The organism is Vibrio aestuarianus, assembly GCF_012395185.1.
In the GTDB taxonomy this organism is placed as follows: Bacteria; Pseudomonadota; Gammaproteobacteria; order Enterobacterales; family Vibrionaceae; genus Vibrio; species Vibrio aestuarianus.
The window spans coordinates 1-108,054 of record NZ_JAAZTU010000014.1; the positions used below are offsets into that span (position 1 = coordinate 1).

Here is a 108,054-nt window from a genome sequence, read left to right on the forward strand (position 1 = left end):
ATAACCCACTGTTTCCAGTGGGTTATCTCTTGAATGTGGCGGAGAGATAGGGATTTGAACCCTAGAAGGGCTACAAACCCTTGCCGGTTTTCAAGACCGGTGCTTTCGACCACTCAGCCATCTCTCCGTGTTGTTGCGCATATTAGCGATACTGTTTTCACTTGTAAAGTGCCAAAATGACCGTTTGGTTGTTTTGTGTGCGCTTAATGGTGTTTTTTATCAAAAGGTATATATTTTTTATATAAAAAAGAGAGCCGAAGCCCTCTTTTCTAGGTGTATGGTCGGACTGAGAGGATTTGAACCTCCGACCCCCGACACCCCATGACGGTGCGCTACCAAGCTGCGCTACAGTCCGATTTGCGTAATTTACTCATTTTTCTTTTTATCGTCAAGAGACAATAGTTCTAACAGCTTGATTTAATTATCTTTAGCATAAAAACGCTGCAGTTCGGTTAAGCCTTGCATCAGCACTGGTAGCGTTGGGCTGGTATTGCTCTGGCGCTGATAGTTTTCATCAAATAGCTTGAAGTTGCCAAATTTGTCGATAACCGTGGTTTGCTTTGCAGTGATGAGCGCTAATTCTCTTGAGTCTCCAGCCAAAATCCACTTTCTCTTGCTTTCATTAAACAAGTTTCTGCCACTGCTAAAATCGGTTGGGTTAGAAGAAACTCCTAGTAGATCTTGAAGCAGAGTTACTGAAAAATCGAGGTGACTTGAGCGATGTGAATATTCCCCTGCGACTTTACCAGGCCAATGGATAATCATCGGAACCTGTAATTGGTAGCGGCTGTAGTTGCTATTTGCGCCCCAACTATTGGTTTTAGTCTCATTAAATTCGGCGCCATGATTAGAAGTGATCACGACAACAGTATTTGCTTGCAGTTGTAATTCTTCTAGCTTGTTAAACAGTAGTCCGAGTTCTTTGTCAGCGGAATTTGCCGAGTTATTATAGCCAGCTCTTAAACGGTCACTGGTACTACTTTCGGTCGGTGATTCATCAAAATCATTAAAGTTATCAACCGTAGTAAGTTCCAAGTAACTAAACCAAGGTTTATTTGCCTGTTGTGGCACCCATTTCGCCCAGCGTTCAATAGTTTGTTCGTCATGACTACTGTTTTTGTTGAATGGTGCTTTTGATACATTCAGGTTTCTGAATACCGTCTCTTCATAGAGTGAGTCATCAAAATTATCACCACTGAACAGACCAAATTGGTAGTTTTGCTGCTGAAGAACATTAATCAATATTGGTGATTCACCTTGAGAGCGAAGACTGCTTGCATAACTACTAGGCAGACCGTAAAAGAGGCCAAAAATACCAAACATATCATTACTTGAACTGTAATGATTATTGAATTTCAAGTTTTGGCTGGCAAATTGATAAGCACTTGGCATGATCTCTGGTGTCAATACATCGCTTCTTAAATTGTTCACGCTAACGAGTAAAATGTTCAGGTTATTGGCTCTGCGTTCAAATTTAAGTGGTTCGATAGGGTAACGAACCAGGTCAACATTATCAGGCTTGTCTTTTAAGCGTTTTAGATATTCGTCACGGTTAAATAACCCATGCTCTTCCATGAATGATTTTGCTGTCATTGGATAGGAAAGAGGAAAATTCGATTTTTGACTGGTCACAGAACTTTCTAAATAAGCGTCAGACCAAACGTATATCAAATGGCTAGTAATAAAGCTTACAAAAAAGACAGCTGCGATTGGGCGACCAACGTGCTTGTGTGATAATTTTCTTTGTTTACGCCACACCCATTCGGACAAGCCAAGCTGCAACAGAAAAATGAGCGGCATGACAACAAATAAATGTTGCAAGTCAGCGCTGATCGTACTGGCTTCATCGGTAAACAGTAACTCCCATACTATTGGGGTCAAATGGAGATTGATTGCTTGGTAGGCTTGAGTGTCGATCAATAAAGTCGTTAAGCCTAGGGTAGCAAAGCAAACCGCTACAAAACGAAATAGTTTGCGTGACGGAATGACAAATGTCAGAGGAAATAGCACGAGTAGATAGAGAGCGAAAACAAGAAACCCAAAATGCCCAACCCATGAAAACGCCAGGTAAAATTGCCCCAGCAAGGTTTCAGGCCATGGTGATTGGACAATGTATCGAGTACCAATAAGCATCGCTGCTATTATGTTGAAGAAAGCAAACCAATGCCCCCAACCAACCAAACGTGATACGCGTTCACCGTATGTATTTTCGCTATCTACCATGTGATTTCTATCTATACATTCTTATTAGTGGGTGTTGTCTTCTAGAGACGACATTAAAGCATGAGCAAATTTTTCAGCAATCGTCTTGCGTTGTGAAGCTGCAACGTTCTGGTTTAAGACATTGGTTGCAATATTTCCCGCAATCATAAGAGTGAGCTCTGGAGAGGCACTGTGTTTTTCGAGAATGGCAGCAACCTCAGTCAAAATCGTTTCAATTTTCTCGTCGCTGTATTTAGATGTAATTGGCATAAAGACTCTAATGATGATAGTAAAAGCGGCTTATGATAACCTACAATGCCTTACAACTGAAACCAGAACGATGATAATTTCACTATGAGCCTTCACCTTACCAACGTGATTTTGCACCAACTGAGCAAAAATGAACAAGACGAGCTGGTTGTTAAGTACCGCTCACAATCTTTAGATAATGATACTTCCACAGAAAACCTAGTCGCAGAGCTGCATCGCGTATTTAACTCGAAGGCAGGTAAAGGCTTTGGTTCGTTTAAATCTGACAGTGATTTTCAAACTTGGTTGCAGGAACTTCGCCAAGGTGAGCGTAATTTTTATGATTTTTCTCAAGTTAGTGCCCAGAGACTAAAAGAAGAATTGTCAAAATATCCTTTTGCCGATGAAGGTATTTTAGTGATGGCTGAATATCAGTCTCTCGCGACCGATTACTTATTTATCGGGATCCTGCCTCTTAACCAAAGTTTGAAAGTGACTGAAGGTTTGGATATTAGTGCCACCGATTATCTCGATATTAGCAAAATGGATATTGTTGCTCGTATTGACTTATCCAGCTTTGAAACCGACAAAGAATCGAATCGTTACCTTGCTTATATCAAAGGGCGTGTAGGGCGCAAAGTATCTGATTTCTTTTTAGATTTTCTGCAAGCTGATGTAGGTTTAGATACCAAGGTTCAAAACCAAGTATTGATGCAAGCGGTGCAAGATTTCTGCTCTGATTCTAAGCTAGAAAAAGATGAAGCGATAAATTACAAAAAGCAAGTGTACGACTACTGTAACGAACAGATTAAAGCAGGCGAAGAGATTCAAGTTCGCGAGTTGTCTGGTGAACTGTTACCAAGCCAAGATGGAACCAGTTTCCTAGAGTATACTGCAGCGCATGGCTATGATCTTGAAGACAGTTTTCCCGGTGATCGTTCTACCGTACGTAAGCTAACTAAATTTGTTGGTGCTGGTGGGGGACTAAATGTTAGCTTTGATAGCCTGTTGCTGGGTGAGCGTATTTTTTACGACCCAGAGACGGACACGTTGACCATCAAAGGGACACCGCCTAACCTACGTGATCAACTAACACGAAATCGCTAAAAACTGATGAGAAGGAGAGCTTGAGATGGCTCTCTTTTTTTGTCATCGTTTTAATCGGTAACAGAGCAGGCTCACTACTTTAGGTATATGCTTGTATTTAATTGTAAATTAGATGTGGTAGCGCAAGTGTTTGGTTATAGGAAATGGAATGGTATTAAAGTCAGATATTATCTGTTGATCCTTTTCGGTTGGGCAGCTTTGATTGGTACTGTTTATTGGCAGAACCATTCCAGTTACCAAACAATGTCAGCAGTAGAAGAGCTCGGCAATAGCGTTGATGAATTAAGAAGCTCACTTTATTTCAAAGAACCGTACCGTTCCGCTCGTGCTAATGACTTGGCTTTGAATATTCAGTTACTCTATTCGCTACGTTTACAGCTTGAGGTGGAGCACCGGGTACATCTTTTTCAGCCTGATATTCAGCAACTGTTGCACGTAACAGATCGATATATCCAATTAACAAGATCTTATTTGTCGATTGAGTTAAAGATTCAAGAGTTAGTTGAACAGTTGAAGTTATTGCGTGATAAGCCGACTACTCCCCCAGAAGTACAACAAAAATATACGACTTTGGGTGCCTATGTATTTGAAGCGATGTTTAGCGATATGGAGCAAAATCCTCAAATATATCGCACATTAGATAGGCTCTATGTTGAAGCTCAACAGTTGCCTCTAGCGCAAAAGCAAGAATTAGAGCAGTCGTTAGCACAAGCTTCGGAACTACTGAACCAATATGCCCAAGGAGCCTATTTAGTACAGAACTTATTGCGTCATTCTATCTATCAACAAATTACCCATGTTGAGGATCAATATCATTATTTGCTCAAATCATATGGTTATGTGATCACCGCTATTAGTGCCATCGCAATGTTGTTGATGGGCTGGTTGTTAAGCATTTCGAGTCAAGTGGCGGTAAGCTCGGAAACGGTTGAGCCAGATGAAGAAGGAACCGTTGTAAAAGAACCTAACGTACAGAAGGCTGAGGTAAATGAAGTTATTGATACGGCAGCGTTAACGCCTAAATATGCTGAGTCAAAGGTGGATGTGCAGCAGATGCTAGATGCCCTAAATGGAGATAACGATTCAGTACAAATGTTACTCGGTGTCTTTATTCAAGATCATAGTCAAGATGCAGAGCAACTTGAGTCGTTAATTCATTCCGATAGAAAAGGGGCTCGAAGGCGAGTACATAGCTTAAAAAGTGTGGCAGCAAATTTAGGTGCTGAAGGTTTAAAGCAGATCTCGTATGAGATTGAACAGGTGTTAGATAACGGTTCAATACCTAGTGAAGAACAACTTCACCTTTTGGCTAAATATCTATCTTCTGCCATTGAGAGTGCGCGGCTTCATTTAGACAAATAACAAATAAAAAGCTGAGCACCAAAATGGGCTCAGCTTTTTATTTGTGAAACAGATTTCTTAGCTAAACGGACTGTTTTTTTAAGCTGAGTTCGGCAAGTTCTTCATCGGTTTCTGTTGGTGTTGTAGGGTCACACTTATCAACGAACCAACCCATATATGAGGTAAATATGGTGACGATGATGCACACAAAACTTAACCACATGAAGGGCGCATAAGAAAGAGTTGCAACACCTAAAATACTCGCCATGTATATACCATTATCACTCCATGGAACCATGCCTGAAGTTAAGGTGCCACCAAATTCGGCATTACGTGATAGATTCTTGCGTTGGTAACCTAATCGGTCGTAGTTTTTCGCGCAGATTTTAGGCGTCAGTATCAAGGATACATACATTGCAGAGCCGAAAACGTTACCCATAAATGCCGTACCAATTGTGCTAGTAGCCAGAGAACCTGCGCTTGTTACACGGCGCTCGAATAGCTTAGCTATGGTTTCTAAAACTCCAACTTTATCCAGTAAACCACCAAATCCAAGACCAAATACGATCACAGCGACTGAGCCTAACATTGATGACATACCGCCACGGTTTAGTATCGAGTCGATAAAATCAACGCCAGATTCAATGCTATAAGGAGCCCAAGCGGTATTGAAAGCGCGTAGGAAATCGACATCTTGGATCATCACCGCCCAAATAATACCAAGCAATGAGCCGAAGCTAATGACAGGGAAAGACGGCATACGCATAGCCAACAGGCCAAGGACAATCAATACAGGAACAAATGAATACGGCGTAATGTAGAATTGTGTCTCCATGGCTTTAATAACACCTTGAACCTGAGACATATCGACATTACCTGCGTAATGGAAGCCAAACAGTGTAAACATGATGCCAGTAATGATGTAGCTGATTAAAGCAATGGGCAGCATCCCTTTGATATGCTCCATGACTTCAACGTTCGACATTGATGAAGCAAGAATCACTGAATCTGACAACGGTGACATCTTATCGCCAAAATAGCAGCCAGATAGTACAGCACCAGCAGTTATTGGCGCAGGAACACCTAGACCTTGTCCAATACCCATCATTGCAATGCCGGCTGTACCTGCTGCGCCCCATGATGTACCAGTCGCTAACGCAGTCAGAGAGCAGATAATCATTGTGGCAAGAAGGAAAATCGAAGGATGTATTGCCTGAAGGCCATAATAAATGATGGTTGGTACGATTCCGCCAGAGATCCAAGTCCCCACTAGTGCACCAACGGCTAAAAGTATTAACACAGCGCCTAAGCCGTTAGAAATACCATTAAGTGCTGCTTTTTCTAAATCTTTATATTGGTGACCCAATCTAACACCCAACACAATGATGATAAACCAACCAATATATAGAGCGAGTTGGATAGGTAAATCGAGTTGAGCAGTAAACGAAAATGCGAGTAATAGGAATAAGCCTAGCGCAATAATAACTTGCATTATGCTTGGCAGGCGTTGGGGGACTTGCGTCATAAAAGAGCCTCTTGTCAGATTTATGAGCCAAAGGCATCTTCATGCCCTCACTGAGTTCGCCTGCACTTTACATCACCCAGAATAATATATCGACATTAAACCTCTCGTATGTGATTCATGTCGTCTGCATCGTTAATGAATAGCATTAAATGTTGCTTTTGGTTAAAGTTAATAGAGCGAAATGTTTTGTAACATGGTTTTATTGTGTAACAAGAGCGTGATAATTTAGCGTCTGGTTTATTATTAAATTCTGAATAACGACTTAAATGGTGATTTCCTAACTCTTGGCCATTTTTGGTGAATAAGGGGTATTTCAGAACAAAAAGTGATGATTTTTACCAAGAAAGTCTTGAGATTTTATGCTGAACCACTTATAGATGGTGGGGTACATTTTTTTACTTTTTTAGATACACGGAGAGTTAGCGCGATGAGAGTAGGTTTAGTTGGTTGGCGTGGTATGGTCGGTTCTGTATTGATGCAGCGTATGGTTGAAGAAAAAGACTTCGATCTGATTGAGCCTGTTTTTTACAGTACATCCCAAATCGGTATTCCTGCCCCTTCTTTAGGAAAAGAAGCGGGTCTTCTGCAAGACGCCTACGATATTGATAGCCTAAAACAACTCGATGCGGTGATTACTTGCCAGGGTGGTAGCTATACTGAAAAGGTTTACCCGGCATTACGACAAGCGGGTTGGAAAGGGTATTGGATCGATGCGGCATCCACCCTCCGTATGAACAAAGAATCCATCATCACTTTAGATCCTGTTAACTTAGCACAAATCCAGCAAGGCATTCATTCTGGCACCAACACGTTTGTTGGCGGTAACTGCACCGTCAGCCTAATGTTAATGGGCTTAGGTGGTCTGTATGAAAAAGGTCTTGTCGAGTGGACTAGTGCCATGACTTATCAGGCGGCCTCTGGCGCAGGCGCGCAGAATATGCGCGAGCTTATTTCACAAATGGGCGTTATTAATGATTCAGTCAGCTCAGAGCTTGCAAATCCATCAAGCTCTATTTTGGACATTGATAGAAAAGTTGCGGAAACCATGCGTTCGTCTTCTTTCCCAACGGATCAATTCGGTGCGCCACTAGCAGGTTCTCTTATCCCTTGGATTGACGTTAAACGTGATAATGGTCAAAGCAAAGAAGAGTGGAAAGCGGGCGTTGAAGCGAACAAAATCCTCGGTCTTCAATCTTCACCAATCCCAATCGATGGCACCTGTGTGCGAATCGGTGCAATGCGTTGTCACTCTCAAGCATTGACGATTAAGCTAAAGCAAAATGTGCCAATGGACGAGATTGAAGAGATGATTGCTACCCACAATGATTGGGTTAAAGTGATTCCAAATGATCGTGATATTACCGTTCAAGAACTAAGCCCAGCAAAAGTGACGGGTACATTGTCAATTCCTGTTGGCCGCTTGCGTAAAATGGCAATGGGTGATGATTTCTTAAATGCCTTTACGGTTGGTGACCAACTCTTGTGGGGTGCTGCTGAGCCATTACGCCGTACTTTACGCATTATCCTGGCTGAAAAGAAATAAGTATTGTTTTTCAGAAAAACGTATTCTACCGAGAGCGCCTAAAGGCGCTCTTCTTTTTGATGGCTCTCAATTGGAACGACTCTCTTCTCTGGATCTGCTAGTTGGCTACCACAATGCTTGCAAAATAAGGCGTCTGATTCATGACCGCTTTGTGAACAATTTGGGCATTTGACTAACTGGCGGTGTGAGTGCATTTCATTATTCAGTTCAGCGGTAATGATGCCGGTTGGTACTGCCAGAATCGAATACCCTAATAGCATCGTCATTGCGGCAATACCTTGGCCTAGTGCAGTTTTGGGAACCAAATCGCCATAACCAACGGTGGTAATCGTCACAATCGCCCAGTAAATACTTTCGGGTATGCTGTTAAATCCGTGCTCTGGCCCTTCAATCACAAAAATTAACGCGCCAAATATAGTCACAAGAATGGCAACTGCACTGAAAAATATGAATATTTTTCTTTTTGCCATCATTAATGAACGAAGCAAAATATTTGAATCTTGTAAATAACGAACCAGCTTGAGGATGCGGAAAATACGCAACACACGCAGTAGGCGAATTACGCCCATAAACGAGGCGCCAGGGAAGAAAAATGCAATATACGTAGGCAAAATAGCAAGAAGGTCTACAACGCCATAAAAACTTTTTGCGTAAGCACTAGGCTTTGGTGAACAGTACAACCTCAGCAGGTATTCGAGTGTGAACAGCGTGGTAAATGCATACTCACCATATCGTAGCCATGATCCCCATACCTGAGCTACTTCGGGGATTGACTCCAAAATGAGTATCGATAGAGATATCATGATTGCAATGATCAGTGATAAATCAAAAGCCCGGCCCGCTTTGGTATGAGTACCAAAAATGATGATGTAAAGGTGATGCTTAATAGATTGCTGAGACATGATATTGCGACACAGTAGGTAGGTCGCAATATCATAGCGTTAATAGAGTGTTACGCCAATCCTGGGAACAAGTTTCTTAATCCGTTAGCGATGAACTCGATACCAAGTGCACCGAGAATTAAGCCCATAATCCGCGTAATTACGTTAATCCCTGTTTGACCTAGCAGTCTGACAATGTATGGCGCTGAGCGAAACAGCATCCATGAGCACAAACTAAACACAATAATGGTAATGGCGATCCCGACGGTATCAAACAGGCTTGGATAACGTGAACCATAAACGATGGTCGAACTGATGGCACCTGGGCCAGCCATTAATGGCATGGCAAGAGGTACTACCCCAATTTGCTCGCGGCTAATGTATTCAGATTTTTCTTGTTTGTTCTGCTTATCTTCACCTAACTTACCACTCATCATTGAAAACGCGATGCTTAACAAAAGCAGACCACCGGCAACACGGAATGAGTCGAGTGAAATACTGAACATATCTAAAAGAAGCTGCCCAGCGAGAAGCGAAACAATTAAGATCACAGCAACAGCAATATTCGCAGTAGCGGCTGTTTTGTGCTTTTCTTCTTGTGTCATGTGCCCCGTTAGGGACACAAAAATAGGCATAATACCGACAGGGTTAACTGCGGCGACTAAACCTAAGAAAAACTGTAAGAAAATGGCTAGCTCAATGGTTTGCATGGCGTCAGTCTCGGAGCGATCACTTAGATGAAATATTTCGTACGTAATGTAAGCCAAACCAGAGAATATCACGAATGAAAAAAACTAAAGTTATTGGCGTTTCATTGCTGAGAAAAACTAATTCGACACAGCTAATGTTTGTGAATTGTTTTTGACATGAGGGCTAAAGGTGCTAGTTTTTACACAATTGTTAACATCTGCACATTTTTAATAAAATATAGAGCTGTCGGTGGTGCTTAAAGCGATAGTCGATATACTGTTAGTAGCACGTAAAAGGCGATGAATTTTGCCTGTATTGTTCAAAAATGAAACTTTTTTACAAAATGTTTTAGCTTTTAAATTTTTTGTTGTTCAAATGAAGCTTTTTTAATCATGTGACTCATTGTTGTTTTGTTTTTATTTTTCAATGATTTAATTGTTGTTTTTGTTGGGCTTTACCCCTAAGTGGGTAATTAATTTTTCAGAACTGATCTGAGTCAATTTTTTTCATACCCTGAAATATTATACTCAGTCCTGAAAGCAATTTACTAAGTCTACGATTACTTAAGTCATTGAGAGAATTAACCCTTAGAGACTGTGTGCTTAATAAAGAGTTTTTAATTTTTCTATTTTTAGGAGATCCACTATGCCTGTAACAAATTTGGCTGAACTTGATGCACTCGTAGCTCGCGTAAAAGCAGCTCAAGCAGAATTCGCTACTTACTCTCAAGAGCAAGTAGATAAAATTTTCCGCGCAGCATCATTAGCAGCTAACCAAGCTCGTATTCCTCTAGCGCAACAAGCGGTAGCAGAATCTGGCATGGGTATTGTTGAAGATAAAGTAATCAAGAACCACTTTGCGTCTGAGTTCATTTACAACAAATACAAAGACGAAAAAACGTGTGGCATTCTTGAAGAAAACGAAGAGTTCGGCACAATGACTATCGCTGAACCAGTTGGCATTATCTGTGGTATCGTTCCAACCACTAACCCAACTTCTACCGCTATCTTCAAATCTCTAATCTCTCTTAAAACTCGCAACGGTATCATCTTCTCACCGCACCCACGTGCTAAGAACTCGACTAACGATGCTGCGAAACTTGTTTTGGATGCAGCAGTAGCTGCGGGTGCACCAAAAGACATCATTGGTTGGATTGATCAACCGTCTGTAGAACTTTCTAATGCACTTATGAAGCACGATGGCATTGCTCTTATCCTTGCAACTGGTGGTCCAGGCATGGTTAAAGCTGCTTACTCTTCTGGTAAGCCAGCTATCGGTGTTGGTGCAGGTAACGTTCCTGTTGTTATTGATGAAACTGCGGATATCAAACGTGCAGTAGCTTCTGTTCTTATGTCAAAAACATTTGATAACGGTGTAGTTTGTGCTTCTGAGCAAGCGGTTATCGTTATGGATGAAGTTTATGATGAAGTGAAAGAGCGTTTCGCAACTCATAAAGCTCATGTATTAAGCAAAGCTGACGCTGATAAGGTACGTAAAGTACTGCTTATCGACGGTGCACTAAACGCGAAAATTGTAGGTCAACCAGCAACAGCAATCGCTGAAATGGCTGGCGTTAAAGTACCTGCTGATACTAAGATCCTTGTTGGTGAAGGTATTGGTGAAGTTTCTTACGATGACGAATTCGCTCATGAGAAATTGTCTCCAACTCTTGGTATGTTCCGCGCGTCTTCTTTCGAAAACGCAGTAGAGCAAGCTGTGAAAATGGTTGAGATTGGTGGTATCGGTCACACATCAGGCCTGTACACTAACCAAGATATCAATGCTGATCGCATCCGTTACTTCGGCGACAAAATGAAGACCGCACGTATTCTTGTAAACATCCCAACTACTCACGGTGGTATCGGTGACCTTTACAACTTTAACGTTGCACCTTCTCTAACTCTTGGTTGTGGTTCATGGGGTGGTAACTCTATCTCTGAGAACGTAGGTCCTAAGCACCTTATCAACAAGAAAACTGTAGCGAAGCGAGCTGAAAATATGTTGTGGCACAAACTACCTAAGTCTATCTACTTCCGTCGTGGTAGCCTTCCAATCGCAATGAGCGATCTTGAAGGTAAGAAACGTGCATTCCTAGTAACTGACCGTTTCCTATTCAACAACGGCTACGCGGATGAAATCGTTAAACTTCTTAAAGCTCAAGGCATTGAAGTTCAAACATTCTTTGATGTAGAAGCAGATCCTACTCTATCAATCGTAGAGAAAGGCGCTGAAGCAATGAAGAGCTTCCAACCCGACGTGATTCTTGCTCTAGGTGGTGGTTCACCAATGGATGCAGCTAAAATCATGTGGGTTATGTACGAGCACCCAGAAACTCACTTTGAAGAACTAGCAATGCGCTTTATGGATATCCGTAAGCGTATCTACAAGTTCCCTAAAATGGGTCAAAAAGCTGAGCTTGTATGTATTACTACAACTTCAGGTACAGGTTCAGAAGTTACACCATTCGCGGTTGTTACAGACGATAAAACTGGTGCTAAATACCCACTAGCTGACTACGAACTAACTCCTAACATGGCTATCGTTGATGCGAACCTTGTTATGAACATGCCTAAGTCTCTAACTGCGTTTGGTGGTTACGATGCAGTAACTCACGCACTAGAAGCTTATGTGTCAGTTCTAGCGAACGAATACTCAGACGGTCAAGCTCTACAAGCACTTAAGATGCTTAAAGAGTACCTACCATCTAGCTACGCAAATGGTGCAAACGACCCAATCGCTCGTGAAAAAGTACACAATGCGGCTACTATCGCTGGTATTGCGTTTGCGAATGCTTTCCTAGGTGTGTGTCACTCAATGGCTCACAAAGTCGGTGCTGAATTCCACGTACCACACGGCCTAGCTAACGCACTACTTATCTCTAACGTTGTACGTTACAACGCGAACGATAACCCAACTAAACAAACGGCATTCTCTCAGTACGCAAGCCCACAAGCTCGTCGTCGTTACGCTGAAGTTGCTGACCACTTAGGCCTAAGCCAAGCTGGTGACCGCACTGCTCAGAAGATTGAACGTCTACTAGCATGGTTGGAAGAGCTGAAAATTGCACTAGATATCCCGCTATCAATTCAAGCAGCTGGTGTTCCAGAAGCTGACTTCCTAGCGAAACTAGACCAACTATCAGTTGAAGCGTTTGATGACCAATGTACAGGTGCTAACCCACGTTACCCACTAATCAGTGAGTTGAAAGAAGTTCTAACCGCTTCTTACTACGGTAAAGCATTCGTTGAAGGCGAAACATTTGAAGGCACTACAGTAATTAAGAAAACTGAAGAGCCAAAAGCAAAGAAAGCTAAAAAGTAAGTAATACTTTTATGAGTTGTTTTCGCTAGCACGTAACATCTCTAGTAATCACGAGCCCTACCATTTGGTAGGGCTTTTTTTATTTCTAATTATCATGTGGTTATGCTTATTGCTTTATCCCCACATTACCAAAATGGCAGCAAGAGCAACAAGCATGAGTCCAAACCCATCTTTTATCTTTATTTTTTGTTTTAGCCAAAACACAGAAATTAGCATCGTAAAAAATATTTCAATTTGCCCGAGTGTTTTTACGTAAGGAACTGCTTGCAATGACATGGCGCTAAACCAACCAATTGAGCCAATACAGCTGCTTGTACTGGTTAATAAAGTGAGTTTAGGACGCATCCATAACTGCGTTAAGGTGTGTTTGTCTGCAATGAATAGATAAGTAGTGAGTAGCAAGGTTTGTTGTGAGATAACCAGTAACAACACCCAGGCAGCGCTGTGAGGAAATGGTAGCCCAAGTGATAAGCTTGCTTCGCGTATCCACAACGAGGTAAGAGCAAAAGCACTACCACTTCCTAGTCCTAGTAAAATGGTCATTAGCGACATTTTTCGCAGGTTGCCCTGAGTGCTCATTAAGAAAACCCCGCCCCCACCGATGATGACGCCTAACCAGCCCCAAAACGATAAGTTAGTACCAAAAAATATCATGCCTAAAATTGCGGCGACTAGTGCTTCACTTTTTGCTAGACCTGCACCGACTGCATAGTTATTAAACTTAAATAATTTAACCATCAGTGCAGTCGCGACAATTTGCATCAGCGCAGCAGCGACAATAAAGGTAATGAATGTAGATGAAAAGGTAGGCATTACGGTCGGTTGTAAGCCATACAAAAAAGCAAGATAGAGTGCTGCAATTGGGCTAGCCCATAAAAAACGAGCAAGGGTGACGCCGGTGGTGCTTACTTCACCAGCGAGGCGGCTTTGGAATGCGTTACGCCAAGACTGCATAAAAGCAGCCAGAAAGGTGAAAAAAATCCAATTCATTGAATAGTCCAGTCCATGATGCAAGAACATCATGCTATGGGACGCTGGAATCTTCAGCAAGTGAAAAGTAATAAGGCTTCCATCGGAAGCCTTATTCTTAAGAGAAGATGTGTAAGTTAGCCAGCTAAAACATCGGTGGCAACTTTGTAGCTAGGATCTTCTTTTACATTAATTTCAACCAAGCTACCTGCTTTATGTAACAGAGCTCGACAATCTTGGCTTAAATGTCGTAAATGCAACGTTTTCCCAAGCGCAGTATATCTTTCGGCGATCGTTTCAATGGCTTCAATTGCTGAATGGTCAGCTACTCGTGAGCGTGCGAAATCAACGATGACATCCTGTGGGTCGTTTTGTGCATCAAATAACTCAAGGAAGTTTGCTGCAGAGCCAAAGAAGATAGGTCCATTAATATGATAAACCTTAGAGCCTTCAGCATTGATTTGGCTACTGGCGTAAATATGTTTTGCGTGTTCCCATGCAAACATTAGTGCTGATGTAATCACACCGACTGCCACAGCGATGGCTAAATCAGTGAGTACCGTTACTACCGTTACCAATACAATGACAAAGAAGTCCTGCTTCGGTACGCGGCGAGCAAGTTTAAACGTTGCCCATTCGAAGGTTCCAATCACGACCATAAACATCACACCAACCAGTGCAGCTAGCGGGATCATCTCAATCAGTGCTGAAGCGAATAAAATAAAGCACAACAGCATCACTGCCGCCACTATACCAGATAGGCGTCCGCGACCGCCCGAGTTTACGTTGATCATCGATTGACCGATCATCGCACAACCACCCATTGCGCCAAACATTGAACAAGTGACATTAGCTAAACCTTGACCGACACATTCACGATTTGACTGGCCGCGAGTGTTCGTCATTTCATCCAATACTGTAAGTGTAAGCAAGGATTCAATTAAACCAATTGCGGCTAAAATAATTGAATAAGGAAGAATGATTTGTAGCGTTTCCCAAGTGAACGGTACGCTTGGAATTGCGAATGTTGGTAAGGTTCCAGCAAGCGTTGCTGCTTCATTTCCAGACATTGTGCGTAAGAAATCCACCACAGTTCGTGTGTCTAAACCCAGACCTTGGACCAATAGCGTGATGGTCACAATAGCCACTAACGAAGAAGGGACGGCTGTTGTTAGTTTAGGTAAGAAATGAATAATCGCCATGGTTAGAGCAACCAGCCCCAGCATTAGGAACATTTGATCGCTTGGCAACCAACTAAGTGCCCCCGATAAATCTGGCGCTTTAAATTGACCAAGTTGAGCTAAGAAGATCACAATTGCCAAGCCATTGACGAAGCCAATCATCACAGGGTGAGGCACCATGCGAATAAACTTACCTAACTTGAAGATACCAGCGGTAATTTGCAGCAGCCCTGCAAATAAGATTGCCGCAAAAAGATATTGGACACCATGGGTTGCAACTAGGCTTACCATTACCACGGCCATAGCGCCAGTTGCGCCAGAAATCATACCAGGGCGGCCGCCAAAAATAGAAGTGATCAGACCAACAATAAAGGCGGCATATAGTCCAACCATTGGGTCAACACCAGCAACAAAGGCAAAAGCTACAGCTTCTGGAACCAGAGCAAGGGCAACGGTTAAACCAGAAAGCACATCATTTTTTACAGAGTGCTTAGAAAATTTTGGAAATTCGAACATGAGTACTCAGTGTTTGCGAATAATGAATGTAGTCCAACCGTCCACTCTTAAATGTAATCCAAGCAAAATGTATTAAAAAAGAGCAATGGAGTAAGAGAAACGTCGTCGGCTCGAAGCGGGGAATGCTACAGAAAACTGTGATTAAGTTCAATAATGAAGCAAGTATTGAATCATATTTGTGGTAAATAGTTTCCTCGAGATAAATAAAAAGGGCTGCAATAAAGCAGCCCTTTCGATGGTATAGCTAATGCTAAATGCTTTGAGGTTTACTCATTGCTGAGCCTGCTTGGCTACGGGCAACTTGACTGCCTGCACCACGAGCTTCATAGCGTTCTGAACGCAATGGAGCCGAAACCACTTCAATCTCTTTTAGTTCGTTTGAACCTGGCGCTTTTGCCATCGGTGCACAAGCATGAGCTTTAATGGTTTTAGGTAGTGAAATGTTTGAAGTTGCCGCTGGTTTTTCAACCAGTTCTGGAGTTTTAACTTCTTTTACCGTCGCTATTTCAGCTACTTCCACTGGTTGTGGTGTTTCAACAACAACCTCAACAGGTGCTTGTACTGGCGTTTCAGCTTTTGGTTCTGCGGCGCTGCGAATAATCACTTTACCCATTGCCATTTCTGGACATGCGAAGCCACCGATGACCTTAGTGGTAGTATCTGCTACAACTGTTGCTACGGTTTCAACAACCGGAGCTTCAACTTTCTCTTCTTGGCGAGGTGCTTGAGTTGGAGCTTTAGCTAGGTCATAACGAGGCATCACTTTACCCATCGCCATTTCTGGTGATGCAACTCCACCTTTACGAAGGCGGAATGGGTTAGGGCGACGGTCACGACCGCGACGACGGCGTTGACCACTTGCACGTAAGTGACGAGGTGAACGACGATTACGGCGCTGATTTTGCTCATCTTTGTTATTGGCATCATCAGACACAACCGTTGTTGGCTCAGTGGCTTTGACTGACTCGGCTTTCACAGTTTCGATGGCTTCAGCAACAGTCGCTGTATCTTGTGAAGCGCTGGCTACTACTGCTTCTTTTGCAGCGGCTTGATCTTTCACTCGAACTTGTTTATTCAGTTTACGGCGCTGACGGCGTTCTTTAACTTTGGCCGTTTTTTCTTCGGTCTTAACATCTTTTTGTTCAGCTTGTTGTGCTTCTACTGCAAGTTGCTGACCTTGTTCTGCAAGTTTTTCTGTTTTTAGGTCATCGCGCTTATTACGACGATCTTGTCGTGGTTTACGAGTTTGCGGTTTGCTCTGTTCAGCCGGAGTTACTTCTTTTTCAGAAGTACTTTCAGCAGCAACAGGCTTGCGCTTATTCTTGTCACGATTAGCATTATCGCGGTTATTGCGGCGACGTTGGTCGTTGCGGTCACGACGTTGACGTGGTTGTTGGCTACGTTTGTTTTCTGGTTTTTCTTGCTCTTTTTCTGTGCTCTTTTCTTCAACAGGTGCAGAGAATAGGCTGCCGATAGCTTTAAATATACGACTGAATAAACCAGGTTTAGCACTTTCTTCAACCACGTTTTCTTTTACAACAGGTTGAGCCGCTTTTGGCGCTGGAGCTGGGGCTGCTTGCGCTTGAGCTGGTGCAGCAAAGCCTTTCAGCGCTGGCTCTTCAATGCGTTTTGGTCTGAAATCTGCCTCTGAAGGTTCTTTACTTTCGGCTTCTTTTAGAGCTTCAAGCTTTTTAGGTACCATATAAGACAGGATGTCTTGCTCTTCACCTTCGCGAACACGGATAACCTCGAAATGAGGAGTTTCCATATCAGAATTTGGAACAATAGTGATATTAACTTCTTGGATGCGTTCGATATGGCTGATAGAGCGGCGTTTCTCATTCAGCAAGTAAGAGGCGATAGGAACTGGTACCACCGCTAAAACTTGCGCAGTGTTATCTTTTAACGCTTCTTCTTCGATCAAACGTAGTACAGATAGCGCTAGAGACTCATTATCACGAACAACACCAGTGCCAGAACAACGAGGACAGATATGATGGCTTGCCTCTGCTAGTGATGGGCTTAGACGTTGGCGAGACATTTCAAGCAGACCAAAGCGAGAAATACGACCAATTTGAACTCGAGCTCTGTCAAGGCGAACAGCATCGCGTAAGCGGTTTTCAACTTCACGTTGATGGCGCACTGGAGTCATATCAATGAAGTCAATAACGACTAGACCACCTAAATCACGTAGGCGCAATTGGCGAGCAATTTCGTCTGCAGCTTCTAAGTTGGTATTGAGAGCCGTTTCTTCAATATCTCCGCCTTTAGTAGCGCGAGCAGAGTTGATATCAATAGAGGTCAGTGCTTCAGTCGGGTCGATGACGATCGAACCACCAGATGGTAGGCGAACTTCTCGTTGGAAAGCCGACTCAATTTGGCTTTCGATTTGGTAATGACTAAATAGTGGCACTTCACCATCGTATTTTTTAACACGGCTGACAAAATCTGGGCGCACTAACTGAATATGCTCAAGAGCACGTTCATAAATAGTATTGCTATCAATGAGGATTTCGCCGATGTCGCGGCGTAAATAGTCGCGAATGGCACGTACAATAACGTTACTTTCTTGGTGGATAAGTAATGGTGCAGGGTGCAGTTCTGAGGCTTGTTTAATTGCACTCCAGTGGTTAAGTAGAACGTTTAGATCCCACTCAAGTTCTTCTGCACTTTTACCTACACCTGCCGTACGAACAATTAAACCCATACCTTGAGGTAATTCAAGAGTACTTAGTGCTGCTTTTAGTTCGGTACGCTCGTCGCCTTCGATACGGCGTGAAATACCGCCAGCACGAGGGTTATTAGGCATCAGAACTAAGTAACTGCCAGCAAGAGAAACAAAAGTAGTTAACGCAGCGCCTTTGCTACCTCGCTCTTCTTTTTCTACTTGAACAATGACTTCTTGACCTTCTCTAAGCACTTCTTTAATGCTTGGGCGGCCTTGATAGGTATAACCTTCTGGGAAGTATTCGCGAGCAATTTCTTTGAGAGGAAGGAAGCCGTGACGTTCAGCGCCGTAATCTACAAAAGCAGCTTCTAAACTTGGTTCAACACGGGTGATACGTCCTTTATAGATATTCGCTTTTTTGGATTCATGTCCTGGACTCTCGATGTCTAGATCAAAAAGTCGCTGGCCATCTACCAACGCAACACGCAACTCTTCTTTTTGAGTGGCGTTAATTAACATTCTTTTCATTTAAAAATCTCGTTATCTTTCTTTAGTTTTGATTATTGATCTTGTTGCTTCGGTTCGTTTTCACGGTGCCAGATCCCATGACTTAAAGGTGCAGCCTCCCGGCTGGAGGGGATGCTCTAGGGCACTTCAGTTATCACACGCACACGATTGCCTGCGATCCGCATATATGGCGGAAATTACTCAACATGAAATGACGATGAGTAGAGCAACAAGATAGCTTCGCTCAATAGTGTCTTACGCCATATGCAGCACACTGACGCTTAGCTGTCTACTCACTATTTTGCTCTAAAATGAACGGTAAAGAATAAAAAATCACCAATTCATCCATTGCAGCTGTGAACTATAGCAGTGACAGGTAAACACAGCAATCTGCTTTGTTATGAACAGGTCAAAAAAAAGGAAATAGGCGTAAAAGTGATATTGTTAGTTGTCTGTTTTAAAAGAGTTTTATCTACTTTAAGTGGGGGATTTTACTGAGTAATTATTAATTTTATCCACAGTCGCATTTTGGTTGATGCAATTATCATCAATTTAAGGGTGAATAAGCGATGAAAATATATTTCTCTTGCTAAGAAAATATGAATTTACGCGATTCACAGTGTTACAATACCGCTATGAGCGAAATTAGAACCCAAGTCCAACTCATCGACATAGATGAAGATATGGCTGGTCAGCGCATTGATAACTTCTTGCGCAACCAATTAAAAACAATTCCTAAAAGTATGATTTATCGCATCCTGCGTAAAGGGGAGGTGCGTGTAAACAAAAAACGGATCAAAGCAGAGTATAAACTGTGCGCTGGCGATGTGGTGCGTATTCCACCGGTCAATATTGAGCAGTCAGCCAACGAAACCGCAGCTCCTAACACTAAACTGAACAAAGTGGCTGAGTTAGAGCATTGCATTATCTTTGAAGATGACCATGTTTTGATCCTCAATAAACCGTCTGGCACGGCAGTACATGGTGGGAGCGGTTTGAAATTTGGCGCAATAGAAGCGCTGCGTGCGCTGCGCCCTGAGGCTCGTTTCTTAGAGTTGGTGCATCGTATTGATAGAGATACGTCTGGTATTTTGTTGGTAGCGAAAAAGCGTTCGGCTTTACGCCATCTTCAAGCTCAATTTCGAGAAAAAACAGTTCAAAAATACTATTTCGCATTGGTGATGGGGCAATGGAAGCGTAGCTGTAAAGTGGTCAATGCACCATTACTAAAAAATGAAATAAATAGTATCGTGCGCGTTAATCCAAATGGTAAGCCATCTGAGACTCGCTTTAAAATCCTAGAGCAATTTGAGCAAGCAACCTTGCTACAGGCGAGCCCAATTACTGGCCGAACACATCAAATTCGTGTCCACACTCAATATACTGGGCATCCAATTGCGTGGGATGATCGTTATGGTGATCGTCGATTTGACGCTTATACAGGACAAGTTGGTCTAGATAGGCTGTTTTTACACGCGGCCAATATTCGTTTTATCCATCCTGCAACTGAAGAGCAAATGGACATTAACGCCCCACTAGATAATCAGTTAGAACAAGTCTTAGCTAAACTGCGAAATGCTTAAAAATACCCGTGTTGACTCGGCAATGGAGTGAACACGGGTTTTTTGCTAAAAACAGCGCGCTTACAATATATTCACACCTTGCGATTCAAGCAATTTGACCAGTTTTATGAGTGGTAATCCGACTAATGTATTTGGGTCATCACCTTCTAAACGTTCAAATAAAGCAATACCAAGACCTTCACTCATAAAGCTGCCAGCACATTGCAGGGGCTGCTCTTTTTCAACGTAAGCTGTTGCCATTTTCAGCGAAAGGTTTCTAAAGTGAACGGTAAACGTATCAATGTCTACCAAGCATGTATTACTACACGAATTGTATAAAGCAATCCCAGTATAAAAGGTTATTGCCTTATCACTTTGTTTAAGAAGCTGGGCGATGGCTTGTTCTTTGGTATGAGGTTTACCTACGATTTCGCCGTTAATGACGCAGACTTGATCTGAGCCGATAACTAAACTGGCTTGGTCTATTGTGCAAGAGCGTGCTTTTTCTTCAGCTAATCGAGTAACTAAGGCTTGCGGAGATTCACCCTGATGCGCTGTTTCATCACATTGAGGAGAAGCAGTGACAAATGGCAAACCGAGCTTTTTAAGTAATTGCTGCCGAAAAGGGGATGTTGACGCTAAAACTAGTTGGTAATTTTGCATTTTGATTTAGAATCGCTGGGAGTTTTGTAGCAGCATATATCAACAACGGTTGCTATACATAATTCTCGCTGTGGAAAGGGTAAAAAAGCTAACTTTTTTGTCTTTTTCTTTGACTAAAATAGATTTGGAAGATATATTCGCGCCCTATGCAAAAGGTAAAAATACCGCGCTCGGTTGATCCGGCTAAAGCTGCTCAGAAACGACTCGACTATGATGGCATCATCCAATCTAGTCTTTTCAAGCGTTTAGAAGAATCGGTTGCAAGCGTAAAACGCGACGCTCAAGTTTCATTGTCATTTGGGCTTGATGAACAGCGACTCGTTGTTATCTCTGGTAAAGCTAACATCGAAGTTGATTTAGAATGTCAACGCTGTAATGAGGTTTTCGCACATGAGTGCGAAGTTGAATTCATTTATACTCCTTATTTAGGTAGTAAAACTGATGAAGACGCACCGGAAGAGTACGATTTGGTAGATCTGAATGAGTACGGTGAAGTCGACCTTGTACAGTTAGTTGAAGATGAGTTCATCATTAACTTGCCTCAAGTAGCAATGCACGATGACGCGGATTGTAGCGTTAACTCAAATAATTTGGTATTTGGTGAACTTCCGGAAGATGTTGTGGAAGAGAAACCGAATCCATTTGATGTTTTAAAAAACTTAAAACGATAATTCGTTGTAAGTTAAGACAAAGGAGTAGGGTCAATGGCCGTACAAAAGAGCAAAAAATCACGCGCACGTCGTGGCATGCGTCGTTCACACGATGCACTAACTACAGCTTCACTTTCTGTAGATGCAACATCAGGTGAAACTCACCTACGTCACAATGTGACTGCTGACGGTTACTACCGTGGTAAAAAGGTTATCAACAAGTAAGGTTGACCTTTGCAATATTTAACCGTTGCACTTGATGCAATGGGCGGGGACTTCGGTCTTCGCGTTACAGTGCCTGCCGCCGTGCAGGCACTGTCGCATTTCCCAGAGCTCAAAGTGATCCTCGTTGGTGATAAGCCTGCGATAACACGTCAATTATCTCAAATAGGTTACGAACCTAATGCTCGTTTGAGTATTTCGCATAGTGACCGAGTCATCTCTAACTCTGAAAAACCGTCGTTAGCATTAAGAAATAGTGCGGGTAGCTCAATGGGTATTGCCATTGATCTCGTCGCTGACGGTCAAGCGGATGCTTGTGTTAGTGGTGGTAATACTGGCGCTTTAATGGCGCTTTCTCGTTTCCGTTTGAAGCTTCTCCCCGGAATTGATAGACCTGCATTGGTTTCTGCGTTACCCACGACATCGGGTAATCGTACTTGGATGCTTGATCTCGGTGCTAATGTATCGAGTGATGCGGATTCTTTGTTTCAATTTGCAGTGATGGGGAGTGCATTAGCTGAGCAGCACTTAGGCCGCCCAGCTCGCGTCGCAATTCTTAATATCGGTGCGGAAGAAATCAAAGGCAATGACTTGGTGAAACGTTGTGCTGAAATGCTCAACCAAACCCAAGCGGTAAACTATATTGGATATATTGAAGGTAACCAATTACTAGATGATGTCGCTGACGTCATCGTATGCGATGGTTTTGTTGGAAACGTATGTTTAAAAGCGTGTGAAGGTACTGCACAACTCTTTATTGATAAGTTAAAAGCCAAGTTATTGGCCTCATCCATAAAGGGTTGGATCGCACGAATACTGTTTTCTGAACTATTTACTGAACTAAAAACATTGAACCCCGACCAGTATAACGGTGCAAGTTTGCTAGGATTGCGCGGCATTGTCATAAAAAGTCATGGAAGTGCTGATGTATCCGCTGTCGTAAATGCAATTTCCGAAGCGGTACACGAGGTCAAACGACAAGTACCCAGCCGTATAAGCGATCGTTTGGAAGCGGTTTTACTCGAGAGGCATTATTAGTCTTCATGTATAGCAAAATTTTAGGTACTGGCAGCTACTTGCCATCTCAGGTGCGTACCAACGCAGACTTAGAGAAAATGGTAGAGACAAGTGACGAGTGGATCGTAGCACGCACAGGTATTCGCGAACGACGCATTGCAGCTGACGACGAAACCGTGGCTGATATGGCTTTCTATGCTGCACAAAACGCCATCCAAATGGCGGGCATTGATAAAAACGATATCGATTTGATTATTGTTGCCACTACCAGTAGCAGCCATACTTTCCCTTCATCTGCTTGTCAGGTGCAAGGAAAACTTGGTATCAAAGGTTGTCCTGCTTTTGACTTAGCGGCTGCGTGTTCTGGTTTTGTCTATGCTTTGTCGGTTGCAGACCAACATATTAAGTCCGGCATGTGTAAAAATGTTCTGGTTATCGGCGCTGATGCATTGTCAAAAGCGTGTGATCCAACAGACCGCTCTACCATTATTTTATTTGGTGATGGTGCGGGTGCTGTGGTTGTTGGTGTGAGTGAAGAGCCGGGTATCATTTCGACTCATATATACTCAGATGGCGCGTTTGGTGACTTATTGAGTTTGCCAGTTCCAGAGCGTACTGGTGATGTCGATAAGTGGTTGTATATGGCCGGTAATGAAGTCTTCAAGGTTGCAGTTACTCAGCTATCTAAGTTAGTGAAAGATACCCTAGAAGCCAATAATATGCATAAGTCAGAGCTAGACTGGTTGGTTCCTCACCAAGCTAATTACCGCATTATTTCCGCGACAGCGAAGAAGTTGTCGATGTCTCTGGACCAGGTGGTTATCACACTGGATCGTCATGGTAATACTTCGGCGGCGACAGTACCAACGGCACTTGATGAAGCGGTGCGTGATGGCCGTATTAAGCGTGGTCAGACACTGTTATTAGAAGCGTTTGGTGGTGGTTTCACCTGGGGCTCGGCACTCGTTAAATTTTAACGTAACGAATATCTATTTTAAGGAGTTGCTATAACTCCTTATTTTTACTTAAGGAAACAAACAATGAGCAAGTTTGCTATCGTATTTCCAGGTCAAGGCTCACAAACAGTGGGTATGCTTGCTGAACTTGGGCAGCAATATGATGTTGTTCAACAAACATTTGCTGAAGCCTCTGAAGTGCTAGGTTATGACTTATGGGCATTGGTGCAAAATGGTCCTGCTGAAGACCTCAATCAAACGTGCCGTACACAACCTGCGTTGCTGGCAGCATCAGTAGCGATTTGGCGCGTATGGCAAAGTTTGGGTTTGGCGCAGCCAACGCTGCTTGCTGGACACAGTTTAGGTGAGTATTCGGCTTTAGTTTGTGCAGGTGTTATTGACTTTAAGCAAGCAATCAAATTGGTTGAACTACGTGGTCAACTGATGCAAGAAGCTGTTCCTGCGGGTGTCGGTGCAATGTCAGCTATCATCGGTCTTGATGATGAAGCCATTGCCAAAGCGTGTGAAGCAGCAGCGCAAGGTGAAGTGGTTTCTCCAGTTAACTTTAACTCTCCAGGCCAAGTAGTCATTGCGGGTAATAAAGATGCGGTTGAACGTGCGGGCGCATTGTGTAAAGAAGCGGGTGCTAAACGCGCTTTACCGCTGCCAGTATCGGTGCCTTCTCACTGTGCATTGATGAAGCCAGCCGCTGAGAAACTTGCTGTAGCACTTGAATCTATTGAATTTAATGCTCCACAAATCCCAGTGATCAATAATGTTGATGTTGCGACAGAGACGGCTCCTGAAAAAATCAAAGATGCATTAGTTCGCCAATTACATAGCCCAGTACGTTGGACTGAAGGCGTGCAATTAATGAGCGAGCAAGGCATTGAGAAATTACTTGAAGTTGGTCCTGGGAAAGTCTTAACCGGCTTAACAAAACGTATCGTGAAGACGCTTGAAGCTGCGGCAGTGAATGACACTGCTTCTCTTGATGCAGCTAAGTAATCGAAGGAAACAGAACATGATGAATCTAGAGGGTAAAATTGCCCTAGTGACAGGCGCAAGCCGTGGTATTGGCCGTGCAATCGCAGAGCTGCTTGTTGAACGTGGTGCAACGGTTATTGGTACTGCAACCAGTGAAAGTGGCGCGGCTGCAATCAGTGACTATTTAGGTGATAAAGGTAAAGGTTTAGCACTAAATGTCACTGATGTTGAGTCGATCGAATCTGTATTAAAAGCGATTAATGAAGAGTTTGGTGCGTTAGATATTTTGGTAAACAATGCCGGTATTACTCGCGATAACCTGCTTATGCGCATGAAAGATGACGAGTGGACCGATATTCTTGATACTAACTTGACGTCTATTTTCCGTTTATCTAAAGCAGTTCTTCGTGGCATGATGAAAAAGCGCAATGGTCGTATCATCAATGTCGGTTCAGTTGTTGGCACTATGGGTAATGCAGGTCAAACTAACTATGCAGCTGCAAAAGCGGGTGTGATTGGCTTTACTAAGTCGATGGCACGAGAAGTTGCATCTCGTGGTGTGACGGTTAACACAGTTGCGCCAGGTTTTATTGAAACTGATATGACAAAAGCACTGAATGATGACCAACGTGCTGCTACACTAGCGCAAGTACCATCAGGTCGTTTAGGCGACCCGCGTGAAATAGCATCAGCAGTGGTATTTTTAGCTTCTCCTGAAGCTGCGTACATTACGGGCGAAACTTTGCACGTAAATGGCGGGATGTACATGGTTTAAGCTTGTTTTTTACTGTTTTGGCAAAAATAGGCATCTATCATTGTCAATATCGTGTAAAACTTGCTGGTGATATGCGCAACATTTGTGCATGATTTAAGTCAAAAATGGTCTGAATTTCGGTTAAAATCGCTAAATTTGTGGTTTGACCAGCAATGACCCACTTGCAACTTTCCCTAGTTAGAATAAACTACGGAATCATCGCATTAGGCGAAATCTGTAAAGGAAAAGAAAAAATGAGCAACATCGAAGAACGCGTAAAGAAAATCATCGTTGAACAGCTAGGTGTAGACGAAGCAGAAGTTAAAAACGAAGCTTCTTTCGTAGAAGATCTAGGTGCAGATTCTCTAGACACTGTTGAGCTAGTAATGGCTCTAGAAGAAGAATTCGACACTGAGATCCCAGATGACGAAGCTGAGAAGATCACTACTGTTCAAGCTGCAATCGACTACGTAAACAGCGCTCAGTAATATCTCTCCCAGGCGGCCTTCTGGCCGCCTGAGTTTTTTCTAACTCTTCTATACCTCTCATAGAATCTTTCAATCCCGGAGAATATGATCGTGTCCAAGCGTCGTGTCGTTGTCACTGGCATGGGGATGTTGTCACCGGTAGGCAACACTGTAGAATCCTCTTGGAAAGCCCTGCTAGCTGGTCAAAGTGGTATTGTTAATATCGACCATTTTGATGCAACCAATTTTTCAACTCGTTTCGCCGGTCTAGTTAAAGACTTTGACTGCGAAGCGTATATGTCTAAAAAAGATGCCCGTAAGATGGATTTATTCATCCAGTATGGTATTGCGGCGGGTATTCAAGCCCTTGATGATTCAGGCCTCACTGTTACCGAAGAAAACGCCCCAAGAATTGGCGTGGCAATTGGTTCTGGTATCGGTGGTCTTGACCTTATTGAAAAAGGTCATCAATCGTTAGTAGAAAAAGGCCCACGCAAAGTTAGCCCATTTTTTGTACCATCGACCATCGTCAACATGGTTGCGGGTAACTTGTCGATTATGCGTGGTCTGCGTGGCCCGAATATTGCCATCTCTACAGCGTGTACGACAGGTTTACACAACCTAGGCCACGCCGCTCGTATGATTGCATACGGTGACGCAGATGCGATGGTGGCTGGTGGTGCAGAAAAAGCATCAACTCCACTGGGTATGGCAGGGTTTGGCGCTGCGAAAGCACTGTCAACGCGCAACGATGAGCCGCAAAAGGCTTCTCGCCCTTGGGATAAAGGCCGTGATGGTTTTGTTCTTGGTGATGGTGCTGGTGTGATGGTACTGGAAGAGTACGAACACGCTAAAGCTCGTGGTGCAAAGATTTACGCTGAACTTGTTGGTTTTGGTATGTCTGGTGATGCTTATCACATGACATCACCAAGTGAAGATGGTTCAGGTGGCGCCCTTGCGATGGAAGCGGCGATGCGTGATGCTGGCGTAACGGGTACTCAAATCGGTTATGTGAATGCGCATGGTACATCAACACCAGCTGGCGATGTTGCTGAAATTAAAGGCGTTAAACGAGCCCTTGGTGAAGAAGGTTCAAAGCAAGTTTTGGTTTCTTCAACTAAATCGATGACAGGCCATTTACTTGGTGCCGCGGGTTCAGTCGAGGCTATCATCACGGTGATGTCACTGGTTGATCAAATTGTTCCACCAACTATTAACCTTGATGATCCTGAAGAAGGTTTAGGCATTGATCTGGTGCCACATACTGCTCGTAAAGTCGAAGGTATGGAGTATGCGATCTGTAACTCCTTTGGTTTCGGTGGCACAAACGGTTCGTTGATTTTCAAAAAAATCTAACGACGTTGTGATGTGAAACTTGAGTTCAAACGGCTTGATGCTTTAGCATTGAGCCGTTTCTTTTTATAGGGTAGTGAATATGTTTTGGGTTAACGGACAGCCGAGTCAGACGGTTTCCCTCTCCGATCGTTCATTCCAGTATGGAGATGGTTGTTTTACTACCATTTTATCTTGTCATGGAAAGCTCCAATACTGGCATTGGCATGTTGAACGTATGGACGCCTGTTTATTGTTGTTAGGTATTCCCTCTCCAGACTGGTCGCTAGTCGCCTCGTGGGTTGAGCAAGTTGTGCTTCCAGCCGACAACGCAGGTGTTAAAATTCATGTTAGTCGTGGTGAAGGGGGAAGGGGTTATAGCCCAACGCAGAACCCAGAACCGAAGGTGACGATCACGGTTTTCGACTATCCGTCGCACTACATTGACTGGAAAGATAGTGGAGTTGAGATAGGGCTTTGTCGGCAAAGACTCGGTCTTAACCCATTATTGGCTGGCCACAAACACAATAATCGTCTTGAACAGATATTGTTAAAGGCCGAGATGGATGCACAAGGTTATGTTGAAGGTGTGGCATTAGACATTTTAGGGCATGTGATAGAGACAACATCTGCAAATATATTTTGGGTCACTAATGATAGACTCTGTACACCTAATTTAGACCAAGCGGGTGTTGCGGGTGTTGCTCGTCGTAGAGTGCTATCGATCGCGCAGGACTTAAATCTGCCGATCTCAATTGATAAGTTCTCATTAGATGATCTGCTTAGTGCTGATGAAGTATTTATCACTAACTCCATTTTAGGTGTCGCACCTGTGACCAAAATTGCAGCGACCACTTTTTCCTTTGGCAACCACACACGATGTTTTCAGGAGTGTTTCACCTCGTGATAAAAAAACTTACCTTATTGCTTTTACTCGTAATCGCCATTACCAGTGCTGGCTATTTCTATATTAAACAGCAAGTGGATGGATATCTGCACCAAGCGGTAGCTATCCATTCCTCTGAAATAATTACCATCCCATCTGGCACTAGTTTGAACGGTGTTTTGACAATATTGTCTGAAAAAAACTGGATTGCAGACTCACCGTTGAGCAAGTTAGTCAGAAGGCTACATCCTGAACTCACCAAAATTAAAGCGGGGACTTATCAAATCCTAGCATCAGAGGCTTTGATTGATTTCTTAAATAAGGCCGTGGATGGTAAAGAGCACCAGTTCGCGATTACGTTTGTCGAAGGAAGTCGTTTCAATGAGTGGAGAGCACTACTTGCACAGACTCAAGGTTTAACTAGCACTTTAAATGCACTTTCAGAGGCTGAAATTGCAAAACAGTTGGGTATTGACCGAGATAAATTAGAAGGTCTTTTCCTCGCTGAAACCTATCATTTTACGTTTGGCACCACTGATTTAGAGATTTTGCAGCGTGCACATGCAAAATTACAAACATTACTTGATAAGTATTGGGCATCTCGACAAGCAGGCCTACCGCTCAAAACGCCTTATGAGGCGTTAATTCTTGCTTCGATTATCGAGAAAGAAACCGCAATTGCTTCAGAACGAGAGCGAATTGCTTCGGTTTTCGTCAACCGCCTCAACAAACGTATGCGCCTGCAAACTGATCCCACCGTTATTTACGGTATGGGCGATAGCTATGATGGTAATATTCGTAAGAAAGACTTGCGCACCCCAACTCCTTACAACACGTATACTATTTCGGGTTTACCACCGACACCGATAGCGATGGCTGGTGAAGATTCCATTAAAGCGGCATTAAACCCAGAGCAAAGTAACTACCTGTATTTTGTAGCCAGTGGTACTGGTGGCCACGTTTTCTCGAAAACATTAACCGAACATAATCGCGCAGTTCGCGCCTATTTAAAACAATTAAGAAAATAATTATGAATGCTAAATTTATTGTTGTAGAAGGCCTTGAAGGCGCAGGAAAAAGTACGGCGATTCAAGCGATCACGGAAACATTAAAAGAGTTCGGTGTTAATAATATCACTAATACGCGAGAGCCTGGCGGTACGGTTCTCGCTGAAAAAATGCGCGCATTAGTAAAAGAAGAACATGACGGTGAAGTATTACAGGATATGACTGAGTTGTTGCTAATGTACGCAGCACGAGTTCAATTGGTTGAGAATGTCATTAAGCCAGCATTATCTGCAGGTAACTGGGTTGTGGGTGATCGCCATGATATGTCTTCCCAAGCGTACCAAGGTGGTGGGAGACAAATCCCTCTCGATACCATGCGTAATTTAAAAGCGGTAACTTTAGGTGATTTTAAACCCGATTTTACACTGTATTTAGACCTTGATCCTCGTATAGGACTTGAGCGAGCAAAAGGTCGTGGTGAGCTAGATCGTATTGAAAAAATGGATATCAGCTTTTTTGAGCGTACTCGAAGTCGTTATCTTGAACTGGCAGAGTCGGAGACAAATGTTGCTATTATTGATGCAGAGCAGCCAATAGAAAGCGTTGCAGCAGCAATTAAAGCGGCGTTAATTCAATGGTTGAAAATGCAATAGGATAGTGCATATGAACTCCCTATATCCTTGGTTGACAAGCTACTGGCAGCAGTGGCAACACAACCTTGCCAATCAGCGTTTTCCGGCGGCGACGTTACTCGTTTCTCCTAAAGGACTAGGTGCTGAACAATTAGTTGATCGTCTTAGTGGTGCGTTGATGTGTTCACATCAGCCTATAGAAGCTTGTGGTTTTTGCCACAGTTGCGATCTGATGAAATCTGGCAGTCATCCTGATTTTCATCGAATTTTCCCAGAGAAAGAAGGAAAATCGATCACGGTCGACCAAATACGTCAGTGTAATAAATTGGCGCAAGAATCAGCTCAACTGTCTGGTGCTCGGGTTATTATCATTGAACCTGCTGACGCAATGAATGAATCAGCAGCGAATGCACTCTTAAAGACGTTGGAATCTCCAGGCAAAAACTGTTTTTTCATATTGGTCGCTTCACGCATTAACCACTTGCTACCGACCATTACTAGCCGTTGTCAAAAAACGCTATTGACTTCGCCAAGTTCGCTCGATGTATCGCAGTGGCTGAGTTCGCAAACCTCACAAGTAATTCCTGCGTATGTGGCGCATCTTAACCAAAATTCGCCGCTTAACACATTAGCCTTTGTCAATTCTGGTGAATTAGATAAATATCAAGCCTTTGAAAAGAGTTTTTTAGATGTTTTCGCGAATTCCAACGCTGATGTATCCGCTTGGGCAAAACAAATCGCTAATGAACCTGCTAAGCATTTAGCTTGGCTTTGGACTATCCTCACTGATACGCAGAAGGTTCAGTTTGGTTTGACACAAGATGATTTTGTTCCAGTGAGCTTTTCTTTGGCTAAGCAAATCTCTTATCCGGTGCTTTTTCAACAAACGAATGCACTAATACGCTTAATGGAAAAGCTAACAACCTTTAGTGGTCTCAATTGTGAACTGCTAGCAATGAATTGGTTATTTGATTTTAATAATGAGGAATTATGTTCGTAGATTCACATTGCCACTTAGATAAGCTTGATTATGAAGAACTCCATACCAGTGTGGCTGATGTAGTTGAGAAAGCATCTCAAGCCAATGTAAAACAGCTTCTTTCCGTTGGCGTCACATTGGATTCTTTCGACAATATGCTTGAGATGATCGAGCCGTTTGACAATGTTCACGCATCTTGTGGGGTTCATCCATTAGATGTTGAAAGTGAATTTGAGCTCGATCGTTTCCATAGGTATGCTAAAAATCCGAAAGTTGTGGCGATCGGTGAGACGGGACTTGATTACCATTACCAACCAGAAACAGCTGACCTACAGAAGTTACGTTTTGCCCAGCATATCGAAACCGCTGTTTCACTGAATAAGCCGCTAATTATTCATACTCGCAATGCTCGCGCTGATACATTAGATATGCTGCGAAATGGGAGAGCAGAAAAGTGTGGTGGGGTGATTCACTGTTTTACTGAAGATCTCGCTTTTGCACAGGCAGCCATGGACTTAGGTTTTTATATTTCTATTTCTGGAATTGTCACTTTCCGGCAGGCTACAGAATTAAAAGAAGTTGTTAAAGCTTTGCCTCTTGAACGGCTGCTTATTGAAACTGATTCGCCTTATCTTGCGCCTGTTCCTCATCGAGGAAAGCAGAACCAACCAGCCTATGTTGTCGAGGTTGCTGCCTATATTGCACAGCTAAAAGGTGTATCCTTGAAAGAGATTGGACAAAAAACCACCAAAAACTATCAAGATCTTTTTTTGCGATAGAAACTAAACTTTGTATGGTAAAGGAGTGTAAGCTCCTTTTTTTTGTGCTTAATGTCATGATTATGGATAAAAATCTCCTTGTTTACTAAAACTGTTGAAAGTTTGTCCTTTAAAGGTGAAATTGTAATTTTGTTACTAAAAATAACAACCGAGTGAATTTTATTTACGCAGTAAAATTAATATTATTATTAATAAAGACTATATAAAACATGCGGTTAAACTTGATGTAAAGCTTTTCATTAACGGTGACACATTGTGATCCGCCTAATGTTTTGAAACTAAATTTCGTTACTAACTAGAAAGTTTGAGGGGCATCAATATATATTTAGAGGCGAAAAATATAATGCCACATGTGGTTACATTTTCATTGGGTGCTAACATTTAGGCTACGGGGGTGTGCCGTTAGAACCCGAACAATTCTAATAACTTAATCAGGAGCATAAACATGTTTAAAAACCTTTTTGCAAACCTGCAGAAAGTTGGTAAGGCTTTGATGCTACCAGTATCAGTTTTACCAGTTGCAGGTATTTTGCTGGGTGTAGGTGCAGCAAACTTTAGCTGGCTACCAGAAGTTGTTTCACATTTGATGGAACAAGCGGGCGGTTCAGTCTTTGGTCAAATGGCACTACTATTTGCTGTCGGCGTAGCACTTGGTTTCACTAATAATGATGGTGTATCAGGTCTATCTGCTATTGTCGGTTACGGCATCATGGTTGCGACGCTAAAAGTAATGGCGGGCGTAATGGGTGTTGATGGCATCGAGACTGGTGTTCTCGGTGGTATCCTAGCTGGTGGTGTTGCGGCTTGGTCATTCAACCGTTTCTACAAAATCCAGTTACCTGAATACTTAGGTTTCTTCGCGGGTAAACGTGCAGTGCCAATCATTACAGGTTTCCTAGCGATTGGCTTGGGTGTAATTCTATCTGTAATTTGGCCACCAGTAGGTTCTGCTATCGCAGCATTCTCTGATTGGGCTGCAAACCAAAACCCAGTAACGGCATTTGGTATCTACGGTGTAGTTGAGCGTTCATTAATTCCATTTGGTCTTCACCATATCTGGAACGTACCTTTCTTCTACGAAGCTGGTAGCTGTGTAAACAATGCTGGTGAACAAGTTAATGGTATCATGACTTGTTTCTTGACTGCTGATGACGCATCTCGTGCTGCGGGTAACGGTTTTGGTCAGCTTGCTGGTGGTTACCTATTCAAAATGTTCGGTCTTCCTGCTGCTGCTATCGCAATTGCACACAGTGCTAAGCCTGAAAACCGTGCTAAAGTAATGGGTATCATGGCATCTGCTGCTTTGACTTCATTCCTAACCGGTATTACTGAACCAATTGAATTCTCTTTCCTATTCATTGCTCCAGTACTTTACGGAATTCACGCAGTACTTTCTGGTCTTGCATACGTATTGACTAACTCACTAGGTGTTGTTCACGGTCACACGTTCTCTAACGGTTTCATTGACTTTGTTGTTCAATCTCCTCGTGCTGAAAACATGCTTCTTCTGGTTGGTCTTGGCATTGCTTACGCTGTTCTATACTACGTAGTATTTACTTTTGTTATCCGTACCATGGACCTTAAAACTCCTGGTCGTGAAGATGAAACAGAAGATTCTTCCACTGCTACAGGTACAGAGCTTGCTGGTGAACTTGTTGCCGCATTCGGTGGTAAAGAGAACATCACTAACTTAGATGCTTGTATCACTCGTCTACGTGTTTCTGTTGCGAAAACAGAAGCGGTTAACCAAGAGAAGTTAAAACAACTTGGTGCTGCAGGTGTAGTTGTAGTATCTGGTGGTGTTCAAGCTATCTTCGGTACTAAATCTGACAACCTTAAAACAGAAATGGATGAGTGGATCCGTAACCACGGTTAATCACTCTCTATCCCCTATAAGGTAATAAAGGAGACTTCGGTCTCCTTTTTTTTCTTTAATTATTTCAATTTTTTAACGTAATTCTTCAGGCTCGAACTAGGTATTTGGTGTGATGATGGCAAGCATTGCTAAGTATAACTGTGTGAGTGCATGAGGAAGTTAACGTTTTCCATCGCATCATTCAGCCTTACATCATGTTTGCACTGTGGGAGATTCTTGACTGAGCTTTGCCGAGAGCTGAGCTACTATCCCAAGGCAAGAACAGGTGCGGTGCATTTAACGCTATACTAAGGGTGAGCAAACAGCGGTGACTTTTGCTTAACTTGTTGCAAGGGTATTGGCAGCAATGACTTAGTTGAGCGAGCGTAAAAATACCTCTAGGTTTGGCTAGTGGTATGGTAAGGCAACGTTTAGATATAGGCCTAGAGTGGCATGCAGGGGATTTTATGGGGTAATCAGTAGCATTTTCCTTGCAGCATGGTATTTATTTTTTTAAATATAAAAATGCCGACATTGACTGTCGGCATTTATATTCTTTAAAGATATTTCGGTTTATGAGTCTTGCTTATTCATAGCCTTTTTAATGCAAATGGCAGCGCCACCCCATGTAATACCCAAACCAATAACCATCATAATAATTGCGCTTGTTGTCATTAGTTGTGCTCCTTACTACTTGTTACGTTGATCGCTACACCGGTAGCAAATAACAGTGCGATCATCACCCAACCTAATGTTAGGTCATAGCCACCGTAACCTTCAGTGAATAATGTTTGTAGCTTAGTGGCTACGATAATGGCAAGAATAACTGGCGAAACAAAACGTAGGCAGATATCAAACCAAACACCAATATTAAAGTCTGAGATACTATTGACGTATTTACGTACATCTGAAATTTTGAATAGCCAAGTCATCAGCACAATTTCAACCAAGCAACTCACCATAATACCTACGTTGTTGGCAAAGTGATCAACAAGGTCAAGTAACAGTAAACCACCATTAGTAGCAAATGCCATTGAAACGACTAATCCAGTACCGATAACAATGTTTGCTGCTTTTTTACGATTCCATTTTAGCTTATCCATTACCGCCGAGGTTACCGCTTCCATAATAGAGATATGAGAGCTTAGGCCAGCGACTACTAAAGCAAAGAAGAATAGTGGCCCTAAAATATAAGGCGCAGGAAGTAGGTTGATTGCCGCAGGTAGAGTCACAAATGCAAGACCGACACCAGCAGAAACGACTTCTGTTAATGGCTTACCTTGTTCTTGAGCCATATAGCCAAGAACAGAGAAAATCATAATACCCGCTAGAATTGAGAAACCACAGTTGATCAACACGGTCATAAATGCGTTGTTAGTGATATCTGATTTTTCAGGCAGGTAGCTAGAATAGGCAAGCATGATGGCAAAGCCAATACTTAGAGTGAAGAAAATTTGTCCATATGCAGCCGCCCAAACTTTCACATCCCAAATCTTGCTAAAATCAGGCTCAAACATATAGTTAACGCCGTCTAATGCTCCTGGAAGAAAAATCATACGACCAATCAGCAGTAAGACCATAATGAAAAGTACTGGCATCATGATCTTAGAGGCGCGTTCAATCCCAGCTTTTACACCACCTACAATAGCGGCATAAGTAATCGCCCAAGCAATGAGCATTGCAATGGCGATCTTCCACTGAATACTACCTAGATTAGTTGGTGAATTGTCACCCAAGCCTAAATAAGTACTAAAGAAAAAGGCATTGGTGTCCGTGCCCCAACTTTGAGTAAATGACATGCCGAAATAAGAGATAGCCCAGCCAATAACTGCAACATAGTAAACAGCAATGACGGCAGCAACGCCAACTTGGAACCAACCTAACCATTCAAATTTAGCGTGAATTTTCGCTAACGTTGTTGGCGCAGAACCACGATGTTTTTGACCCATACTGAACTCTAGGATCATGAATGGAATTCCGGCGGTAATCATGGCAAAAAGGTAAGGGATGAAGAATGCACCACCACCATTTTCATAGGCCATATAAGGAAAACGCCAAATGTTTCCTAAACCGATTGCTGAACCCACTGCGGCTAAAATGAATCCGGCTCGGGATCCCCATTGTTCTCGCTTCATAATTTACTCCTTTACGACTCCCTGAGGTATGAAGCTTCTCTTTGGCTAGAGCCAGTTTTAGAATGATGAATACAGTAGGTGTGCTAAAGCGATCCTAAATATTTGTGCCTTCATCCATGAACTGGCAAAAAGTTAGTTTTATATGTTGTCAGCCTTGAGATTTCTCAGAATATTGTTCTTAATTGTACGATGTGTGTTTGCGAAAACTGAAACAATCAGCTACGCATGGCATTGAGACTACAGACTAAAGTTGGTTAAGGCAATAGATTGTAAATGTTATTTTCTGGTTTTTTGATGGTTTATTAGTTGTTAAATTGTCATTTTTTTAGGGTAATGAGTAGGAAGAAGTCACAGTGGGTGGTTGATAAGGCTGTAATTTTTAGTTTTTTTAAATGATAAAACTATTTTTATTTCTAGGGTGTCTGACTGAAAAATAGACACTCACTAGTGGATATCACCGAAAATAGGCTGAGATACAAAAATTCTCAGTTTAGTTAAGTGATTAAAAAGCGTTTATTGATGATACGAAGTTGGTATACCCAGTTGCATCTGTGTTGGCTACATTCGCTCACCCCAATCACATAGTTTATCTATGCTCATGGGGATGAACTCACTTATCACCTATCTGCAACTTCAAGTTGTTTGGGTATATATGTATATTTTGCAGGCAACGAAAATAATTTGATTATGTGTTTTCATTAACATAACTACATTAACCAGTACCTTTATGATTGAGTTATTGTGATGATAACTCCATAATTGTATTTAGAAAATTAACAACACTTGAAGCGTTTTTATCCAGATGTTATTACTTTGTTGTATAGCAGGAGGTTTTTATGGAACACGAACTCAAATACGCTTTAGTTATCACAGCAACAATTTTTGTTATTCTCATTGGTTATGGGCTAATCGTTATTACTCATTAATGACGGAGGGTTCTGCTGATGAACAATAGTGGAACTGTCTCTGACAAAGAGAACAATGTCGATGTCGATCGATTTTCGAAGTACATTGGTGGTAAAAATGCATTAGTTGCTCAAGGTGGTGGGCAGAGAGGTATTTTTACTGCAGGTGTGTTAGATGCCTTCCTTTTATCTAATTTTGACCCCTTTCATGAATTCTACGGTACCTCTGCAGGTGCACTCAACTTATGCGCTTATCTCTGCCGTCAGCGTGGTTTAGGTAAAGCGTTTATTTTAGACCTCACTACTGACCCCAACTTCTTTAACCTCTTTGGTTATGTACGGCGCAAACAATATTTAAATCTAGACTGGGCTTTGGACAGAATCTCTGAATTTCCGTACCGCTTAGATATTGATATGGGCAGAAGAGTACTTGAGCAGCGACAAGCTTACGCTGCGACAACCTCTGCAAGTACATTACATGATCATTATTTTCCTCTGCTTGGAGAGCGGTGGCGTGATGTATTAACCGCGACCTGCGCTATCCCACGTTTATATCCGCATGAAGTAAAATTAGATGATAGTGCGTATATTGATGGGGGAGTATCCGCTTCGATACCGGTTCAGGAAGCGTGGAGGAAAGGCTCTCGTTTCGTTGCTGTTATCCGTACTGAGTGTGCTGACTACGACCCCAAAGCCAACACAACGCAACCGAAGCTTTCTTTTACTGGCGAAGCTCATTGGCTTTCTGAACCTTTGAATAATATTCAAGGGCAGTGGCAACAAAAGTTATCGCAATGGAAGCAAGATTGGAATGGTTTCGTACAACAGAAAATTGAGCGAGCCAAAGAACAAAAAAAAGAACAAATCCATTTACAGTTACTTAACGGAGGTCGATGGCTTTTTGGTGCTGATGATATTTATCGATTAAGCCATTTGATTGGCGATAAATTTGATTCTGGTCTCGCTGACATGCTTATGGTGCACTATCAAACTTATTCGCTCACTCAAGATTTTTTGCATAAACCACCTGATGATGTTTTTGTTCTGCAAATCGTTCCCAGTGAGCCTTTAAAATCGAATTCACTGTTGAGCAACAAAGATGACTTGCTTTATGACTATGCATTAGGAGTAAAAGCAGGTTATGAATTTATTAAGCAGTTTGATAAAGCGCAGTCAGCGTATAAAGAGCGTATTAAACAACGTTAATTTGGACGTGTTGGCGTTTCACTATAACAGCAACCTCGAAATTTCAACACGCCCTGATAACTCCGCTAGCGAGTAAAGTTATATCAGACAGTCATTTACTCAAGAACTGGTAAAATACGCATACAGTTGGTTGAGCCTTCTACATCCATAATGTCACCTTGTGTGATGATCACTAAGTCGCCAAATTTTAATAATTTTCGTTCTTTTAGTGTATTTAAAGCCGCCGCCGCGACGTCAAACCCGGAATCTGCTTTGGTGTTAAAATAGACGGGAGTCACTCCTCGGTATAAAGCGCAACGGTTTAATGTTCGCTCATTGGGCGACATGGCGAATATCGGGAGAACAGAGTTGAGACGGGATGTCATCAGTGCCGTTCGCCCCGACTCGGTGAGTGTAACCATCGCTTTGACCCCTTCCATGTGATTAGCCGCATAAATTGTCGACATTGCGATCGTTTCTTCCGCGGTGACGAACGATGTATCAATACGATAATTTTGTTGGTTTGCTTCAATCATTTTTTCAGCCCCAACACAGACCTCAGCCATTGAGCGGACGGTTTCTATAGGATATTTCCCTGCCGCAGTTTCGCCTGACAGCATCACAGCATCAGTGCCATCGAGTACCGCATTGGCTACATCCATCACCTCAGCGCGCGTCGGCATTGGATTTTCAACCATCGATTCCATCATTTGTGTTGCCGTAATGACAACCCGATTAAGTTCTTTGGCACGACGGATGAGCTTTTTTTGAACTCCAACTAATTCTGGGTCGCCAATTTCAACACCTAAGTCTCCACGTGCAACCATGATCACGTCAGATGCCATAATAATGTCATCAATATTTGCATCATTCGCTACAGTTTCCGCTCTTTCTACTTTTGCTACTAATTTCGTTTCTAGTCCAGCATCGCGCGCCAAACGGCGTGCATATTTCATATCTTCTCCATTGCGAGGGAAGGATATGGCTAGATACTCAACTTTGATTTCTGCGGCCAGTAAGATGTCACGCTTATCCTTTTCTGTTAAAGCATTAGCAGACAAGCCACCGCCTTTTTTATTGATCCCTTTATTGTTAGATAGAGGGCCTCCTACGGTGACGATGGTGTGAATTTTCGCACCATCAACACTTGTGACTTGAAGCTGCACTCGACCATCATCTAACAGTAATAAGTCATTACATTGCACGTCTTGAGGAAGCTTTTTATAGTCAATTCCGACCGAATCTTGATCACCTTCACCCGCTGGGAGGTCGGCATCAAGAATAAATTTGTCACCGTCATTTAACAGAATTTTACCTTCTTTAAATGTAGATACTCGAATTTTTGGGCCTTGCAAGTCACCGAGTATGGCAACATGGCGACCTAATTTTGCGGCAATGGCGCGTACTTTTTGAGCGCGTAATATATGGTCTTCAGCACTACCGTGTGAAAAATTCATACGAACGACATTTGCACCAGCTCTGATGATGGCTTCTAATACTTCACCTTTGTCTGTCGATGGCCCTAATGTAGTGACAATTTTTGTTCTTCTTAATGCAGGGATCATTGTGCTCTCCGTTAATAGCATGGTGATACTGAGATAAGTATATGCAAGATCTCGCAAAATGAAGCGCATCAATGAGTATTTATTGTGTTAGAAATGATATTTTTCGAGAGAAAATAAGACTTACTTCGCATTTGAATTATGTAAAAAATCAGTGGTGGCTTGAGTTAATTGGCAAAGATCCATGTATATCCGTGATGCTTGTCACGGCAATATACCAAAGCGCTTCACAATTACTTCGCAAAGTAAAAAAATTAGCATGTTATTGATTTCTGGAGCTCCCAATGTACATGGCTCAACCAGGCCATATTGATCATATCAAACAGGTCAATGCTGGTCGTGTATATAAACTCATCGACCAAAAAGGTCCCATTTCTCGTATTGATTTATCAAAGGAGAGTGAGCTTGCACCTGCAAGTATTACAAAAATTACCCGTGAGTTGATTGAAGCTCATTTGATCCATGAGACAACAGTACAAGAAGCCATTAGTCGTGGTCGTCCTGCAGTAGGTTTACAGACGAACAATGAAGGTTGGCAGTTTTTATCGATGCGTTTAGGTCGAGGCTACTTGACGATTGCGTTGCATGAACTTGGTGGTGATGTGCTGATCGATACCAAGATAGAAATTCATGAACTGGACCAAGACGATGTACTTGCACGGTTACTTTATGAAATAGAAGAGTTTTTTCAAACTTACTCTTCTCAATTAGACCGAGTGACCAGTATCGCAATTACTTTGCCTGGTTTAGTCAATTCTGAACAAGGCATCGTGTTGCAAATGCCACATTACAATGTGGAGAATTTAGCGTTAGGTCCAGAGATTTATAAGGCAACTGGCCTGCCCGTTTTCATTGCCAATGATACTCGAGCTTGGGCGCTAGCTGAAAAGCTGTTTGGTCACTCACAAGACAACGACAACTCTGTTCTTATCTCGATTCACCATGGTTTAGGGGCTGGTATCATTCTAGATGGTCGGGTATTGCAAGGGCGGCATGGTAATATTGGTGAATTAGGTCATATCCAAATCGATTCTAACGGCAAACGATGTCACTGTGGAAATATTGGTTGTTTAGAAACAGTGGCAAGTTCGCAAGCTATTCGTGAAGAAGTATCACAGCGTATTGCCGCAGGTGAAGCGTCGTCTTTAGCGGCTCAAAGTGAAATTACGATTGAGGACATTTGCGCCGCAGCGGCGGATGGTGACCCACTTGCCGTTGATGTAATTGAAAAGCTTGGTCGTTATCTTGGTGCGGCTATTGCTATTGTCATTAACTTATTTAACCCTGAAAAAATATTAATTGGTGGGGTCATTAATCAAGCAAAGAGTGTGTTATATCCTGCCATTCAAACATGCATTGAAGAGCAAAGCTTACCGGTTTATCACCAAGACCTCGAATTAGTAGAGTCTCGTTTTTATAAACAGGCGACGATGCCAGGGGCGGCGTTAATCAAACAAGCACTTTATGATGGGCTTTTATTGATGAAGGTGGTTGAAGGCTAATTTTTGCGTCTTTAATTGATTTATATTTTTTACAATGAACCCATATAGCTATACTGTTATATGGGTTTACTTTTTAATTTCGGGATTTCGTATGTCAGGTGTTTTAAATACGGTTGATCAACGTACTAATCTGGTCGGTGAAAACCGCCTTGAGTTGTTGCTGTTTAGCCTAAATAGTCGACAAATCTTTGCGATTAACGTGTTTAAGGTTAAAGAGGTGATAAAAGTCCCTCAACTGACTAAAATGCCGGGATCTCATCACAATATCACTGGGGTGGCTTCACTGCGCGGCGAGCCCGTTCCCATTATTGATTTACGCAGTGCTATTGGCTTTCCACCTTCTCGGTTGGATAACCAAGAGCAGAACCTTATCGTGACCGAATATAACCGTACGGTTCAGGGTTTTTTGGTTGGGCAGGTGCGTAATATCATCAACACCGCTTGGACTGAAATTCAGCCGCCGCCTAAATCAGCAGGGCGTTCAAATTATTTAACGGCGATTACTCAAGTTAAAGACAATGAACAGTCATTTATTGTTGAGATCATTGATGTCGAAAAAGTGTTGGCTGAAATTATCTATTACGACGTATCAATTTCAGAAGATGTTTTGGATCGCGAGCTTGCTAACCAGATGATTGGCCGAAAAGTTCTGATTGTTGATGACTCTTCAACAGCCCGCAACCAGGTTAAAGGAACGCTTTCTCAGTTAGGTATTGAAATTATTGAGTGTCGAGATGGCCTAGAGGCATTAACTTTGCTGAAATCTTGGTGTGATGAAGGACGTGAGGTGAGCAAAGAGTTATTGATGATGATAACCGATGCTGAAATGCCAGAAATGGATGGTTACAAGCTAACTCATGAAGTTCGCAGTGATAAACGGATGAAAGACCTGTACGTCACACTCAATACCTCGCTTAGCGGTAGCTTTAATGAAGCGATGGTACAGAAAGTGGGTTGTGACCGTTTCATCTCTAAATTCCAACCCGATTTACTGGTACAAGTTGCCCAAGACAGATTACGTGACGTGCTTTCTTAATCAATGCATTCTGACCTTGCCGTGGTTAATTTTTCGAGATGAAAGCCTCTCGACTTAATGTCAGTCGTTCTGATGATGACGTTAAGTCGAGAGGATGTTGTTGGTAATATTAAGGATAAATGACCTTAACTGATTTGCAGCCTTATTTTTATATAAGATTGTGGTTTTACAGGTTATATAAGTCCTTGTTAGTTAAGTATATCCTTTCGGCTACTTCATGATATTGATCTCGCCAGTCATTATTCGGTAAATCATGCATCACTGCACCAGTCCTGAACCACTCTACTGGACGTTGACCAAATTGGTCCCAATGGTCTGGGTTAACTTTATAGCTGAGGTAAGGAAGTAACTCATCTGCGACGGTATCAGGACCAGTGGGGATTCCTATAGCATTTGGAACTCCAGTCCCACTTATAAAATTAATATATAATGTTGTGTTGTCTCTTGATGCTAATACTGACTTCCTTAATTGGTTAAGGACCGAGTCTTTCTTCGCGCTTATACTGCCAGGATCATAGTTATCTTGAATATCAGCGTTTCCCCACTGAAATCCTTGAAGTCCACCGACCTGGGAGACAATTAACCATTTTCCTCTCACTTCTCCTAAGGTTGGCAAAGAATTCGAATTAGGAGTAAACATGTAGTCGCGATGGGGTAAATTCTTATCTCCACCCCTCATTTCTTCCATATACTCATGAAAAGTGCGCACCCAAGTTTCATCTGAGCTATTATCCTCTTCTTTTTTAAAGCGGATCAAAACACACTCTGTTGGGTATGTTTCTAAGAATTCATTCACATCACTCATCACTTGGTGCAAAGTAGAGCAGTAGTAGCTTCCATGGAATATTTTCATTCTATTTTCGCCAGACTCACCTGCATCGCAGTCAATACGTAAATCTAGGAAGCGAAACCCGCTGAGAAGCTGATGCTTACAATTTTTTACATGACATTCAGCGTAATCCGACCCAGGACCGCCTTCCCAAGAATAATATCCGCCAGCTGCAGAGTTATGAGTGCCGGGAATAGATAAATCAGTTAAGCGCATTGAGTCGTCTAGATGCTTCATCCACTCATAGCCTAGAATGTTGTGATTAATATTTGCTTTTGCTAGACGGGGAAAGGTTAACCCAGCAGCAGCAACAAGCGCAGCTGCTGAAGAGTACGTTAGAAATCTACGTCGGCTCTGTGAACTCAATTCATAGAGCATTTCTTCTTTTATATCAGACATTTTTAATAACCTAAATATCAATTATTGGGTGCGCTTACCTTATTGATATTTAGGTCATTATTTTAGTGTAAAAATGCGAAAAAATGTGAAAAAAGATGTTTTTAGGTATAATCAGTATTTATCATGCATCTTGCGCTGGGGGGGGGGGGAAGGTGTGTTTAACGTTTGTTGGTTACTCAGTATCTTTAAACATAAATGTTTGCAGCCAGCTCAATAAGCAGGCTGAAGAAATTGACCGTATAAAAAATGCCCCGCAGTGAGCAGGGCATTGAGCGTGGTGAGCTGAAGCTTTACTTTTTAGGTTGAGCGTCGATACACTGGCCGTTAATTTCTTTACCTTCTGCAGCCATTAAGTACACATACAATGGCATGATATCTTTCGGCGTTTTCAGTAAATCAGTATCTTCTGCAGGAAAAGCTTTTGCACGCATACCTGTGCGCGTACCGCCAGGGTTAATCGCGTTGACGCGGATGTGCGTATTACTCAATTCATCAGCTAATACTTGCATCATGCCTTCGGTGGCAAATTTTGAGATAGCGTATGTGCCCCAGAATGCACGGCCACAGTGCCCCACGGTTGATGAAGTAAAAACGATACGAGCATCTTCAGATTTGTGCAGCAGTGGTAGCACGGCTTGAGTAAGCAAAAACTGCGCTTTGACATTCACTTGCATCACTTCATCGTATGAGTCTTCACCAATTTGATCGAATGGGCTTATTACACCCAACATACCAGCATTGTGTAGTACGCCATCTAAACGGCCAAATTGTTCCTCGATCGTATCAACCATATCAAGGTAGTGCTGTTTGGTAGCACCTTTCATATCTAGCGGAACAATAGCGGGTAGTGGGTAACCAGCGGCTTCGATTTCATCGTAAGTCTGTTCCAATTTCTTTACTGTGCGGCCCAATAAAATAACGGTCGCGCCATGTGCGGCATAGCTAATGGCGGCTTGTTTGCCAATGCCATCACCAGAACCAGTAATTAAAATGACTTTATCCTTGAGGGCATCTGCAGAAACTGAATAATCCACGTTGTGCTTCCTTATTCTTATGATTTACTTTAAGTCTTTGTGACAAGGTGGGTACAATACACCAATTCGCACATTAAGAGGATTATGACTGTGGAATTTTTGTTGGACTACGGCCTGTTTTTGGCCAAGATTGCGACTGTCGTCGTCGCTCTCGTTGTATTGTTAGTCATTGTGAAATCCGTGGGTGGAAAAAACAGTGCGATAAAAGGTGAATTGGAAGTGGTGAATTTGACTGATCGCCATAAAGATATCGTCGAACAGCTTGAGCACCATTTACATGATGATGCGTTTATAAAGGCGCGAGATAAAGCTGAGAAAAAAAGCGAGAAAGAGAAAATAAAAGCGCGTGATAAAGCCATTAAAAAAGCAGCGAAAGAAGGTGAGTTAGACACAAAACGCGAACCACACCTTTTTGTTTTGGACTTCAACGGCAGCATTGATGCCAAAGAAGTCGCCTCCTTGCATGAAGAAGTGACCGCTGTATTGGCTGTTGCTCGTGAAGGTGATGAAGTACTGCTGCGCTTGGAAACGGGTGGCGGCATGGTTCATGGCTATGGTTTGGCATCATCGCAATTAGATCGCCTTAAAGCTGCCGGCTTACCATTGACGATAGCGGTTGACAAAGTGGCGGCTAGCGGTGGCTACATGATGGCGTGTATTGCCGATAAAATTGTGTCAGCACCGTTTGCGATTGTGGGTTCTATTGGTGTGATTGCGCAGCTACCAAACTTCAACAAACTGCTTAAAAAGCATGACATCGAATATGAACAGTTAACGGCGGGTGAATACAAACGTACCTTGACTATGTTCGGCGAAAATAGTGATAAGGCGCGTGAAAAGTTTAAGCAAGAGCTAGAAGAAACGCATGAACTGTTTAAAGACTTTATTCGTGATCATCGCCCTGCGCTTGATCTTGATAAAGTGGCGACAGGTGAGCACTGGTTTGGTACGCAAGCGAAGGCGTTAGGTTTGGTTGATGAAATTAAAACCTCTGATGATTTAGTCGTTGAAGCGTGCAAAGACAAAACGGTATTGGCGATTCATTACGTACAAAAGAAAAAACTGACAGATAAATTGGCCGGTGTGGCAGGTGAAGCTGCTGATAGCGTATTGATGAAGCTAATCAGCCGTGGTCAACGTCCGATAGTTTAATCTGCGCTGTTTTTTTTGGGTTGAAGTGCGTTGCATTTCAATTGAAAGAGAATGAGCAAAAGAAGCATTAAGCGGGGAAATGCGTTATTTCTCTGCTTTTTTTAACTGTAACCATTCACATAATCCGATTGCAAAGCCTGCCAGCATGCCAGCCAGGTGTGCTTCAATGGCCACGCGGGCATTGATCAGTTCACTGGTGCTGACTGAAGCTCCGAACGTCTGTTCCCAGGTGACTTTAACGATAATACCTACCACCAACAGCCAACTGCTTTGGCGTCCTTGTAACGCTTCTTGTAGAGCCAAATAGGCAAACACCCCGTGTAGAGCACCAGACAAACCGACGTAAATCTGCATACTACTAAAAAAAAGGCTAACGCCAACCGTAAAGCTGGTCATAAGAAGGCTAAGTAGCAATCTTTTACTGCTAGGTTGAAACACAAAATGGATGACCCACAGTCCAGCGAGGTTCATGCCAAGATGTGCAAAGTTGGTATGAGTAAAATTTCCTGTTAGGATTCGCCACCATTGACCCGTTTCGATTACAGATAAGTTCCATTCGCTGAATGTAGCAAGGGGTTCAAATTGCAAAGCGAAGCAAATCAAACTGATGGTCATTAGCGTTAGATAGCTTTTTTTTATACTACTCATTTTTAGAAAATTCAGGCGGAAGTGGTTCACGTTATGTCTCGTTATTGTTCTCAATGTGGTAAATCGCTTAAGGCGTGTATTTGTGCATCTATTGTACCGCTTGCATCGTCGGTAGAGCTTATCATCCTTCAACATCCGACAGAAGAACATCGCCCGATGGGAACTGCGCGTATTTTGGATTTATCTTTGGCGAACAGTATGCGTTTGGTAGGAGAAGATTTCAGCCAACATGCGCAGCTCAATGCGCTACTTTCTGAGCCTGATGTCGTTCACTATGTGCTGTATCCCAGTGATGTTTCTCGCTGTGCATCTGAGCTGTCGACGTTATCTCCAGCCAAAAAAATTCGTATCATTTTACTCGATGGTACATGGAAGAAAGCATATAAAATGTGGCAACTTTCCGGCAACTTGCACGCGTTGCCAAGTGTACATTTGCCTAAAGACCTCGTCGGTAATTACCGTATTCGTAAAGCGCCGAGTGAAAACAGTTTATCGACGGTTGAAGCGGGATATCATATTTTATCGCTGCTTGAGTCAACGCGAAATTTTCAACCACTAATGACAGCTTTTGAACAGATGATAGAGTTTCAAATTGCCCAGATGCCCCCGGGCGTATTTGAGCGCAACTATTTGTCCAAATAAATAGTCTTTGCGCGGCACATCAGCAGTGGTGATGTGCTGAGAACAATTGTTGATGCATTCTTTGTGCATAGCCATCGGTCATGGCAGAAATGTAATCGCATATCACCCGCATTCCATCTCCAGATCCATCTTCTGCTTGTTGCCATTTACCGCGAGTTGTTTCTGGCAGTAGCCGTTCAGGGTCAGCACTGAGCGCCTCGAATAGATCCATGATGATCTGTTGTCCTTTGTATTCCACACGTTGAACTTGTGGAATTTGAATGACGTATTGACTAACGAAATTCTTCAAAACTTCAAGCGCATTAGCCATATTGGGTTCGAGAAAGGCATTAAAAGCGAGGAGTTCATTGTGAAACGGAGCGTCCACTGGTTTAACATTAATGCTAGTGAGTAAAGCGTTGACCATGCCACCGATAGCATCTTTGCGGCGATAGTGTTTGCCAGCAAATAACATTTCACTGATTGAAGCAATGTGTTCTTCAAACCAAGCATCGCCACATTCGGCTAATTGAGAAGCTGCCGCCTCTTGCCACTGCTGGCGAGTGACCATGCCAAGTACGATAGCATCTTCCAAGTCATGCACCCCATAGGCAATGTCATCCGCTAGCTCCATTATGGAGCAATCGAGTGATTTAAAGCGCGTCTTTTTGTGCTGATAAGGCGTTGCTGGTAGGTCACGCATTTGGCTTAATAAGTCTTTATCGTTTGCTGATAACGGCTCAAAAACCCAAGCTAAAATCGATTGGTCACAATCATAAATGCCCTTGGCAGGTGACCAATCTTTCGCTTTGAGCTGACGTTGGTGAGAGACCGCTTCGGGGAGTTTTTCTGCTCGAGTTTGGCTAAGTAAAGCGGGATATTTTAGTAGTCCTAACGCCGTTCGCCGAGAAAGATTCATGCCATGGTGTTCGGTGTAGGGTTCAAGGCTTGTCACAATGCGAAAGGTTTGAGCATTACCTTCAAAACCACCATGTTCACGCATCATGTAGTTCAACGCGACTTCGCCTCCGTGCCCATAAGGGGGATGACCAATATCATGCGCCAAGCACAATGAGTCGATCAAGCTATCTGAAGGCAATAGATCACGAAATTCGGGTTGTTTTAGCTTTATCTGAGCAACAATACCAGTACCTAATTGAGCCGCTTCCAGTGAATGTGTTAAACGGGTACGGTGGAAATCATTAAGGCTGGTACCGTGTACCTGAGTTTTTGCTTGTAAGCGACGAAAGGCCGCTGAATGGAGAATACGTGCGCGATCACGTTGGTATGGGCTGCGGTGATCATCTCGACGAATTTTATGTTCATCATCTTTGCGCTCAAGCCATTTAGGGCTAATGGAAATTTCCATACCATCTCCTGCAACACATTGCTAATTTTCAAACACTTACCTGGTAACTTATCGCTAATTAGCTGATTTCGTCCAGCGTTAATTCAAAACTTGGGGCAAAGGTATTTAAGAAATACTCCATTTCAGGTGTTCGGCGCTCTTTAAGAGTGATATCAAGGCGCTTTTTCGCGAGTGCATACTCGTGGTTTCCAGCGCTCAACTCTTCTAAACATTTGAGATAAGCACAGATAGAGTCAGCTTGTTTTACAATAGCCGCATCTTCAGGATGCGCTGCTTGCGTCACCAGGTACGGCGCGAAGTCTTCCTGTAGTTCCTCTGGCAGCATAGAAAGCAGTTTTTGCTCAGCAGCGGCTTCAATCTTTTTATACTCTTTAGCTATATCTGGGTTGTAGTATTTGACTGGTGTCGGTAAATCGCCAGTTAATACTTCGCTGGTATCATGATACATCCCCAAAATTGCAATTCGTTCAGGGTTAACCTTCCCACCGAATTTTTTGTTTTTGATCACCGCTAATGCGTGTGCGACAAAAGCAACTTGCAGGCTATGTTCTGAAATGTTTTCACTGGAAACCGAACGCATTAAAGGCCAACGTTGAATTAACTGCATTCGAGCGAGATGGGCAAAAAAATGGCTCTCTTTCATTGCAATAAACATCCTTGCTTTGAGTGGAAAAGAAAACGGACGCTCTTTCAGTTTAGGAAAGTGCGCCCGTTTAGCATATGGAACTTTACGTTAAAATTCTACTGGCTGTAGGTTGATAAGAAACGTTCAAACCGACCAATAGCAATTTCCAAATCTTCAATGTGAGGCAATGTTACAATACGGAAGTGATCCGGTTTTGGCCAGTTAAAGCCCGTACCTTGTACAAGCAGTACTTTTTCTTGTTTCAGAAAATCGAGGACCATTTTTTGGTCATCTTTAATGCTGTACATCTTGGTGTCGATTTTCGGAAACAGGTACATTGCTCCTTTCGGTTTCACACAAGAAACACCAGGGATTTGGTTGATCAATTCCCAAGCGCGATCGCGCTGTTCGAGCAAGCGTCCGCCTGGCAGAATCAACTCATTGATACTTTGATAGCCACCTAGTGCCGTTTGGATGGCATGTTGCATTGGCACGTTGGCGCACAAGCGCATTGACGCGAGCATTTCCAAGCCAGCTACATAGCCTTGAGCGATATGTTTTGGTCCGGTGATAAACATCCATCCACCGCGGAAACCACATACTCGATAAGCTTTCGATAGACCATTAAACGTTAGCATTAAGACATCATCAGCCAGTGTTGAAATCGGCGTGTGAGTCGCACCGTCATAGAGAATTTTATCGTAGATTTCGTCGGCGAAGATGATCAACTTATGTTTACGAGCAATTTCGATAATTTCTAGTAAAAAGTCGCGGCTATAAACTGCACCAGTTGGGTTATTCGGGTTGATCAACACAATACCGCGCGTTTTCGGCGTGATTTTGTTTTTGATGTCGTCAAGGTCGGGATACCAATCGGCTTCTTCATCACATAGGTAATGTACGGCTTTACCACCAGAAAGTGCGACAGAAGCTGTCCATAGTGGGTAATCAGGTGCTGGAACCAGCATTTCATCGCCATTATTAAGTAAGGCTTGCATCGCCATCACGATAAGTTCAGAGGCACCATTACCAATATAAACGTCTTCGACATCTAAGCTGCGTAAGCCTTTTTTCTGGTAATGTTGCACTACGGCTTTACGTGCCGAATAGATACCTTTCGAGTCACAATAACCTTGAGATGTTGGGAGGTTACGGATCACATCAACAAGGATTTCGTCTGGGGCGTCAAAGCCAAATGGGGCGGGGTTACCGATATTTAGCTTCAGTATTTTATGCCCCTCTTCTTCCATGCGCTTAGCATGTTTGAGTACAGGTCCCCTAATGTCGTAGCAGACATTATCGAGTTTTGACGACATCCCGATATTTTGCATTGTGTGATTCCTGAAAATTAAATGATTTCTTTATTAAAATACACCAAATTGATTTTTGATAGAATAAAAATCTACAATAGGGTGCTTTTTCGGAAGTGATAGCCTAGCTCTTTATCACAGGAATTTGCAAAAGATGGGAGGCAACCTTGATTTACGCTGCCTGTCTAAATAGAGTAGCCATCAGTAAAGCCCGTCTCTCAATATTTACGAGGTCGATTTGTCGCATTTTCATCAAGCCATTGCTCTGTTGATAGAGCAAATAAACGACGCGAAGGATGATGACGTTCGTTTTGTACAAAATTTGCAAGAAGCTCCACTTTTCGCGTCTATTGATTGGCTTGAAGCCCAACCAATTTTCCCTAAGTTTTACTGGCAATCACGTGACACGCGTGAAGAAGTGGTCGCGTTAGGCCAACTATATACGTTCTCTGAACCAGAACCTGCTTATACTATTTTAGGTGCTGAGCAACGTGTCTGGGGTGGTCGCTCGTTTGATGGTAATACCGATAAAAACAAACGTTGCATGTCGTCATTCTTTTTTCTGCCACAAATTGAATTGATTCGGTTTGATGAACAATGGTCAATTGCTGTTAACGTGACCGCAGAACGCCACCGTACTTTAGCGGCGCTGAATAAACTACAAATGGATATAAGCCCATTACGTTCAATCTCTTCACATATTGAATGCATAAAGCATGAGCCAAATGAGAATCAATGGCAGCAGCTTGTCGATCAGGTACTTGATAGGATTGAGGCAAATGCGTTTAAGAAAGTGGTGCTAGCGAGAAAAACAACACTGAATTTAGATTCGCCACTCAGTGCAGCGCAACTGCTGAAAGCTAGCTCTACGCAAAATCATCACAGTTTTCATTTTTTGTTAGCACTGGACCAAAAACACAGCTTTATGGGCTCAACCCCTGAGCGTTTATATGCGCGTCAAGGAAATGAGCTTTATACGGAAGCTCTGGCTGGAACCATTGGTCGTGGCATGAATGCGAGCCAAGATATGGAATTGGCAAATTGGCTCTCTCAAGACAGTAAAAATCTCAATGAGAACCAATATGTGGTGGATGATATTGTTGAGCGTTTAACTCCACATTCTGAATGTGTTGAGGTAGAACAGGAAGCGCGCTTAGTGCGGTTACGTAAAGTGCAGCATTTAAAACGCAGTATCCATGCTCAGCTTAAAAAAGGCATTAACGGTGTGCAACTGCTCAGTGCATTGCAACCTACGGCTGCGGTTGCAGGTTTACCGCGCAAAGAGGCGATGGATTTCATTCTCGCCCATGAACCTTTTGCTCGTGGGTGGTATGCTGGTTCGGTAGGCTATATCAGCCATCAAAAAGCGGAGTTTTGTGTGGCCATTCGCAGTGCGTTATTAGTGGATAAACAAGTGCAGCTATTTGCTGGGGCTGGGATTGTCCCCGGTTCAGTAGCGGAATATGAATGGCAAGAACTAGATAAAAAGATGTCAACATTGTTGAGTTTGATTAGTGACCACTTGCCACTAGGAGTCGCATCATGAAACAAGATCAAGCAGTATTGAATCGAATTTGGAGCCAGACCCTTCTTGAAGAGCTGACACGTTTGGATGTTGAAGAGGTTTGTATTGCACCGGGTTCGCGCTCGACTCCTTTGACCCTTGAAGCGGATGCCAATCAAAAACTCACACTGCATACGCATTTTGATGAACGTGGTTTAGGCTTTTTAGCTTTGGGATTAGCCAAGGCAAGTCAAAAGCCAGTCGCGGTAATCGTGACCTCTGGCACCGCGGTGGCTAATCTGTTGCCAGCGATTGCTGAATCTAAACTCACCGGCGAAAAATTGGTGGTTTTAAGCGCAGATCGCCCACTTGAGTTAGTAGGGTGTGGTGCGAATCAAGCCATCAATCAAGTTGGCATCTATTCTTCACATGTGACTCAAACCCTTAACTTACCGAGCCCAAATACCGCAGTACCATTAACCTGGCTGCTCACTAGCCTTGATGAAATGATGGCAAACCAAGCTCGACAAGGTGGAACGGTACACATTAACTGCCCATTTCCCGAACCTTTATATTCGCAAGGGGATAAAACCCAGTTTGCTGGCTATCTAGCATCTATCGATTCATGGCAGTCAAGCTCTCAGCCATACAGTTCAAGCTTTGGGCAATGGTGTACTGAAAGCATGGATTGTGGTGAGCTATTTAATAAAAAAGGTTTAATCATTATTGGTTCATTGAACCTTGCAAACGCAAAGAAAGCCAAGCAGTTTGCAAATAAACTCGGTTGGCCAGTATTGTGTGATCCACAATCTGGGGTGAACAGCGACTGGGCACATTTTGATTTATGGCTGCAAAATAGCGTAGCGAAAGAGCAGCTCAGCGAATGTGAGGTGATTGTTCAATTTGGATCTCGTTTAGTGTCGAAAAGGCTTAATCAATGGTTAAGTGAACAGGTTACGCAGCGCGCAGCGCAGTATATATATGTTTCATCTCAAGCTGAGCGTAATAACCCTTCCCACTTACCTCAATGGCACTTTGTTGCTGATATTGAACAATGGGTTGAAACACATATTAGCAAGTGGACGGCATTAGGTGCGACTCAGGCCGGTTGGGCTGACCAATTAAAAAGCAAAGCTAGCGAGCTTGAGCAACTGGCACAACTGCATTTGTGTGGTGATGAGTCATTAAGTGAAATTGCGGTTGCGTTGGATCTTGCTGAGCGTAGCCAAAATGCTGATCTTTTTCTTGGTAACAGCCTAATTGTGCGCCTAGTTGATATGTTTGCTACGCTCGACAATCGCCATGTCTATTCCAACCGAGGTGCTTCTGGCATTGATGGCTTAGTGGCAACCATGGCTGGTGTGCAACGCATTAACCAACAGCCGATGCTTATGCTTATCGGTGATACCGCCTTATTATATGATCTCAACTCTCTTGCACTAGTCACTCATACTTGTGCGCCATTAGTGATTGTGGTCACCAATAACGATGGCGGGGCGATTTTTGATTTATTGCCAGTACCTGCCGCTCAAAAGTCAGCGCTTTATCAAATGCCTCATGGCTATCAGTTTAAGTTTGCGGCCAAGCAATTTGGTTTGTCCTATGTTCATCCTCAAACATTATCTGCGTATCAATCTGCCGTGAGTGAGCACTTACAGCAGGGACAAGGAACATTAATCGTTGAAGTGATCACACCTCCTGAGCAAGCTTCAACTCAACTTAAACAATTTACTCAGCAAATTGATGCCAACTAGTCGACGTCCACAGCCAATAGCGATCAACAGCGAACCCGTGTTGGTGTTTGTTCATGGTTTATTGGGGTGTGGTGATGATTGGCTAGAGAGTATTCATTACCTCACAGACTATCGTTGTGTGACGATTGAACTGCCAGGGCATGGTATAAGCCAATCAAGCCCAAGCGGTGGCTTTGAAGCTGACTGTAATCACATTTCTAATATCATTAATCGGCACATAGCGCCGAATACTCCTATTGTTCTGATCGGCTATTCTTTAGGCGGACGAATGGTGATGTATGGTGTTGCGATGCAATGTTTCAATACATTTAATATCCAAGGTGTCGTGATCGAAGGCGGTAATTTTGGTTTACATAATGATGCACTCAGAAGTGAGCGACTTGCCAGTGACACAGCTTGGTCAGAACGGTTCAAAAATGAGCCAATTGAACAAGTGTTGGGCGATTGGTATCAGCAAGCGGTATTTTCTTCATTAAATCATGAGCAAAGACAAACCTTAATCACAAAACGTAGTGCTAACCTTGGCGCTGCGGTTGCTCAGACGCTAGTTTCTACCTCGCTTGCTAAACAGCCTTATTTGCTTGATAAGTTAAAGTCGTCGCAGATACCAATGTGTTATGTCTGTGGCGAGAACGATACCAAGTTTACCCAATTGGCAAAGCAAAGTGGCTTGCGGTATTACCCTGTGCCAGACGCTGGACATAATGTTCACCAAGAGCAGCCACAGGCTTTTGCCGAAATTATTCGAGAATTTATACGTCGATGCTAAATAAGCATCGAATTTAGAACAACAATGGAAAATCATCATGGCTAAAACTGTTGGTATTACTGAAGAAGAATTGTACGCGCCCGTTGTGTGGAATGACTGCGGCGCAGCATATGAAGATATTCACTATCACAAATCCCCAGATGGCATTGCAAAAATCACCATCGCTCGTCCACAAGTGCGCAATGCATTTCGCCCTCAAACCGTAAAAGAGATGATCAATGCGCTGGCGGATGCACGTTATGACGAACAAGTTGGTGTGATCATTCTTACTGGTTTGGGCGAAGATGCTTTCTGCTCTGGGGGAGATCAAAAAATTCGTGGTGATTACGGCGGCTACCGTGACGATTCAGGTACGCACCACCTTAATGTACTTGATTTCCAACGCCAAATTCGCACTTGTCCAAAACCTGTCATTGCTTCTGTTGCTGGGTGGGCTGTCGGCGGCGGTCATGTACTGCATATGATGTGTGACTTAACCATTGCGGCTGAAAACGCACAATTTGGCCAAACTGGCCCTAAAGTAGGTTCGTTTGATGGTGGTTGGGGAGCTTCTTATATGGCCCGTATCGTTGGTCAGAAAAAAGCACGTGAAATTTGGTTCTTATGTCGTTTTTACGACGCGAAAGAAGCGTTGGATATGGGCTTAGTGAATACCGTCGTTGCGGTTGATGAGCTAGAAAAAGAGACGGTACGTTGGTGTCGTGAAGTTCTTCAGCACAGCCCTATGGCGTTGCGCTGCCTGAAAGCCGCATTGAATGCTGACTGTGATGGTCAAGCCGGTCTACAAGAACTGGCGGGTAACGCCACCATGATGTTCTATATGACGGAAGAAGGCCAAGAAGGTCGTAATGCGTTCAATGAAAAAAGACGCCCAGAGTTTAATAAATTCCCTCGTAACCCTTAATTGAATCTTATCAGTTGTTTCGTGGTTATATTGGAGATGCTTATTGATAGCATTAAGTATCTCTTATTGCCTTTGATGGTTTGTTTTTATTCACGGAACATTGATATAGCCAAACAACTTCAAGTAGGAAAAGTATCGCTAGAGAAGATTTATCACTCTCTAGAGAAAGTCATTAAGAAGAGATGAAATTTATGCGCAGTGCCAAACTATATCGTTACTGTCTACCGATGGATAGCGGCGTCATTCTTCGTGAACAAAAGCTGGTGGAGCGCGAAGGCTTCATTATTGAATTGTGCGAAGGCGAAAATAAAGGCTTCGGTGAAGTTGCACCGCTGGTCGGTTTTAGTGTGGAGTCGGCTGAAGAAGCACAACTGCAAGCTGCGCAACAACTTGAGCGTTGGGTTGGTGGTGAGCAAATTGCCTATGATGATCTTTTCCCTTCGGTTGCTTTTGGCCTCTCGATGGCAGAACTTGAGCTAAGCGGTGAATTGCCACTAATGGGTAACTATCACGCTGCACCTTTATGCACTGGTGACCCAGATGAGTTGATCCCATTATTAAATGCCATGCCGGGTAAAAAAGTGGCGAAAGTAAAAGTGGGTCTCTATGAAGCGATCCGTGATGGGATGCTAGTGAACCTCTTTTTAGAATCGATGCCTGATTTACAGCTGCGTCTGGATGCGAATCGCGCTTGGACGTCAGCCAAAGCGGAACAATTTGCTAAGTACGTTTCTCCTTCGGTGCGTCAACGCATTGCTTTTTTAGAAGAGCCATGTCAGTCGCCAAGTCACAGTCTCGCTTTTGCGATTAATAGTGGTATTGCCATTGCCTGGGATGAAACGTTGCAACATGCTGTGCGTCGAGATGATTTTCGTTTAGAAGACTTAACGGGTGCAAAAGCCATTGTGATTAAACCGACATTGATTGGCTCTGTTGCGCGTTGTATTGCATTGATTGAAAAAGCCAAAGCAATGGGGATCCAGGCGGTGATAAGTTCGAGTATTGAATCCAGTTTAGGGCTGTGTCAATTAGCTCGTTTGGCGCAGTGGCAACTGCCCGACGAAGTGCCAGGGTTAGATACCATTGGTTTATTTAAAGCCCAATTGGAAGTGAGCTGGCCCAGCTGCGATTTACCGCTGCAATCGTTGTCTGAGCAGAGCGTTGTTTGGCAGTCATAATGCAGCAAGCTCGGCACAGATTATCTTCCCTCCCTTGGGAGCAGAAAGCGCAACAGGTCCCCAATTCACTGGCTTTAATTACTCCATCAGGTGATTACACGTGGTCAGCGCTAACACGGTTAGTGAATGGCTATGCTGATGCGCTTAGCCTACAAGGGTTAAAAGTTAATGATGTATTAACGCTAGTGGGAAAAAATAGCGCTGAACTGCTGCTTTTGTATTTGGCGAGCCTTAAGCTTGGCGTGATCTGCGCTATAACCATGCCGCAGCCTTATGATCTGCTTAAAAAAAAGCTTAATACCTTGTACAAGCCCGACCAAACTGCTTGGTTGTGGCTCGGGTGTGGTGCTGCGTTGAGCAAAGCTGAGCTCGCTGCATTAGCAGCACGAACCGTACTTGTAAGGCTTGAAGATAGCGAGAAACGGGCGAGTAGCACTGCCATTGCAGACGGTTTCGACGTCGAGCAATTGAGTTCGATCGTGTTTACTTCCGGTTCAACAGGTGAGCCCAAAGCGGTCGTACATACTTCTGCGCAGCATTTTGCTTCTGCAAGCGGGTTATTGACGCATTTTTCCTATACAGAGCAGGATACATGGCTTTTGAGCTTGCCGATGTATCATGTTTCAGGCTTGGCGATTATCTACCGTTGGCTTAGCGCCGGAGCGTGTTTAAAAGTTGGCAGTGGAGATCTGAGCCAAGATATCCAGCAAGTCACTCATGCTTCTTTGGTGGCTACACAATTAAAACGGTTGCTTGACAGTGGGCAAGCACTTACTTTAACGCATGTTTTGCTCGGTGGTAGCCATATTCCCTATAGCCTCAGCCAACAAGCGGCGCAACTTGGTATTGAAACTTGGTTAGGTTATGGCATGACCGAAGCGGCGTCGACAGTTACAGCCAAGCGTGTCGATAATCAAAATAGTGCCGGTTACTTGTTGCCAAATCGCCAGTTGAAAGTGGAGCAACAGCGTATCTGGATTGGTGGCGATACTCTAGCCAGTGGTTATTATCACCAAGGGACTGTCACTCCTTTTGTGGACGCTATGGGTTGGTTTGACAGCAAAGATCTCGGCCAATGGTTGGGTAACGAGTTACGTATTATAGGGCGGGCTGATAATCAATTTATTTCTGGCGGAGAGAATATTCACTGTGAAGAAATTGAAGCAGTACTCAATCGCCATTTAGATATCGAACAAGCGATGGTTGTTGCGGTTAAAGATGCTGAATTTGGCTGCCGATCGGTTGCCGTGGTGCGTGGTAATTTACCACTTAATCAGCAAGAAATAGAGCAGTGGTTGGCGGGTAAATTAGACAAGTTTAAATGGCCAGTGGCTTATTTTTTAATGCCAGAAGCACTGACAGAATCAGGCATCAAAGTCTCTCGCAGTGCGCTTAAAGCGTGGTTGTCCAATCATCAAACCCAGTACCGAATTGCGGATTAGTCTGTGCTCACTTCGTGAGTACAACACGCCTTAGTTATTAGATAGTCCAAAACTGAATTTCTCAAGCTTATAACTCAACTTCATAATGAAACCATTAAAAAGCTGAGTTTGGAATAGCTGGAAATCATGAAAAGCGTATTTATCTTCATCATCGCACTACTTGTCGGTATATCAATCAGCAGTGAGGGCGTAGTTCGCGCTGTTGCTGAACTGTTTGCCTTTGTTGCGATTGTCGCTTGGCTGTTTAAGTACCAAATCAATAAGCCCAAGCGAGCGACTTTCAAAGCTGAAGATTTTTAGGCTTTTCCTTTCTTAATATCACCTGATACATCGTTGTTCTATTTCCCCATTTCGGTATTAAGCGAACATTAACCAAGCTAATGATGAGACTGAAATAGCAAACCATAGGCTGATGCCCAGAATTAATGGCTTTGGCCCCGAAGCCTTTAGTTTCTCTACTGAAATGCCACAGCCAATCAGAAACAGACAGACGACGAGTGCTTTTTTTGCCACAATGAAGACGGCGTTGTATATTGCATCTAACTGCGGCAAAAAATCACTGATTAAAATTGCGATGCAATAAAAGACGATGAAGTAAGGAATTGTCACTTTCTTTGATTGATTGCGAAAAATCATCGCACTGACTACAGCGACAGGTACTATCCACAAGGCTCGCGCGAGCTTCAGTGTTGTCGCGGTTTTAAGTGCTTCTTCACCATAAGCAGAAGCTGCGCCCACAACAGAAGATGTGTCATGGATAGCGATTGCCGCCCAAGTCCCAAAAGTGTGTTGATCGAGCTGCAAAGCATGGCCAATGAGTGGAAATACAAACAGAGCAATCGAGTTTAAGACAAAAACGGTGGCCAACGCTAAACCGATTTCATCATCGTCAGCATTGATGGCTGGAGCAACCGCAGCAATGGCGCTACCACCACAAATTGCGGTGCCTGAAGCAATAAGATAGCCAGTTTTTTGTGCCAATCCTAGCCGTTTAGTTAATATCCAGCCTATACATAACGTGGCTGTAATCGAAGCAATAATAAGTCCTATCCCATTACTGGTTACCGCTAACGCTTCTTGCAAAGGTATACCAAACCCTAAGCCGACGATCGAATAAGCGAGTAGCTTTTTGGTCATTTTGGCAATCGGTAGGTTGTGGGGAACCCAGCCAACACTGACCATAAAAAAACCAATGACCAAAGCGGTAGGCGAGGTAACGTAAGGCGTTAAGCAGGCAATGGCGGCCAGTAAAAATGCAATATATTTAAAAGAGATGTTCATCGTATCAAGCGCAAGGGAAGAAGAATGACATTGTATAGGATAGCCGCGCAGTTGTAGTTTCGATGTTTTGAACTAGCGTTCAATAAAACTGAACTCCGTTCAAAATAATGGCAATCAGATCAGCGTATGACACCAAGAAAAAACATCACTTGCACTAGTGTTAACGCCAGTCTCCGCGCAGTTTAGAGACTTTTTGTTGCATCAGTTGCGTTGTGGCTTGTAATGGCGCGACCGGCTCTCCTGCTTCTATTTCGAGATGGGACCAGAATCGAGTCGGTAAGCCGCGACACGCTTGCCCTTTTATTCGGCTAAAGTAGCTGCCCCATAGCCCTTTTAAAGCCATCGGTATCACAGGAACAGGACTGCGTTTCAAAATGATGTCCATCCCGCGCATAAAGTCATGGATTTCACCATCGGCAGTTAGCTGTCCTTCTGGGAAAATACACACGATATGACCTTCGGCTAATGCTTGCTCTACCTCACTAAAAGCGCGACGAATAGAGCTTCTATTATTTGCCGAAATAGGGATAACACCAGCCCGCTTTAGGAATCGGCGTAAAGGCGGCAAGTTTGCATAATCTTCTTCCATCACAAACCGGATTAACCGTGGGCATACGGCGCTGAGTAGCAACGCATCCATATAGCTGACATGGTTACATACGAGTAATGCGCCGCCTTTTTCGGGGAGATGATGTAGGTTTTTATGGTTCACTCGGTACATAGTGTGAGTCAAAATCCACACCAAAAAACGAACCAAAAAAATGGGTACCTGTAAGCACAGAGAGATCGTCACGAATAGATTGAGTAACGCTAAGATAACAAACAATTGAGGAATAGAGAGTTCCAATATACTCAAACAAACAATACCTAAAATGGCACTACCGACCATGAATAGTGAATTATAAATATTGAGCGCGGCAATCACTTGTGCCCGCTGTGTCACCTTAGCTTGTTGCTGCATTAAAGCGTATAAAGGCACAATAAAAATACCGCCAGAGACACCAATCATGAGCAAATAGAAGAATAATGGCCACAGTGGTTGGTAGCTTAAAAAGCTGTGAAAGTCTGTAAATGTCGGCAAGCTTTCTGGAACCGCCTGTGCCATCAAATAACCAAAAATAGTAATACCAAAGCTACCAATCGGAATAATACCAACTTCGATGCGATGGTTAGAGAGCCTATCACATGCCATTGAACCGGCGGCAATTCCAACCGAAAAAAGCGCCAACAAAAAGGAGACAGCACTTTCGTTACCATTTAAATAATGGTGAGTGAAATTAGGAAATTGAGTTAAGTATGCCGCCCCCAAAAACCAAAACCAGCTGATAGCCATTATCGATTGGAAAATAGTGCGATCACTTTTTGCTATGGCAATGGTTTGCTTGGTTTGTTTGATCGGCTGCCATCGAAACTTCAAATCAGGTGCGCAAGCGGGAGCATTGGGGATATGGCGGCTGGCCATATAACCCAAAATCGCAAATATGACAACCGCTGCAGCGGCAACGTATTTTGCGTTCTCTGCTGACGCAATCAAACCAGCACCTAACGTACCTAATAAAATTGCCAGAAAAGTTCCTGTTTCTACTAACGCATTGCCTGGAACCAGCTCTTTAGATTTAAGTTGCTGAGGGAGTAACGCGTATTTTACTGGACCGAAAAAAGCCGATTGAGTCCCCATTAAAAACAGCAACAACAATAAAACAACGTAACTTTCCGTAATAAATCCTATTGCCCCAAGGCACATAATGCCTATTTCGGCCAGTTTGACTTTACGAATAAAGGCGGATTTCTCGTACTTGTCTGCAAGCACACCCGCAGAGGCTGAAAAGAGGAAGAAAGGCAGAATGAATAACCCAGCAGCGAGGTTTATAAAAAGGTTGCTTGATATAGGTAAAACATTTGCACCGGCAAAAGCGACGAAAAGCAGTAGTACATTTTTGAAAATATTATCGTTAAAAGCCCCAAAAAACTGGGTGATAAAGTAAGGTAGAAAACGTCGTTGAGTAAGCAGCGAGGATTGATGCTGAGGCATTGCTATTCCTTATTTTTACCAGTTAGTGAGATAATTGGAGAGTAAGTTTTCGATCAGCTCCTTACCATCAATCGGTTCGGCTGCGAAAAACTTGTCATCTACACTTAATAAGGTAATACCATGCACGCCAGACCATAATACGCGACTTGCTTGCAAAATTTCTTGTTTGGTGCGCTGGGGTGCGATTATTTGTAACAAACCTTCAAGCATGGTTGTCATGGTATCTATGCGCTCAGCTTGCCAGTCAGGTAGGGCTTCGCCATTCATATTGTGTTCGAAAATAAGCTGCCAACGATTAGGATGCTGCAAAGCAAAGTCATGATAGCAGTAGGCTAACAGATAGAGTGCTTGTCTTGGGTCATCACATTGATTGACGGCTTTTTTAGCTTGCGCTGATAATTCATCAAGCGTTTGTGCTACGGCATGCAAAAGCAGCAAATTGTAGTTACCAAACACATTGACTAACGTACTTGGTACATAGCCAATCATGGTGGCGATTTTGCGTAAACTTAACTCATGATAGGTGTGATCCTCAAGAAAGCGTTTTACTACCTTGAGTGTCAATTTAATCAGCTCTTCTCGGGTGTGATCGTTTCGTCTTGCCATGGTTATGTTTTAATTATGAACAATGTTCGATATTCTAGATAGGTGGTGTATAAGCGTCAACTGATACACACTTTATTTGCAATATTCTGATACATGTCCACTTAAAGCAGAGGTTTTCTTGTATATCCGAAGTGGTTATGATGGTAGCGCCTCAATAAAAAATAACCCTAAGGAAAAACATGAAACGTCTTTTTTCCCTTGTTGCGCTACTGATGGTCGCTGTTGCGGTCACTCCAATAGCCGAAGCAAAGAAATTTGGTGGCGGTAAGTCATTTGGTAAAAGTTTTAAAACGGCACCTGCGCCAAAACAACAAACACCAAAAAATGACACAATTAAACAAGATCAAACAGGTAAAGCTGGTTCGAGCAAAAAAGGTCTAATGGGCGGCTTACTTGGCGGTTTGTTAGCGGGCGGCCTTCTTGCTGCCTTCTTTGGTGGTGCGTTTGAAGGTATCCAGTTTATGGATATTCTTATCATGGGCCTTATCGCGTTTGTCTTATTCAAGCTTATGCGCGGCATGCTTGGAGCCAAGCAAGGCAGTATGAATCGACAACAGCCAGCTTTTGGTGGTGCGAACAGCAATCAACATCAATTTGAACAACCTAACGTTCACAACTTCGAACAGCAACCACAAGCAACGGGTGGATTTGGTGCCAATGCACACAGCGATATCCCGCATAACTATCCTGCTGGTTTTGATAAAGTCTCCTTTGTAAATGGTGCACGTGAGCACTACCGTATTTTACAAGGTGCGTGGAACCACAACCAACTTGAAACGGTTGAAGAGTATGTGTCTCCAAGCTTGTTTGAAGACCTAAAGCAAGAGCGTGCTAAGTTAGAGGGTGAACAACATACCGATGTGATGTACGTTGATGCTGAAATCGTTCGTGCTGACTACGATGCTAACAAAGCGCAGCTTAGCTTGCAGTTTAGCGGTCGTTATCGTGATGCTGTAGAAGGTATTGAAGAAAATATTGAAGATGTGTGGCATTTAGAACGAGATCTCACTCAGCCTAATGCGCCATGGTTAATTGTCGGTATTCAAGGCTAACCACTGTTATTTAAGGTTATACATTAATCTGATGATCATATTAAACGCTCAAGTCTTCTTGGGCGTTTTGTCTTTCTTATCTCCCACAATCTTGTAAGACGTTGGCAAGGGGTGATAGTTAAGACATACTCATGTCTGTCTTCAATAAAAATAAAAAGGAAATAAAGTGGCTGAATTTAAATATAAAAACCTTGAACAAGCAGAGCAAGATAAGCTAGATGCTGCGGTTTTTCGTCGCCTGCTAGCACATTTAGATGATAATAAAGATGTGCAAAATATAGATTTAATGATTCTTGCGGGTTTTTGTCGTAACTGCTTTAGTAAATGGTATAAAGCGGAAGCGGATAACCAAGGGATTGAACTGGATATCGATGACGCCCGCGAGCGCGTATATGGCATGACTTATGATGAGTGGAAGCTGAATCATCAGCCGCCGGCTACTCCAGAGCAACTTGCGGCTTTTGAAGCTAAACAGAATAAATAAACGAGAACGCCCCCATCACAGAGGGCGTTTTGCTAAAAGGCTTTTGAATTTGAGAATAGTTAATTCATTATATGGCCGGTTTGCTCGAACAGGTTCAGTTTATCTAAATAAGGTTGTAGATCACTGATGTTGCGGGCAACCCACTCTGGGTTATAGTACGTGTCTAAATAGCGTTCACCGCTATCGCACAACAGTGTCACAATTGACCCTTTCTCACCGCGTTGTTTCATTTCACTGGCGAGTTGCAATACACCGTACAAGTTAGTGCCTGTCGATGGGCCTGCTTTTCTTCCAAGTAATTTTTCTAGCCAATAGGCGGTTGCAAGGCTTGCTGCATCTGGGATTTTGCGCATATCATCGACTACGCCAGGAATAAAACTAGGTTCAACACGTGGGCGACCAATCCCTTCAATTTTACTGCCGCAGACCAGAGTAAGGTTAGGATCACGGCTTTGGAAGTAGTCGTAAAATACTGAGTTTTCAGGATCAACGACACACAGTTTTGTGTCGTATTTTTGGTAGCGGATAAAGCGACCAATCGTTGCTGAAGTACCACCAGTACCAGGACTCATGACAATCCAAGTAGGAACGGGGTGGTCTTCCATTTTCATTTGGCTAAAAATGCTGTCGGCAATGTTGCTGTTACCACGCCAGTCTGTTGCGCGTTCTGCATAAGTAAATTGGTCCATATAGTGACCATTGAGCTCTTGTGCTAAGCGGTGAGATTCAGCATAAATTTGGTCTGAACGATCAACAAGATGTGCCTGACCACCGTACATTTCAATCTGCTCGATTTTCTTGCGAGCCGTACATTTCGGCATCACCGCGATAAAAGGCAAACCAAGCAAGCGGGCGAAGTACGCTTCAGAAACCGCAGTGCTACCAGATGATGATTCAATAATGGTGGTTTCAGGGCCAACCCAGCCATTACAAATAGCGTAAAGGAAAAGAGAACGCGCCAAACGATGCTTTAACGAGCCTGTCGGGTGTGTGCTTTCATCTTTCAAATAGATGTCAATGCCATCGACACAAGGTAGATCTAATTTGATCAAGTGCGTGTCGGCTGAGCGTTGATAGTCAGCTTCTATTTTTTTTATTGCATTATTAATCCACTGATGATCAGTACACATGAGTCTATCTCCGTTGTTATTATAAGTGTAATTTACCCTTAGTTGAGGAGAAAAACTTTGCTATGTTGACTGTGGTTTTGTATTTTTGGAGAAAATAATTCTCCTTTTTTGGTAAAGTTATGGAACTCGATAAAATTGATAGGATGATTCTCTCATTACTGCAACAAAACAGTACCTTATCACTCAATGATTTGGCTGAAGCGGTAAACCTGACGACAACTCCTTGCTGGAAGCGATTGAAAAAATTAGAAGAATCCGGTGTGATCGCCAAGAAAGTGGCGTTGTTAGACCCTGAGAAGCTGGACCTAAGTTTTACGGCGTTTGTACTCATAAAAACTAGTGACCATTCACATGAATGGTATAGCCGTTTTGTTGCGACAGTTTCGGAATACCCAGAAATCATGGAATTTTATCGAATGGCCGGAGAATATGATTACATGATGAAAGTGCTGGTAAAAGACATGAAGTGTTTTGATCAGTTTTACAAAAAACTGGTCAATAGCGTTGAAGGTATCAGTAATGTTACGTCAACATTTGCTATGGAGTCGTTGAAATATACCACTCAATTACCTTTATGAGCGGAGCCGGTTACTCAAAACACCAAGGCTTTACCCTAGGTTAAGGTAAAGCCTTGGTGGGTCGTTATTTAGTAAAGCGCATTACACCTTCTTGAACGGCTGTTGCGACCAAGTCACCTTGACGGTTATAGATTTCCCCTCGAACTAAGCCGCGTGTGTTACTGGCTGTTGGGCTTTCTATAGCGTAGAGCAACCACTCATCCATTTTGAAGGGGCGATGGAACCAGATGGAATGATCGATGGTCGCAACCTGAAAATTAGGTGTCATCAAAGAGACTTCATGCGGGTGCAGTGCAGTCACTAAAAATCCCCAGTCTGAGGCATAACCCATCAGGTATTGGTGGATCAATTGGTTGTCGGGCAATGCGCCATTGGCTCTAATCCAAAGGTATTGTTTTGGCTCTGCTTTTTTGGGTTTCAATGGATTAATCACAGTGACAGGGCGTATTTCTATCGCTTTTTCACCGCAGAACATTTTCTTTACCTTCTCTGGTAAAAATTGAGCGATTTGCTCGACTAATTCTGATTCGGATGCAAAATTTTCCGGCCCTGGGATATCGGGCATGGTGTTTTGATGCTCAAATCCTGGGGCTTCACCATGGTATGAAGCGGTGAGATAAAAAATAGGGCGGCCATTTTGAATCGCTTTGACTCGGCGTGTACTAAAGCTACGGCCGTCTCTGAGATTCTCTACATCGTATACAATTGGCTTTTCAGGATCACCAGGGTAGAGAAAATAACTGTGGAACGAGTGAACGGTACGGTCTGACTCTACGGTGTAACGAGCGGCGGAGAGAGCCTGACCAATGACCTGCCCACCATAAACTTGTGGCAAGCCTAAATTTTCACTTTCACCCCGATATAGCCCTTCTTCTAATTTTTCGAGTTGTAGTAAATCTAATAGTTCATTTAGTGGCTTACTCATAGATCCTCACCTAATTATCAATCTCTTTATCGTATTTTTTACTGAGTCATTATTTTGTCAATATCTAAAAGCTTACATGACAGAAAAGTGAACCATGCCTATACTCACCGACAATTCAATATCATAAGTGAGGTTTTATGAAAAAGGCATTGTTGTTTATCGTATCAGCAGCCCTAGGTTTGCTTCTAGTTGGTTGTCAGTCATCACCAAAACCATCTTCTGCGAAACCAATCCAAACTATCACTGGTACGGTAGCGTATCGTGAGCGAATTGCATTGCCGGACCACGCATTAGTTACCGTGACGCTACAAGATGTGTCATTAGCGGATGCACCAGCCCAAATCATTGCTAAGCACCGCTTTGAAACCAATGGCATGCAAGTGCCGCTTGAGTTTGATTTAGCTTTTGACAGCAGAAAAATTGATGCACGTCATACCTATAGCGTAAGCGCTCGTATTGAAATCGGCGGAAAACTTCGCTTTATCACGGATACGCATTATGCCGTAATTACTGATGAGAATAACACTAAACATGTCAATTTGCGTTTGATTGGTGTCGGCAGCAAATAAAAAAGGTTAACGAATAATAAATGGCAGCATTTATGGCTGCCATTTGTAGAGCCGTAATTTAACCTTACCACTTTCCGTAACCGCGACCCCTTCTGCGATAAGCTTTCGTTTTTGACGTTCTAAATCATCACCTTTCAAGGATATTTCCCCTTTACTATTAATAACCCTATACCAAGGTAATTTACTGCTTTCTGGTAAGCGGCTTAAAGCCTTGCCGACGTGGCGAGCATAGCCGGGGTAGCCTGCTAAATGTGCAATTTCACCATAGGTTGTTACTCTTCCTTCTGGAATTTGGTGAATCACCGCAAAGATCTGTGCTAAAAATTGGTCCATACTAATAATGTCCTAGTTCGATTGTTACCAAGGAACGGTATAAGGAGAGGGCATGCTATTTTCAACATTTCAATTTCTGATCACAACAGCGTTAGCTGTAGTTTGCGCGCGCGCCATCGGTTTAAGTGACGGCGACATTCCCGTTTTGGCCGTTGTCATTCCTGCTTTGTGGATTTTGCCACAAGGTGGAGTGGCAGGTTTAGTACTTCTTGCAGCGATGACAACATACGGCTTTACGCTGTCTTATCAACCGATTGCTTTATCCGTTAGTATTTGGGTGCTGCTGCCATTGTTGATGGTGGCATTTTCCAAGCGAAGTCGGCTTGGAGTTGTATTAATCAGCGCGCTTATTGTTGTCACTCTGCAAGTGGGTATTATTGTTACGCAGTCGGCAGGAAAACTGGGCGGTACTGGTTGGTTAACCATCATTCAAACCTTGTCGGTGATACTGGTCTGGTGGGCAGCTTCACACTGGAAACCCTCAAATAAACATCGCTGGTGGGCTCTATGTCTGTTATTACCCTTGTGGATGGCGGACTTCTCTTATGCGGTGCTGGTCGCACTCAGCATCACTGGCATCATGGCATCGATGGAAAGTTTAACTAAACTTACCACGTTTAGTTGGAACCCTTTACTGTGTTGGACATTGCCCACTGTCGGCTTTGCAACTTTGGTTGTGTCACCAACGAGCGAGGTACCTAGCTCGGTGTTTGTGGTTTGGATCTGCCTATTGTGTACGGCGTGGATGACGGATTATTTGCTCAAAAGCACAGAAGAGCAAATAGAATAAAAGTGAATGCACAATCACATTTAGTGCAAAATTATAGATATTAATGTTAGTTCATGCTTATGCATATCAACGGCATTGGTATATGATGTTTTTATCAAAAAAACAGATAAAAATAATGTTACACGTCATGGCTAAAGCTTTTTTACATCTTTGTCTTCTCGGATCGATATTAGCGGCCAATACCGCGGTGTCAGCCCCGATAGTGACTGATAAAACTTACCGCGTTGCTACAGAGGCTGACGATGTCGTTACTCGTGTTTTGTTTGATGCCGTTGCTTACCAATTCCATCTTGATATTGACTATGTCAATTACCCCAGTTTTGATGCGATTTTAAAATCGGTTGAGTCTGGTGAAAGTGATTTTGCCGCGAACGTTACCTATACCAATGAGCGTGCCGAACGATTCGACTTCTCTAGCCCAACCAATATTGAATATACGTATGTGTTCAGTCATATCAATGCAAAGTTAAATGACATGAGAACAGTAGGCGTGCCGAAAGGGACCATTTATGGATCATTGATCCGCGATCATTATCCTCACATTGAATTAATTGAATATGATGGTGCTATTAAAGCTAAAGCATTACTCAAAGCGGCAAAAGTGGATGGTGTGGTTGATGCAATTAATCAGCTAAAACCGATGTTGATGGAAGGCCTCGATGCACAATTGCTCAATGATCAGTTGCCGATTCAACCTGTTTCAATCATTACACCTAAACAACACAATACTCTACTGTTGAAGCAAATTGAGTCGTATGTACATTCTGCTGCTGTGCAAAAGTTATTACGTGAGTCGGTACAGAAGTACCAATTTGATATTCGTAAACAAGCATTGCGTCAGTCCGTTATCGACAGCGGGCTCAATGTACAGCGACCATTAAAAATAAAGTTAGAAAATGTCAGTCAATTTGCGCAATATCAACGCAACGGTGAGGTTAAAGGGATCAGTGCAGATATTGTATTTCAAGCGTGTGATATCTTACTGCTTAAGTGTCAATTAGCTAGTACGGCTGATGAAACATGGGAAAGTATGTATGGTGATTTACTTGATAAACAGATTGATATTCTTGCCCCAGTTACGATTTCTCAACAGCGGAAAAGTTTGCTTTACTTCAGCGACAGTTACTATCGACCAGAAGCTATTTTGGTCAAGCGTGAAAACTACAAAGATAATGTCTATAGCAATATATCTGAACTTGTGGTGGAGCGTATTGGCGTTATTAAAGATGACTTTTTTGAAGAACTGCTCAGTGGAATGTTACCGCATAAAGCATTAAACGTTTATAAAATGCAGGATGAGCAGATCAAAGCACTGTTAAATAAAGAAGTCGATTATGTTGTTTTGAGCCGAGCCAATTTCAACCAGGTACTGCGTGAAGCGGATAACTTATTACCTTTGGTCGAAGATACTTTGATCGGTAGCTTTTATTCTTCTGATATTGCTATCGGGTTCCCTAAAAATAGTATGGGGGCATCGCTTGCTCCGCTGTTTTCTCGTGCTATTAAGATGATTGATACCCCAAAAATTATTAACAGCTATGACTATCAACCAGACTGGCGTGCTACGCTAGCCGCAGAGCAAGCATTTTCACGACAAACTCAATGGTTGTTTATGTTGGTGCTCGGTTTTCTATCCATTGTCGCTCTGTACCTTCATTCGCAATCAAACACGGATAACTTAACTAAACTGCGTAACCGCCGAGCGCTGTATAGCCGCTACTCCGGAGGATTAAATAGCTACGTAACACTGATCTATTTAGACGTGAACAACTTTAAACCGATTAACGACAATTATGGGCATGAAGTGGGAGATGAAGTTCTTAAATCACTAGCCAGTCGTATCAATAATATCTGGCGCGGTCGCAGCTATCGCATTGGTGGTGATGAGTTTATCCTTATCGGCCAATATAATAATGACTCGCTCTCTTCCATTCTAAAGCAGTTAGAATCATTCCTATTTATTGATGAGAAGAGAGGTTTAAGCATTGAAGTGAATGTGGCGATTGGTGTATCAAACCAACGTGATCATTTCATGAGTTTGCAAGATGTACTTCATGAAACCGATATTGCGATGTACCAAGCAAAACATCGGCATGCAGAGCCAAAATCTACCCCAAAACTAAAAGTGATAGGTACATCAACTCGTTAATAAAGGGTAAATATGTCTTTTTGCCTCCCGAATTGTTTAAATGCTAGTCACTTAAAGCCAAATGACGAAATCTGTCAGGATTTCGGCTTGCATTAGTCAGAGTGATGCTTGATAATCCTCGCACTCTTTGGTGATTCAAACCAAGATAAAAAATCTATGGAGGCCCTGGTCCTCCCGCAACAATAGCTCGTGAACTCGGTCAGGTCCGGAAGGAAGCAGCCGCAGCGAGTGACTTGTGTGCCGGGATGTGGCTGGGGCTTCCACCCTTCTTGATGTTTGCAAAATAACTTAGCATAAATTGCAAAATATTTAGCAAATTCGCACTATAAGTCAGCATAGTCTATTTTTTGTTGTAGGTTTACAACAAAAGTGAAGCGCACTATGTTCGACCAAACCAAAAAATCCTCTCACGTCCACAACATCTGCAAGTTTATGAGCTTGAAAAATGATGCTGTCGTTCGCACTCTCTCTGTTTTAGAGTTCGATTTTTGTTTCCATCTCGAATATAACCCTGATGTTAAAAGGTACATATCTCAACCACACGGTTTTTATTACTACTTTAATGGTTTAGGATTTCAATCCTAAGCCACCATTGAGCTAGCTTCCGTGGCTAGCCCAGTCCCAATATCATTTAGGATCAAAGCTCATTCGCAATCTGTTAATATGAGTCTTACATACATTTTCTAATCTAAACGAAGTTCTAATATTAAAAACCTTGATTTGAACAGAACGACCTAAAGTTAAATGTTTCTTATTGTAACTTACTCACTGATAGCGTGCAGTTTAGGTTATATGGTTTGATAGAAATTATTGTTTTTACCAGTGTCTTAAAATCAAATTAAATCAGCCCTTTACCTTGCATAACCTAATAGTCTGTACCAATCTTATTTCATAAGCATGGATAAGGATTGTGTATGCCCGTAAGTTCAATGAAAAACAAAGGGGTGGTGGGGAAAGTCCTACTGCCTTCTTTGCTCATAAATCTTCTTTCTCTCGCTGTTCCGCTAACGGTTTTACAAATTTACGATCGTATCTTACCTAACCAGAGTTACGGGACTGCCACTCTGTTATTAGCGGGTGCGACGTTGGCTGTCGCTATGGAAGCATTAATCCGGTTTGTGCGAACTTGGCTTTTGTCTGCTGCGGCCAGTAACACCGAGAAAGCGACCTATCAAACTTTGGTTGAAAGGGTGACTAACGCTTCATCTGGTCATCTTCGTCATTTGGGTGTTGGTGGCGTAGAAGAAGGGCTCGGCTCTGTATCCAAAGTTAAAGATTGGTATTCCGGTGGGGTGATCGCTGGCTTTATTGATTTGCCTTTTGCATTGATATTTTTGGGCTTGGTGGCTTACATCGGCGGTGAGCTGGTGGCAATACCTTTGGCAGTTTGGCTGATTACCCTCGGAATTGTTTGGTTATCTTCTATTCGTGCTAAAAGCCTAAGTGAAGAAGCCTCTCAAGATGAGCAAGATCGAAAGGCGTTTTTGATTTTGCTGAGTCAAACCATTCAGGGAATCAAACGCCAGGCTGTCGAGTCTCGAATCTTTAACCAGTTTAAATCCCTCAATAATGTTCGTTCTCAGTCTAAAGCGAGAGAAGAGGAACAGAATGCCTTCGCTCAAGAGTGTATTCAGCTTGCAGCATTAGCGACGTCAGTTTTACTTGTGATTACAGGCAGCTTGTGGGTGCTGGATGGACAGTTAACCACAGGTGGGTTAGCGGCATGTTCTATCTTATCGGGCAGAGCGGTTGCGCCTTTGAGCGCTCTGGTTGGGGTTCGAATCAAGCTCAATTCAATACACAGTGCCAATCAGGCAATAGAAAAGTTGAGTGACTTGTCTATAGCTGAGTCTTCAGATTTTGAGCAATCTGAGGTCCATTTATCTGGCTTTGATACGTTGGAAATCAAGCAAGCGACCATTGAAAGATACGGTGAACTCTTTCATGCAGATATCACACTGAATAAAGGTGAGCTGGTATTGTTAGAAAGTGAAGACCGACACACCAACAGTCATTTGTTGTCTTCGATAGCAGGTGTTGATGATTTGCAAGAAGGTGAGTGCTTTATTAACGGAGCGAAAGTTACAATAGAGTCCGTCACTAGAGTTGCAGCTTACTGTGGCGTTAAGGGGCAATTAGTGTCAGGTACTATTCTCGACAACTTGTGTGGCTTTGATCCTGAAAGAACACAAAGCGCCAGTGACTATGCTAAGCGTTTGGGTTTAAACAAAGCAATTACTCGATTACCAGATGGGCTTGAGACACAAATTGGTCATATGAGCGCGTCCTTATTGAGCATGGGTAATGTAAAAATGCTCACTATCGCGACTCAACTGGCAAGTGACAAGCCCATTATCATGTTAGAAAGGCCGGACGCTTCACTTGATTTAGACGCTCTTGGAAACCTAGCCAAGGTGTTGGAAGAAGAAGTGTCGGCAGGACGCACGATAATGATGGTGAGCTATCATTTGAAACTTCGCGAGCTGGCTAATCGAATCATTACAGTGAAAAGTCGAGCCAGGACGGTCGAAAGTGAAAGCAATCAGGAGGCTGTCGTATGAATCGTTTAGATACTAGTAGCCGCACTGATACGAATGGCAGAAAAGTGGTGAGGAACCATTTAGAGACCGAGAGCCTTTCAGCTCTTAAGCAGTTGGAAGTTAACGCTAATATCCAATTGTTCGCACATCAATGGGTCGATGAGAATGGCATGGAATCAATCGATGATATGTTTGCTCTGTTTGACAGGCTTGCTTTACCATATCGATTGGTTGCCAATCTCAATGCGGTGGGTGACCATAAATTAGTCTTACTGGTACTTGGTGAAAATGAGTTGGTTTCAGGTTATTTAGAATCGAAGCGGTTTATTGCTTTTGATGACAACGACGACGTTACGGGGACTCCCCAATTTTGTATCGTTATAGAAGGCGTACCATTGGAGAAGGCTTCTCCGGACTGGGTTGGTGAACGGTTACATGCGTTTCGGCCCATTATTCCTAAATTGTTGCTGGTCAGTTTTATCACCAACTTGTTCGCACTTGCCGTGCCGTTCATCACGATGTCGATCTATGACCACGTGATTGGTGGAGATGCAGGTCATGAGCTTCAAGGTATCGCGATTGGTGCAGGTCTTTTGTTTGTGATGATGGGCTGGTTAAGAACATTACGCAGCCGAGTGTTTGCTTCGGTTTCGAACCGAGTAAGCCGAGAGATATCTCAATCCCTTGTGCTGCGTCTGCTTCGAAATAGCTATGTTCAAAATCAGCAAACAGCCTCTTCTAGTCAGCAAAACCAAATGATGCTGTCGGAACGTATTTCAGGTGTGTTATCAGGGCCATTAGGAAATGCGCTGTTTGATCTGCCATTCATTGTTATTTTTGTACTTGCGATAGGTGTTTTAGGTGGGTGGTTGGTGCTGGTTCCTGTCGTCTCTTTAGTTCTGTATTACCTGTTAGCGAAACGCTCGATACGTTCAAGTAGTAAGCGCTCAATGCAATCAACGGTTGCTGGTACCAATCGTCAAAACATGGTCAATGAGCTTTCATCAAAACTCGTTTTTATTCGCAGCGCCGGGTTATCACAACATTGGATACAACGTTTTAAAAAGGCCAACCTTCTTGCGTCAACCGTGACGTTTAATCAGTCGGTTTTACAGAGCCGATACACCTCCATGTATTATTTCATTGGTGTGGGTTCGACACTAGCTGTGATGGGATTAGGAATAGGCCTTATTTTTGAAGAGGTTATGACGCCAGGGGGGCTTATCGCATCCATGATGTTGATATCTAAAGTGACGGGGCCAGCTCAGGTATTGACGAACAGCGCGATGCGTTTCAATAGCTTTAATCAATCCAAGTTGCAGGTGAACCGCATTTTGTCTCAGCCATCTGAGCGTGAATTCAGTTATCAGCATCACCCGTTGCCGTCGACAGCCCCTAACTTGAAATTAGACCAAGTGACACTGCGTTATCCCAAGCAGAGTCGCCCCGCATTGAGTGGTGTGAGTTTTGACATTGAAGCCGGCGAAATTGTAGCGATCACAGGACCTTCTGGTAGTGGTAAGTCAACGCTGATAGAAGTTTTCTCCGGATTACAACCTATTCAAAATGGTATCGTTGAGCTTAATCGGGTTAACCTTGCTCAATATGACCCGCAGCTATATCGCCATTGGTGTTTCATTCGAGCTGCTTATCCAGACTTACTGACATTAAGTATACGAGAGTGGTTAAACGATGGGCACAAAATTGAAGACCAGAAAATGATCTCTGCGATTGAAATGGTGGGCGGAAAGCGTTGGTTCGAGACATTGTCAGGTGGCCTCGATACGTCGATCAGTAGCATTCAACCGGATAGCCTTTTTGACATGCTGTCTGGCAGCGTCGCGCAGATCCTCATTGACGCGAAAGCGCTGGTTTATGACTACCCAATGTTCTTAATGGATAATCCTGTGCCTGATGCTTATCCAAATGCTAAACGTATATTTGGTGAGTTTGTGCAGTCGAAAAAAGGAAAAGCAACCGTGATTTACACATCCCACGATCCGGATTTAATCAAGCTTGCTGATAAAGTTGTGGTGTTAAATGAAGGAGCAGTGGTTTATGCCGGGCCAATAGAACCTGCACAGCCCCAAGCTGATCAACAGACAGGCCAACAAGAGTTTATGCAAGGAGTCACTAATGGCTAAACAACCTATTGAGACAGGCAAGCGCTATGGTGAACTTGTTGAATCACAAAATACGGCTCGTACATTGGCGCTGGCGACATGGTCGGTTGCCTTATGTGTCATAGCATTTGTCATTTGGTCTGTGGTGACACAAGTTGATGAAATTGCTAAAGCTAAAGGTGCTGTAATTCCAGAAGGTGAGAAACAAGTATTACAAAGCGAAATCGGTGGTAAGTTAAAGCAAATTCTAGTTAAAGAAGGACAACTTGTTGAGAAAGGCCAGCCACTTGTTGAGTTTGATGCCACCTTCCAACGTACTGCGCTTGAAGAGCTTAAATCTCAACAAGTGACGCTTCTAGCCAGTGTGGAGCGTATGAATGCGCTTCTCGAGGAACGTGAGCCAAATCTAGCTGAATTTGAGGTGGATTACCCAGAGATCGTCAGCCAGCAAAAAGCGCAGTTGAACGCACAAAAAGCACTTTATTTCCAAAAACGCGTGGTGCTTGAAAAAGAGAGCGAGCAAATTGCAGAGCAGCTTCGTAGCGTAGAAAAGTCCTTACCGAGTTATGAAAGAGAGTTGAATGCCACTGAGCAAGAGTTGAACATACTTGAAAAGGGGTATGAAGCGGGCAACATTTCACGCTTACGAGTACTTGAAATGCGCCAGAAGTTGGCCAGTATCGAGCAGAAAATTGAGGAAGCTCGCGGTAAGAAATCGGTATTGATTAGACAAGCCGACAGTAATGATCAAAAAATTGTACAGCTTCTTGCTGAAGCGAAAGCTAAAGTCAGTGATGACCGTTCTAAAGCTGTTTCTGATTTGTCAGCACTGAATGCGAGAGTACGTTCAAGTCAGGCGAAATTAACAAACACCATGTTGGTGTCACCGCTGCAGGGGCTGGTTCAAAGCCTGCCCAATACACAAGATGGTGGCGTGATTCAAGCGGGAGGGACCGTTGTTGAAATTGTCCCTGTTGGTGGAAAAGCCGCATTCAAAGCGCGTTTATCTCCACGAGATATCGGCTTTGTGAGCGTTGGTCAGTCAACCCGTATCAAGGTAGATGCCTTTGACTACAGCCGATTTGGTGCATTGAAGGGGTTAGTTGAAAGTATCTCGCCGACGACGAGCCAAAGTGAAAGAGGAGAGATTTTCTACGAGGTGATAGTGTCGGTAGACAAGCCGTATTTTAGAGATAACCCAGAACAGTTTGTTATTTTACCGGGGATGACCGGTGAAGTTGACATTACCACGGGTGAGAAATCGGTTTTTCAGTACCTATGGAAACCGATTTATACCAACGTCAGCGTGGCGTTTGGTGAGCGTTAGTTTCTTTTTATAACTTCATTTAAAATAATCACACATAAAAAAGGAACGCGATCTAGCGTTCCTTTTTTGGGTTTACATTTATACCCAAGCCACTAAATAACTGTTCAACTTGCTTGTTAAAAGAAGCTATTTCAGCGCTGAATATTTCGTAAAGGGAGTAATCTTTACATCAATGTTCGCCTTTAACTCACTCCTTTTTCATACCCAATGTTTAATCACTTTATTAGTGGAAATGGTATTAATTATTGGGATCAATATCTGCTAGATTATCGACTTGCTGATGCTGATCATCATGTTGGTTGTCGTGACCATTATCATGTTGATGACTTTCATCTGTAACTGCATCAGAAACATCAATATGTATACCATGTTCATCAACGAGTGACGCTTGCTCGCTTTGCGCCCAAACAAGATCCATATCAGCGGGTTGATGTTGCTGCTCATTTTCTATTGCGTGATGTGTTGGTGTTATACCAAGTGCATCAAGGTAAGCATTTGCGCCAGTCATTGAGGTATCATTCTCATGACCACTTTGTATTGCGTCGGCACTGTTCAATTGGTTAAATTTATCGTCATTCGTGATGGCGATATCTACCTCAACGCTAAACTCCTCACTGTTAACTTGCTCAAAATCAGGAGTGTCATGTTGGATAGGAGAATCAGGTACTAAGTTAGTAGTTGCACCTGTATGGGCCACACCACCGTGGGCATCCTTAACGTCATAGCTGAAGTGCACCGCTCCGTTGTAGTCTTTTTCTGGGGTAAAGGTGAATGTGCCATCGCCATTAATTAATATCGAACCGTGGTCAGCCTGTAGGTTTTCAATGGATAATTTGCCAATATCGTTGTCATCAACATCGCTAGTATTAGCCAGTAGCTGTGCTGGGGTAAGGACAATTTTATTATCTTCTAAGCCATTCGCTAAACGTACTTCAGCTGATGCGACGGGCGCATCATTGGTGCCATGAACGGTAACTGTGATATCTTTTTTAGCACTGCCATCAATAGATTCAACGGTAAAGGTTTGCTGGAAGCTTTCCCCTGCGCCTAAATGTTGGACTTTATCATTGTCAATATCGTATGACCAATGGCCCTGTGCGTTGATATTGAACCGACCACCTTCGGCGGTGGTGATGGTTTGTGCAATAAAACCGGCTTGGTCATGATCCGGGTCAATGACCTGTAACGTGCCACCACTGCTGAGTTGACTGGTGGTATTGCCGAAGGAAGTGTGATCTTCGTAAACATGATTATTGAGGCTGGAGTAGGGCGTCACTGCAATTTTTGCTTGGTTATCTTCACCCGTCACCTTCACCATAATGGTGAGCTTCTGACCATCAGAGGTTTCGACTTCGTAGGGGAACTCCTTCGACTCGCCAGCATGTAGGCTACCAATGAGCTCATCCGCATGACGATTGGTACCAGCATCTAATTTGAATTGATAAGTGCCATTAGGCCAAACATCAAGGTGACCAGGTGCAAAACCTTGACCTAAATACTTCCCGCTAAATACAAACTGAGTGTTATCACCACTATCAGGGTCAATTAGCTGAAGCTGGCCTCTATAGGATTTAAATTCACTATCCAGCGCTTGTGTTTCAGTGAGCTGAATGACATTAGAAACCAGTGTGGCTTTATCATCTGTCCCGGCAATCGTAAGCGTGGCGGTTTGTTGCGTACTTCCACCATGGCCATCTTCTACTTGATAAGTGATAGCGATTTGTTGCGACTGACCATTTGCCAAATGGTTAAATGCGGGATTGGTGGCATCAACAATTAATGTATGACCATCAGTATCTAATGTAATGCCTGCGGGGATTTTCCCTGCCTGAGGTTGACCATCGATGGCATATTCAAGGTGGCTGACGCTTAAAGCATCGCCGTCTTTATCTGTGGCACCTACTAGCAGATTGAGGGTGTGATGATTATCGGCCCCCTCACTGACACTGTCTGTTAAAGGTGTCACATCAGGGTTGTCGTTAACCGCAGCCAAGTTGGTGGTTGCACCTGTATGGGCCACACCACCGTGGGCATCCTTAACGTCATAGCTGAAGTGTACATCGCCGTTATAGTCTTTCTCTGGGGTAAAGGTAAAGGTGCCATCTTGGTTGTCTCGAATGGAGCCATGGTTGGCAATAAGGTTGGCGACGGTAAGCTGACCTTGGTCGTTATTATCAATATCGGTTGCATGCGCCAGCAAATCAGCCGCAGTAATGGTTTGAACAGAGTCTTCCTTGCCTGAGTTTAACTGTACCTGACTTGATACTGTCGGGGCGTCATTAGTGCCGTGGATGGTAATGACTATATCGTGGGTGGTGCCATCTTTAGAATGCACCGTCACGGTATCCGTTAAGGTTTCGCCTTTACCTAAGTGCTGGATTTCAGGTTTGCGGTTATCTATGTAGTAATTCCAGTTTCCTTTTGGGTCAATTTCCAATTGGCCACCCAGCGATGAAGAATATGGCCGCCACTCTGGGTGCATTGCTGCAGAGATAAGGGTTTTAAAATCAAAGCCTGATTCATCCTTGTCGGGGTCGATAGCAGTTAATGAGCCTTGAGTCTCCAATTTATAGGCGTAGTTTCCTTGCACGCTGGCATGAGGGTTTAGGTCTTCAGTAACACTGCCAATATCAATGCCTGCAATAACAGCATTATCTTGTACCGCCGCTAAAGTGGTACTGGCGCCAGTGTGTGTCATACCACCGTGGGCATCCTTAACGTCATAGCTGAAGTGTACATCGCCGTTATAGTCTTTTTCTGGGGTAAACGTGAACGTGCCATCGGCATTTAACGCAATAGCACCATGGTCAGCCTGTAGGTTTTCAATGGATAATTTGCCAATATCGTTATCATCGATATCAGTTGTGTTAGCAAGTAGCAGTGCAGGGGTGAGGACAATTTTGCTATCTTCCAAGCCATTCGCTAAACGCACTTCAGCCGATGCGACGGGAGCATCATTGGTGCCATGAACGGTCACTGTGATATCTTTTTTAGCACTGCCATCGATAGATTCAACGGTAAAGGTTTGCTGGAAGCTTTCCCCTGCGCCTAAATGTTGGACTTTGTCATTATCAATGTTGTATGACCAATGGCCCTGTGCGTTGATATTGAACCGACCACCTTCGGCGGTGGTGATGGTTTGTGCGATAAAACCGGCTTGATCGTGATCGGGGTCAATGACCTGTAACGTGCCACCACTGCTGAGTTGACTGGTGGTATTGCCAAAGGAAGTGTGATCTTCGTAAACATGATTATTGAGGCTCGAGTAGGGCGTCACTGCAATTTTTGCTTGGTTATCTTCGCCCGTCACCTTCACCATAATGGTGAGCTTTTGACCATCAGTGGTTTCGACTTCGTAGGGGAACTCCTTCGACTCGCCAGCATGTAGGCTACCAATGAGCTCATCCGCATGACGATTAGTACCAGCATCTAATTTGAATTGATAAGTGCCATTAGGCCAAACATCAAGGTGACCAGGTGCAAAACCTTGACCTAAATACTTCCCGCTAAAAACAAACTGAGTGTTATCACCACTATCAGGGTCAATTAGCTGAAGCTGGCCTCTATAGGATTTAAATTCACTATCCAGCGCTTGTGTTTCAGTGAGCTGAATGACATTAGAAACCAGTGTGGCTTTATCATCTGTCCCGGCAATCGTAAGCGTGGCGGTTTGTTGCGTACTTCCTCCATGGCCATCTTCTACTTGATAAGTGATAGCGATTTGTTGCGACTGACCATTGGCCAAATGGTTAAATGCGGGATTGGTGGCATCAACAATTAACGTATGCCCATCAGTATCTAAGGTAATGCCCGTTGGAAGTTGGCCCGACTGAGGTTGACCATCGATGGCATATTCAAGGTGACTGACGCTTAAAGCGTCGCCGTCTTTGTCTGTGGCACCTACTAGCAGATTGAGGGTGTGATGATTATCGGCCCCCTCACTGACACTGTCGGTTAAAGGCGTCACATCAGGGTTGTCGTTAACCGCAGCCAAGTTGGTGGTTGCGCCGGTGTGGGTCACACCACCGTGTGCATCTTTAACGTCATAGCTAAAATACACATCGCCGTTATAGTCTTTTTCTGGCGTAAACGTAAACGTACCATCGGCATTGTTTAGAATAGAGCCATGGTCGACATGGAGGTTTTCAATGGTTAGCTTACCGGCGTCATTGGCATCCACATCGACGGTATTCGCTAATAGTTGCGCAGTGGTTAAGGTTTGGCGTGTATCTTCACTGCCATTTGCAAGCACAACTTCAGATGAGCAGTAAGGTCTGTCGTTACTGCCGTGAATGGTGATGACAATATCGTGTGTTGTACCATCTTTTGAATGAACCGTGATCGTATCGGTTAGGCTTTGCCCTTCACCAAGCTGGTCAATTGCAGTGCCACGCGTTGTGGGTCTAGCACCTATACCTGATAGATGCCCAGCATCGGCATGGTAATGCCAGGTGCCATCGGTGAGTAAGATTAGATCGCCATAGGTGCCGTGATAGTCATAACCATTGCTGCCTTGGCGTTCAAAACCTGATTCACCAACATCAGGGTCTGTGATGGTCAGCTTGCCATCCGCATAGAGTGTTGTATTGCCGAGTGTGGCTATGCCTGGTTGGGCATAATCAGGAGACATGTTAACGCCAGCGGTATTCTCGATTATTGAACCAGTATCCACTCCACCAATGGTGGCCGCATCTCCAGTACCAGTAATCGTGACTGTGACTTGATGTGCTGTCCCATCGGCAGAATGAACAGTAATGATATCTGTCGCAGTAGAGCCTTGGGCAAGTCTTTGAACTGCAGGGTTACTGTTGTCGAGAGCGTACGTCCACGCACCATCTTTGGTGATAGTTAACGTACCCAAATGACCATTAATTTGTGAGGCTTGAAAATGATTCTCTCCAAGATCTGAGTCATTGACGGTAAGTTGACCTTGGATTTGTGTCGTTACATCTTCCGTTACCACGCCTGTATCGATACCCGTTACAACGGCATTATCATCGTTGCCACCAATGGTCATATCGAGTGTTTGCGGTGTGCCATCTTGAGTGTGAATGACGAAACTTTCGTGCAGCGAAGTGGCAGAAGTTAACGCTTGAATATTAGAGAGAGAATTATCTACGTGATATTGCCAGTGTCCATCAGCGTCTATGGATAGTGAACCATATTTACCTGCGAGCACTTCGGGTTTCATCGAACTTTCATTTTGGTCAGGGTCAATGACATCAATTTTGCCGTTCGCATGTAGCAAACCGTGTGAATCAACTTTGTGATCTTCCGTTACTACACCTGCTAAATCACCAGAAATGGTCGGCGTGTCTTGCTTACCTGTCACTGGGATCTGAACAACAATCTTAGAACCGTCAGATAGGTTTAAAACAAAATGGTCTGTGCCATGTTTGTTCTGATTTAACAGAATATATTGAGGAGAGTTAGGGTTCAGGACAAATGTGTATTGACCATTTGCATCAACATGGAGTTCTCCGTACGCACCTTTTATTACCTCTGACACAAAGGTGACTGGCGAAGCGGGAGTTGTCGGAGGCGTATTATTTGAATGAGTGGGCTGGCCGTTACTTTCTAAGGGTATGGTTGGCATCGATATCGAAGGAATGTAATGGACTTGCGGGTGAGAAAACGTCGACAAATGATGAGAAGGGACCAAGTGAGAATTCGAACCATGGGGAGCATGACTTACACTTAAGGTTGATCCTACGTGGTTTTCACTCGTTGGAGACTCTTGATGAGTAACCGCCGATGAGTTTGCTTTACCATGGTCATCGGTGACGTCTTTTTCTGCCACGCTATTTTCCGTTGCTCGATTTGCCTCATTGCTGTAATTGTCTACCCCCTCGGCAGATGCGTGTTTAGCCAATGACGGCAATATCATAATGAGTGATTGAAAAAGAGGGATATTAACCTTTAGATGCGAATGCAGTCTGAGCTTCTTTTTTTGTGTTGCTTTCTTTTGTTCTAGCTCGTTACTTTTCTTGTTTGTTTCGATGTTTTTTTTGTTAGCCATTTTTCTCATCCGTGAATCGTGGTTGCACTATTTTAAGTAAAATACACAGATAGAGATTTTTCTAGCTAATTAAATAATTTTTAAAGAAAAAACCGGAAATTGAGATGGTTCTCCATTTTAGGCATCAATGCACCTAAATGGATGCAAACAACTATGTATTTGAACACTATAATCAGCGTTTAACTGGCCAGCTTGTTTGCATATAGATTGGATTTAAGGAGTGGGTAGCAGTTGTTGTTCTCAATATTTAGTAGCAGAGTGAAACGGGGCTTCTGATCCGGAATTTGGTACTTTCGTTATCAAATCCCCAAAGTATTTCAAGCTCAATTCTCTAATCGAACTGAATTCAAAAGATCCTTGCATACAAGGGATTACCAGCATGCTGTTTTACTTGCTTTTCAATAAAAAAAAGATTGTCACCGGATGTATTAATATTGAATAGCGTTATTATTGCTATTGATTGTATTTACGTTATTGTAGTGTTAGTTGGGTTCTTAGTGAATTAAGGCGTTGCAACGTAACTCTTCTCTTATTTTTTGAAAATAAGATGAGTTTTCGGTTATCAATAATGCAATGGTTGTATTGTTGATGCTGGCTGTATTATTAATTTTGTTTATTGTTGGGGCCGTTTCTCAATGTGAATTTGGTGTTTTTTTTGATGTTCGTGTAAATAAAACAAAGAAAATGTCTTTATTTCTGTATTGGTGGTCAGTCTAATATATAATGAAGGTGTTAGTCAGTGATGGCGTTGAATATTTTATATTTGTGAACCTGTCAGTCATATTTTTACTGCTCCATTGAGGTCGTAGGTAAAAGCTTTATGGATGAGGATAGTGTGCCTTCCGGCTCTGTTGAGCACTTCAACAACGTCGAAGGAAATTGGTAGTCTTGAAATGTTAAGAATTCAGAGGGGTAAAGTTATATTGAATTAATAATAAATTAAAGTTTTAAATTTTGAGATAAAAACCACATTAACACCAACCAAAAATCATTCAAAAACTTTTTTTCAATATACTCGTGTAAATTTAATTTTTTTATGTGAATATTAGGCCGTGTAATCTTAATTTAAGGATTAAATATATTTAAAACTATTACGCCTGCATTAACACCAAGTAATAAAAATCCTAAATCAACGCAAGCAGAGAGAGCTGATTTGAATTCTAGTATTGTTAGTCTTAGTAATAAATATGGAAGGTTAGAACCATTCCTTAATGCTGTTTATTTTATTAATAAAAATTTAATGTCGCATGATAATCATAGATTGTCTAAGGGAAAAGCAAAACAATACATAACATTAACAAGTGCAGTTTCATCTGGTGAAAAATCAAACTCGTATGCTTTTGCTGCTTCAGCTCTGTTTTGATTAGTGAAGGATTAACAAATTCAGCAGGTAAACAAGAAGCTATGGTAGGAGCAGAAATGAATGTTGGTGGCGCTTTGCTTTCTAGTGCTGTTGATCACCAAAAAAGAAGTAAGGGACTTTTCACATGACTCGCATTCAGTGAAGCAGGATAAGCCATATCAGAGAATAGGTTTTTGTCGCAAATATTGGTGACAGAATCAATAAATCTGACCAGTCGATTTAGGCCCATAAGCGAGCGATGCTTGTTCGACAATGACAATATCTATCAGGAAATTATGAGAAATATAATATTACTTACGAGTTTATTTAGTGTGTCTGTACTAGCCGCGGCGGAATCTCCTCAATTGTTCATTGGAGCGAAAGGTGGGTATCAATGGGCTCTAGACGGTAATTATAGTCACTCAAATCCAGAAGGCATAATTCTCGGTATATACCCGTGATCATTGAAGATGCTTGATTTCTCATAAAATCAGGATCATGCTACGCACCATGAAAATAATACTGACTCCTCAACATAAACAACAACTCGAAGAGATGCACGATTCAACTCGTGATGGTCGAGTGCGTGACCGCATCAAAGCGGTTTTACTCGCGTCTGAAGGTTGGAGTCAGGCGATGATTTCTCAAGCTCTTCGTATTCACGAATCGACCGTTGCTCGTCATCTCAGTGATTATGTGCTCTCTGAAAAACTTAAGCCTGAAAATGGTGGTAGCCAAAGCCGACTTTCTGCTGGGCAAACCATGCAGCTTATCGAACATCTGGCTGAGAAAACGTACTTTCATACTCACCAAATTGTCGCTTATGTACAAGCTGAGTTTGGTGTCCGTTATACCGTTGCTGGAATGAACAAGTGGCTACATCATCACGGTTTCTCATATAAAAAGCCGAAAGGTGTACCGCACAAGTTTGACCCAGAGATGCAGCAAGCCTTCATCGAACATTACAACGAGACGCTAAGAAACAGCGAAGACCCAGTGTTGTTCATGGACGCCGTTCATCCTACGCAGTCAACCAAACTCAGTTATGGCTGGATACGAAAAGGCCAAGACAAAGTGATTGAGACAACAGGCAGTCGAACTCGCCTCAATATCATCGGTGCGTTACCGCTCCAAAATATTGGCGCAACGGTGACAGAAACGTATGACACGATAAACAGCGAGAGCATTGTGCGTTTCTTCTGGAAGCTCAAAAAGGAGCATTACCCGTTGGTTCAAAAAGTACACCTAGTACTTGATGGTGCCGCTTATCATCAGTCAGAAATGGTAAGAAATGCGGCAAAAGTGCTCAATATCGAGCTTCATTACTTACCCCCATACAGTCCAAACTTAAATCCAATAGAGCGGTTATGGAAAGTGATGAATGAATATGTGAGGAACAATATTTACTTCTCCTCGAAGGTAGAATTTACAACGGCTATTAATGAATTTTTCAATGTAACGCTGCCAAAAGTTGCAGGCTCACTGGTATCTGGTATCCAGAATTACGGATAATTTTCAGATTTTGAAACCTGCATCTTCGAGTTGAGCGGGTATATACAGGGTTAGTAGGCGTAGCTCACTTTCCGATATTTCTTGGTTATCACTCATTCTTTTTTTTGGGAATTGCACGTTTAGTGTGAGTGCTAGCTTTGAACTCATCTTTGAATTATCTCTAGCTACGGTTGTTGTCCCTGTCAAACAGGAGGCAAATTATGCCAATCTTGCAAGCTTATAATATCAGCCACCAATTTGATAACGGCGATATGTTGTTTCAGCAACTGTCATGTTCAATGACCAAGAACCGCGTTGGTTTGGTCGGACGCAATGGTGTGGGGAAATCGGTGTTTGCTTCGATCTTAAGTGGCGAACAAACGCCATCTAGCGGCAGCGTTACTTTGTCACGATCAGTGGCTGTTTATCGTCAACAACCTTCGCATTTACTTTCCACTGAGCTTTCTATCGTGCAGTTCCTAGGTAAATACGATGTCGTTGAAGCACTAAAGCGCATTGAATTAGGGGATTGTTCAGAACATTGGTTCGAGTTGGTTGGGGAGGAGTGGGATCTTGTCGCGCGTCTGACTCAGCAACTCAGTGATATGGGGTTACCATTAGAGCTAGACTTTCCCTGTGCTCAACTCAGTGGTGGGCAATTGGCCCGATTACAGCTATGGCAATTGTTTAAAAGTGATGTTGAGCTACTTATTTTGGATGAGCCTTCCAACCACCTCGATAGTGATGCTAAGCAGTGGTTGATTCGATCTATACGTGCTTTTGAAGGGGCGATTTTAGTCATCAGCCACGACCGTGAATTGCTGTGTGATGTAGAAGAAATTTGGCAGCTGTCCGGCCTTGGCTTACAAGTTTTTGGTGGTAACTACGCTTTTTATGCTGAGACAAAACGCACCGAGTTACAAGCGCTAGAGCGCCATCTAGCGAATGTCGATAAGCAGAAAAAGCAGTTGGAAGAGCAAGCACAGCGTAATCGAGAAAAAGCAGAACAAAGGGCTGCTCATGGCAATAAGTTGCGTAAAGAGGGCGGTCAGTCCAAGCTTCTACTTGATAGCAAGAAAGATAAAGCGACGGCACGTGCTTCGAGTCGTAATAAGAATGAGCAACTTCGGCAAGTGCATTTAGAAGAAAAAGAACAGGCTCTTAAGTCGAGAAAAGGTCAATTGAACAGTCAGAAGTTGTATCTGGCAGACAGCCAAAGTCGCTCTCGTAAAGTAATTTCCATATTCGAAGGAGTATTACCTTTTGGTAGTGCTTTACCAATCACCTTACAAGTTTATGCGACCGACAAAGTTCACCTAATGGGCAAAAATGGTAGCGGTAAATCAACCTTGCTGAAAACCATACTTGGAAAGCAGTTGCTCCGACAGGGGGAATGGCAGCTCAATACACCTCTGCACTATCTTGACCAGCATTTTGGGATAATTTGTCCCAACCTCTCCATATTGGACAACTTGATACAGCATTGTGAGGGAATGAAAGAGAGCGATGCGAGGACACTACTGGCAGGTATCGGCTTTCGTCGTGATAGTGTCTTTAAGATGGGCAGTATGCTCAGTGGTGGAGAGAAGATGAAACTGGCGATGTTGATCGTTAGCCACCTTGATCTCGACTCGAAGATAATGCTCGCTCAAGCTCTGAATGGTTATCGTGGTGGTTTTATTCTTGTCAGTCATGATCGGGAGTTTGCCAACGGATCAGGAATTACACGGCAAATTGGATTATGAGCTAGGGAATATGAATTGGCGAGCTAGAGCCGATTGTCTAACTCGCCTTTACTTATGATTGGCCAGTATTCTTAAACTTGTTTAGTGACGGCATCTCTGAACTATTTTTTATAATAGCAATTACATGCCATAATTCTTGGCTAAAAGAGTATGTTTTAGTAACGCCGCTTACACACTGTTTACCATTAGAAATAGATTAATAGTTGGGATAGGAAATGCTGAAAATTGATTTCATTACTGGTGCTCTTGAAGCACAAAAACAAGGCGAATTGAAGGCTGGGTTTGAGTCCCATAGCCAAATAAATGCAGCGCCTTCTTATAACAAGGAACGTTTAAATTGGACTATTCAAGACGATAATGGAAAGCTCATAGCAGCGCTAACCGTCGATTTGTTATGGGACTGGCTGTACATTGATGAGCTTTGGGTTGACGAAAATTATCGTGGTACAGGTATAGGTAAGCAGCTTATGGGGAAAGCGGAAGAGTACTCAAAGCTGAAAAAATTATCAGGTTTGTGGCTATGGACTCAGAGTTGGCAGGCACCAGTGTTTTATCAACGTTTAGGATTTGAAGAATTCACTCGTTTCGATGATTTTCCGATTGGTTACAGCAGAATTGGTCTAAGAAAATCTTTATCTAACAGCTAGTTAGTGTTGTTATTCTTGTATGCGAAACGCTTTATGTTAATAAATGTAGACGATATCTGTAAGCGAGTTCGCGGATGTTATTTAGGAGTTTATTGGTAGGAATAACTCACAATAGAAAGTTGCATTAGCTAAGTAAATATCGCAACATTCCCGCATTATCAATTTAGCTTCACAGAGAATAGCAACATGAACAATGAAACAGACATCATCACCAACCTAGCAGATCTAGAAGCCTTTATCATTGCTGTAGAAAGTGGTGGTTTGGGTTTAACCAGTGTCGCTGGGTTGGCTTTGGCAACCAGTAATAAAGATGGTCGTCGTTTTGTTGCAGTATTGGATGATAAACATCAATTATTACTATCACGTTGGGTGACAGAAGAGGTGTTCCAAACTGGTCAAGATTTAGTGCGTAATGGACCGAGTCGCACCACTCACTAGCGTGTCCAAAAGCGGCCACAAAAACAATTGTGGCCGCTTTTGTAACTTTCAGAAGATGTTCACAGCGAAGAACAAATACAGGCTTTTTATTGAATTTGAAAAATCTGACACTGCTAAATGTGGTGGCTTGCACTTTCCCATTCTGTTGTATATCGGTTTTTATTATTTTGCCTTGGTAGTATTAAGGGGAAATGTTAATTATGTAAGCCATTACTTAATTATAGTTTATTTATTGTGTCTTACTGTGTCTCAAAATCAGAGTTTATTCCACCATATCCTGTGCCATTTATTGATTTTATGTCGATAATGGCGCGATTACCTTGCCTAGGGTTGTAATACAGGTCTGACTTACGATGAATTGAATATCGAAAAGGTGGTGCTAAATATGCTAACGACTATATCTACACTTACAACAGCTACATTTACCGAATCTACTAATTCTTCCCCAGAAATAACAGCGGTTTTTCCAGTCGAGCGAGTGAGAAACGATAACGCAGAACGGGCAGGCGGGTGGCCAGTGCTTCCCAATGAAAAGGAATGTGGCCAGAGGTATGAGTGGCTGTTTTGCCATTTGAATATTGAAATCGTTTAACTATGTAGTTCATTAAGTGAGAACAACAGATAGGAAGTCATGTATGTCGTTAGCGTCGAGGTCGAGGTCGAAATTTGATATAGCTCAGAAAATATTCAGTACTGGTACATCATGTCCGAATCCGAATTTTATGACTATAAAAGTTAGAAAGATTGCTAATACCAGCGTTAACATAAAGAAGCAGAAGTGTTTTCGTGGAATAAGATGCTGGTTTTCGGCCCAAATCAAGAATAGACATTCTTCTATTGTCAATTCGACTTCCGCAGATCGTATAGTAAATCGACTATGTGAAGGAAATCATCGTGTAGCACTTATTAGCTTTGGTAAGTCTAAACATAGTGCAGTGGTAATTCGTTATCCTGATGGCCAATTTATTTATGTATCAATGTATGGAAATCACCCTCTATATAGAAACAAGGTTACTCGAGAGCGGGTACGTGAAGTTATTAATTGGGATATGCACCAGTGGAAGGATGGAGTTGATGAGAACAACCTTGTATTATTTTCAGAATCAGCTCTAGATATAGAAAAAATAGCTAAACATATTTTATCGAATATATTTGCCTTCAGGTTTAATCCTATAACGAATAATTGTTCTAGATTTGCAGCCGATGTTTTAATTGCAGGGTATAATGGAAGTCGTGAGAAATTAAAGCATGATCGACGCTTTCAAATGCCAGCCAATACCTTGCAGTTGGCGAAAGAGATTAAAGCCAATCAATCCAAACCTATGGAATGACCGATGATGTTGATGTTTACTCTTTGGTGATAATTTCACCCATTCCATATACTCACCTCACTGAGATTGAAAGATATATGATTTCAATCTCTGAAAGTAAGGGATTAGTGCCGCCAAAGTTGCCAAACAACTAGGCCGTTACATAGAATGCCCTGATAGCTCATTTCGGAGCACTTTCGTAATTCTCTTTCTTAACCCTAATCTGAACAATTGGATTTCAAGTAAATAGTCTAACTCACGATAGAGAGTTACATTTGAAAAACTAACGGGGTCATGTTTTGCCTTTTGCTAAATTTGCAAAGTTACAATACCCCATCTATCAGTACATAAGAAAGATGGGACGTCTTATCTCATCAAAGTAAAACTACTAGCCAAAACATTTAGTCCCAATTCCAAGGCCTGTTGCGTTAAAAGCAAAAGTGGCTTAAAAACTCTTACAAAAAGCTGAGTTATTACACGATTATAGTGTCAACAAATTTAACGGAATAAGGGTCATTAATTAAAATGATTGAAAATATTGCGTATTTTTTAGACTCTCAGCCATTTATCACGCTCTTTTTGGTCATTGGCATCGGCTATGCCGTTGGGAAAATTAATGTTGGTGGCTTTTCTCTTGGTATTGGCGCCGTACTTTTTGTGGGCTTAGCTTTCGGCGCTATTGCACCGAATGCGACCCCGCCTGGTTTGTTGGGTTTGATGGGGCTGGTGCTGTTTCTCTACGGTATCGGTATTCAATACGGTCAGCACTTTTTTTCTGGGTTAGCAAGCTCATTCGGTATCAAAGTCAATCTGTTAGCGGCTATCGCTGTGTTGGCCGGTTTTGGAACTGCCGTTTTGCTTAGCCAAACCATGCATTTTTCAACAGATTTTGCTGCAGGTATGTTTGCTGGTTCGTTGACCAGTACTGCCAGCTTACAGGCTGCATTTGATAACGATTATGAAAGTGTTAAAAGAGGTAAAGCATTAGGGCTAAATGCACATTATGGAGATATACTTAAACGTAGCATTCAAGATAAAGCACAATTATCAGAGGCTAAAGCAGCATTTATTACTGTTACTAGCCCGAATGTATTGAAAAATATGGCATTAAGATTAACGAAGTACCAGAATTTAGATATTTACGCTAGAACGAACACCAGAGAAGATGAAGTTTTCTTAAAGAATAATGGGGTCAAATATGCTGGCTCTATATATGTAGAAAGCACTTTACAAAGAGGACGGGAACTTTTAAATAATTTTGGCTTTTCAGAACAGGATTCCACAACACTAATTGATGCAATAAAAGATGAAATGAACAAAAATGGCTGCGAGCGTATAAAACAATAGTATAGGGGGAAATGATTTTTATCTTACATTGATAATAATAAACATATATGCATATCTTTCCTTATTTTATCTAAGATGACAGCACGGGTTTGATTTTTGCTAAATTTAGCATCGAAAAGGGAGACACTTTATATGTTAAGTACGATATCCGCACTTATACCTATACCTGTAACCACTACACTCATTGGTAAGACGCTTGTCAGATCTATCGAGAGAATGCCGCACAGGTTTTAGCTGCCGTGCGCCACATTGCAATAAATATGCTTAGAAATGACACAACTAGAAAAGCGAGCATACGCCGAAAAACTAAGATAGCAACGATGGAAATCAGCTATTTAGAGCAAATATTAGCTTCAGCTGTGGGGGGAACAATAAATGACCACACGTGCTCTCACCCTGGAATTTAGCCTTGAATATTTATACGATACCAGCTTAAATCAACACTAAGTCATTCATTGAGGAAATTATTTTGATTAAAAACTTTCTCTGCCTTTTTCTATGTACTCTTCTGGTTGCATGTTCCAGTTTACCTGACAATACCACGCCACCGAGCACCGCATTGTATCAGTCAGATAGCAGCCAATTAAGTATCAGCGTTGAAGAACAGCGTCAGAAACTCGGCTTGGCATCCGATGAGACATTCATGTTTTTACTCGAGACAGGTGTAGACTCTTTTGTTACACGTATCGCGTTAATCGAAGATGCACAAGAGAGTATTGATCTTCAATATTACCTGTTTCACTCCGATTTAAGTGGTGGCTTAATCGCTGCGGCGTTATGGCAAGCGGCCGAGCGCGGGGTTCGCGTGAGATTATTGGTTGATGACATAGATTTGGGTGGTAAAGACAATAGTATTGAACGCCTCAATGCACACCCTAATTTTGAAGTGCGAGTTTTTAACCCATTTGTCCGTGGTGAAAGTCGGACAATCCAATATGTCACCAAGCTGGGGAAGGTGACTCGACGTATGCACAACAAATCCTTTACTGTCGATGGTAGCGTTGCCATTTTAGGTGGCCGCAATTTAGCTGATGAGTATTTTACGGCTTCTGAAGAGGTCTCTTTTGGTGATATGGACGTTGTTTTTGCAGGAGAATCGGTTAAAGAGGTTCAACAAGCCTTTGATCTTTTTTGGAATAATAGCCTTAGCTACAACATTGAGCTACTCACTGACTATCGACCCCAGACCAGTGATTTAACTGCGCTTTCTGCGAGTTTTGATACGTTTATAAAAGACAACAAAAAGTCACAATATGTTGAGGCGGTCAATGACGACCACTTTATTGAACTCATTAAAGAGAATGAAAAGGTCCCATATGTAGGAAAAACCGTAGTGTTGTACGATGATCCTAGGAAAATAGTCTCATCTCGTGATAAGCAAGAATATAACCTAGCACCTAAATTGCACCCTTATGTGACAGCAACCAAGGAAGAATTAATCATCATCTCTCCTTATTTTGTACCTGGAAAAGACGGACTAGAGCTATTTCAAGAGATCGTTGATCGTGGGATAAAAGTTAAAATCCTCACTAACTCAATGATGTCTAATGATGTATCACTGGTACACACTGGTTACTCTAAATACCGAAAAGCACTACTGGAAATGGGTGTCGAACTGCATGAGATAGACAGTCAAGAGCTGGATGAATTATATGAGCAGTTTAATAAAAAACGCCCTTCCAATGCATCAAAATTGAGCTTACATGCGAAGTACTATGTAATGGACCGACATTTGGCTTTTATTGGTTCATTTAATTTAGATCCACGCTCTCGTAATGAAAATACCGAAATCGGTATTTTGACTAAATCTGAGGCGTTGGGTCGTTATCTTGCCCAGAAGTTTGATGACTATATTGATACGGTTGCGTTTAAACTGACTCTTGAAGATGGTGATATTGTCTGGACTAAAATGAAAGAAGGTAAGGCTATTCGATACACTAAAGATCCCTACAGCAGTTGGTGGGATCGCACCAAAAATAACATGGCAAAAATATTACCAATGGAATCACAATTATAAGCGGTGACAACATTAAGCCGCAGGATAAGATCGTGAGCGTTTTTTTTAGCACTTAAAACGATCGATTTGAAGATTAACTCTAGGCGTGATCTTATGCTCTCTTTTGGGAGAGCAAGATGTCCGATATCTTTACTAAGCACTTTAGTTCGTTAGTTGATCCAAGACAGTCTGCAAAGGTCAGTTACCCGCTCTTTGATGTATTATTTCTGACTGTTCGCGCCGTGCTCACTGGTGCTGAAGGTTGGGAGGATATTGAAGATTTTGACCGAGCTCATCTTGGATGGTTGCAAGAAAAAGGGATTTTTGAGCAAGGTCTACCAGTTCATGACACGATAGATCGAGTCATTTCTCGTTTGGATGCAGAGCAGTTTCAACAGTGCTTTACCCGTTGGGTTAACAGCTTATGTAAAGTAACGGAAAATCGCTTCATTGCCATTGATGGCAAGGCTCTTCGAAGTTCATATGACCGCAATTCAAGGTGTTCAACTATACACATGATGAGTGCTTTTTGTGCTTAGAATGCGTTGGTCTTGGGACAGGTTAAAACGTAACCGCGTCATAAACCACGCATTCAATGATGACCGATGATATCGATGTTCACACTCTCATGATAATTTTAAATTATCAAAATAATAATTATTGATAATTTTAAAAAATCAATCGTTCTCCCTATACTCACTTCATCGAAACAAGTTATCAATTAATCATCTGAATTTGAGGTTTAAGTTATGAAAATGAATCATGTGGGTATCATGGTCGGCGATATGGATAAAGCGGTTGAGTTTTATACCAAGGCTCTCGGCCTAAAAGTGGTAATGGGCAATACCAAAGTAGAAGAAGAGCGTGAAACGGCAATTGGCAGAATGTGTATCGCGGTATTTGGTGAAGGTTTTAAAGGTTTTAACATTGCACACTTAGTTACCAATGACGGTATTGGTTTTGAGTTGTTTGAAATGAAAGAACGTGCTGAGAAGCACGAAGTGGATTTCTCTCGCATCGGTATTTTCCATTTTTGTCTTCAAACCGATGACTTCCATGGTGTTATTGAGCGTACTGAAAAATTTGGCGGTAAAGTCCGCATGGATATTATGCGTTATCACCCTGAAGATGATAGTAAGCAAGCCCAAATGGTTTACTTAGAAGACCCGTTTGGTAACCTATTTGAACTTTACTCACACACCTATGAAGAGACTTATGCTTCTGAGTATGAGTAATACCATATATGGTATAATCAATCATTTAATATAATGAAGAGGTGACCTTGCTGGTCACCTTTTGCTCAAATGAGCTTAAACAAACATAGAAGAATCTCTATTTATTTCAAGACGCTACAGTGTCCATAGTATCAACGCCAATATTTGCGGCGATAAGATACGTAAACACATAACTAGTGGATAAACGGTGGCATAAGCTAAAGCCGATGCACCACTGGTTTCATGTAGTGCATTAGCAAAGGCAAGGGCGGGTGGATCGGTCATCGAACCGGCTAACATCCCGCAAATAGTGAGATAGTTAATATGCCCCAGCACGCGAGCTAAAATTCCTACAGTGATTAATGGAATTGCTGTGATGAGCGCGCCATATCCCATCCAACTGACTCCATCGCCTTGTACGAGAGTCTCGACAAAGTTACCACCAGATTTTAGTCCTACGACAGCCAAAAACAGTACAATGCCTATTTCACGTAGTGCTAAGTTAGCACTCGGTGGCATGAACCAATACATTTTACCTATGCTACCGATACGGGCCAAAATTAGAGCGACAATCAGTGGTCCACCCGCTAAGCCAAGTTTGATCGCCGCGGGAAAACCGGGTAGGTAGAAAGGAATTGATCCCAATAAAACACCAAGTCCAATCCCAACAAATACGGGGAGCATTTGCACATGTTGGAGTTTCTGGTGCGCGTTACCAACCATACCACTTACCGCTTCAATGGCTTCTTGGCGACCGACTAAATTAAGAATGTCACCAAATTGCAGGGTAGATTGGCTGGTTGGGATTAGTTCGACCCCTGCGCGGTTTAAGCGTGAGACGACGACATCATATTTCTCTTTAAGATCTAAATCGCGCAGTTTTTTGCCTAACACGATTTCATTGGTAACGACCAAGCGTTGTACACGCAGTTCCGTACCTCGTGTTGAGAGTGATGCGTCAACTTCTTCACCAATCACCAAGCGAGCTTTATCAAGCGCTTGCTTATCGCCGACGAGATGCAGTAGGTCGTTCACTTCTACTCGTGAATCGGGTTTTGGCACAGAAAGTTGCTCGCCTCGTTTTAAGCGAGAGCAGACAATATCCCCTTCACTTAAAGCGGGAATATCCTTTAAAAGTAACCCATTGAGATTCGGGTTTTTGATGGCGACGTTGATGGTATGTAAGCTTTCTTTTTTATGGCCATTTTTGATTTCAAATTCGTCGGCTTCTGCGTCAACACTCACGCGAAATATGACTCTCAGTAGCCACATGGTTAGCAAAATACCACAGATGCCAAATGGGTAAGCTATTGCGTAGCCCATCCCAGTTAAATCGAGTAAGTTCTGTTGGCCGCCTAGTTCGGTTAAGATCTGTTGCCCTGCGCCGAGAGAAGGAGTGTTAGTGACCGCACCGGAAAACACGCCAAGAATGACAGGCAGTGGAACGTCAAACAGGTAATAAAGGGCGACAGTAACGATACAACCTAATAATACGACAAGGGCTGCAAAAGCATTGAGCTTAAGCCCAGAGCTTCGTAACGAAGAGAAAAAACCAGGACCAACCTGAATGCCTATGGTGTAAACGAATAAGATAAGTCCGAATTCTTGAATAAAGTGCAAGGTATTGTAGTCAAGGACGATTCCCCAAGATCCAGTAAAGTGTCCGACGAGAATGCCACCAAACAGCACTCCACCGATACCTAAACCAACCCCATATACTCGCCAATTACCAATCCACAACCCAAGCACAGCCACCAGCGAAAGAATGCTGATAGAAAGTGCAATATCACTCATAGTGAGTCTCCTAATCAATTAAAAAATTGCTGATGGGCAAGCTTTAATGAACGGCAGGCAGGGGTAGGCGTAAGAACTCGGTGGTGTTTATGTCTACAGCTGGAGGGTTCAAATACTGCATTGGGAGTCCACCCGATAAAATGAGCTCTCGATGTAGCTTTGTGGTTGCCCTAAACTTATTACCAGTAATACTGCAATTGACGTGGGTTGTTAACGATAGCTATGCAAAAATGTGCACCTAAACGAATAATAAATTCAGGCGATAAATATTTGTTAAATAAGGGTTAATGAAGTTTTACAGCAAGGAGGTATCCTTGTCTTCTATCTTTTGATTACCTTAAGAAAGGATTGGTTTGTCGTGTTCTGCTCTCTTTTCACAGGTGATACACGTTTGGTTTCGTCCAGTATCTTTTGCTTGATAAAGCATTTTGTCGGCTAATGCGATTAATTGCTCCGATGAATGAGTACCTTCTAGATCGACTGCCCCCCCAATGCTGATGGTCAAAAAACCGTTTTCCGCCGCTGGGTGGTCGATACTTAGCGCTTTGATCTGATCTTGAACAAGGCTGGCCACGTGCCAAATACCTTCTTGGCTTGTTTCAGGAAGAATAATGGCGAACTCTTCACCCCCATACCGCACAGCGATATCGGTCGGTCTTCGGCAGCATTGGTGTAAAGCGGTGGCGACTTTCTTTAAACAGTCATCACCTTCTAGGTGACCAAATGTGTCGTTATATTGTTTAAAATAATCAATATCGATCAGTAATAACGAAAGCGGCTGTTTTTTTCGGTAAGCTTGCGCTAAGTGAGACTTTAAGTGTTGATCGAAATAGCGGCGATTGTTAAGGCCGGTAAGACCGTCTAAATACGCTAAAGATCGCAGCAGATCAGCTTGGTGTTTTAGTGTTAAGTGAGCTTTGATGCGATTTTTTAACGTATTGACATTAAACGGTTTTTTAAGAAAATCCACGCCGCCAGCTTCCCAGCATGCATCTTGATCTTCTTGTGCGGTTAGTCCAGTAATAAAAATAACAGGTATATTAGCAATCGTTGGATCACTTTTGAGCAAGCGGCAGGTTTGTAAGCCATCTATTTCAGGCATGATGACATCGAGTAATACCAAGTCGGGTTGGCTTTCTTTACACACGCTGATAGCTTGCTTGCCCGATGTCGCCATCAATATCTGATACTCATCTTTTACTAACTGATAGATAAGCTGAATATTGGTTGGTTGATCATCAACGATGAGTACCGTGAAGTCAGTTTTCTTATTAAAGCTTGGTAAATCATAATTAGATAGCATCAGAAAACTCCTGGCATTTCATGATTTCTTTTAGTATTGCAGCTGCTTGTTCAAACGCCAAATTTTGCACTTGTTCGGCAAGTTGTTTTGTTAATTCTTCATCAACCGTTTTTAATTGTGCTGAGATTTCTTCAAATACTGTCGTCGCCTCCATATTTGAAGTGTTGAAACATCGCTCGAGCATCAGCAGTTTTTCTCTAAATATTGCTTTATCCATAGCGGGTGGTGTTGCAGTTGTTGGTTGCTCGTCGCTGAGTAAATTGATCAATGATTTCAGTTGTGATTGGGCAAATAGAACGTCGGCTAATAAGCTACTATTTCTTTTCATCGTTTCCGTGGTTGCTATTGAACATTCGTATTCCGCTTTCTCTAACTTTTTCGACAATGGTATGAGTCCACAGCTTGCTGAGCCGCTTTTTAAACTGTGGTAGACACGCAATGCCACATCAGTAACAAGTTCAGTCGCTTGCAATTGTGATATAGCTTCCTGCATATCAATAACAAATTGATTAACTACTTTTAGGTAAACAGAGAAATCACCGATGCGAGTTATCGCTTGATGCAGTTCAATACCATGTTTATCTGCATACTCTTGGGCTTGTACTGATATTTTTTGATTGCGGGGAGCCACAGTTTGTCGTTCTACTGGCAGGTCTGTTGGAGCAGAGCTTTGAGTAACGAAGTGTTGAATTTTTTGAATTACCTCATTGATTTCAAAAGGTTTGGCGATGTGCTCATTCATACCTGCAGCTAAACAGGCGGCTTTGTCTTCTGGTCGTGCATTGGCAGTCATTGCTAATATTGGTAGTTGATTAAGCTTCATATTTTGCCGGATCTGACGAGTGGTTTCATAACCGTCCATGCCGGGCATTTGAATATCCATCAATACTAGTGAGAATTGCTGATTTTGTAGTATTTCTAGTGCCTTAAAGCCACTTTCTGCTTCAATAATGGTTGCACCGCGTTGACTGAGCAATTCAGTTGCGACCAAACGGTTAGTCGGATTATCTTCAACAAGTAATATATTGATCCCCGCTAAGGTATCGTTTGAATTTTTGGTAATCCGTGTTTCTTCAAGTGTCGTGCTCTTACTTTGAAGCACATTGATAATGGTTTGTTTGATTAGCTCTGGCGTTACCGGTTTTATTAAAACGGTTTCTAAAAGCTCATGGGTGGCTTCTAAATGCTTATCGAGAATTTCTCGGCCAAAAGCGGTGATCATGATGACCAACGGTGTTTTTTTGATATTTTTTTGGTTTTTGATTGCGCGAGTAAGGGCCAATCCATCCATATCCGGCAGTTTCCAGTCAACAAATGCGAGATCAATCACCTCATCTTGTTGAGCTAAGTGGTTTAGCTGTGCCAAAGCCTTATCGGCATTAGGTACGGCAAAGACTTGGCAGCCGAGTCGTTGCAGTGTGTCTTGAAGGATTAGACGTGCGGTTTCATTATCTTCAACCAATAATATTTTTAAACCATGTGTAATATGTGAGTAGATGTCAGTGCACACAGGTGAGAAATCTAAGGTAATGGTGAAAGCAAATTCGCTCCCTTCATCAAGTTGACTTGTCACGCTAATGTCACCTTGCATCAGATTGACTAACCGTTTAACGATTGATAAACCTAGGCCTGTACCACCATATTTTCGGCTAATAGACGACTCTGCTTGACTAAAGCCATTAAAAATAATCGCTTGCTGCTCTTGAGTCATCCCAATACCCGTGTCAGACACTTTAAATAGCAAGGTGCAGCTATTGTTTGAAACTTGTTGTGTTTCTATAGATATTTTAATTTCACCGCTATTAGTGAATTTAATGGCGTTGCCGGCTAAATTTAACAATATTTGCCGCAGGCGTAAGCTGTCGCCGATCAAGATGGTTGGAACATCTGGCGCAACTTGATAAATGATTTCAATGGCTTTGTTTTGAAGGCTTGAGGATAGGAGTATTCCTGTCTCTTGAAGCAGTTCCGGCAGTGAGAATGGAGATTGCTCTAATTCGAGTTTTCCGGCTTCTACTTTAGAGAAATCTAAAATATCGTTCAAAAGAATGAGTAGCGACTGAGCCGCACTTTTAGTCTTATTTAAGTAATCGGTTTGTTGGCTACTTAACTCAGTATTGAGGGTCATCTGCAGTAATCCCAAAATTGCATTCATTGGGGTGCGAATTTCATGACTCATGTTCGCTAAAAAATCAGACTTAGCTTGGTTTGCGTACTCAGCTTGTTCTTTGGCTTCCGCTAGTTCTTTCTCTTTTTGTAGCTGTTCGGTTAAGTCATAAGCTATACCTAAGAAGCCGACTAGCTGACCGTGATCATCTCTTAATCCACTGACATACAGTTTAACCGTAATGTGTTGGCCGTTTTTACTGACGTAAGTCCAGTGATTAATATCGGATTTGCCTAATTTTGCTTTAGCGACAAAGGCATCAAATCCGGCTTCTACAGTTTTGCCTAGTTCTAACGATAGTTCTTTTGCTCGTCGAACGACCTCTTCAGGTAAGTGAAATATGGCCGGTGTTTTTTTTCCTACCACTTCACTGGCACTGTAGCCGACTAGTTTTTCTGCTGAAGGGTTAAATACAGTGATTACTCCATCGAAATCAGTCGCGATAATAGCGTAACCCGCACTGCTTAAAATACTACGTTGCAGGGCATTGACCTGTGAAATTTCTTCTGTTCTTTGGTTTACTAATTTTTCTAATTGAAGATTAGTTTCCGTCAGTGTTGCTTCCCTAGCTTGAGCGAGTTCAATTTTGTGGTTGGCTAACTGAGCGCGACGTGAACGTATCATTTGAATAATAAAGACAGTCAACATGAGCAGTAATGTGGCCGTCAAGATTTCGTGGTAAGTCTGGTTGTAAGCATTTAATGGCAGGGATTCGATAAACTTATTGGTAGCGATAAGATTGAGCTCCCATTGACGTCCAAACAAATCAATGGTTTGAGTTACTTGATAAGGGGTCCTATTTTGAATTGATCCGCGAGTGAAAAAATGATTTGAAGTACCGTCATTGATATCACCTATGGTTAGAATAACATCGTCATTGAGGCCGACCACTGCACTTAACACTTCATCTATCAAAATAGGTGCATAACTCCAGCCTACCAGCTTGCTTAATCGTTCTTCCACAGAAGAGGAATCCGCTATTTTATTGGTGTTGTACACTGGCATTAGTATTAGAAACCCTTGCAGTGCCTTTTTGTTGGCTTGCACAAGAGTTATAGGAGCAGTGAGACGTACCGAGTTATTTTTGGCTGCATCTAAAGCTGCGGCACGACGCATAGCCTCTGAACCAATGTCTAAGCCGACCGCTTGTTTATTACGCTCTTCGGGTTCAATGTATTGGATGACAAACAAGCTGCTATTATGCTCTGAAAGTGAGCGAATATTGAAGGTTTTGTCCGGCCTGTCTAGGCGAGCTTGCTCAAGGAACATTTCTTTTTGCTGTGGTTCAACAAAGCGGATAAATCCAAAACCACGAGCACCTGGAAATTCTTTGGGATAGTCACGAGTCTGGGTATAGCGAAACATTTGCTCATAATCAAATGCATCGACACCAGCAGTCATTACCGCACCTCTAAAGCCACGTATTCCATATTGATATAGAGTAACTTTTTCCGCTACCCCATCGCTAATCTGCTGCAATCGAGCAGATAAATCATGTTGTATATGCTCAATTCGCTCTGTCTGATGCAGTTGATTAAAATGACTTGCGGTAAATAAACCAAAGATAAGAATAATCAAAGGCAGCCAAAGTGCATTTAAGATTGTCTTATTTAACTTTAAAGCAGCTTTCGGGCGTGCTTCTTGCGATAGATCCATTATCTTTTTCCTGCTAGGTACACATATCTTTTATCACATGACAGCTTGTCGTGATATTTTTAAAAATATCTATAACAACTTTAGCTGAATATTTTCAATTGGATAGGTATTTGATTTTGATCGTGTGCGAATAAATGATATTCATTGTTTGATATACGGTCGAGACTTGCTACAGAAGAGCATCGTAAGGCTAAATGAGGGGAGGGAGGATAAGCCACAACGCTATCTTTACTAGCGTTATGGCGCATACTGGAGATGAAAGCTAAGTCGTGCTAAACACCAGCTCGTTTCAACAAACCAGCCATCAGGGGCGAGCTTGAACGAACTTGCTTTGATTTATTCTGTAACGTTTTTGCCAGTGTAAGGTTATTGATACTTTTGGCAATGTAGGCCATCGAATGGTAGAAATCCCCCGCTGATTTCATTTTGCTTGCATCGTTAAGTGGGGCGAGTAACTGAACCATTGCGGTTCCGCTCATTGATTGCTGCGTTGCGTATTCTTGTACTGCATCTAACAGAAGGTCTAGATCGGCCATCGATTCAGCACTTTCAACACCTTGTTTTTTCATCTCTTTGCGGTTGCGTTTACGCATCTGCTTGATGACAAAAGCCGGTTTATTCAGTCTTTTGAAACCGAAATAGCCAAGTAGAATCGCTAATACGACACCGCCAGCGACGTAACCCCAAATAGAGCCAGAAGATTCAACGACAGGTTGCAGGGTTTCAACCGTATATTCAACGGTGGTTGGTACATCAGACATCTTTTTTATCCTTAGAATGCAGCTTCAAAGTGAAAGCGTATATTTAATCTGGCAGAAGAAAACCCGCATTGCGGTGAATCAAAGAACCGTTAAAAGTGGAGTTCTGCCTTACTTTTTATTTCTTGGGGCGTGGGGTCAATAAAGCAAGGTGATTTTAGGGATTATTAAGGCGTTTATTGATAATTGTGATATTGGGTCACGCAAATAGTGCTGTTGTCCCAGTAAGCACGAGCTAAAGAGGCGATATAAAGATTGAAATGCATGTTTGTCATGAGGTTTAATGTTACAGTAACATTCAGTTGGAATAAATAATAACAATGAATAGTAAACAACGTAAAACTAGACCCACGCTGCAAGATATTGCTGACCGTGTTGGTGTCACCAAAATGACCGTCTCGCGTTTTCTGCGTGATCCTAATTCTGTCGCTTTTGCCACCCAAGCGAAAATTGCGGCAGTGATCGAAGAGTTAGGTTATATACAAAACCGAGCGCCAGCGATGTTGTCCAAGTCATCCAGTAAGGCGATTGGCATTCTTTTACCTTCCCTTTCAAACCAAGTATTCGCCAATTTGGTTCAAGGTATCGAGTATGTAACCAAAGCTCGAGGTTATGATACTTTGATTGCTCACTTCGGTTATAGCGTGCAAGAAGAAGAGGAAAAAATTGCCTCGCTGTTGTCGTATCAAGTTGATGGACTGATTTTAACCGAGACTCATCATAGCGAAAGAACATTACAAATGCTTAAGGCTGCGGGAGTACCTGTGGTGGAAACAATGGAGCTGCCAACGGAGCCAATCGATATGGCGGTAGGGCTTGATCATGAGCAAGCGGCATTTCATGTAGTGAGCAATATGGTGCAAAGTGGCAAACGCAACATTGCTTATTTTGGTGCGCGGCTAGATACCCGTACACAGCTTCGTATGACCGGTTATGACCGAGCCATGATCAACGCCGGATTAAAGCCGAAGCATATTCTGACCGAAGAGCATTCGAGTTTTACATTGGGGGGAGAGCTTTTGGACCAGGCGCTTCAAGAAATACCAGATCTCAATGGTGTGTTTTGTACCAATGATGATATTGCGATTGGTGCCATGATGAAGTGTGCATATAAAGGGCTGAAAGTGCCTCAAGATATTTCGATAGTGGGGTACAACGCTTTGGATATTGGTCAAGCGATATCACCGAAGTTAACCAGTGTGGAAACCCCACGCTTTGAGATCGGCAAAAAAAGTGCAGAGCTGTTACTGGCAGTGTTAGCGGGTGAGACACTAGAACAACGCGTGTTTGACTTAGGGTTTAGTGTGACTAATGGTGAGAGCCTATAGCGAATCATATTTTCGTATCATTGAGCATTAAAGTGGCTAACCATGCCACTTTAATGCTTTACGTGACTAGGGGAATAAGAAAGAAGCGCCTTGGTCGGCGGCAGAAACATTGTCTCGACACACTTTAAACAGATCGCGCCCCCAAGTTTGCTGCGTAAGCTCAGTATCACAGGTGGCGCTATCGCGGCCTTCGGTTGGCGTTAAGTTTTCTAATCGGCCTGTCACCGCATCGACGTGGATCCTATCTCCCTCTTCAATAAGCGCAATTGCGCCGCCTCTTAATGCTTCAGGTGAGACGTGAATAGCCGCAGGAATTTTACCAGAAGCGCCGGATAAACGCCCATCGGTCACTAACGCAACCTGATAGCCTGCTTTTTGTAAGTTGCCCAAAATTGGCATTAACTTATGCAGCTCAGGCATGCCATTGGCCGCTGGCCCATTGAAGCGGACCACAACCACGCAATCTTGATTGAGCTCGCCGCGTTGATACGCCTGCTCAACCTGATGTTGGCAAGCAAACACTTTGGCGGGCGCTTCAACAATGCGATGTTGCTCAGCCACGGCTGAGACTTTCATCACCGCTTGGCCAATATTGCCAGACAATACTTTTATGCCTCCAGTACGTTGGAATACCTGGTTTGGCAGGGCAATCACGCCTGGTTTTTTGCTCGCGTTATTAAACTGCCATTCAATGCTTTCACCCACTAATATTGGAGATTTCAATTGGTCGATGAATTCACCAAATACGGGTTTGACATCGCAGTGCAATAACTGTTCTTGGTGCAAGCGGGTCATTAACATTGGTACGCCGCCAGCTTGCTCAAAGTCATTTATATCAGCTGAACCATTTGGGTACACATTGACAAGCAGTGGTATCACTTCCGATAAATCACTAATATCTTGCCAAGTCAGGATAATACCAGCAGCACGAGCTACAGCGAGCAAGTGAATGGTATGGTTTGTACTTCCCCCAGAGGAGAGCAGTGCAACGAGACCATTGACGATACTCTTTTCTGTGATCACATCCATTAGTGGCCGGAAGTAGGCAGAGCCTGGAGTCATTGCCGCAAGACGTATTGCAGCATGTTTCGTTAATGCGTGGCGCAGTTTGGAATTCGGTGCAACAAATGCAGAACCTGCGAGCATTAAGCCCATCGCTTCGAACACCAACTGATTTGTATTGGCCGTGCCGTAGAACGTACAGGTTCCCGGAGAGTGGTAAGAAGCACATTCCATATTGAGTAGGGCTGTATTGTCAACCAGTCCCGCTGCGTGTTTTTGACGAATATCGACTTTTTCATCGTTAGTGAGACCTGTCGACATTGGACCGGCAGGAATAAAAGCAGTCGGCAGATGAGCAAATGAAAGGGCTCCCATCAGTTGGCCGGGAGCAATTTTATCGCAGATACCAAGTAACAATGTGCCATCGAACATATTATGGCTCAGTGAAAATGCAGTCGATTGAGCAATCAAATCACGAGAGAATAAAGACATATCCATTCCTGCTTGACCTTGCGTTACGCCGTCGCACATTGCCGGAACGCCGCCTGCAACTTGAGCTGTATGACCAAGCGGTGCAAGAGCTTGTTTAATTTGGTCGGGATAATCTTTGTACACTTGATGTGCACTGAGCATATCGTTGTAGGCGCTGATGATGGCTAAATTTGAGCGCGTTAAATCAAGAATATTGGCTTTCTCTTGTGAGCAAGAGGCTGCGACAGCGTGAGCTAAATTCCCGCAAGATAATGAGGCTTTACCTTTACCATTGTCAGCCTGCTGTTTAGCTCTTTCTAGAAATTGGTGGCGTATAGTGCGGCTGCGTTCGGTAATTCGCTCAGTGACGGCGGCTATAGTTGTATGGAGTTGGTCGCTCATGCGGACACCTTGGTTTCATTGCGTGTATTTAACTGCCTTAATGCTTGTAGGGCGCGTTCGACAACCTGATCAATATTCGTATCGATATCAATTACCGCTACGCGATCTTCATCATCTGGTCGCTCTAAGGTGTTGAACTGGCTTTCTACCATATTGGCTTTCATGAAATGACCTTGGCGTGCTTGCATACGTTGCATGATCAAATCAAAGCTACCATCCAGAAAAAGAAACGTTACGTTTTGGTTGCCTTCACGAATTTGGTCGCGGTAGGTTTTTTTCAGAGCAGAGCATACGATAATGCCTTGTTCATTTTTACTTTCTAAGCTGAAGGCCGCATCACGAATACGCTCTAACCAAGGTTTGCGATCGTCATCATTTAACGGCTCTCCGCCTGCCATTTTGATAATGTTGGCCTTCGGGTGAAGGTCGTCACCGTCGATAAATTTGGCACCTAATTTTTGCGCAAGTTTCTCGCCTACAGTGCTTTTTCCGCAGGCGCATACGCCCATTACGATAATGCTACTACCAGTCATTCTGACTCCTTGAGTGGTATTCTGAGCTGGATCTCATTTTTTAAAATCACTTGAAAATATGACTTTATCTTATCGATGTTATCGGTAACATGTTACCCGTAACTTGAAGATTTGTGAACTGAAACACAAACAAAACCTACGTGATAGAAAGGTAAATAACATGGAAATGATGACCCCAAGTAGCGATCCTACTTACTTATTAACGATAGCTTTATGCGCTATTGCTGCCTTACTAATATTAATTATGAAGCTGAAAGTACATGCGTTTGCTTCATTGACACTAGTCAGTTTAGGTACGGCTATTGCGACTGGTGTTTCTGCTGAAAAAGTAGTTCCGACCATGATGTCTGGCTTTGGTGGAACGTTAGCCTCGGTAGCGTTATTGGTTGGCTTAGGTGCGATGATTGGCAAAATTTTAGAAGTAACTGGCGGGGCAAAAGTATTGGCAGATACTTTAATTGGCCGATTTAGTGAAGATAAAGCACCGCTTGCGCTTGGTGTTGCTTCCTTGCTATTTGGTTTCCCGATCTTTTTTGACGCCGGTTTGATTGTGATGATGCCGATCATCTTTAGTATCGCCAAACGTTTTGGTGGTTCACCGCTTAAATATGCATTACCTTCGGCGGGTGCGTTTGCTGTTATGCATGCCTTTGTTCCACCACATCCAGGGCCTGTCGCAGCTTCTGACTTACTTGGTGCTGATCTTGGTTTATTGCTGCTTGTTGGTATCTTGGTTGCCATTCCTACTTGGTATTTTGGCGCATATTTATTTGGTTTGTATGCGGGTAAGAAATTTGATATCCCCCTATCCAAAGCCTTTTTCAATACTGACCAAATTATAGATGAAAACAAACTGCCAAAATTCACCACAGTATTAGCTATCTTGGTTATGCCTGTACTGCTCATATTTATGGATACTGGTTTAAATACGTTGTCTGTTGCAGGTGTTATTGATGGTAAAACACCATTGGTCGAGTTTTTACGTATGCTTGGTAAAACACCAGTAGCCCTGCTGATTACACTATTAACGTGCTTGTTTGTGTTTGCTAAAGATTTTGGAATGAGTAAGCTTGAGAAGCTGTGCAGTGATTCGTTAGCGCCTATTTGTGCAGTTATTTTAGTGACCGGTGCGGGCGGTATGTTTGGTGGGGTATTGCGTGCTAGTGGGATTGGTCAAGCATTGGCTGACGTGTTATCCGATACTGGTATGCCAATCATTGTTGCGGCTTTTGTTATTTCAACTTGTTTACGTGTAGCACAAGGTTCAGCAACCGTTGCATTGACAACTACCGCTGCCTTGATTGCGCCGATAGTGGCACAAACTACAGGTTTGAGTGAGCTTGACCTTTGCTTTATCGTGATTGCGATTGCTGGTGGGGCAACGGTTCTATCACACTTCAATGATTCGGGTTTCTGGCTTGTTTCTCGCTTGATGGAAATGGATGAGAAAACCACACTTAAAACTTGGACGGTGATGGAAACACTGCTTGGTAGTATTGCGTTTGTGATTGTCGCTGTCCTAAGCTTCTTATTATAAAGAGCTTCTCAATATAAGGTTATGAAATGAAAACTCTTGAACAACGATTGAAAGAAATCAAAATCGTCCCTGTGATTGCGATTAATGATGCCAGCCAAGCGATACCTTTAGCAAAGGTGTTGGTTGAAAATGGGTTGCCATGCGCGGAAGTCACCTTTAGAACAGAAGCGGCTGTAGAATCGATTCGTTTGATGCGTGAAGCCTACCCGGAAATGCTGATTGGCGCAGGTACAGTGCTGACTACGGCGCAGGTTGACCAAGCGATTGAAGCGGGTGTTGATTTTGTGGTGAGTCCCGGTTTTAACCCAACCACTGTGAAATATTGTCAACAGCGCAACATAGCGATCGTTCCAGGAGTGAACAACCCGAGTTTGGTTGAACAAGCGATGGAAATGGGTTTGTGCACATTAAAATTTTTCCCAGCAGAGCCTTCGGGTGGCGTGGCAATGCTCAAAGCGTTGACAGCCGTTTATCCAGTGAACTTTATGCCCACAGGTGGCGTTAGCCCAAGTAACGTTCAAGACTATTTGTCGATTAAATCTGTTGTGGCTTGTGGCGGTACGTGGATGGTTCCAACCGATCTAATGGATCAAGGTGATTGGCAGGGCATTGCTGAACTGGTAAAAGCACTGTAATACAGAACAAAAACGAAACGGCTTGCTTTGGTAAGCCGTTCTTTTGCCTAAATTTGATATACCGAACAACTTGAAGTTACAGCTGTGTTGGTTACGTTCTCTCACCCTAAGCATATAGTTTATCTAGGCTCATCGGGATGAACTCACTGGCCGCCTACCTGCAACTTTAAGTTGTTTGGATATAATAAAAATTTAACTGACCTAACGTGCGATAAAAATTGCCGTTACAATCGCCTTCTTCATCATTCAATAAGCTTAATTATGTATTCCAATCGGCGAGCTGAACTTATTCTAGTTGTGACCACATTGCTGGCCGCCGCTGGATGGGTCTTTTCCAAACAAGCAATCCAGGGGTTGCCACCTTTTGGCTTTATTGGGGTGCGCTTTCTTTTAGCGTCGCTGTGCCTACTGCCATTTTGTCTTAAAGCGCTGCGCCAAGCCTCACTGCACGATTGTTTAAAATCGATGAGTGTGGGTGTGTTATTAGGTGGCTCGATTTTTTGCTGGATCCACGCGATTTCCATTAGCGACACGTTAGGCGAGGGCGCATTCATCATGAGCCTCTCTATGCTGTTTGTTCCGTTATTAGCATGGCCGCTGTTTGGCACTAAACCGGCGCGCGCATTTTGGTTGTCGCTACCCATTGCACTGATTGGGCTTTTTTTACTGTCGTGGAACGGGGAGTGGGTCGTCGCGACCAGTCAGTTGTGGTTTATTGCTGCGGCCTTTAGCCTGGCATTGCATTTTAACTTTAACAGTCGTTTTTCGGCTAATCTGCCGCCGATGTTGCTCACTACATTACAACTGTTTGTTGGCGGCTGCCTTGGGGTATTACTCTCTTTACTGTTTGAGTCATGGCCAGATCAAATAAGTTTGATGACATGGAAGTGGCTTGCTCTGAGCGTATTACTCGCCACCAGTTTGCGGTATTTGATGCAAACCGTAGGTCAAAAGCACGCCAACCCCACCAATGCGGCGATATTAATGCTGCTTGAGCCAATCTGGACACTGGTTCTGAGCGTGCTGATTTATGATGAATCGATGCCAGCGAATAAGATTTTCGGCTGCGGCTTGCTGCTCTGTTCGCTTCTTTTCTATCGAATAGGCCATTTTCGTCATCGCTGAAATCATCGCAAATCTTTCAAAACGGTTTTGCTGCATAGTTTCTAGAGCTAAGGTGGGTTGGGCTGTAGTCATTGAATGCCTCTTTATCACAATGTAGTGCTATTGTGCATCGTCTAAAGGTTGACAAATATGCTTTTTGGCAGCTTACCAACAGGGTTGTTGATAAAGGATCATCGAGTTCCTCCACCTTTTAGATAGGGGGAGGCTAGCAGAGGGGATTGCCTTGTCCATAAAACTTATTGAAGTTATTGAACAAACACCCACCCTAACCCTCCCCTTGGAGGAGAGGGAGCTGGCATTGTGTGCATTGATAGTGTGGAGAATATGATTATTGGGGCTGATAAATTATTTTGGGGAATTGACATTGAGCGAGTAAAGCCGCCAATCAATCTAAACCAATATCTCGTTTCATATGTTCGCTAAGCTCACTCGTATTTCGTACATTGATTTTACTTTTATAGTGGCTAGTTCTCATCTCATCACCAAATAATTTAACAAACACTTTTGTATCTGTCTCTTATACAACTCTGACGCTGCCGACGACTAGTCGAGTGTACATACCGG

Annotated in this window: 85 protein-coding genes, 2 tRNA genes, 1 other RNA gene and 4 pseudogenes; 58 read left to right on the forward strand and 34 right to left on the reverse strand. The window is 42.9% G+C overall.

What is annotated here, in order from left to right:
• Positions 1 to 36 precede the first annotated feature (36 nt).
• The 4 genes from HGG78_RS08445 to HGG78_RS08460 form a co-directional block, all read right to left on the reverse strand.
• A tRNA-Ser gene (locus HGG78_RS08445) sits at positions 37 to 127 on the reverse strand.
• A gap of 151 nt (positions 128 to 278) precedes the next feature.
• A tRNA-Pro gene (locus tag HGG78_RS08450) sits at positions 279 to 355 on the reverse strand.
• Positions 356 to 417: 62 nt separating this feature from the next.
• Complete coding sequence (locus tag HGG78_RS08455) at positions 418 to 2,223, reverse strand: DUF3413 domain-containing protein (RefSeq protein WP_172532624.1); 1,806 nt, start codon at positions 2,221 to 2,223, stop codon at positions 418 to 420.
• 24 nt (positions 2,224 to 2,247) lie between these two features.
• Positions 2,248 to 2,472 (reverse strand): YejL family protein, encoded by a 225-nt coding sequence (locus HGG78_RS08460; RefSeq protein ID WP_053311775.1) that lies wholly within the window; start codon positions 2,470 to 2,472, stop codon positions 2,248 to 2,250.
• Between the two features lie 84 nt (positions 2,473 to 2,556).
• On the opposite strand from HGG78_RS08460, the gene yejK reads away from it, so the two are divergent.
• Together yejK and HGG78_RS08470 are read left to right on the forward strand one after the other, a co-directional pair.
• Positions 2,557 to 3,558: a nucleoid-associated protein YejK gene (gene yejK, locus HGG78_RS08465; protein WP_172532625.1), complete on the forward strand. Its 1,002-nt coding sequence runs from the start codon at positions 2,557 to 2,559 to the stop codon at positions 3,556 to 3,558.
• Positions 3,559 to 3,645: 87 nt separating this feature from the next.
• Entirely contained in the window at positions 3,646 to 4,920 is a 1,275-nt protein-coding gene (locus HGG78_RS08470) for an Hpt domain-containing protein (RefSeq protein WP_254068174.1), read from the forward strand.
• 61 nt (positions 4,921 to 4,981) lie between these two features.
• Here HGG78_RS08470 and nhaC read toward each other — a convergent pair whose 3' ends face one another.
• Complete coding sequence (gene nhaC, locus HGG78_RS08475) at positions 4,982 to 6,424, reverse strand: Na+/H+ antiporter NhaC (RefSeq protein WP_168521536.1); 1,443 nt, start codon at positions 6,422 to 6,424, stop codon at positions 4,982 to 4,984.
• Between the two features lie 427 nt (positions 6,425 to 6,851).
• On the opposite strand from nhaC, the gene asd reads away from it, so the two are divergent.
• On the forward strand, positions 6,852 to 7,967 hold the full coding sequence (asd, locus tag HGG78_RS08480; RefSeq protein WP_172532626.1) for an aspartate-semialdehyde dehydrogenase: 1,116 nt from the start codon (positions 6,852 to 6,854) through the stop codon (positions 7,965 to 7,967).
• Between the two features lie 38 nt (positions 7,968 to 8,005).
• On the opposite strand, the gene HGG78_RS08485 is transcribed toward asd, so the two are convergent.
• Positions 8,006 to 8,869, reverse strand: a complete 864-nt coding sequence (locus tag HGG78_RS08485; protein WP_168521538.1) for an ion transporter — start codon at positions 8,867 to 8,869, stop codon at positions 8,006 to 8,008.
• A 50-nt stretch (positions 8,870 to 8,919) separates the two neighbouring features.
• Entirely contained in the window at positions 8,920 to 9,558 is a 639-nt protein-coding gene (locus HGG78_RS08490; protein ID WP_053311770.1) for a YchE family NAAT transporter, read from the reverse strand.
• 625 nt (positions 9,559 to 10,183) lie between these two features.
• On the opposite strand from HGG78_RS08490, the gene adhE reads away from it, so the two are divergent.
• Positions 10,184 to 12,859 carry a bifunctional acetaldehyde-CoA/alcohol dehydrogenase gene (gene adhE, locus HGG78_RS08495; RefSeq protein WP_053311769.1) on the forward strand — a complete coding sequence of 892 codons (2,676 nt, stop codon included), beginning with the start codon at positions 10,184 to 10,186 and terminating at the stop codon, positions 12,857 to 12,859.
• A gap of 114 nt (positions 12,860 to 12,973) precedes the next feature.
• Here adhE and HGG78_RS08500 read toward each other — a convergent pair whose 3' ends face one another.
• The 3 genes from HGG78_RS08500 to rne all read right to left on the reverse strand — a co-directional run bounded on the left by HGG78_RS08500 (position 12,974) and on the right by rne (position 18,721).
• A complete protein-coding gene (locus HGG78_RS08500; RefSeq protein ID WP_172532627.1) occupies positions 12,974 to 13,849 on the reverse strand; it encodes a DMT family transporter in 876 nt (291 codons plus the stop codon).
• 116 nt (positions 13,850 to 13,965) lie between these two features.
• Positions 13,966 to 15,525 (reverse strand): SulP family inorganic anion transporter, encoded by a 1,560-nt coding sequence (locus HGG78_RS08505; RefSeq protein WP_053311767.1) that lies wholly within the window; start codon positions 15,523 to 15,525, stop codon positions 13,966 to 13,968.
• Between the two features lie 250 nt (positions 15,526 to 15,775).
• Positions 15,776 to 18,721: a ribonuclease E gene (gene rne, locus HGG78_RS08510; RefSeq protein WP_172532628.1), complete on the reverse strand. Its 2,946-nt coding sequence runs from the start codon at positions 18,719 to 18,721 to the stop codon at positions 15,776 to 15,778.
• A 614-nt stretch (positions 18,722 to 19,335) separates the two neighbouring features.
• Between rne and rluC the strand changes: the two genes are divergently transcribed.
• Positions 19,336 to 20,283 carry a 23S rRNA pseudouridine(955/2504/2580) synthase RluC gene (gene rluC / locus HGG78_RS08515; RefSeq protein WP_172532629.1) on the forward strand — a complete coding sequence of 316 codons (948 nt, stop codon included), beginning with the start codon at positions 19,336 to 19,338 and terminating at the stop codon, positions 20,281 to 20,283.
• 60 nt (positions 20,284 to 20,343) lie between these two features.
• Here the strand turns inward: rluC and HGG78_RS08520 are convergent, their stop codons facing one another.
• Positions 20,344 to 20,925, reverse strand: a complete 582-nt coding sequence (locus HGG78_RS08520) for a Maf family protein (protein ID WP_172532630.1) — start codon at positions 20,923 to 20,925, stop codon at positions 20,344 to 20,346.
• Between the two features lie 146 nt (positions 20,926 to 21,071).
• Here HGG78_RS08520 and yceD point away from each other — a divergent pair, with 146 nt between their 5' ends.
• From yceD to ptsG, 14 genes are all read left to right on the forward strand, one after another.
• A complete protein-coding gene (yceD, locus tag HGG78_RS08525) occupies positions 21,072 to 21,596 on the forward strand; it encodes a 23S rRNA accumulation protein YceD (protein ID WP_053311764.1) in 525 nt (174 codons plus the stop codon).
• 33 nt (positions 21,597 to 21,629) lie between these two features.
• A complete protein-coding gene (rpmF, locus tag HGG78_RS08530; protein ID WP_053311763.1) occupies positions 21,630 to 21,800 on the forward strand; it encodes a 50S ribosomal protein L32 in 171 nt (56 codons plus the stop codon).
• A gap of 9 nt (positions 21,801 to 21,809) precedes the next feature.
• Complete coding sequence (plsX, locus tag HGG78_RS08535) at positions 21,810 to 22,835, forward strand: phosphate acyltransferase PlsX (RefSeq protein WP_172532631.1); 1,026 nt, start codon at positions 21,810 to 21,812, stop codon at positions 22,833 to 22,835.
• A 5-nt stretch (positions 22,836 to 22,840) separates the two neighbouring features.
• The gene (locus tag HGG78_RS08540) at positions 22,841 to 23,791 is read left to right on the forward strand and encodes a beta-ketoacyl-ACP synthase III (protein WP_172532632.1); all 951 of its coding nucleotides are present in this window, start codon (positions 22,841 to 22,843) and stop codon (positions 23,789 to 23,791) included.
• Between the two features lie 63 nt (positions 23,792 to 23,854).
• Positions 23,855 to 24,778, forward strand: a complete 924-nt coding sequence (gene fabD / locus HGG78_RS08545) for an ACP S-malonyltransferase (RefSeq protein WP_172532633.1) — start codon at positions 23,855 to 23,857, stop codon at positions 24,776 to 24,778.
• A 19-nt stretch (positions 24,779 to 24,797) separates the two neighbouring features.
• Positions 24,798 to 25,532, forward strand: a complete 735-nt coding sequence (fabG, locus tag HGG78_RS08550) for a 3-oxoacyl-ACP reductase FabG (protein WP_053311924.1) — start codon at positions 24,798 to 24,800, stop codon at positions 25,530 to 25,532.
• Between the two features lie 233 nt (positions 25,533 to 25,765).
• Positions 25,766 to 25,999: an acyl carrier protein gene (gene acpP, locus HGG78_RS08555; protein ID WP_053311759.1), complete on the forward strand. Its 234-nt coding sequence runs from the start codon at positions 25,766 to 25,768 to the stop codon at positions 25,997 to 25,999.
• Positions 26,000 to 26,089: 90 nt separating this feature from the next.
• Positions 26,090 to 27,334 carry a beta-ketoacyl-ACP synthase II gene (gene fabF / locus HGG78_RS08560; RefSeq protein ID WP_168780580.1) on the forward strand — a complete coding sequence of 415 codons (1,245 nt, stop codon included), beginning with the start codon at positions 26,090 to 26,092 and terminating at the stop codon, positions 27,332 to 27,334.
• Positions 27,335 to 27,413: 79 nt separating this feature from the next.
• Entirely contained in the window at positions 27,414 to 28,217 is an 804-nt protein-coding gene (pabC, locus tag HGG78_RS08565; protein WP_053311758.1) for an aminodeoxychorismate lyase, read from the forward strand.
• Positions 28,214 to 29,224, forward strand: a complete 1,011-nt coding sequence (gene mltG / locus HGG78_RS08570; RefSeq protein WP_172532634.1) for an endolytic transglycosylase MltG — start codon at positions 28,214 to 28,216, stop codon at positions 29,222 to 29,224. The genes pabC and mltG overlap by 4 nt, the downstream gene beginning before the upstream one ends.
• A 2-nt stretch (positions 29,225 to 29,226) precedes the next feature.
• Positions 29,227 to 29,856, forward strand: coding sequence for a dTMP kinase (gene tmk / locus HGG78_RS08575; RefSeq protein ID WP_171980553.1), 630 nt, complete (start codon positions 29,227 to 29,229; stop codon positions 29,854 to 29,856).
• Between the two features lie 10 nt (positions 29,857 to 29,866).
• Positions 29,867 to 30,835, forward strand: coding sequence for a DNA polymerase III subunit delta' (gene holB, locus HGG78_RS08580; RefSeq protein ID WP_171980552.1), 969 nt, complete (start codon positions 29,867 to 29,869; stop codon positions 30,833 to 30,835).
• Positions 30,826 to 31,593 (forward strand): TatD family hydrolase, encoded by a 768-nt coding sequence (locus HGG78_RS08585; RefSeq protein ID WP_172532635.1) that lies wholly within the window; start codon positions 30,826 to 30,828, stop codon positions 31,591 to 31,593. Before holB ends, HGG78_RS08585 begins: the two co-directional genes overlap by 10 nt.
• A gap of 445 nt (positions 31,594 to 32,038) precedes the next feature.
• Positions 32,039 to 33,469 (forward strand): PTS glucose transporter subunit IIBC, encoded by a 1,431-nt coding sequence (gene ptsG, locus HGG78_RS08590; RefSeq protein WP_053311753.1) that lies wholly within the window; start codon positions 32,039 to 32,041, stop codon positions 33,467 to 33,469.
• 552 nt (positions 33,470 to 34,021) lie between these two features.
• Here ptsG and HGG78_RS08595 read toward each other — a convergent pair.
• Entirely contained in the window at positions 34,022 to 34,123 is a 102-nt protein-coding gene (locus HGG78_RS08595) for a MetS family NSS transporter small subunit (protein ID WP_141652904.1), read from the reverse strand.
• The gene (locus HGG78_RS08600) at positions 34,123 to 35,583 is read right to left on the reverse strand and encodes a sodium-dependent transporter (RefSeq protein WP_168521571.1); all 1,461 of its coding nucleotides are present in this window, start codon (positions 35,581 to 35,583) and stop codon (positions 34,123 to 34,125) included. The genes HGG78_RS08595 and HGG78_RS08600 overlap by 1 nt, the downstream gene beginning before the upstream one ends.
• An 836-nt stretch (positions 35,584 to 36,419) precedes the next feature.
• Between HGG78_RS08600 and cydH the strand changes: the two genes are divergently transcribed.
• A complete protein-coding gene (gene cydH, locus HGG78_RS08605) occupies positions 36,420 to 36,509 on the forward strand; it encodes a cytochrome bd-I oxidase subunit CydH (protein WP_172532636.1) in 90 nt (29 codons plus the stop codon).
• 18 nt (positions 36,510 to 36,527) lie between these two features.
• On the forward strand, positions 36,528 to 37,694 hold the full coding sequence (locus tag HGG78_RS08610) for a patatin-like phospholipase family protein (RefSeq protein WP_172532637.1): 1,167 nt from the start codon (positions 36,528 to 36,530) through the stop codon (positions 37,692 to 37,694).
• A gap of 95 nt (positions 37,695 to 37,789) precedes the next feature.
• Here HGG78_RS08610 and pyk read toward each other — a convergent pair whose 3' ends face one another.
• Positions 37,790 to 39,238, reverse strand: coding sequence for a pyruvate kinase (pyk, locus tag HGG78_RS08615; protein WP_172532671.1), 1,449 nt, complete (start codon positions 39,236 to 39,238; stop codon positions 37,790 to 37,792).
• Between the two features lie 281 nt (positions 39,239 to 39,519).
• On the opposite strand from pyk, the gene mlc reads away from it, so the two are divergent.
• Both mlc and HGG78_RS08625 read left to right on the forward strand, forming a co-directional pair.
• Positions 39,520 to 40,737 (forward strand): sugar metabolism global transcriptional regulator Mlc, encoded by a 1,218-nt coding sequence (gene mlc / locus HGG78_RS08620; protein ID WP_172532638.1) that lies wholly within the window; start codon positions 39,520 to 39,522, stop codon positions 40,735 to 40,737.
• A gap of 91 nt (positions 40,738 to 40,828) precedes the next feature.
• On the forward strand, positions 40,829 to 41,773 hold the full coding sequence (locus HGG78_RS08625) for a chemotaxis protein CheV (protein ID WP_053311748.1): 945 nt from the start codon (positions 40,829 to 40,831) through the stop codon (positions 41,771 to 41,773).
• Positions 41,774 to 41,939: 166 nt separating this feature from the next.
• On the opposite strand, the gene HGG78_RS08630 is transcribed toward HGG78_RS08625, so the two are convergent.
• Entirely contained in the window at positions 41,940 to 43,001 is a 1,062-nt protein-coding gene (locus HGG78_RS08630) for a phosphatidylinositol-specific phospholipase C domain-containing protein (protein ID WP_172532639.1), read from the reverse strand.
• A 290-nt stretch (positions 43,002 to 43,291) separates the two neighbouring features.
• Entirely contained in the window at positions 43,292 to 44,035 is a 744-nt protein-coding gene (locus HGG78_RS08635) for a YciK family oxidoreductase (protein WP_168521577.1), read from the reverse strand.
• Positions 44,036 to 44,125: 90 nt separating this feature from the next.
• Here HGG78_RS08635 and sohB point away from each other — a divergent pair, with 90 nt between their 5' ends.
• Positions 44,126 to 45,187: a protease SohB gene (gene sohB, locus HGG78_RS08640; RefSeq protein WP_172532640.1), complete on the forward strand. Its 1,062-nt coding sequence runs from the start codon at positions 44,126 to 44,128 to the stop codon at positions 45,185 to 45,187.
• Between the two features lie 84 nt (positions 45,188 to 45,271).
• Here sohB and rrtA read toward each other — a convergent pair whose 3' ends face one another.
• A complete protein-coding gene (gene rrtA, locus HGG78_RS08645; protein WP_172532641.1) occupies positions 45,272 to 45,865 on the reverse strand; it encodes a rhombosortase in 594 nt (197 codons plus the stop codon).
• 3 nt (positions 45,866 to 45,868) lie between these two features.
• Here rrtA and HGG78_RS08650 point away from each other — a divergent pair, with 3 nt between their 5' ends.
• Entirely contained in the window at positions 45,869 to 46,477 is a 609-nt protein-coding gene (locus tag HGG78_RS08650) for a tRNA-uridine aminocarboxypropyltransferase (RefSeq protein WP_171980544.1), read from the forward strand.
• 19 nt (positions 46,478 to 46,496) lie between these two features.
• Here the strand turns inward: HGG78_RS08650 and HGG78_RS08655 are convergent, their stop codons facing one another.
• The 3 genes from HGG78_RS08655 to HGG78_RS08665 form a co-directional block, all read right to left on the reverse strand.
• Positions 46,497 to 47,825: an anti-phage deoxyguanosine triphosphatase gene (locus tag HGG78_RS08655; protein WP_172532642.1), complete on the reverse strand. Its 1,329-nt coding sequence runs from the start codon at positions 47,823 to 47,825 to the stop codon at positions 46,497 to 46,499.
• A gap of 58 nt (positions 47,826 to 47,883) precedes the next feature.
• On the reverse strand, positions 47,884 to 48,468 hold the full coding sequence (gene yfbR, locus HGG78_RS08660; RefSeq protein ID WP_247651901.1) for a 5'-deoxynucleotidase: 585 nt from the start codon (positions 48,466 to 48,468) through the stop codon (positions 47,884 to 47,886).
• Between the two features lie 98 nt (positions 48,469 to 48,566).
• Entirely contained in the window at positions 48,567 to 49,781 is a 1,215-nt protein-coding gene (locus HGG78_RS08665; protein ID WP_172532643.1) for a pyridoxal phosphate-dependent aminotransferase, read from the reverse strand.
• A gap of 217 nt (positions 49,782 to 49,998) precedes the next feature.
• Between HGG78_RS08665 and HGG78_RS08670 the strand changes: the two genes are divergently transcribed.
• From HGG78_RS08670 to HGG78_RS08700, 7 genes are all read left to right on the forward strand, one after another.
• Complete coding sequence (locus HGG78_RS08670) at positions 49,999 to 51,306, forward strand: isochorismate synthase (RefSeq protein WP_172532644.1); 1,308 nt, start codon at positions 49,999 to 50,001, stop codon at positions 51,304 to 51,306.
• Entirely contained in the window at positions 51,303 to 53,018 is a 1,716-nt protein-coding gene (gene menD, locus HGG78_RS08675; RefSeq protein ID WP_172532645.1) for a 2-succinyl-5-enolpyruvyl-6-hydroxy-3-cyclohexene-1-carboxylic-acid synthase, read from the forward strand. The genes HGG78_RS08670 and menD overlap by 4 nt, the downstream gene beginning before the upstream one ends.
• Entirely contained in the window at positions 53,008 to 53,787 is a 780-nt protein-coding gene (gene menH / locus HGG78_RS08680; protein ID WP_172532646.1) for a 2-succinyl-6-hydroxy-2,4-cyclohexadiene-1-carboxylate synthase, read from the forward strand. Before menD ends, menH begins: the two co-directional genes overlap by 11 nt.
• A 37-nt stretch (positions 53,788 to 53,824) precedes the next feature.
• Entirely contained in the window at positions 53,825 to 54,691 is an 867-nt protein-coding gene (gene menB, locus HGG78_RS08685) for a 1,4-dihydroxy-2-naphthoyl-CoA synthase (protein ID WP_053312178.1), read from the forward strand.
• A 191-nt stretch (positions 54,692 to 54,882) separates the two neighbouring features.
• Positions 54,883 to 55,869, forward strand: coding sequence for an o-succinylbenzoate synthase (gene menC, locus HGG78_RS08690; RefSeq protein WP_172532647.1), 987 nt, complete (start codon positions 54,883 to 54,885; stop codon positions 55,867 to 55,869).
• Positions 55,869 to 57,311, forward strand: a complete 1,443-nt coding sequence (gene menE, locus HGG78_RS08695; protein WP_172532648.1) for an o-succinylbenzoate--CoA ligase — start codon at positions 55,869 to 55,871, stop codon at positions 57,309 to 57,311. The genes menC and menE overlap by 1 nt, the downstream gene beginning before the upstream one ends.
• A gap of 126 nt (positions 57,312 to 57,437) precedes the next feature.
• On the forward strand, positions 57,438 to 57,611 hold the full coding sequence (locus HGG78_RS08700; RefSeq protein ID WP_172532649.1) for a hypothetical protein: 174 nt from the start codon (positions 57,438 to 57,440) through the stop codon (positions 57,609 to 57,611).
• Positions 57,612 to 57,668: 57 nt separating this feature from the next.
• Here HGG78_RS08700 and HGG78_RS08705 read toward each other — a convergent pair whose 3' ends face one another.
• From HGG78_RS08705 to HGG78_RS08715, 3 genes are all read right to left on the reverse strand, one after another.
• Positions 57,669 to 58,592, reverse strand: a complete 924-nt coding sequence (locus HGG78_RS08705; RefSeq protein WP_172532650.1) for a YeiH family protein — start codon at positions 58,590 to 58,592, stop codon at positions 57,669 to 57,671.
• A gap of 160 nt (positions 58,593 to 58,752) precedes the next feature.
• On the reverse strand, positions 58,753 to 60,624 hold the full coding sequence (locus HGG78_RS08710; RefSeq protein ID WP_172532651.1) for an MFS transporter: 1,872 nt from the start codon (positions 60,622 to 60,624) through the stop codon (positions 58,753 to 58,755).
• 15 nt (positions 60,625 to 60,639) lie between these two features.
• Positions 60,640 to 61,230 carry a TetR/AcrR family transcriptional regulator gene (locus HGG78_RS08715; protein ID WP_168786626.1) on the reverse strand — a complete coding sequence of 197 codons (591 nt, stop codon included), beginning with the start codon at positions 61,228 to 61,230 and terminating at the stop codon, positions 60,640 to 60,642.
• Between the two features lie 179 nt (positions 61,231 to 61,409).
• Here HGG78_RS08715 and HGG78_RS08720 point away from each other — a divergent pair, with 179 nt between their 5' ends.
• Both HGG78_RS08720 and HGG78_RS08725 read left to right on the forward strand, forming a co-directional pair.
• Positions 61,410 to 62,282, forward strand: coding sequence for a Tim44 domain-containing protein (locus HGG78_RS08720; protein WP_172532652.1), 873 nt, complete (start codon positions 61,410 to 61,412; stop codon positions 62,280 to 62,282).
• Between the two features lie 166 nt (positions 62,283 to 62,448).
• Positions 62,449 to 62,766: a DUF1244 domain-containing protein gene (locus tag HGG78_RS08725; protein WP_053312171.1), complete on the forward strand. Its 318-nt coding sequence runs from the start codon at positions 62,449 to 62,451 to the stop codon at positions 62,764 to 62,766.
• A 59-nt stretch (positions 62,767 to 62,825) separates the two neighbouring features.
• On the opposite strand, the gene HGG78_RS08730 is transcribed toward HGG78_RS08725, so the two are convergent.
• Complete coding sequence (locus HGG78_RS08730) at positions 62,826 to 63,896, reverse strand: PLP-dependent cysteine synthase family protein (RefSeq protein ID WP_168521605.1); 1,071 nt, start codon at positions 63,894 to 63,896, stop codon at positions 62,826 to 62,828.
• Between the two features lie 119 nt (positions 63,897 to 64,015).
• Between HGG78_RS08730 and HGG78_RS08735 the strand changes: the two genes are divergently transcribed.
• Positions 64,016 to 64,474 carry an Lrp/AsnC family transcriptional regulator gene (locus HGG78_RS08735; protein WP_053312169.1) on the forward strand — a complete coding sequence of 153 codons (459 nt, stop codon included), beginning with the start codon at positions 64,016 to 64,018 and terminating at the stop codon, positions 64,472 to 64,474.
• Between the two features lie 64 nt (positions 64,475 to 64,538).
• Here the strand turns inward: HGG78_RS08735 and tesB are convergent, their stop codons facing one another.
• Positions 64,539 to 65,399, reverse strand: a complete 861-nt coding sequence (gene tesB, locus HGG78_RS08740) for an acyl-CoA thioesterase II (protein ID WP_053312168.1) — start codon at positions 65,397 to 65,399, stop codon at positions 64,539 to 64,541.
• Between the two features lie 137 nt (positions 65,400 to 65,536).
• Here tesB and HGG78_RS08745 point away from each other — a divergent pair, with 137 nt between their 5' ends.
• On the forward strand, positions 65,537 to 65,968 hold the full coding sequence (locus HGG78_RS08745; protein ID WP_171981513.1) for a YbaY family lipoprotein: 432 nt from the start codon (positions 65,537 to 65,539) through the stop codon (positions 65,966 to 65,968).
• Between the two features lie 30 nt (positions 65,969 to 65,998).
• Here the strand turns inward: HGG78_RS08745 and HGG78_RS08750 are convergent, their stop codons facing one another.
• On the reverse strand, positions 65,999 to 66,301 hold the full coding sequence (locus HGG78_RS08750) for an MGMT family protein (RefSeq protein WP_053312166.1): 303 nt from the start codon (positions 66,299 to 66,301) through the stop codon (positions 65,999 to 66,001).
• 52 nt (positions 66,302 to 66,353) lie between these two features.
• On the opposite strand from HGG78_RS08750, the gene HGG78_RS08755 reads away from it, so the two are divergent.
• From HGG78_RS08755 to HGG78_RS08780, 7 genes and pseudogenes are all read left to right on the forward strand, one after another.
• A complete protein-coding gene (locus tag HGG78_RS08755) occupies positions 66,354 to 67,091 on the forward strand; it encodes a VP0952 family biofilm-associated protein (RefSeq protein ID WP_172532653.1) in 738 nt (245 codons plus the stop codon).
• A gap of 115 nt (positions 67,092 to 67,206) precedes the next feature.
• The gene (locus tag HGG78_RS08760) at positions 67,207 to 69,240 is read left to right on the forward strand and encodes a GGDEF domain-containing protein (RefSeq protein ID WP_172532654.1); all 2,034 of its coding nucleotides are present in this window, start codon (positions 67,207 to 67,209) and stop codon (positions 69,238 to 69,240) included.
• A gap of 163 nt (positions 69,241 to 69,403) precedes the next feature.
• Positions 69,404 to 69,500, forward strand: an RNA gene (ffs, locus tag HGG78_RS08765) — signal recognition particle sRNA small type.
• 121 nt (positions 69,501 to 69,621) lie between these two features.
• Positions 69,622 to 69,804 (forward strand): annotated as a pseudogene (locus HGG78_RS18925) (TnsA endonuclease N-terminal domain-containing protein); the annotation flags it as partial.
• Between the two features lie 350 nt (positions 69,805 to 70,154).
• A complete protein-coding gene (locus HGG78_RS08770; RefSeq protein WP_172532655.1) occupies positions 70,155 to 71,801 on the forward strand; it encodes an ABC transporter transmembrane domain-containing protein in 1,647 nt (548 codons plus the stop codon).
• Positions 71,798 to 73,924, forward strand: a complete 2,127-nt coding sequence (locus HGG78_RS08775) for an ABC transporter transmembrane domain-containing protein (protein ID WP_053312153.1) — start codon at positions 71,798 to 71,800, stop codon at positions 73,922 to 73,924. The genes HGG78_RS08770 and HGG78_RS08775 overlap by 4 nt, the downstream gene beginning before the upstream one ends.
• The gene (locus HGG78_RS08780; RefSeq protein WP_172532656.1) at positions 73,917 to 75,230 is read left to right on the forward strand and encodes an HlyD family type I secretion periplasmic adaptor subunit; all 1,314 of its coding nucleotides are present in this window, start codon (positions 73,917 to 73,919) and stop codon (positions 75,228 to 75,230) included. The genes HGG78_RS08775 and HGG78_RS08780 overlap by 8 nt, the downstream gene beginning before the upstream one ends.
• A gap of 238 nt (positions 75,231 to 75,468) precedes the next feature.
• On the opposite strand, the gene HGG78_RS08785 is transcribed toward HGG78_RS08780, so the two are convergent.
• On the reverse strand, positions 75,469 to 81,249 hold the full coding sequence (locus HGG78_RS08785) for a VCBS domain-containing protein (protein WP_172532657.1): 5,781 nt from the start codon (positions 81,247 to 81,249) through the stop codon (positions 75,469 to 75,471).
• A 282-nt stretch (positions 81,250 to 81,531) separates the two neighbouring features.
• On the opposite strand from HGG78_RS08785, the gene HGG78_RS19285 reads away from it, so the two are divergent.
• Positions 81,532 to 81,654 (forward strand): DUF6538 domain-containing protein, encoded by a 123-nt coding sequence (locus HGG78_RS19285; RefSeq protein WP_356649013.1) that lies wholly within the window; start codon positions 81,532 to 81,534, stop codon positions 81,652 to 81,654.
• Positions 81,655 to 83,101: 1,447 nt separating this feature from the next.
• Positions 83,102 to 84,137 (forward strand): annotated as a pseudogene (locus HGG78_RS08790) (IS630 family transposase).
• On the opposite strand, the gene HGG78_RS08795 reads toward HGG78_RS08790, so the two are convergent.
• Entirely contained in the window at positions 84,107 to 84,250 is a 144-nt protein-coding gene (locus HGG78_RS08795; RefSeq protein ID WP_172532623.1) for a hypothetical protein, read from the reverse strand. The pseudogene HGG78_RS08790 and the gene HGG78_RS08795 sit on opposite strands and share 31 nt — an antisense overlap.
• Before the next feature lie 53 nt (positions 84,251 to 84,303).
• Here HGG78_RS08795 and HGG78_RS08800 point away from each other — a divergent pair, with 53 nt between their 5' ends.
• The 9 genes and pseudogenes from HGG78_RS08800 (at position 84,304) to HGG78_RS08840 (ending at position 92,800) form a co-directional block, all read left to right on the forward strand.
• On the forward strand, positions 84,304 to 85,827 hold the full coding sequence (locus HGG78_RS08800) for an ATP-binding cassette domain-containing protein (RefSeq protein WP_172532658.1): 1,524 nt from the start codon (positions 84,304 to 84,306) through the stop codon (positions 85,825 to 85,827).
• A 215-nt stretch (positions 85,828 to 86,042) separates the two neighbouring features.
• On the forward strand, positions 86,043 to 86,474 hold the full coding sequence (locus HGG78_RS08805) for a GNAT family N-acetyltransferase (RefSeq protein WP_172532659.1): 432 nt from the start codon (positions 86,043 to 86,045) through the stop codon (positions 86,472 to 86,474).
• A gap of 186 nt (positions 86,475 to 86,660) precedes the next feature.
• The gene (locus tag HGG78_RS08810; RefSeq protein ID WP_172532660.1) at positions 86,661 to 86,912 is read left to right on the forward strand and encodes a hypothetical protein; all 252 of its coding nucleotides are present in this window, start codon (positions 86,661 to 86,663) and stop codon (positions 86,910 to 86,912) included.
• A 722-nt stretch (positions 86,913 to 87,634) separates the two neighbouring features.
• Entirely contained in the window at positions 87,635 to 88,243 is a 609-nt protein-coding gene (locus tag HGG78_RS08815; RefSeq protein ID WP_172532661.1) for a hypothetical protein, read from the forward strand.
• A 504-nt stretch (positions 88,244 to 88,747) separates the two neighbouring features.
• Positions 88,748 to 89,569 (forward strand): aspartate-alanine antiporter-like transporter, encoded by an 822-nt coding sequence (locus HGG78_RS08820; RefSeq protein ID WP_172532662.1) that lies wholly within the window; start codon positions 88,748 to 88,750, stop codon positions 89,567 to 89,569.
• Between the two features lie 191 nt (positions 89,570 to 89,760).
• Positions 89,761 to 89,976 (forward strand): annotated as a pseudogene (locus HGG78_RS08825) (hypothetical protein); the annotation flags it as partial.
• Positions 89,977 to 90,038: 62 nt separating this feature from the next.
• The gene (locus HGG78_RS08830; RefSeq protein ID WP_172532663.1) at positions 90,039 to 91,586 is read left to right on the forward strand and encodes a phospholipase D family protein; all 1,548 of its coding nucleotides are present in this window, start codon (positions 90,039 to 90,041) and stop codon (positions 91,584 to 91,586) included.
• A gap of 116 nt (positions 91,587 to 91,702) precedes the next feature.
• Positions 91,703 to 92,101 (forward strand): annotated as a pseudogene (locus tag HGG78_RS08835) (ISAs1 family transposase); the annotation flags it as partial.
• Between the two features lie 213 nt (positions 92,102 to 92,314).
• Positions 92,315 to 92,800 carry a VOC family protein gene (locus HGG78_RS08840; RefSeq protein ID WP_168521653.1) on the forward strand — a complete coding sequence of 162 codons (486 nt, stop codon included), beginning with the start codon at positions 92,315 to 92,317 and terminating at the stop codon, positions 92,798 to 92,800.
• 114 nt (positions 92,801 to 92,914) lie between these two features.
• Here the strand turns inward: HGG78_RS08840 and HGG78_RS08845 are convergent, their stop codons facing one another.
• The 4 genes from HGG78_RS08845 to HGG78_RS08860 form a co-directional block, all read right to left on the reverse strand.
• Positions 92,915 to 94,573 (reverse strand): putative transporter, encoded by a 1,659-nt coding sequence (locus tag HGG78_RS08845; RefSeq protein WP_053309245.1) that lies wholly within the window; start codon positions 94,571 to 94,573, stop codon positions 92,915 to 92,917.
• A 337-nt stretch (positions 94,574 to 94,910) separates the two neighbouring features.
• Positions 94,911 to 95,876 (reverse strand): diguanylate cyclase domain-containing protein, encoded by a 966-nt coding sequence (locus HGG78_RS08850; RefSeq protein ID WP_172532664.1) that lies wholly within the window; start codon positions 95,874 to 95,876, stop codon positions 94,911 to 94,913.
• The gene (locus tag HGG78_RS08855) at positions 95,866 to 99,699 is read right to left on the reverse strand and encodes a PAS domain-containing hybrid sensor histidine kinase/response regulator (RefSeq protein WP_172532665.1); all 3,834 of its coding nucleotides are present in this window, start codon (positions 99,697 to 99,699) and stop codon (positions 95,866 to 95,868) included. The genes HGG78_RS08850 and HGG78_RS08855 overlap by 11 nt, the downstream gene beginning before the upstream one ends.
• Positions 99,700 to 99,971: 272 nt before the next feature.
• Positions 99,972 to 100,460 carry a hypothetical protein gene (locus tag HGG78_RS08860; protein WP_053309248.1) on the reverse strand — a complete coding sequence of 163 codons (489 nt, stop codon included), beginning with the start codon at positions 100,458 to 100,460 and terminating at the stop codon, positions 99,972 to 99,974.
• Positions 100,461 to 100,777: 317 nt separating this feature from the next.
• On the opposite strand from HGG78_RS08860, the gene HGG78_RS08865 reads away from it, so the two are divergent.
• Positions 100,778 to 101,785, forward strand: coding sequence for a substrate-binding domain-containing protein (locus tag HGG78_RS08865; RefSeq protein ID WP_053309249.1), 1,008 nt, complete (start codon positions 100,778 to 100,780; stop codon positions 101,783 to 101,785).
• A gap of 66 nt (positions 101,786 to 101,851) precedes the next feature.
• Here the strand turns inward: HGG78_RS08865 and edd are convergent, their stop codons facing one another.
• Complete coding sequence (gene edd / locus HGG78_RS08870; protein ID WP_172532666.1) at positions 101,852 to 103,660, reverse strand: phosphogluconate dehydratase; 1,809 nt, start codon at positions 103,658 to 103,660, stop codon at positions 101,852 to 101,854.
• Complete coding sequence (locus tag HGG78_RS08875) at positions 103,657 to 104,193, reverse strand: gluconokinase (protein WP_172532667.1); 537 nt, start codon at positions 104,191 to 104,193, stop codon at positions 103,657 to 103,659. Before HGG78_RS08875 ends, edd begins: the two co-directional genes overlap by 4 nt.
• 160 nt (positions 104,194 to 104,353) lie before the next feature.
• Here HGG78_RS08875 and HGG78_RS08880 point away from each other — a divergent pair, with 160 nt between their 5' ends.
• The 3 genes from HGG78_RS08880 to HGG78_RS08890 all read left to right on the forward strand — a co-directional run bounded on the left by HGG78_RS08880 (position 104,354) and on the right by HGG78_RS08890 (position 107,490).
• A complete protein-coding gene (locus HGG78_RS08880; protein ID WP_172532668.1) occupies positions 104,354 to 105,730 on the forward strand; it encodes a GntP family permease in 1,377 nt (458 codons plus the stop codon).
• A 26-nt stretch (positions 105,731 to 105,756) separates the two neighbouring features.
• A complete protein-coding gene (locus HGG78_RS08885; protein ID WP_053309253.1) occupies positions 105,757 to 106,365 on the forward strand; it encodes a bifunctional 4-hydroxy-2-oxoglutarate aldolase/2-dehydro-3-deoxy-phosphogluconate aldolase in 609 nt (202 codons plus the stop codon).
• A gap of 261 nt (positions 106,366 to 106,626) precedes the next feature.
• Positions 106,627 to 107,490 carry a DMT family transporter gene (locus tag HGG78_RS08890; protein ID WP_172532669.1) on the forward strand — a complete coding sequence of 288 codons (864 nt, stop codon included), beginning with the start codon at positions 106,627 to 106,629 and terminating at the stop codon, positions 107,488 to 107,490.
• Positions 107,491 to 108,054: the final 564 nt, after the last annotated feature.

Excerpts from the sequence above, each read along its gene's own strand:
- HGG78_RS08455 (WP_172532624.1), bottom strand. The coding sequence starts at position 2,223 with ATGGTAGATAGCGAAAATACATACGGTGAACGCGTATCACGTTTGGTT.
- HGG78_RS08460 (WP_053311775.1), bottom strand. The coding sequence starts at position 2,472 with ATGCCAATTACATCTAAATACAGCGACGAGAAAATTGAAACGATTTTG.
- yejK (WP_172532625.1), top strand. The coding sequence starts at position 2,557 with ATGAGCCTTCACCTTACCAACGTGATTTTGCACCAACTGAGCAAAAAT.
- HGG78_RS08470 (WP_254068174.1), top strand. The coding sequence starts at position 3,646 with ATGCTTGTATTTAATTGTAAATTAGATGTGGTAGCGCAAGTGTTTGGT.
- nhaC (WP_168521536.1), bottom strand. The coding sequence starts at position 6,424 with ATGACGCAAGTCCCCCAACGCCTGCCAAGCATAATGCAAGTTATTATT.
- asd (WP_172532626.1), top strand. The coding sequence starts at position 6,852 with ATGAGAGTAGGTTTAGTTGGTTGGCGTGGTATGGTCGGTTCTGTATTG.
- HGG78_RS08485 (WP_168521538.1), bottom strand. The coding sequence starts at position 8,869 with ATGTCTCAGCAATCTATTAAGCATCACCTTTACATCATCATTTTTGGT.
- HGG78_RS08490 (WP_053311770.1), bottom strand. The coding sequence starts at position 9,558 with ATGCAAACCATTGAGCTAGCCATTTTCTTACAGTTTTTCTTAGGTTTA.
- adhE (WP_053311769.1), top strand. The coding sequence starts at position 10,184 with ATGCCTGTAACAAATTTGGCTGAACTTGATGCACTCGTAGCTCGCGTA.
- HGG78_RS08500 (WP_172532627.1), bottom strand. The coding sequence starts at position 13,849 with ATGAATTGGATTTTTTTCACCTTTCTGGCTGCTTTTATGCAGTCTTGG.
- HGG78_RS08505 (WP_053311767.1), bottom strand. The coding sequence starts at position 15,525 with ATGTTCGAATTTCCAAAATTTTCTAAGCACTCTGTAAAAAATGATGTG.
- rne (WP_172532628.1), bottom strand. The coding sequence starts at position 18,721 with ATGAAAAGAATGTTAATTAACGCCACTCAAAAAGAAGAGTTGCGTGTT.
- rluC (WP_172532629.1), top strand. The coding sequence starts at position 19,336 with ATGAGCGAAATTAGAACCCAAGTCCAACTCATCGACATAGATGAAGAT.
- HGG78_RS08520 (WP_172532630.1), bottom strand. The coding sequence starts at position 20,925 with ATGCAAAATTACCAACTAGTTTTAGCGTCAACATCCCCTTTTCGGCAG.
- yceD (WP_053311764.1), top strand. The coding sequence starts at position 21,072 with ATGCAAAAGGTAAAAATACCGCGCTCGGTTGATCCGGCTAAAGCTGCT.
- rpmF (WP_053311763.1), top strand. The coding sequence starts at position 21,630 with ATGGCCGTACAAAAGAGCAAAAAATCACGCGCACGTCGTGGCATGCGT.
- HGG78_RS08540 (WP_172532632.1), top strand. The coding sequence starts at position 22,841 with ATGTATAGCAAAATTTTAGGTACTGGCAGCTACTTGCCATCTCAGGTG.
- fabD (WP_172532633.1), top strand. The coding sequence starts at position 23,855 with ATGAGCAAGTTTGCTATCGTATTTCCAGGTCAAGGCTCACAAACAGTG.
- fabG (WP_053311924.1), top strand. The coding sequence starts at position 24,798 with ATGAATCTAGAGGGTAAAATTGCCCTAGTGACAGGCGCAAGCCGTGGT.
- acpP (WP_053311759.1), top strand. The coding sequence starts at position 25,766 with ATGAGCAACATCGAAGAACGCGTAAAGAAAATCATCGTTGAACAGCTA.
- pabC (WP_053311758.1), top strand. The coding sequence starts at position 27,414 with ATGTTTTGGGTTAACGGACAGCCGAGTCAGACGGTTTCCCTCTCCGAT.
- tmk (WP_171980553.1), top strand. The coding sequence starts at position 29,227 with ATGAATGCTAAATTTATTGTTGTAGAAGGCCTTGAAGGCGCAGGAAAA.
- holB (WP_171980552.1), top strand. The coding sequence starts at position 29,867 with ATGAACTCCCTATATCCTTGGTTGACAAGCTACTGGCAGCAGTGGCAA.
- HGG78_RS08585 (WP_172532635.1), top strand. The coding sequence starts at position 30,826 with ATGTTCGTAGATTCACATTGCCACTTAGATAAGCTTGATTATGAAGAA.
- ptsG (WP_053311753.1), top strand. The coding sequence starts at position 32,039 with ATGTTTAAAAACCTTTTTGCAAACCTGCAGAAAGTTGGTAAGGCTTTG.
- HGG78_RS08595 (WP_141652904.1), bottom strand. The coding sequence starts at position 34,123 with ATGACAACAAGCGCAATTATTATGATGGTTATTGGTTTGGGTATTACA.
- HGG78_RS08600 (WP_168521571.1), bottom strand. The coding sequence starts at position 35,583 with ATGAAGCGAGAACAATGGGGATCCCGAGCCGGATTCATTTTAGCCGCA.
- cydH (WP_172532636.1), top strand. The coding sequence starts at position 36,420 with ATGGAACACGAACTCAAATACGCTTTAGTTATCACAGCAACAATTTTT.
- HGG78_RS08610 (WP_172532637.1), top strand. The coding sequence starts at position 36,528 with ATGAACAATAGTGGAACTGTCTCTGACAAAGAGAACAATGTCGATGTC.
- pyk (WP_172532671.1), bottom strand. The coding sequence starts at position 39,238 with ATGATCCCTGCATTAAGAAGAACAAAAATTGTCACTACATTAGGGCCA.
- mlc (WP_172532638.1), top strand. The coding sequence starts at position 39,520 with ATGTACATGGCTCAACCAGGCCATATTGATCATATCAAACAGGTCAAT.
- HGG78_RS08625 (WP_053311748.1), top strand. The coding sequence starts at position 40,829 with ATGTCAGGTGTTTTAAATACGGTTGATCAACGTACTAATCTGGTCGGT.
- HGG78_RS08630 (WP_172532639.1), bottom strand. The coding sequence starts at position 43,001 with ATGTCTGATATAAAAGAAGAAATGCTCTATGAATTGAGTTCACAGAGC.
- HGG78_RS08650 (WP_171980544.1), top strand. The coding sequence starts at position 45,869 with ATGTCTCGTTATTGTTCTCAATGTGGTAAATCGCTTAAGGCGTGTATT.
- HGG78_RS08655 (WP_172532642.1), bottom strand. The coding sequence starts at position 47,825 with ATGGAAATTTCCATTAGCCCTAAATGGCTTGAGCGCAAAGATGATGAA.
- yfbR (WP_247651901.1), bottom strand. The coding sequence starts at position 48,468 with ATGAAAGAGAGCCATTTTTTTGCCCATCTCGCTCGAATGCAGTTAATT.
- HGG78_RS08665 (WP_172532643.1), bottom strand. The coding sequence starts at position 49,781 with ATGCAAAATATCGGGATGTCGTCAAAACTCGATAATGTCTGCTACGAC.
- menD (WP_172532645.1), top strand. The coding sequence starts at position 51,303 with ATGAAACAAGATCAAGCAGTATTGAATCGAATTTGGAGCCAGACCCTT.
- menH (WP_172532646.1), top strand. The coding sequence starts at position 53,008 with ATGCCAACTAGTCGACGTCCACAGCCAATAGCGATCAACAGCGAACCC.
- menB (WP_053312178.1), top strand. The coding sequence starts at position 53,825 with ATGGCTAAAACTGTTGGTATTACTGAAGAAGAATTGTACGCGCCCGTT.
- menC (WP_172532647.1), top strand. The coding sequence starts at position 54,883 with ATGCGCAGTGCCAAACTATATCGTTACTGTCTACCGATGGATAGCGGC.
- menE (WP_172532648.1), top strand. The coding sequence starts at position 55,869 with ATGCAGCAAGCTCGGCACAGATTATCTTCCCTCCCTTGGGAGCAGAAA.
- HGG78_RS08700 (WP_172532649.1), top strand. The coding sequence starts at position 57,438 with ATGAAAAGCGTATTTATCTTCATCATCGCACTACTTGTCGGTATATCA.
- HGG78_RS08705 (WP_172532650.1), bottom strand. The coding sequence starts at position 58,592 with ATGAACATCTCTTTTAAATATATTGCATTTTTACTGGCCGCCATTGCC.
- HGG78_RS08710 (WP_172532651.1), bottom strand. The coding sequence starts at position 60,624 with ATGCCTCAGCATCAATCCTCGCTGCTTACTCAACGACGTTTTCTACCT.
- HGG78_RS08715 (WP_168786626.1), bottom strand. The coding sequence starts at position 61,230 with ATGGCAAGACGAAACGATCACACCCGAGAAGAGCTGATTAAATTGACA.
- HGG78_RS08720 (WP_172532652.1), top strand. The coding sequence starts at position 61,410 with ATGAAACGTCTTTTTTCCCTTGTTGCGCTACTGATGGTCGCTGTTGCG.
- HGG78_RS08730 (WP_168521605.1), bottom strand. The coding sequence starts at position 63,896 with ATGTGTACTGATCATCAGTGGATTAATAATGCAATAAAAAAAATAGAA.
- HGG78_RS08735 (WP_053312169.1), top strand. The coding sequence starts at position 64,016 with ATGGAACTCGATAAAATTGATAGGATGATTCTCTCATTACTGCAACAA.
- tesB (WP_053312168.1), bottom strand. The coding sequence starts at position 65,399 with ATGAGTAAGCCACTAAATGAACTATTAGATTTACTACAACTCGAAAAA.
- HGG78_RS08745 (WP_171981513.1), top strand. The coding sequence starts at position 65,537 with ATGAAAAAGGCATTGTTGTTTATCGTATCAGCAGCCCTAGGTTTGCTT.
- HGG78_RS08750 (WP_053312166.1), bottom strand. The coding sequence starts at position 66,301 with ATGGACCAATTTTTAGCACAGATCTTTGCGGTGATTCACCAAATTCCA.
- HGG78_RS08755 (WP_172532653.1), top strand. The coding sequence starts at position 66,354 with ATGCTATTTTCAACATTTCAATTTCTGATCACAACAGCGTTAGCTGTA.
- HGG78_RS08760 (WP_172532654.1), top strand. The coding sequence starts at position 67,207 with ATGTTACACGTCATGGCTAAAGCTTTTTTACATCTTTGTCTTCTCGGA.
- HGG78_RS08770 (WP_172532655.1), top strand. The coding sequence starts at position 70,155 with ATGCCCGTAAGTTCAATGAAAAACAAAGGGGTGGTGGGGAAAGTCCTA.
- HGG78_RS08775 (WP_053312153.1), top strand. The coding sequence starts at position 71,798 with ATGAATCGTTTAGATACTAGTAGCCGCACTGATACGAATGGCAGAAAA.
- HGG78_RS08780 (WP_172532656.1), top strand. The coding sequence starts at position 73,917 with ATGGCTAAACAACCTATTGAGACAGGCAAGCGCTATGGTGAACTTGTT.
- HGG78_RS08785 (WP_172532657.1), bottom strand. The coding sequence starts at position 81,249 with ATGGCTAACAAAAAAAACATCGAAACAAACAAGAAAAGTAACGAGCTA.
- HGG78_RS08795 (WP_172532623.1), bottom strand. The coding sequence starts at position 84,250 with ATGAGTTCAAAGCTAGCACTCACACTAAACGTGCAATTCCCAAAAAAA.
- HGG78_RS08800 (WP_172532658.1), top strand. The coding sequence starts at position 84,304 with ATGCCAATCTTGCAAGCTTATAATATCAGCCACCAATTTGATAACGGC.
- HGG78_RS08805 (WP_172532659.1), top strand. The coding sequence starts at position 86,043 with ATGCTGAAAATTGATTTCATTACTGGTGCTCTTGAAGCACAAAAACAA.
- HGG78_RS08810 (WP_172532660.1), top strand. The coding sequence starts at position 86,661 with ATGAACAATGAAACAGACATCATCACCAACCTAGCAGATCTAGAAGCC.
- HGG78_RS08815 (WP_172532661.1), top strand. The coding sequence starts at position 87,635 with ATGACTATAAAAGTTAGAAAGATTGCTAATACCAGCGTTAACATAAAG.
- HGG78_RS08820 (WP_172532662.1), top strand. The coding sequence starts at position 88,748 with ATGATTGAAAATATTGCGTATTTTTTAGACTCTCAGCCATTTATCACG.
- HGG78_RS08840 (WP_168521653.1), top strand. The coding sequence starts at position 92,315 with ATGAAAATGAATCATGTGGGTATCATGGTCGGCGATATGGATAAAGCG.
- HGG78_RS08845 (WP_053309245.1), bottom strand. The coding sequence starts at position 94,573 with ATGAGTGATATTGCACTTTCTATCAGCATTCTTTCGCTGGTGGCTGTG.
- HGG78_RS08850 (WP_172532664.1), bottom strand. The coding sequence starts at position 95,876 with ATGCTATCTAATTATGATTTACCAAGCTTTAATAAGAAAACTGACTTC.
- HGG78_RS08855 (WP_172532665.1), bottom strand. The coding sequence starts at position 99,699 with ATGGATCTATCGCAAGAAGCACGCCCGAAAGCTGCTTTAAAGTTAAAT.
- HGG78_RS08860 (WP_053309248.1), bottom strand. The coding sequence starts at position 100,460 with ATGTCTGATGTACCAACCACCGTTGAATATACGGTTGAAACCCTGCAA.
- HGG78_RS08865 (WP_053309249.1), top strand. The coding sequence starts at position 100,778 with ATGAATAGTAAACAACGTAAAACTAGACCCACGCTGCAAGATATTGCT.
- edd (WP_172532666.1), bottom strand. The coding sequence starts at position 103,660 with ATGAGCGACCAACTCCATACAACTATAGCCGCCGTCACTGAGCGAATT.
- HGG78_RS08875 (WP_172532667.1), bottom strand. The coding sequence starts at position 104,193 with ATGACTGGTAGTAGCATTATCGTAATGGGCGTATGCGCCTGCGGAAAA.
- HGG78_RS08880 (WP_172532668.1), top strand. The coding sequence starts at position 104,354 with ATGGAAATGATGACCCCAAGTAGCGATCCTACTTACTTATTAACGATA.
- HGG78_RS08885 (WP_053309253.1), top strand. The coding sequence starts at position 105,757 with ATGAAAACTCTTGAACAACGATTGAAAGAAATCAAAATCGTCCCTGTG.
- HGG78_RS08890 (WP_172532669.1), top strand. The coding sequence starts at position 106,627 with ATGTATTCCAATCGGCGAGCTGAACTTATTCTAGTTGTGACCACATTG.